This window comes from Asticcacaulis sp. P2_C5, from assembly GCF_056404555.1.
The window spans coordinates 1-115343 of the sequence record NZ_JBFUDU010000016.1 but is presented as its reverse complement, the minus strand read 5'-3'; the positions used below and the strand labels follow the sequence as shown (position 1 = coordinate 115343).

Sequence of the window (115343 nt, the reverse complement as noted above, 5' to 3'; positions counted from 1 at the left end):
TGGGAAAAAGGGCAAAGCATCCCTGTCTGGGTGTATGCGAATCTCGATGAGGTCGAGTTGTTCGTCAATGGCGTAAGCGCCGGCCGGAAGACGGTGATCAAGGACAGGCACCTGGAGTGGGCCGTCTCCTATGCGCCGGGCAAGATCACGGCCTACGGATACAAGAACGGCAAGGTGGTCATGAAGCAGACCCGCGAAACCGCCGGCCCTGCCTATCGCCTTGGCCTGACCGCTGACCGTTTGACCTTGAACGCCGATGGCGAAGACGTCGCCATGCTGAGGGCCGAAGTCTTCGACAAGGCAGGTATTGCTGTCCCAAATGCCGCCAATCTGATTCATTTCGACGTCGAAGGACCGGGAGAGATCATCGGCGTCGGCAATGGTAACCCGACCAGCCTCGAAGCCGACAGGGCGACTTTCCGTCATGCGTTCAACGGCCTGGCCCAGGCCATCGTGCAGACACGGCGGCGGGAAAAGGGTGAGATCGTTATAACGGCCCACTCAGACGCGCTACTTCCCGCCCGGCTGTCTCTGAGGGCCGGTGCCATCACACTGCGTCCGCAAATTTAGCCGCTTTGGCGCGGTTATCGAGCGGAAGATTCGGTCACCGAGGCTGGTCCCGCAGGGAAACAATGTGGCGTTCCCGCTACACATCCTGCCTTTTTATGTCGGGATCACCGACGGTTCGCCATTTTTGATTTCGCACCAACTCGTTGCTTTTTATAATATTATTATGATTATTTGTGGCTGCCTGGCCGGAATATGGAATTTCCGTGCCTCAAAATTGCAATAAAAATATCAAATTTGAAATTAGCGGAATTGACATTCTATAATATCAATCCTACCCTTCAGCGTCGGCAAGGTTTCGCGATGATTGCGGGTCATTTGGATCACGTCATTTCCCGCTTTTTCACGGACCGCCGGACACAAAAAAACAGGCGGCTTACGCTTTCAGCATCAGCCGCTTAAAAACAGGGCCACACAATGAATTCCAACCTCTTTGCTTGGGCCGCTTCCGTATCGGACATTTAAAGCTTCGGGTCCTGGCCTGAAATCTTGAAGTCCACCCAGTAGAGTTCAATTTAGTCCATCCAAACCCTTCTTTTTCATGGCACGTCGGACACGGGTTCGGCGGTATTCCAAGGCTAAAATTGGTCGGCCAATTGTGAAAATATGGTTGTAATGGTCTTGCAAAATAGGAAAACCCACGCCGGACGCTGCCGGCCTACCTACTGAAGGCAGCTTTGAGCGCGGGATAATTTGGACAGTAACAGGAGAAAACCCCATGGTTGAGACAAAGAAAAAAAATAATACCTTCAGAGTTAGCTTGCTCGGCGCCAGTATGCTGGTCGGTTGTGCATTCAGCCCTGCCTATGCCCAGGACGCAGCCCCGGCCGCAGCCCCCGCGGACGACAGCACAGTCGTCGTCGTGACCGGCTTCAAAAAGAGCTATGCCGACGCCGTGCGGGCCAAGCGCAACAATATCGAAATCACCGATGGCATTTCCTCGGATGGCCTGGGCCGCTTTCCCGATCTGAACGTCGGTGAAGCGCTGCAGCGCATTCCTGGCGTCCAGATCAATCGCGAAGCCGAAGGCCGTAACGCCACCATCGGGTTGCGCGGCATGCCGGGCTATTATGCCCGCACGACCCTGAACGGCCAGGCCTTCGCTGAGCCCCCCGTCGTCAACACCACAGGCGGGGCCGACAGCACGCCGCTGGGCGCGTTCAACTCGGATATCTTCACCGCCTTCGTCATCGAAAAGTCGCCGATGGCCAATGCCCAGTCTGGCGGCCTGTCGGGCAATATCGACATGCAGATCGCCCCTGCCCTGTCGCGCAAGGATGGCGGCTTCGCGAAGGCGTCATATGAATACAATACGCTCGGCGAACTCGGCGCCCCGGCCTTCACCCTGGGCTATAACAAGCATATTTCGCCCAATTTCGCGGTCTTTGGCACGGTGGCCTACAAGAAGGAAAACTTCCGCCGCGACACCCTGCGCTACAACAGCTACAGCCGCCTGACCCTGGAAAATTCCGGCCTGAGCAAGGCGGACTTCGCCTCGAAATACGGCACCTATTATTCGGACGGCACGTCCTGCGACACGGTCGCCAATCCGTTCTGTAAAACCCTCTATTCCGTCCTCGGTAACGACGCGAGTTACACCACCTCGGCGACCGGCTCTCAGGGCAAGGATGGCGTCTACTATCTCGACTTCCTGCGCCAATATACCCGCATGAATGTCGGCGACCTGTGGACGGCATCGGGCGGTCTGGAATGGAAGCCCAACGACAACTCCAAGTTCGGCCTCGTCGGCTACTATACCAAGCGCGACCTGCCCGACACGATACAGTACTTCCTGCTGAACGGCGCTTTCGTCGGCACCGGCGGTGTCCTGTCGACCATCACCCCTTCCGGTACACCGGAAATGATGTCCGATGGCCGCGCCCTGTTTCAGAAAGTCAGCTACGGCAATTACGACGGCAAGTCGTCCGCTCGCCTCTATTCGCAACACCAGGCGTCCAAGGGCCTGATCGCCAATGGCGACTGGCACAATGAAGACTGGCGCCTCAACAGTGTGCTGACCTATTCGGAATCGTCGAACTCATCCGTCGAGTCCGAATTCGACCTGCGCACCGTCCCGCTGGCCGGCGGCAATGGCCTGAACGCGACGATCGATACCGGTTTCGGCAGCCTGTCGAGCTTCTCGAACACGTCGTCGCCGACACCGCAGCAGCACATTTTCAACTATGCCTTCCACGACTCCTCGCCGGCGACCTGTCCCGGGGCCACCACCATGATGGCAAACGTGTGGAACTGGTCGAAGTGCGATCCTGAAAATCTCTACAGCGCAGATGGCAAGTACATCCTGAATCTGTCGGGCAGCGAAAGCTTCGCCAAGAATACCGTCACGGCGGCCCAAGTCGACGTCGAACGCTATCTCGACTGGGGTCCGTTTACCAGCATCCAGGCCGGCGTCCGCTTCGAGGGCAATCACTACAATCGCCGCGGCTACCGCAACATGGCGTATGGGGCTCAGACCCAGAACATCACGCAATCCATGCTGATTGCGCCACCGTCCAATAACGACTTCATGGAGGGCGACGCCGCTATTACCCAGAACTGGCAGGTGATCGACCCGATCGCCTTCCTGTCGGCCGTGACGCCGGTTACGGCCTACAACGGCGGCGAACTGACGGGCGTCGGCCTCAACACCTACTTTGGTGACGGTGCTTACGCAACGGGCAATTACGACGTCTATAACGACCTGTCCGAGGCCTATATCCAGGCCAAGTATGAAGTGTCGCTTCTGGGCCACCGCGTGCGCGGTAATGTTGGGCTGCGTTCGGAAACCACGCAATACAAGGTCACAACCCTCGACAAGACGGCCAACTTCCCCGGTAGTATCGGCAATGTCGGTTCGGCGTCGTACTTTGCCTGGCACACCTACGAGGACAAGTACAGTCACCTCCTGCCCTCAGCCATTTTCGTTGCCGACATTACCCACGACATGGTTCTGCGCGGCGCCTTCTACAAGACATATGTCCGCCCGCTGCCTCAGGCCAGCAACCCGGTCCAGACCATCTCGACCTCGGTCGACGCCCAGTCGACCACTGCCAACCCCATCACGGACGTCAATGTCCAGTACTCGAGTAGCCGTCTGAATCCCTACACGGCGGACTCCTACGACCTGTCCTGGGAATGGTATAACCGCCCGAACGGCGTGATCTCGCTGGCCTGGTTCAAGAAAAAGCTGCAGAACCGCGTCGAAGGCATCACCGATCCAGCTATCCTGTGTCCGACCGACGGCGGCGGCCTGGGTTATGGCACGTTTGCCTGGGATGGAACCAACTGCAACGCCTCCAAGACGGACACGTCGGGCGGCGTGGTGACGACCTACCGCATCAAGGCGTCCGGCCTGTATAATGTCGACAAGCCGACCTATGTCGAAGGCATCGAGTTCAATATCCAGCAGAACCTCGACTTCCTGCCGGGCTTCTGGAAGAATTTCGGCGGCAGCTTCAACTACGCCTTCACCCAGGCCAAGCAGACCGGCTCCGGCGCTCAAGCTGCGCCCTTCCCCGGCATCTCGAAGAACACCTTGAACACGATCGTGTATTACGAGACGCCGAAATACGGTATCCGCGCCGTCTACAACTACCGCTCGGCCTATCCGTTGACCGCGGCCGGCACCTATACCGGCGCTGCCCGCATCGCGGCGGCCCGTGGCCAGCTCGACCTGTCGGCGTCGTACAATCTCAACGACCGGGTGACCCTGTCGCTCGATGCGTACAACCTGACCAACTCCTATCGTAACGAATACGAAACCGATCCGCGTATGGTCCGCTGGATCGACTACGACGGCCGTACCTTCACCTTCACGGCGAAGGCCTCGTTCTAACCTCCTACCCCCATGGGCGGAGCCTCCTTGAAAAGAGGCTCCGCCGCTTTTTTAGTTGCCCAACTTCTCCCAAATCCCTCATGCCCAGAATTACCGCTGCCCGTGTCATCGTCTCCTCGCCCGGGCGCAACTTTGTCACGCTGAAGATCGAAACCGCCGACGGTACGTATGGAATCGGCGACGCCACCCTGAACGGGCGTGAATTGGCGGTGGCCAGTTATCTCACCGACCATGTCATCCCTTGCCTGATCGGACGCGATGCCCACTGTATCGAGGACATCTGGCAATTCCTGTATCGCGGTGCCTACTGGCGCGGTGGCCCGGTCGGCATGACCGCCATCGCTGCCGTTGACATGGCCTTGTGGGATATCAAGGGCAAGGTCGCCGGCCTTCCCGTGTACCAGCTTCTCGGCGGCGCCTGCCGCTCCGCTGTCACCGTCTACGGTCATGCCAACGGCGAGACCATCGACGACACCATCGCCGAAGCCCTGAAATACAAAGCCATGGGTTACAAGGCCATCCGGCTGCAGACCGGCATACCGGGCCTGCCCTCGACCTACGGAGTTTCAAACGACAAGCTGTTCTATGAACCGGCCGACAATGACATGCCGAGCGAGAACCTGTGGTCGACCACCCGCTATCTCAGTCACATACCCAAGCTGTTTATCGCCGCGCGCGAGGCCCTGGGCTGGGACGTACACCTGCTGCATGACGTCCATCACCGCCTGACTCCGATCGAGGCGGGCCGGCTGGGCAAGGATCTCGAGCCCTACCGCCTGTTCTGGATGGAGGATGCGACCCCGGCCGAAAACCAGGAAGCCTTTCGCCTGATCCGCCAGCATACGACCACGCCGCTTGCCGTGGGTGAAATTTTCTCGAACATCTGGAACTGCAAGGACCTGATCCAGAACCAGCTGATCGACTATATCCGGGCGACCGTCCTGCACGCCGGCGGCATCAGCCATATGCGCAAGATCGCTGCCTTCGCCGATATTTATGGCGTGCGGACCGGTTGCCATGGCGCCACCGACCTGTCGCCAGTGACCATGGCCGCCGCCCTGCACCTCGACATGTCGATTCCCAATTTCGGCCTGCAGGAATATATGCGCCATACCGCCGAAACCGACGCCGTTTTTCCCCACGCCTACAGCTTTGCCGACGGCCGCCTGCATCCGGGCGATGCGCCCGGCCTGGGTGTCGATATCGACGAGTCGCTCGCGGCCCGATATCCCTACAAACGTGCCTACCTGCCGGTCAACCGTCTGGAGGACGGCACGATGTTCAACTGGTAATTCCGCAATTTCCCCGGCAGACGACCGCGTATCTCCCTGGTCGTCGCCAAACTTAAAAGCCCGGCATCACCTGATGCCGGGCTCTTTTTTTGCGTTATTCCAAGCTGCATTGAGTCAACGTCATTGCAACTTGGCAAGGGCGACCGCCCGCCGCCGCTAATGCGGCGAGCCATGCGGCGTTTGAGCTGAAATAAATGCGAATACCAAGCTGCACCTTATATGTCAGTATCTGTGCAGGTTGGTATTCGGCGCCGTGATCATCCATTCGTGACGAGGATCGTTACGGAATATCCATCGCCGCTCAGGCCCGGCCATGACATTGAGATAATAGAGCGCATAACCATGCGGCGCACCGACCGGGTGGTAACCTTTCGGCACCATGACGACATCGCCATCCTCGACCAGAACGGTTTCATCCAGGCTGCGGTCGTCGGTATAGACCCTCTGGAAGGCAAAACCCTGAGGCGGATTGAGACGATGATAATAGGTCTCCTCCAGGGCGGTTTCCTGGCTCTCGCAGGCAGTATCGTGCTTGTGCGGCGGATAGCTCGACCAGTGGCCACCCGGGGTAACGACCTCGACAACCAGCAGGCTGTGAGCCGGACGATCCTGAGGAAGGATATTTCGGACGTAACGCGTATTCGTCCCGGCGCCACGTACCTCCTGAGGCATGTCCTCCGCCGCGATCAACCGCGGTGCAAAGCCCGCGGCGCCTGGGGCTGAACAGACCGCCAGCTCGATCTCGGTCAGGGCTATAACTTCGAAATCCGTCGCCATCGGCACATAGACGGCACCCGGGGGGGCGTCCGCAAAGGGACTGTCGCGGCCCCCGACCTTGTCGAAGACGCTGTCTCCCACGGTAACTCTGGCGGTTCCGCTGATGATCACCAGACAGGTCTCGCGTGTCTCGTCGCGGCTGGAAAAGATCTCGCCCGGCGCCCGGCGGACCACGCTGAATCCGACATAGGTCCAGCCGGCACTTTGCGGTGTGACATCCAGGACCTTGCCCGTCGCATCTGGGTTGCCGGGCCGGACACGCAGGCGGCTCATACGACTGCGGCTTCCAGCAGTCCCGAGGTCGACACAGCCTGGCGCAGGGTATCCAGTCCCATCTGCGCGTAACGCCGCGGGTCGGCCTTGGCGGGGTCCTGTTCGGCCTCGATAATGATCCAGCCGCTATAATCGATTCCGGCCAATGCCTTCATAAAACGGATGTAGTCGATGCTGCCGTCGCCGGGCACGGTAAACATGCCGGCGAGAACACCGTCAAGGAAGCTGGTATCCTTGCCCGCGGTCTCGTCGAAAATGGCCTGGCGGATGTCCTTGCAATGGACATGCACGATACGCGCGGGATGATCGCGCACGACGGCAAAGGGATCGATCCCGCCCAAGACGGCGTGACCGGTATCAAGCGTTAATCCGACGCTGGGACCGGTATGGGCGAGAAACGCCGCCAGATCGTCGGCGTCCTCGACGACCGTGCCCAGGTGATGGTGGTAGGCCAGGGCCAGGCCCTGACTTTTCAAATAATCGCCGACCTGCGTCATGCGTTCGCCGAACAGAACCCAGTCGTCACCGCTCAGATGGGGGCGGGTTCGCAAGGGCGTTCCACGCTGGCCGTGAATGGCGTTGCTGGTTTCGGCAATGACAAATACGTCGCAACCCATGGCCTTCAACAGGCCAAGGTGTCCCTGCAGAGCGGCAATTTCGTCCTGAGCACTGCGGGTCAGCAATTCGCAACTGTACCAGCCGCCCACCAGGGCAAGATGATAACGATTCAACAGCGCCTTGAGTTCCGACGGATCCTTCGGAAATTTCCCGCCCAGTTCGATGCCGGAAAAGCCTATGTTCTGGGCGTCCTGCAAGACGGTCGACAGGGGTGTATCGCCACCCAATTCAGGCATGTCGTCATTGATCCAGGCTATGGGGCTGACGCCGAAAGTGATGCTCATGACGATTTTCCTCTGAGTTCGGATAGTTTTTGTTCATAGGCTTTTCGCGCGGCCTGAGCGCCCGGCGAGTTTGCGATTTCCGGCAGGGCTACGTCCCACCAGGCGCCGCCAATAGCGGTTCCGTCGGTGGCGTCGGTTTCGATGACAACGACATTGACACCGCCTGACTGGCGAGCGCGCGTCACCGCAGCCTCAAATTCGGCGATGTTGCCGGCCTTCTCGGCCCTTGCCCCCATCGCAGCGGCATGGGCGACAAAGTCGATTTCGGGCAGGGTTCGATGCCAGGAATCCTGCATGCGGTTATTGAAGGGCTCACCGCCGCCGGCCTTTTGCAGGCGATGAATACAGCCAAAGCCGCGATTGTCGATCAGGATAATCGTCAGTCTGATCCCCATCATCACGGCGGTGGCGATCTCCGAGTTCATCATCAGGTAACTGCCGTCGCCGACCAGGACATAGACCTCGCGTTCAGGCTCAGCCAGGGCAACGCCCAGCCCGCCGGCAATCTCATAACCCATGCAGGAATAACCGTATTCCATATGGTAACCGCCGGTCGACCCCACCCGCCAGAGCTTGTGCAGGTCGCCGGGAAGCCCGCCCGCCGCGGCAACCACGACGGCGCGCGTATCGATAGTTCGCATCAGGGCGCCCAGGACCTGCGGCTCGGTCGGCCTGTTTGCGGGCGCAACAACCTGATCGACACGTGCCTCCCATTCCGCTCGGGCAGATTGCAGCGACGATACCCAGGCGTCAGGCGCCCGATAATCGGTCTCAAGCCTCTGCAAGACCGACCTTGCATCGCCGATGACCGCCAGCGCGTTGAACTTGCCGGCGTCAAAGGCGCTGACATTTACCTGGATGAGCGTGGCGAGCGGGTTGAACAATGCGGCCGAACCGGTCGTGAAATCCTGCAGGCGCGTGCCGATGGCGATAATGACATCGGCTTCGCGCGCGGCACGATTGGCGGCGTCGGCGCCCGTTACCCCGATCGCCCCCAGGTTCAGCGGATGATCGAACACGACCGCCCCCTTCCCCGCCTGGGTCTCACACAACGGAATGCGGTGTTTCGTGGCGAAATCGCTCAGGGCCTGGCCTGCGCCGCTATACTTGACCCCGCCACCCGCTATGATCAGGGGGGCGCGCGCCTTGCCGATCGCCTCTGCCATGACAGCGATATCGTCCGCGTCAGCCTGCGGTCTGCGGATACGCCAGACACGCGGCGCGAAGAAGGTTTCCGGATAGTCGAAAGCTTCGGCCTGTACATCCTGACAGAAGGCCAGGGTCACCGGTCCGCATTGTGCCGGGTCGGTCAGGACAGCCATGGCGCGTGGCAACGCCTTCAGAATTTGCTCCGGTCGCACGATACGGTCGAAATAACGCGACACGGGCCTGAAGCAGTCATTGGCGGAGACGGTGCCGTCCTCGAAATCCTCGATCTGCTGTAAGACAGGGTCCGGCCGGCGGCCGGCATAGACGTCGCCAGGCAGAAACAGGACCGGCAGACGGTTGACGTGCGCGAGAGCTGCCGCCGTCACCATGTTTGTCGCGCCCGGACCGATGGAGGTCGTGCAGACGAAGGCCTGTTGCCTGTTTTTTTGCTTGGCATAGGCGATGGCAGCATGCGCCATGGCCTGTTCATTGTGGGCGCGATACGTTGGCAGGCTCTCTCGGACCCCGTAGAGCGCTTCGCCCAGGCCCGCCACATTGCCATGGCCGAAAATAGCCCAGACGCCGGCGAAGAAGGGGATCGCTTCCCCGTCAATCTCAATAAACTGTTGCGTCACATAGCGTATCAGCGCCTGCGCCGTGGTCAGCCTCAAGGTTTTGCGTTCCGAGGTGCTCACGCCGCCCTTTCCCTTGCGCCACGGGCTGCCCGCCACGCCGTTACCAACGAGCAGAGCTTTCCCGCCATGGCCGCCACCGCTTCTTTGTCGTCGATATCGCCCCTCAGCCACAGCACCGCCACGGTGTGGAATATGGTGCGGCCGACGGCGAAACCCTTAACACAGGAGAAGCGCGCCGCCACTTCAAAAGCCTGTAACAGTTCGGCTTCCGGTGCCGACAGCCCGAGAAGTACAACGCCCCGGCACAGAGGGTCGTTAGACGCGATCACCGCATCGATGGTTTCCCACACCCGCACGTCGGCCACCGGTTCGAGCTTCCACCAGTCGGGTTTGATGCCCAGTTCGTAGAAGCGCGCCATGGCGCGGCTGCGTGTCGTGGCATCGGAGGGCATGTCGGATGGCAATATCAGTTCCAGCAGCAGTTCGTGTCCCGACTTGCGGCAGGCATCAAACAGAATGCAGAGTTGCCTTTCCTGTTCGGCGCGCAGGTCGGCAACATCGTCAGGGTGATAGATCACCAGGCACTTGACGACATGGTTCGACGGCCAGGTGTTCATCTCGAGACCAACATCAGGACCGGTCTCGAACACCAGGGGCCGCGACTTCGGAACCTCGACCGGACGGCCGATCCAGTATTTCATATGCGCCGCCTCGGCCAGGGCCTCCAGACCGTAGCGACCGTCCAGAAGCACGCCGAAGGCTTCGTCGCCCTGCGCCAGATTATGCACCGCCTGGAGGGCCAGCCGCTTGAAATCGGATATGCGCACGGCATCGACGCCGAGATCGCCGGCCAGTTCCTCGAACTGGAAGCGGTGATCGATTGCCAGAACCATCAGTGAGTCATAGTCACGGTGCCGCGTCTGGGCCCAATGCATGTGATCCAGCGCAGCAGCGGCCTCGATCGACAAGGGATGATGCTGGGCGAGAAAGGCCTGCAATTCATCGAACGTCGGCATTGCCGGCGCACAGCCGTGACGCGTAACGACGATGGCACCGCAGGCATTGCCCCAGCGCCCGCAAACCGCGAGATCTTCCCCTCTCAACCAGCCGCGCAGGAAGCCGGCGCTAAAAGCGTCGCCGGCGCCCAGGACATTCATGATCTCAATGGGGAAGCCAGGCACGACCAGGCCATCATCCAGGCCTTGCGGTATCTCACCGGCAAAAATGGCGCATCCCTGCGCGCCCAGCTTGCAGACGAGAACCGCATTGCTCTGGTCGCGCACGGCTTTCAGGGCCGTGCCCAGGTCGTCCGAGCCGCCAAGGATGCGCATTTCCTCCTCGGTGCCTATGATCAGGTCACACAATGCCGCAACCTGCGAAAGGCGCCGGGTCACTTCGGAATCGGCGACATAGCGCTGCTCGCCCATATCCCGGGAGGTCAGTCCCCACAGAACCGGACGGTAATCGACGTCGAAGATAATCTTGCCGCCAGCCGCCTTGACTCTTTGTACCGCCTCAAGGCTGGCCGCAAAGACATCCGCCTGTGAAAGATGCGTTCCGTCGATCACCAGGGCCTGTGCCGAGGCCAGCCAGTCGGGATCGATATCGGCCATCCGAATGGCCATATCGGCGCAGTTTTCCCGGTAAAAGATCAGCGGGAAGGTCTCCTTGTCGACTATGCCGAGGATCACCAATGCCGTCAGGCGTTCCGGGTCGATGACCACGCCGCGCGTATCGACACTCTCACGTTTGAGTTCTTCGAGGATGAACCGTCCCATATGGTCGGCACCTACCCGCGTGATGAGCCCGGAAGACAGGCCCAGCCGCGCCGCGCCGATCGCCGTATTGGTGGGTGAGCCCCCGACATATTTGGCAAACGAACTCATGTCCTCGAGACGCCCGCCGATTTGCTGGCCGTACAGATCCACGCTGGATCGGCCAAGCGTTATCACATCGAGACCATGCTTTAGCGGCGTGTTCACAGAGTCACTCCTCCCAACCTGGTGAGGCGTCCAAACGCGCGCCTCTATATGGAATATTTATTCCGATAATTTTTATAATGCAATTATCATTTCACAATATTCCACTGTCGCCTTCATTCTCTAGCCCCCCTTCTGCGAGGCAAAGGCGTAGGCGATGACCAGACTCTGCGCCAGACACAGCGTCGCCGTCAGGGAGCGGAACGATCGCACTTCCGCTTCACGAACCAGCAGCGTCTGCACGGCCAGCTTCGCCAGGGGCGAAACCTTTGAATCGGTGATGCCAAGAATCGGCGCGCCCTGCTCGGCGGCAATATGGGCGCATTTGACCGTTTCTTCGGCATAGGGTTGATAGCTGACCGCAATCAGCAGGTCCCTGGGGCCGATCGTTCGTATCTGGTGCGCCCAGAATCCCCCGGTACCCTCTATAAAGATGGCTTTCTTGCCGCTGCGCTGCAAGGAATAGGCAAGATAGGATGAAACAGGAAAGGCGCGCCTGAAGCCGGCTATATAGACCGTATCGGCCCCGATCAGGCGCCCGACCGCCGTGTCTATATCTTCGGCGGTGATGCTCTGTCCGAGATGCCCCAGAGACAGGCTGTCCGCGGCGACATATTCTGCCAGGATGCCTTCAACGGCCCGGCCCTCGGAATCGGTCAGCGATTCATTAAATTGCCGGACACGTTCGCCATAGGCCAGGGTAATATTACTGGCCAGCAGTTCATCGCGAATGATTTTCTGCATCTGCGATGCGCCGGAAAAGCCCAGCGCCTTGGCAAAACGCACGATCGCCGAAGGCTGAACGCCGGAGCGCTGTGCGACCACGGCCAGGGTTTCAAAGGCCAGGTCCTCGGGATGATCGAGAATAATGCTCGCCACCTGCTTCATGCGGCGGCTCAGATCCTCGTGGTTGCTGACGATGACCGACCGCAGTTCGTCCATGGTCCGCGGCACAGTGGCCGTCAGGGTTTGTGTATCGAGGTCAACGGACATGCAGGACTTCCCTTTAGTTTCTGTACCGGACCCTGGTGGTGACGAACGAATTCCGCGTTGACAGAATTTGGAATATTTGTTCTAGCATTAAAACAGGACTGGTCTTCACGACCATACTAACTCATAATTCCAAATGTGGAATGAAAATTCCATTGCAGGCTGTCGGATGTCCTCCGGCCACACGATAAACTCCGGGAAACGTACCATGTTCCAGATCGCTGTCCTCGGCGCCGGCCGAATTGGCCGCATTCACGCAAAAAATGTCGCCGCTCATCCCGGCCTGAATCTGAAGGCTATCGTCGATCCGGACGGTGCCGGCGCCGACCGGCTGGCCCAGGAAACCGGTGCCGAAGTTTCCAGTCTTGAAGCCGTCCTCGCTGATCCCTCGATCCACGGGATCGTGGTGGCATCTCCCACCGACCAGCACCTGCCCCAGACCCTGAAAGCCATTGCCGCCGGCAAGGCGGTGATGTGCGAAAAGCCGATCGACCAGGACCTCGCCACCGCGCGCGCCGCGGCCACAGCGCTCGGCGGTGACAAGCCTCTGCTGCTGGGCTTCAATCGCCGCTTCGACCGCCATTTCGGCGCCCTGAAAAAACAACTCGACGCCGGTCGTATCGGCGCGCTGGAAAGCCTGCTGATCATCAGCCATGATCCCGCCCCGCCGCCGATTTCCTATGTCAAGGTATCCGGCGGCCTGTTCAAGGACATGGCGATCCACGATTTCGACATGGCGCGCTTCCTGCTGGGCGAAGAGCCGACTGAGGTTTATGCCAGTTCGGCCTGTCTGGTCGACCCGGCGATCGGCGAAGCCGGGGATATCGATACCGCCAAGACCGTGCTGAAAACCGCGTCCGGCAGGATCTGCGTGATCAGCAATTCACGCCGCTCCGGCTACGGCTATGATCAGCGTATCGAGGCCTATGGCTCCAGGGGCCTGCTGAAAGCCGACAATGTGCTGGAATCAACCGTTTCGCACTGGGGCGAGACGGGCCCGGAACAGGACGCTTTCCAGAACTTCTTTCTCGACCGTTACGCCGAAGCCTATCGCCACGAGGTCGCGCATTTCGCCGACATCCTGGCCGGGACGGCGACGCCCTGCGTCGGCTATGACGACGCGGTCCGCGCCCTGGCTCTGGCCGAGGCCGCCGCGCTCTCGGTCAAGACCGGACAGGTGGTCAAGCTCTGATATCAAGTTGCAATAGTTGCAACTTGGCAAGGGTGCCAGAAAACGCTCTTTGACAGCGCGCAGTGCCGGCCCCGTTATTGCGGAGCCGGCTCGCCCTGCCCCCACTTGCCTGGCTTGCGGCCCATGACCAGTTCCAGCCGCCCGCCGTTGACGATGTCCGACTGGTGCAGGAAGGCGCTCTTCAGCGGCACGCCGTTCAACGTCGCCACCTGGATATAGATGGCGTCGGGGCCGGCATTGCGGGCGACGATCTCGAACGACTTGCCGTTTTCAAGGTGCAGGACGGTGCGCGGCTGGCGCGGGCCGTGCAGATAGTAGAGGTCGCTTCCGAGCTTTGGGAACAGTCCGATACGGTTGAAGACGTAATGCGAGCTCATGGCGCCGTTGTCTTCGTCACCAGGATAGGCGTCCGGTGTGAACTTCCTGAAAATTTCGTTCGCCCAGTAGGCCGACAGGTCCGGCCGGCCAATATTGTGAAACAGCCATGGCGTCGAGAACGACGGCTCGTTGGTCATGTCGATCAGGCCTGCCGACAGGGCGTGCTCCAGCCGCTCACGAAAGCGGTCGCGACCGCCCATGGCGTCAATCATGCCGGGGATGTCGTGCAGCATGTCGTAGGAATAGACCCAGGCTGTACCTTCATAAAAACCGACATTGTTGTAGATCTTGCCGTCCCAGCCCAGTTTCGGATCGATGTCCTGGAAGCTGCCGTCGGCATATCTCGGCATGATAAAGCCCGTGAAGCCGTCGCTTTGCGCATTCGAGTTCCAGACATTCTTCCAGCTTTGCGACCGCTTAAGCAGCGCCGACGCCTCGTCCGCCTTGCCGGCCTTTTCCGCGACCCGAGCTGCGTAATAGTCATTGAGCGCGAAACCTATGGTCGATGAGCCTGATTTGGCGCGCTGGTTATTCGGCTCGGGGCTGAGGTCGCCGACTGCGAAATAGCTGTCGATCAGATAGCGCGGACGGCGGCGTTCATAGGCGTTGAAATGGGTGACGCGCCAGGCGTTCTTCCAGTCGATGCCGTCGACGCCGCGAATCAGCCCTTCGCCGATGATATTGTCGACCTCGTCCCCACCCTGGCCGACATGGTAGTTGTGACCGGCAATGATCGCGGTATCGGCGGCGCCGAACTTATCGAAGGTATGGATGAACGAGCCGACATTGGCGGCATATTCCTGCGGCTTGATCAGCGACATCAGCGGAAACTCGGTACGATACGTGTCCCACAGCGTGTAATAGTCATCCCAGTTGGGCGCATGCAGCTCCGAATCCGGCTGATCCAGCGTGCGGTCGCGCGGCTGGACGGCGGTGTGATAGAGCGCCGTATAAAAACGGGTCAGCGCCTTATCGTCGACGCCGGATATGACAATACGGTTCAGCTCCTTGTTCCACGCGTCCTGCGCCGCCCGCCGCGTTCCGTCGAAATCCCACCCGGGGATGTCATGGTCGAGCAGGGCCTCGGCCTTTTGCGCACTGGTGAACGACACGGCGATCTTGACCAGCACGGGCTGCGCGGCGTGGCCATCGAACGACCACCAGGCGCCCAGGCGCTGGTCCGGACCGCTGCTCGCATGGGTCTCGCCGGCCAGGACGCTTGCGTCCTTCACCACGCCCCAGGCTTTCGGCCGGGTGTTCAGCCTGGCGCAAAACCAGATGTCGACCAGGGCCGGGTTCCAGTACCCCCTGGCCTTGACACGCCCGATGATCTTGCCCTCTTCCGGATAAAGCCAAACCTCGGCATTGTCGCTGGCGGTCACACCCTGGATCTTGCGGGTGATGTCGAAGACGAGATCGGCCTGGTCGGTGTCAGGATAGGTCAGGCGGTAAATCGCGGCGTAATGCGCCGGCGTGACCTCGACCCGCGTGGCGTAGCGCGTCAGGGTCACGGCATACATGTCCGCCGCCGCCCGCTCATCGACCTTGGGCGACAGATGCGCCGGCTCGTCGAACTGCGGCGGGCCGACCTGCGGCGACAGCAGGAAGGTCCCGTAGGTTGTCACCCCGCCTGAGCCCTGCGTATGCAGTTGCGCGAAACCGCTGACGGGCGCGGCCGGATCATAACCGGCATTGCTGCCGGTGAGGGTTTCCGGGCTGGGATGGATCGACCCCGCCGGCAACGCCGGCCCGGGGACCGTGTCGCCCTGGTTGTCATTACCGACACCGATCATCGGATTGACATAACGATAGAGCGGCTGGCTATCCTGCGCCCAGGCCGCCGGAACCATCAGCATCAGGCCTGCGGCCAGTCCCAGTCCCAGTCCGTGCGTGAATCTCATGGTCGGCTTCCTTTTTCACCGTTTCTGGTCTCACCATTGCCGGGCGCGACGAAATGCGTGGCCCAGTTACCGGGGGCCTTTTTCATATCCAGCTCCAGAACGCCTCCGCCCATCAGTTCGGCATGGGTCAGCCAGGCGCGGTCGATCGGCTTGCCGTTGAGGCGCGCCCCTGTCACATAGCGATTGGCGTCGGACACGTCTTTTGCCGCGATGGTGAAGGTCTTGCCGCCCTCGAGCCGGATCACTGAGCGTGCGAAAATCGGCGAACCAATATAGTAGAAGGGCTGGCCGGCATTGGGATGGAGACCGATGGCGCTCCACACATACCACGACGACATGGCGCCGGCATCGTCATTGCCCGGCAAGCCGGTACGGCTGGCGTGGTAACTGACCGACAGTATATGGCGCACGCGCTCGGCCGTCCGGTCGGGACGCCCGGCGTGGATATAGAGCCACGGCGCCAGGAAATCCGGTTCGTTGCCATGGGCGTAATAGCCATCGTCGAAGAGACGGTCGAGCCAGGCCGTGAACCGCCCGGGGCCGCCCACCTTCTGCATCAGGCCGGCGACATCGTGCGGCACATAGGTCGAATATTGCAGCGAATTGCCCTCATAGAAGGGCGCCTCCCACCACGGAGTCGACTTGTCGGGATAGTCATAGGTGCAGGTGAAGTTTTCCAGGCCCTCGCCGTTAGCATATCTCGGCCGGATACAGCCCAGTTCGTCGTCCCACAGCATTTTCCACCCCGCGGAACGGGCCAGATAGCGCGCAGCGTCGGCCTTGTGGCCCAGTTTCAAGGCGACTTGCGATATGGCGAAATCGTCATAGGCATATTCGAGCGTGCGCGAGGCCGAGCGGGTTTGGGTCAGGGGCACATAGCCGAGTTGCAGATAGTCCCTGAGTACCCGCCCCTGCAGGAAGGGCTGGTCGGAATCGATTTCGCCGTCCTTCCTGAGGGCATCGTAGGCGAGTGCAGTATCGAAACCGCCGAGAGTCTTGACCACGGCATCCGCCATCAGGACATCGCCGTTCGATCCGCCCTGGGTCATGCCGTTGGCGCCGGCGATGCGGGCGTCAGGCAGCCAGCCGGTATGTTTATAGGTGTCGAGCAGCGAACGGATCATGTCGCGCTGGCGTTGCGGCTGGATCACGGTCAGCAGCGGATGCAGGGTGCGGAAGGTGTCCCACAGCGTGTAGAAATCCTCGTAATGCGGTTCTGTCGAACGCCACCACACATTCTCGCCGCTGAGGTCGTGCGGCATGGTGTGGCTGCGATAAAGGGCCGTATAGAAGATGCGTGTCTGTTCATCCGTGCCGCCTTCGACCGAAATCTGCGACAGGGCATCGTTCCACAGCGCCTGTGCCCTGGCCCGCTCGGCATTGAAATCCCAGCCCGGCATTTCCGCATCAAGATTGGCCCGGGCCTTGTCGGTACTGATGAAGGACACGGCCAGCTTCATCTGCACCACGGGCGCGGAAGCCGTGTCGAAACTCATCCACGCGCCCAGTTTGTGGGAAAATTCCTGCTCGGTATCGTATTCGATCATCAGGCCCTGGCGGTTGGCAACGCTTTTGGTCTGATTGCCGCCGTCGAGGGCGCCGACACCCGGTTGTTGCGACATCTCGCCCTGCTGCGCTTTCCAGGCGCCGAAGTTTGTGGCCTTGCGGTCGAACACGGCATAGAAATAGAGCTTGTAGGGCGCCGGGTTCCAGCCACCTTCGAAACTGGCCCAGCCGGAAATCGTATGATCGTCGATGATATCGACATGCGCCGCCGTGGCGCGCTGGCCGCTGCCCCTCAGGCCGATGACGGAGGTGGCGTCCAGGATGACATTCCCCTGAGACGCTGCCGGCCCCTGAGACGCTGCTGGAAAGGTCAGGCGCTGGAACCCGACCAGCCGCGAAGCCGTCAGTTCGACCACTATCGCCTGCGCCGGATCATTGCCGAGCCTGACCGAATAGTAGCCGGGCGAGGCAGTCTCGTCGCGCCTGGCAAAGACCATCTGATTGACACGAACCGCACCAAGCGTCGGGGTAACGCGGAAATTGCCGTACTTGCTGGTGCCGCCCGTACCGCTGACATGGGTAAAGCTGAAACCCAGTATGGCGCTTTGGGAATCATAGCCATTGGTGTCGCCATTGGCCGTATCGGGGCTGAAGGAGACAAAACCAAAGGGCACGCCGGCGCCCGGAACCGTATTGCCGCCGACCACGGAACCGCCGTCGACTCCGACAAACGGATCGGCCAAGATCGTGCGGTCCGGGACGTATGATGACGGAGCCGGCGCCGCAAAAGCGGGCGCTGCAAAGGCCAGCGCACCCAGGACCAGTAAGGTTCGCAGTGATGGGACCATGGTCTAGACCTTGCCGCGATGGGATTTGGCATAGGCGTCGAAGGCCACCGCCATGACGATGATGATTCCGATCACCACCTGCTGGAAATAGGACGAGACGTGCATGACGACGAGCCCGTTCGACAGCACACCGATCAGCAGAGCGCCGACCAGGGTGCCGCGGATGCTGCCCGAACCGCCGGACAACGAGGCGCCGCCGATGACGACCGAGGCGATGACCCGCAGTTCATAGCTGATACCCGCTACGGCCTCCGACGACCCGAGCCGCGCCGACAGCAGAAAGCCGGACAGGCCGGACAGCAGGCCGACTATGACATAGACGCTGATCAGCACCGCCTTGACATCGACACCGCTGAGCCGCGCCGCCTCGGCATTACCGCCGACGGCATAGACCTGGCGACCGTAGCGCGTATAGCGCAGCACGACATGGCCGATCAGCGCCACCAGGGCGAAAATGAGCACCGGGACTGGCAAGCCGGCGACCGCACCGGTGCCCCACCAGCGATAGCCGTCGTCGAAACCGGCAATCGGTCCGCCGTCATTCAGCATCAGGGTCGCGCCGCGCCACACGGTCATGCCGCCCAGCGTGGCGATAAAGGCGGGAACGTTGAAAAATGTAACGCATTTGCCGTGAATATAGCCCGCCGCCGTGCCGATCAGCGTGGCGACCACGATGGCCAGAAGCCATTGCGGCCCGAAGCCGGCATGCTGCACCACCCAGGCCGCGGCGATCGAGGCGAAGGCCAGCAGCGAGCCCACGGCGAGGTCGACCCCGCTGGTCAGGATGACGAAGGTCATGCCGACAGCAATGACACCGTAAATCGATACTTCGGTCAGGATGTTGCTGGCATTGCGCAACGACAGGAAACGCGGGTTCTGTGCCGTGAAAAAGGCAATCAGCAGCAGCAGGAAAATGCTCGTGCCGTATTTACGCAGGAAGCCGATGGTATCGAAGGCTGGCTTGGCAGGCTGGCTGGTCATGTCAGGTGGCACTTTCTTTTTTTATCTGGCTTTTTTATCAGGCGGCACAGCCGGCAATGTCGGTAGCCATCAGCCCCATCAGGGTTTCCTCGCTGACGCCGTCATTGTCGAGCACGCCGGTGATGCAGCCTTCGCGGAAAACGACGATGCGATCGCTGACCGCCATGACTTCCGGCAATTCCGAGGAGATGACGATAACGGCCACGCCGGTGGCCGCAAGATCGAACAGGACCTGGTGAACCTCGGCCTTGGCGCCGACATCGATGCCGCGCGTCGGCTCGTCGACAATCAGGACCTTGGGCGCCAAAGCCATGCAGCGGGCCAGCAGGACCTTCTGCTGGTTGCCCCCGGACAGGGTGCCGATGGCCACCTTGTCCGAAGCCATGCGGATACCGAGCCGGGTGCGATAGGTCTCAACCAGTGCAGCCTCGGCCGCCTCATCGACAAAGCCACCGAACCGGCTGAGGCGCGCCAGGCTGGGCAGGGTCATGTTGTGGCGTATGGAATGGCCGAGAAAACACCCCTGCTGCTTGCGGTCCTCCGGCACCAGCGCCACGCCGGCTTCAAGCGCCTGACGCGGGGATGCGAACGGCCGTAATTGGCGGCCGTCCAGCCACAGCGTACCGGAATCCATGGCGTCGGCGCCGAAAATCAGGCGGGCCAGGTCGGTACGCCCCGCCCCCACCAACCCGGCCAGGCCGACAATCTCGCCGCGCCTGACCTCGAATGAAATGTCCCTGAGGCTGGTGCCGCGGGCCTCGTTGGCGCCGCGCTTGCGGCTGACGCCCTCGACCTTTAAAGCCACTTCGGCGGCTGGCGCCCGTCGCGTCCTTTGCAGGAATTCAACGTCGCGCCCGACCATCAGGCGCACCATGTCCGGCACCTCGACGTCTCCGACATCACCGGACGCCACGAAACGGCCGTCACGCAGGACGGTATAGCGATCGCAGACGGCCTTCACTTCCTTCAGGCGGTGCGTCACATAGACCACGCTGATGCCGCGCGCCTTCAGCCCGCGGACGATATCGTGCAGCTTGACGACCTCGCGTTCACTCAAGGCGGCGGTCGGCTCGTCCATGATGATCAGCCGCGCCTGCAATGTCATGGCGCGGGCAATCTCGACCATCTGCTGCTCGGCCACGGTCAACCGGCGCACCTCGATCTTCGGATCGAGATCGAGACCCAATTCAGCCAGGATCGCGCCGGCATCGGCCCGCATCCTGGACCAGTCGATCAGGCCCAGCCACAACGGTTCACGGCCGAGATACATGTTTTCGGCCACCGACATGGCCGGCAAGAGATTGAATTCCTGGTAGATGGTGACAATACCCAAGCCCTGGCGGACAATGGGCGTGTCGCGCTCATCCAGCTTGCGGCCGTCGAAGCGGATATCGCCGGAATCGGCCGCCTGCGCCCCCGACAGAATCTTCAGCAGGGTCGACTTGCCGGCGCCGTTTTCGCCCAGCAGGGCGTGGACCTCGCCCGGCCCAAGGTTCAGACTCACGCCGTCGAGCGCCAGCACGCCGGGAAAGCGCTTGGTCAGTTCTGTCACCTCCAGCAGCGCCATCGCCATATCTCCCCTGCCAGTGCCTATCCGGCTTCGGAAATACGCGATGCGGCGTCGAGGTTGTCCCTGGTAATCAGGACGGGTGTCAGGCTCTGCGAGACGATCGGTGTGTTTTTTTGCAGTTTGGCGACCACTTCACGCAGGGCGCTGCGTACCTGCAGGCCGGGATTCTGTTCGACGGTAGCGGCCATTTCACCACTGCGAATGCGCTTCAACGCTTCGGGAATGGCGTCGAAACCGAGGACGCGGATTTGCTGCGGGGTGAAGCCCGCACTGCGCACGGCTTCCAAAGCACCCATGGCCATGTCGTCATTGAGGCACAGAATGACATCCGGATGCGCCCCGCCCATCGAGGTGAGGACGTTCTGCGTCACGGTCAGGGCCTGGTCGCGCTTGGAATTGCCGGTCTGTTCGGCGACGACCTTGAAGGCCGGGCCACCCGCGTTCAGGCCGTCATGCACGCCCTTGACGCGCTCGATCGAGCTGGAACTGCCCGGATCATTGGTGATAACGACGACCTTGGCGCCCTTGGGGTAGGTCTTGACCACCCAGTCGGCCATGGCCCGTCCGCCGGCGACATTGTCGGCACCGAAATGCGGTACGTCGTGTTTGGCACCTTCGATATGGCGATCGACGGACACGACCACCACGCCCTGGTCGGCCAGGGCATCGGTCGCCGAGGCCAGAGCCCGTGAATCGGTCGGCGCAAGGATCACCGCCCCGATGCCCTGAATGCCGGCGGCCTCAAGATCGGAAACCTGTTTCGAGGAGTTGTTCTGCCCGTCCAGCACCTGGACCTTGACACCCAGCTTTTGCGCCTCGTCCTCAAGATCGCGGCGCATGGCGACGAAAAAGGGTTGCGAAAGGTCGCTGAAACTGACGACAATATCCTTGGATGCGGCGGGCTTGCCGGCTGTACAGGCCGTGACGGCCAGAAGGCTTAACCCGGCAGCGCCCGTGAGAAAGCGGCGGCGATTGTGGGACATGGTTCCCTCCTCAGGGCTGCCGTCCGCGCATGACGAACGGTCTGTTGATTTCATATAAATGAAATTTTTATTCCAGGTCAACGTTAGCATAAAATATTTGTGCCGTTCAACGCCTCCCGTCCAGACACAGAGACCGCATTTTTTGCGCCTGGCAACGTCAATGTGCCAGGTCTTTGACAGTTTTCCACACCCGATCAAGCCATGGTGGGGATAACAAAGCTCTGATCGGCAAGGGTACGGCCGTCGCCTGCGGTACCCTGTGGCCAGCGCTGTGTCACCGTCTTGGTGCGGGTATAGAAGCGCACACCATCCATGCCGTACTGGTTGAGGTCGCCAAAGCCCGATCGCTTCCAGCCGCCAAAGCTGTGATAGGCGACAGGCACCGGGATCGGAACATTGATACCGACCATGCCAACCTCGACATTGGCGGCAAACGTCCGTGCCGCATCACCGTCGCGCGTGAAGATGGCGACGCCGTTGCCATAGGGATGACGACTCGGCAGGGACAGGGCTTCGTCGAAAGTGGCAGCCCGCACCATTTGCAGGACCGGGCCGAAGATCTCGTCCTGGTAAGACTTCATCGTGGACGTGACACGGTCGAACAGGGTAGGCGCCAGGAAGAAGCCGTCCTCATGGCCTTGCAGCCGGAAACCGCGGCCATCGAGCACCAGTTCCGCGCCTTCGTCGACGCCCATCTGGATATAGGATTCGATACGTGCCTTGTGGGCCGCGCTGACGACGGGTCCGTAGTGCGCGTCCTTGTCCGTCGAGATCCCGACGCGTAAAGACTCCGCGGCCACGATCAGCCTTTCACGCAAGGCATCGGCCGTCCTGTCACCCACCGGCACGACCACGGGCAGGGCCATGCAGCGCTCACCCGCCGACCCGTAGGCGGCGCCCATAATATCGGCCACCGCCTGATCGAGATCGGCATCGGGCAGAACGATGCCATGGTTCTTGGCCCCGCCCATGCATTGCATGCGCTTGCCCTGGGCCGCGCCGCGCCCGTAAACATATTGCGCGATGTCGGAGGAACCGACGAAGCTCACCGCCTTAATATCCGGATGGTCGAGAATGGCGTCGACCACGGTCTTGTCGCCCTGGACAACGTTCAGAATGCCGGCGGGCAGGCCGGCCTCCATCAGCAGTTCCGCCAGGCGCACCGGCACCGATGGGTCACGTTCCGAGGGCTTGAGGATAAAGGCATTGCCGCAGGCCAGGGCCGGCGCAAACATCCACATCGGGATCATGGCGGGAAAATTGAACGGTGTGATACCCGCCACGACGCCCAGAGCCTGGCGCATGGAATAGACATCTATGCCCGGGCCGGCGCCCAATGTATGTTCACCCTTCAACAGATGCGGAATGCCGCAGGCGAACTCAACCACCTCCAGTCCGCGCTGAATGTCGCCCTTTGCGTCCGAAATGACCTTGCCGTGTTCCGACGACAGCAAATAGGCCAGTTCGTCCATATGGACTTCGAGCAAACGCTTGAATTCGAACATGACGCGTGCCCGACGCTGAGGGTTCATGGGCGCCCACGAACCCTGCGCCGCCTTGGCGCCGGCGACAGCCGTGCTGAGGATATCCGCTGTCCCGAGTTCGACCTGCGCCTGGACCAGGCCGGTATTGGGGTCGTAGACGTCACCCACGGCCTTCGCGCCGCCGCCGACGCTTTGGCCGTTGATGAAATGACAAATTGTGCGCATGCTGTGACTCTTTTCCTTCAGGGCGATCCGTCCCTTTAATGTGGAATAAATATTCTGCATATTCCAATTGTGCAATATTTGTTTTATTGCCATAGTGCCGACCGGTCAGGCCCAGCAAGAAGGCCGTCCAGCAGGTTGATGAGGATGTAGCCTTGAAAAAAGTCCTATCCGGAATTGCGGCTGCGTGTTTCGCGGCGGGCCTGCTGGCCACATCGGCCGATGCCGCGGACCTGACCCTGTACGACGGCGACAAGCTGCCGGCGGTCATCTACGACACGGCGCACTCCGGTAAGACCATGGCGTTGGCGGCGACCATGCTGGAACACGACCTCGAGACGCTGAGCGGCCGCAAAGGCCTGGTCTCCGCGCACCTGACGGACTGTACGGCGGTCTGTATCGTCATTGGCCGCTACGACGCGCCCCTGGTGACGCGTATCGCCAGGGAGGGCGGCATCGATCTGGCCGTGCTCAAAGGCCAGTGGGAACGCTACGAACGCGTTGTCATCATGGCAAAGACGCGCACCTACATCCTGATCGCGGGCTCGGACCGCCGCGGCACGGTCTACGGCGTCGTCGACCTGTCGCGGCAACTGGGCGTGTCGCCGTGGGAATGGTGGGCCGATGTGACGCCACGCCGGGTCGACAAACTGATCCTCAGCCGCGACACTGTTCTCTCCCATACGCCGTCGGTACAGTATCGCGGCATCTTCCTTAATGACGAGGATTGGGGTCTGGAGCCGTGGGCCGCCAGGACACTGGACCCCAAAACCGGCAATATCGGCCCCAGGACCTATGCCCGCGTCTATGAACTGATGTGGCGGCTGAAGGCCAACACCTTGTGGCCGGCCATGCATTCGGTATCGACGCCATTTTACGGCAATAAGGACAATCCTCCGCTTGCCGACGACTACGCCATCGTGGTCGGCACCTCGCATGCCGAACCGATGATGCGCAACAACCTGCGCGAATGGGACGAAGCCAGGCGCGGCCCCTTCAACTTCACCACCAACCGCAAGGGCATTGCCGACTACTGGCAGGAGCGCGCCGAGGAGAGCCGGACCTACGAGAACATCTATACGGTAGGTCTGCGCGGCATCCATGACGGACCGATGCAGGGCGCCAGCACCATGACCGAGCGCAAGACCATATTGCAGGACGTCGTCGGATTACAGCGCGACCAGCTGAGCCGGGCCTATCACCGGCCGGCCGATAAGGTGCCACAGGTCTATGTTGCCTATCACGAACTCCAGGAAGCCTACGACGCTGGCCTGAAACTGCCCGACGATATCACCCTGATGTGGGCCGACGACAATTATGGCTATGTCCGCCGCTTCAGCACGCCGGACGAACAAAAGCGACGGGGCGGATCGGGTGTCTATTACCATCTGTCCTACTGGGGCCGGCCGCACGACTATCTGTGGCTGGGAACCACCCATCCGGACCTGATCCACGAAGAGATGGAACGTGCCTATGACATGCAGGCGCGCAAGATCTGGATCGTCAATGTCGGTGACATCAAGCCGATCGAATACCTGACCCAGTATTTCCTCGATCTCGCCTTCGACGCGAAGACTTTCGAGGAAAAGCCGCGCGATCACCTGCGTGCCTTCATGAGCGAGCAATTCGGACCCGATCAGGCCGGAGACATCGCCGACATCATGATGCGCTATTACGACCTTGCCTTCGAGCGCCGACCGGAATTCATGGGTTTCGGACAGACCGAGTGGGTAACGCAGAACCGGCGCAGCGACTATGTCCAGTCGGACGGCGAAGAGGCGCAGAAGCGCATTGCTGCCTACGCCGATCTCGTTACGCGCGCCGAGACCGTCGCCGCACGGATCCCCGAGGACCGCCGCGACGCTTATTTCGAACTGGTCCTCTATCCGGTGCGCGCCAGTGCCAATCTCAACCAGCGCATCCTGAAGCTCGACCTCGCCAACCTCTATGCCGAGCAGGGCCGTGCCAGCGCCAATTTCTATGCTGACCAGGCCAGGACGGCACATGCCGCCATCGTCAGCGACACGGCCCACTATAATGACCTGCGCAACGGCAAGTGGCGCTACATCATGGATATGGCGCCGCGGCGCCTGCCGGTCTTCGACGAACCGTTATGGCCGCACTGGTCGGAGTCGCAAAAGTCCGGCTGTGACATCGCCCTGAACGGCCAATGGTTCAATGACCACAATACCCTGCCCTTTGTCCGCGGCGTGCCGCAGACCAAAACCCTGACCCTTTTCAGCTATCAGGCCAGGCCCGTATCGTGGACCCAGTCGCGAACGGCCGGGGCCTTCTCCCTGTCGGCCGGTTCGGGTACGCTCGATGGCGCAAACGCCTTTGAGCAGAGACTGACGCTGCATTATGACGGCACGGGCGACCCCGGCGACCTTGCCATTACCTGTGGCGGCGCGACCCTGCCCATCTATACCATCCTCCTTGCCGCCGCGCCCGCCGGTATCGCCACCGAGGCTGACCGCCTCGTCACCCTCCCCGCCGTGGCCGGCAGTGCGAGCCCGGACTGGCAAGCCATTGACGGTCTGGGCAGCGAGAAGGCCAGCCTGCGCGCCCGGCTCGACCTGCCGGGCCGCACCCTAAGTGACATTGCCGGCACGACGCCGGTCACCTATCGCTTTTCCACGGTCACCGCGGTTGGCGGCCAGCTCAGGGTCTTTGCCCTGCCGACCCATGCCCTTAACCCGGCATTGGGCGTCAAGGCCGCGATCCAGCTTGACGGCGGCGCCGTTCAGGTGATCGATTTCGCAACTGTCGGCCGCAGCGATGCATGGCGGCAGAATGTGCTGACCAATACGGCGGTCCAGACCATCCCGCTGCTCTTTCTGCCCGCCGGTATGCACGAACTGAAACTCTATGCGCTCGATCCTGGTGTGATCATCGACCGCATCGAAATCGATCTCGACGGCGCCAAAAAACACTATGGTGCGCCTGACCCGCTGAAAGGCCCGTAGCTTTCATGAAAACCGTTTCAGCCGGCCTAATCCCTTGCCTGTTCTTGGGCCTGATCCTGGACCTGGCCGCGACCTCGGCTCAGGCCGGCACAGATCAGCGCAATCCGCAGCTCGAAAAGGGTGAGGTTGCCCTGAGTGCCGCCCTGCAACGCACGCCCAATGTCGGGAAAGCCAAAAACATCATCCTGTTCATCGGCGATGGGATGGGCATCAATTCGGTGACGGCGGGCCGGATCTTCGCCGGCCAAAAGCGCGGACTGGACGGCGCCAGCTATCAGTTATCGTTCGAGACCTTCCCCTATACCGGCTTCTCCAAGACCTATTCGGCCGACAAGCTCGTCACCGATTCCGCCAATGGCATTTCAGCCATCATGACCGGTGTGAAAACCATCAATGCCGCGATCGGCGTCGATGACAGCGTGACGACGAAAGACTGTCCCAGCGCCCTGAAAGGCCGCGTGCAATCGGTGGCCGAACTGGCCAAGCTGAACGGCCTGTCCGCCGGCCTTGTCACGACCGCAGGGGTGACCGACGCAACCCCAGCCGGTGCCTATGGCCATGTCCCGTTTCGCGGCTGGCGGGCCGATGTCGACCTGCCGCCGGAAGCCGTCAAGGCCGGCTGCGTCGATCTGGCGCGGCAACTGATCGAAGCCCCGGCAGCGGTCCGCATGGATGTCGTGCTGGGCGGCGATCTTGAGGACTTCGTGCCCGGTGGCGATACGCGAAAGGGGCGCCGCAGCGACGGTCGCGACCTGACGCAGGCATGGCTGGCCCAGGGCGGTCAATCCGTGTTCCTGACCGATGAGGCCGGCCTGAAATCGCTGGATGCGGCCAGGACCGACCGCCTGCTCGGTCTGTTCGCGACCGACGACCTGCCTTCGCCCGTCGATACCGCCGAGCATATCAATGTGCCGACGCTCGATGAGATGACCGGGACGGCGATCGATGTCCTGTCGAAAAATCCGAAGGGCTATTTCCTGCTGGTCGAGTCGGCCTCGATCGACAAATGGCATCACAAGAACAACGCCTACCGCGCCCTTACCGACGTCGATGAGTTGTCCAGGGCGGTCCAGAAGGCCATGGACATGACCAACCCCGAAGACACACTGATCATTGTCACGGCGGATCACAGCCACAGCCTGGTTATCTCCGCCGGGTCGTCGCGTGAGGAGCCGATCCTTGGGCTGGTACGCAATCACGGCCAGATCATGCCCGACGGCAATGGCCGGCCGCGCACCACCCTGTCCTACGCCAGCGGCCCGGGCGGCCCGAAGGACGGCGCGCCGGCATCGGCAACCCTGACCGAAGATCAGGTCCTAGGTCCCGACTACCATCAGGGCGCCCTGGTCTATATGAACAGCGCCCAGCATGCCGGTGAGGACGTACCGGTCTATGCCCGTGGCCCTCGCGCCTGGCTGTTGAGCAGCACATTCGAGTCCAGCTACATCTATCAGGTCATGGTCTACGCGCTCGGCCTGTCTCCCTCTACGGTATCTGCACAATGAGTCCACCCATGAAACTTCACCCGGTCCTGCCCCTTGTCTTTGTTGCCCAACTGCTGACCTTGCCCGTCCAGGCCGCAGAACCGATTTCGACACGCTTCAATGCCGACCCCTCGCCCCACGTCTACCGCGGTCAGGTCTATCTCTACACCACCAACGACCAGGACAATTCGGGCAAATACTGGGACTCGACCGACTGGCGCTTGTTCACCTCGAAGGATATGAAACACTGGCAGGACAAGGGCTCCTTCCTGTCCGTTACAGTGTTTAAATGGGCGCGGCCCGATGCCAAGGCGTGGGCGCCCGAAAGCGCCCACCGGAATGGCAAATACTATTTCTACGCGCCGGTCGGTGGCGACAAGATCGGCGTGGCTGTCAGCCGAAAACCGGAAGGCCCCTATGTCGATGCGCGCAGCGACGCCCTGATCGACAAGGCGCGCGACGCCAATGCCGGCGCCGAGCCGATCGATCCGGCTGTCCTGATCGATAATGATGGCCAGGCCTATCTCGCCTTCGGCACCCGTGTGCCGAAGATCGTCAAGTTGAAATCCAGCATGACCGAAACCGACGGGCCGATCCGCGACATTGTGATCGACGGCTTTCCCGCCGATAACGTCAAGATCAAATACGGCGAAGCGCCGTTTCTCAGCAAGCACAACGGTCTGTATTATTTCAGCTTTTCCACAGGTTGGCCAGGCCGGATCGTCTATGCCACCGCGACAAGCCCGCTTGGACCCTATACCTATCGCGGCACGATCCTGGATTATCTCGACATCAGCACCAACCATCAGGCCATCATCGATTACCACGGCAAGTCCTGGCTGTTCTATCACGACAAACTGCTTGATGGCGGCGGCGACTACAAGCGCTCGATCACCTTCGCGCCCCTCGTCTACACGGACGATGGCGGAATCGCCGAGGTCCAACTATCGACGAAGTGAAATTATAAGCCGCCATGCCTGAGGATTGCAGTCTTTGTTGCACTGCACCACTTGTGCCGAAGGCTGTTTTTCTTCATGCTATATTCGGATTGACCGCTCAAAAACGCAATGCGATATGAGCACCCACGATTCCGGAGGCTTCACCCTAACGCATGAACGTCCTGATCATTGATCCCGACGACGCGCGCGCGGCGCTGGTGGCGGACGGCATTCGCGCCGACCACGCCAGCGAAGCTACGATCCGCATATGGCCCAGTTTTGAGCTGCGTATGTTGCGCGATTTTGATCCCGACATGATCATCATTGCCTGCGAAAGTCCTGACCGCGACATGCTGGAAGCCCTGCAGGTGGTCAACGACCAGGTGCCCCGTCCCGTCGTCATGTTTGTCGATCGCTCCGACGACAATGCCACGGCCAGGGCGCTGGAGGCCGGAGTCGCCGCCTATATCGTTGACGGCTTCAATCCGAAACGGATGTCGTCGGTCCTGACCGTCGCCGCCCAGCGTTTCGCCGTCACGCAATCCCTGCGCAAGGACCTCGACAAGGCCAAGGCGGACCTGGCCGCCCGCAAGGTCATTGACCGTGCAAAAGGGGTATTGATGAAGTCACGTAACCTCAGTGAAGAAGAAGCTTACAAGGCACTGCGCAAACATGCCATGGACACCGGCCGGCCTATCCAGGCGGTAGCAGCCGATATATTGGCCGTCAGCGGCCTGTTGAAACCCGGTGACGATCAATGACCGACCTGACTATCGCCTACAGCCCGCTTAACGACGCCGCCCTGGTACTGGTCGCCGAAGCCTTGGGCTTTTACGACTCCGAAGGCCTGAACGTGACGCTCAGCCGCGAAGCCAACTGGTCCAATATCCGTGACAAGCTGGCCTATGGCCTGGTCGATGCGGCCCATATCCTGGCCCCCGCTCCCTTTGCCGCAGCGCTGGGCTTAGGTCCCTCCATGGGCCGCATCATCGCGCCCATGGCGCTGGGCGCCAACGGCAATGCCTTCGTCGTCTCGAAAGCGCTCAAGGAGAGACTGGCCGATACCCAGCCGGCCCAGACCAAGCTGTCCCTGATCGAAACCGGCCGCATGCTGGCGCGCGAAGTCGAACGCCGGCGCAAGACGGGCGAAGGCCGGCTCGTCTTCGCCGTGCCCTTTACCTGGTCGCCGCACCATTTCGTCCTGCGTCACTGGGCCTCGTCGGCCGGCCTGGATCCCGAACGCCAATTGCAGTGGGTCGTCCTGCCGCCTTCGCGCATGGCCGACATGCTGAAGGACGGCGTCATCGACGGATTCTGCTCCGGCTCGCCCTGGCCGCAGACGGCGCAACTGATGGGCCGCGGAGAGATCCTGTTCACCGATCCCGACTACTGGAGCCTGAAGCCGGAAAAGGTGCTGGGCGTGCGCTCCAAATGGGCCGAGCAAAACCCGCAGGCCACCGTGGCCCTGATTCGCGCCCTGCTCCGTGCCGGCCTGTGGGCTGCCAATCCCCGCAACCACGACGATCTGATGCGCATCCTGGCACGCCGCATCTATGTCAATGCACCGCATGAGGCCATCGCCATGGCCCTCAAGGACGGCGGCTCGGGCTATCTACTGGATCCCCAGACCGCTACCTTCCCCTGGATCAGTCATGCGAAGTGGTTCCTGGGTCAGATGGTGACATGGGGCTGGCTGACGCCGGATCACGATTTCGATCAGCTGGCGCGTCACATCTATCGCCCCGACCTGTGGTGTGAAGCCGCAGCCCCCCTCGGTTTCGATTGTCCGATGAACGACGAGAAGGATGAAGGCGGCCGGCCCGGGCCCTGGACCCTGCCCGCGACGCCCAATGCGATCACCATGCCGCCTAACCGGCTGTTCGATGGCGGGGTCTTCCGCTGCTTTTGACGATCACAGATATGTGATTACAATTGCAACCATTTGCCGCCTTTTCGCACAAGCGTCATAGTTCTCCCAATGTGACCCTTTTGCCGCGCCAATCGTGGCATTTCCGCCGCATATTTATTTTGCAACGCAACATGGTTTGAATCCACGTTGACGTAATTGCGATCCAGGCTGATCGTCCGTGTGCGGCCAAAGACGGCGGCAACCGAATTCCACGCCCACTGCGCCAATGGCGGCGCGGCAGGCCACATAGACAATGACGTCTCAAGTCCGACCGACCCTCTTCGAGGGGAAGTCCGCTTGGGACGTTTTTTTTTACTTTTTCCAAGGGGACCACGGTGACTCGACTGAAACCACTGACACCACGCGTAATCAAGACAACCCTTCTGGCGACCGCCGCCATGGCTGGCCTGGCCATGACAACGGGCGCCCGGGCCGAGGACACGATCGCCGACGCTCTCACCGCGGCCAAGCCGATCTTCGAATCGAGCCTGCGCTCGGAACATGTCGATCAGCAGGGCTTTGCCAATCAGGCTGACGCCGTGACGTGGCGCAACCGCTTCGGCTTTACCAGCGGCGAATTCAAGAACTTCAAGGCACTGATCGAGGTCGACTCGGTCCAGGCCCTGCAGTCGGACTACAATTCGACCCTGAACGGCAAGACGACGTATCCGACCGTGCTGGACCCGCAGGTGACCGAGATCAATCGCGCCCAGATCACCTGGACACCAAGCGAAACCACGACCGTCACGGTCGGCCGCCAGCGCATGATCCTCGACGACGCGCGCTTCATCGGCAATGTCGGCTGGCGCCAGGACGAACAGACCTTCGACGCCGTCCGCGTCGACACGACGCTGTGGCGCGTCAAGCTGACCGGCGCCTATATCGGCCGCGTCAACCGTGTCGCCGGCGACGCCAAGGACTGGACCTCCAACTCCTATCTGTTGAACGCGAGCTACAGTGTCTCCGAAGCCCTGAAGTTCACGGCGTTCGAATATGCCTTCGACTTCAAGACCGCCGCCACGACCATCCTGCCCGCCGACATCACCAATGCCAAGGTATCCTCGGTGACCACCTCGGGCCTGCGCGCCTTCGGCAGCCAGTGGGCCGGTCCGCTGAAGCTCAACTACGTCGTCCAATATGCCGGCCAGACGCCGTCGGGCGACAATCCGGCACCGCATTTCAACCTGCATGAAACCATGCTGGAGGGTGCGGCCACCTGGGACATCTATACCTTCAAGCTGAATTATGAGGCGCTGGAAGGCAATGGCACCCAGGGCTTCATCACGCCGCTGGGCACCGTACACGCCTTCGAAGGCTTCGCGGATGTCTTCGCCTCGACCGGCGGCAACAAGACCTTCGCCAATGGCATAGACGACCTGAACGCCACCTTTGTCATCGCCGGCCACACCAAGCCGTGGGCGCCGTGGATCATGAACCCGACCTTGACAGTCGTCTATCACGACCTGAAGTCGGATCGCCTGGGCATGGATATCGGCAAGGAATGGGACGCCGTCCTGACCGCCGGCATCACCAAGAATCTCAGCCTGATGCTGAAATACGCCGATTTCGAACGCGCCGACCCCACCATGCCGGCCTCGCGCACCAAGACCTGGATCATGCTCCAATACAAGCTGTGACCGCGCTCAATCGGCAAAGCGCCAGCGCAAACTATCATTCAAGGATTACCCGTTATGACCGATAAGCTTAACAAGACAACAGGCGCCAACCGCCGCCAGGCGCTGATCGGCGCCGCAGCAACCGTGGCCGCCGCGCGCGCCCTGTTCCCGTCCGGCGCCTTCGCCGCCGGCAAGGGACCCGAAGTCGCCGCCGCCAAGCTGGGCTTCATCGCCCTGACCGACTCCTCACCCCTGATCATCGCCAAGGAACGCGGTCTGTTCGCCAAGTACGGCATGCCCGACGTCGAGGTGCTGAAACAGGCGTCATGGGCGGCCACGCGCGACAACCTCGTCCTCGGCAGCCAGGGCGGCGGCATTGACGGCGCCCACATCCTGTCGCCTATGCCCTATCTGATCACGACCGGCCAGGCCGCCAAGGCCACGCCGATGTACATCCTGGCCCGCCTCAATGTAAACGGCCAGGCGATCAGCGTCGGGAACGACCTGAAAAGCGTCCAGGTCGGCCTGAACAGTTCAGGCCTCAAGGCCAAGTTCGCCCAGCTCAAGGCCGCCGGCAACATCGCCAAGGTCGCCATGACCTTCCGTGGCGGCACCCACGACCTGTGGGTCCGTTACTGGCTGGCGGCCGGCGGTATCAATCCGGATACCGACTGCTCGACCATCGTCATCCCGCCGCCCCAGATGGTCGCCAATATGAAGGCCGGCACCCAGGATGCCTTCTGCGTCGGCGAACCGTGGAACGGCCAGCTGGTGTCGCAAAAGGTCGGCTATACCGCCACAACGACCTCGGAAATCTGGATGAACCATCCGGAAAAAGCGCTCGGCATGCGCGCCGACTGGGTCGACAAGCACCCGAACGCCGCCAAGGCCCTGATCGCCGCCACCATGGAAGCCGCCCAGTGGTGCGAAAAGAACCGCGCCGCCATGTGCGCCATCACGGCCGGCCGGCAATATATCAACGTGCCCACCGGCGATATCGTCCCGCGTCTGCAGGGTACGATCGATTACGGCGATGGCCGCAAGGTGTCCGGCAGCCCGCACGTCATGAAGTTCTGGAATGACTTCGCCGCCTTCCCGTTCAAGTCGCACGACGCCTGGTTCATCACCGAAAACAAGCGCTGGGGTAATTTCGACGCCAGCCTCAACACCAACGCCCTGGTCAACAAGGTCAACCGCGCCGACCTGTGGCGTGAAGTCGCCAAACAGTACGGCATCGCTACCCCTGCCACGGATTCGCGCGGCGTCGAAAAGTTCTTCGACGGCAAGGTCTTCGACCCGGCCAACCCCGACGCCTATCTCAACAGCCTGTCCATCAAGAAGCTGAGCTGATCATGGCTTTCGACCGCGTCAGAAAATCTCCCGAGGTTCCAGTCATGTCCGCGCCGCCCACGATCGACCGCTCCGCCTTGCTCAAGGCGGCGCAACAAAAACAGATCGAGGCCGCTCGCTTCCGTAAGGGCGCTGATCGTGTCTCGACCTTCCTCATGCCGTTGCTGGTCATAGCCGTGCTCGGCACCGCCTGGGAGGGTGTAGCGCGCGCCTTCCCAGGCGGACTTCCTGGTCCGGTCCAGGTGTGGACCGACTCGAAGGAACTGATCACCGATCCGTTCTTCGATCGCGGCGGCGTGGACAAGGGCTTGTTCTGGCACGTCCTGACCTCCCTGTCGCGTGTCGGTATCGGGTTTTCGCTGGCAGCTGTGGTGGGCGTCCTGACGGGCGCCTTCATCGGCACGGTCGCCTGGGCGCGCAAGGGTTTCGATCCGATCTTCCAGGTCCTGCGCACGGTCCCGCCCCTGGCGTGGCTGCCCTTGTCCCTGGCCATGCTGCGCGAAGCTCAGCCCTCGGCCCTGTTCGTCATCTTCATCACCTCGATCTGGCCGATCCTGATCAATACCGCCGTCGGCGTGCGCAATATCCCGGTCGATTATCTCAATGTCGCGCGCGTACTTCGCCTGCATCCCGTCGAGGTGTTTTTCAAGATCATGCTGCCCGCCGCGACGCCGCACATCTTCACCGGCCTGCGCATCGGGGTCGGCATGAGCTGGCTGGCCATCGTCGCTTCTGAAATGCTGCTGGGCGGGGTGGGCATCGGCTTCTTCATCTGGGACCAGTACAATTCGTCGCGGATGTCGGACATCATCGTCGCCCTGGCCTATGTCGGCCTGGTCGGCTACTGCCTCGACCGCATGGTTGCGGGCCTCGGCAATATCGTCTCACGCGGCACGACAGCGGATTAATAAACCCAATGACCAAGCCCTTCCTTTCCCTTGAAAATCTGTATGTCGACTTCGAACGCGACGGCGTGATCAGCAGCGTCCTCGAAGACGTTACCCTTCACGTCAATGCCGGCGAATACATCTCGATCATCGGCCATTCCGGCTGCGGCAAGTCGACCCTGCTCAATGTCGTCGCTGGCCTGGTGCCGCTGACCCTTGGCGCCGCCCTGCTCGGCAACAAGGAGATCTCAGGCCCGGGCCCCGACCGCGCCGTGGTCTTCCAGAACCACTCGCTGCTGCCGTGGATGACGGTCTATGAGAATGTCCGCCTGGCGGTCGACAAGCTTTATGGCGCCAACGAGACCATGAGCATGCTGCATGCCCGCGTCATGAAGGTCCTCGACCTGGTCAAGATGAGCGACGCCGCCAAAAAACGTCCCGGCGAAATCTCAGGCGGCATGAAGCAACGCGTCGGCATCGCCCGCGCCCTGGCCATGGAACCCAAGGTCCTGTTGCTCGACGAGCCGTTCGGTGCGCTGGATGCCCTGACCCGCGGCCATCTGCAGGATACCGTCATGGCCCTGCATTCGCGCATCAATGCCACGGTGCTGATGATCACGCACGACGTCGACGAAGCCGTCCTGCTGGCCGACCGTGTCGTGATGATGACCAACGGCCCGAAGGCGACGATCGGCAAGATCGTCGACGTCAAATGTCCGCGCCCGCGTTCACGCCTGCGCGCCATGGAAGATCCTGAGTTCGTCCGTTGCCGCCAGGAGATCGTCGCCTTCCTGGAAGCCCACGACAAAGTCGAAAAACCCCTCCTCACACCGGCGTGATTTCAAATGTAACTAACTAGCTCTTTTTTCGGCAAACCGCACAGACACGGCAAAATGACAGTTTGCCGGGGATTTTGTGACATTTTTGCAGCGCAACATGACCCAGCCGCATCCGGGAGAGATGCTGGCTGCGTCTTTGCATTGACGAAACGGTCATCGCGGATCATCCTGGTCCCATGGCGGTCAAGGACGATCGCCTATCCTCCAACCTTGTGGCGCCAATGGCGGTGACGCGGGTTACATTGACGATGACGTCTCAGGTCGACTTCCCGATTTTCGGGGGTTAGCTTGGGGCGTTTTTTTTTGCGTGAAAAGAGACAAGATGATCAGCAAGGACTTCTTCAAGGCGGGCCACACGCCCACCCTGTTCTCGGCCTTCCTTTATTTCGACATGAGTTTCATGGTCTGGGTCCTGCTTGGCGCGCTGGGTGTCCAGATTGCCAAGACGCTCGGCCTCACCCCGGCTGAAAAAGGCTTCATGGTCGCCGTGCCGATCCTGGCCGGCGCAGCCCTGCGTCTGGTCAACGGCTTCCTGGTCGACCGGATCGGCCCGAAAAAGACCGGCACTGTGGCGCAGTCAATCGTTATCGTTGGCTTGCTCGCGGCCTTCCTGCTCCATGTCAATTCCTACGGCGGCATTCTGGCGCTCGGCATTGTGCTCGGTATGGCCGGCGCCTCTTTTGCCGTCGCCCTGCCTCTGGCCTCGCGCTGGTACCCGCCGAAATATCAGGGCATCGCGCTGGGCATCGCCGGCGCCGGCAATTCCGGTACGGTCTTCGCCTCGCTGTTCGCGCCGACCCTGGCCAAGATGTTCGGCTGGACGGCCGTTTTCGGCATCGTCGCCATCCCGCTGATCATAACCTTCGTCATCTATCAGTTCCTGGCCAAGGATGCACCCGACCAGCCGCCGGCCAAGACGCTGGCGCAGTATCTCGCCATCTTCAAACAGTCCGACGCCTGGTGGTTCATGTTCTTCTACGGCGTTACCTTCGGCGGATTCGTCGGCCTGTCGTCGTCGCTCAACATCTATTTCAACGTCGAATATGGCCTGGAGCCGGTTGTCGCGGGCTTTTTCACCGCCGCCTGCGTCTTTGCCGGCTCTCTGTTCCGTCCGGTCGGCGGCGGCCTGGCCGATCGTATCGGCGGCATCCGAACGCTCTCGATAATGTACAGCATCGCCGCTGTCGCCCTAGTCGTCCTCAGCTTCAAAATGCCCAGCGTGTGGCAGACCCTGTTCATCCTGGTCATCGGCATGGGCGCGCTCGGCATGGGCAATGGCGCGGTCTTCCAACTGGTGCCGCAGCGTTTCCGCAACGAGATGGGCGTCATGACCGGCCTGGTCGGCATGTGTGGCGGGGTTGGCGGGTTTTACCTGGCGGCCAGCCTGGGCCTGGCCAAGCAACTGACCGGCAGCTACCAGATCGGCCTGATCGGATTTGCCTGCCTGGCGGTGATCGCCCTGGGCGGCCTGACCCTGGTCAAGGCGCGCTGGCGCGGCACCTGGCAGGCCTTCGGGGCTGCCGACGCCAAGCTTTAGAAAGTAAGGCTTTATCCACAGATTACACAGATTTCGCAGATTACCCTTCACCACGGCCGGCGACCATTTCGACAGGACAAGGCTAAGGTCAATAATCTGCGTCATCTGTGTAATCTGTGGATTTCAACTATGGTCGGCGCCACAGGCACGAAGTGAGGCCCTACGCGCGAAAATACAGCCACCATCTCGCACTGCACAATTACAAATACCCGTTGACAAACCCTGGTTTTGTAATACCTTCAATAGTCTGATCACTGAAGATCAACCCCATTCGCGTCCCTGAACCAACGAAGGTTTTGGCGGCGCATCATAAGGACAACGGAGTCCCGAACCGGCTTGCTCAAGCATTTGAGCAGGCTGCGGTTCGGGGCTCTTTTTTTTGCTCGAAAGGGTCCGTTATGGGCGCACAAAAAGCCCGCATAGTTGTAATTGGGGCCGGCATGGCCGGTGGCCGCATCGTCGAAGAAATCCTCAAGCGCGACGAAACGCGTTTCGAGATTTCGATCATCGGCGCCGAAGCCTGCGCCACCTACGACCGCATCCAGCTGTCACCGGTCCTCGCCGGGGAAAAGACCTTCGACGATATCGTCACCCACAGCCAGGACTGGTACGACGCCAACGGCGTGAAGACCCATTTCGGCTATTGGGTCCAGTCGATCGACACGGTGACAAAGCATGTCATCCTGCACGACGGGCAGACGATCGCCTATGACAAGCTGATCCTGGCCATGGGCTCCGACCCGATCCGCCTTCCCCTGCCTGGCGCCGACCTGCACGGCGTTGTCGCCTTCCGCGACCTGCACGATGTCGACGCCATGCAAAAGGCGGCGGAAAACGCCAAGCATACGGGGAACAACGAGGCTGTCGTCATCGGCGGTGGCCTGCTCGGCCTCGAAGCCGCCTACGGCCTTGCCAAGCGCGGCATGAAGGCGACCGTCATCCATCTGGTCGACGTCCTGATGGAACGCCAGCTCGACGAAGCCGCCGGCCGCCTGCTCGAAAAGGCCCTGCTCGATCGCGGCGTCATCTCGGTGCTCAACGCCAGTTCCGAAGCCATCCTCGGTGAAACCCATGTCGAAGGCCTGAAGCTGAAGGACGGCCGCGTTATCCCGGCCTCGCTGCTGGTCATGGCCGTCGGCATCCGCCCCCATGTCGAACCCGCCAAGTCGTCCGGCCTGGTGGTCGAACGCGGCATTGTGGTCGACGACCAGATGAGAACGTCCGATCCCGATATCTTCGCCGTCGGCGAATGCGCCCAGCATCGCGGCCAGTGCTACGGTCTGGTCGCGCCCATATGGGAGATGTGCCGCACCCTGGCCGACGTCCTGACCGAAAAGAACGTCGATGCCGCCTATGCCGGCTCCAACCTCGCCACGCGCCTCAAGGTGTCAGGCGTCGACCTCTACTCCGCCGGTCAGTTCGCCGGCGGCGAGGGCTGTGAGGACATCGTCTTCCGCGACCCGTCACGCGGCGTCTACAAGCGCATCGTCATCAAGGACGACAAACTGGTCGGGACGGTTCTGTTCGGTGAGGCGGCCGATGGCGGCTGGTATTTCGACCTGATCAAGAAGGCCGAGAGCGTCGCTGATATTCGCGATACGCTCATCTTCGGCCAGGCCGTCACCAATGCCCTGGCCGGCCAGGACCCTTCTAACGCCGTTGCGGCGTGGCCTGACGACACGGAAGTGTGCGGCTGCAACGGCGTATCCAAGGGTCAAGTCGTCGCCTCGATCAGCGCCGGCGCCGATACGCTCGACAAGGTGCGCGGGACCTGCAAGGCCTCGGCCAGTTGCGGTTCGTGCACCGGGATTGTCGAAAGCCTGCTGAAATGCACGCTGGGTGATGCCTTCAAGGCCCAGACCGGGCCCAAGCCGATGTGCAAATGCACGGAACACGGCCACGCCCTGGTTCGCAAGGCGATCGTCGAGCAGAAGCTGATGAACATCCCCGATGTCATGCAGGCCCTGAAATGGTCGACGCCCGACGGCTGTTCGTCGTGCCGTCCGGCGCTCAACTACTACCTGCTGTGCGCCTGGCCGAAGCAATATGCCGACGATCCGCGCTCGCGTTTTGTCAACGAACGCAACCACGCCAATATCCAGAAAGACGGTACCTATTCGGTCGTACCGCGCATGTGGGGCGGCCTGACCTCGGCCAAGGAACTGCGCGCGATCGCCGATGTCGTCGACAAGTTCAACGTCCCGATGGTCAAGGTGACCGGCGGCCAGCGTCTCGACCTGTTCGGCATCAAGAAGCAAGACCTGCCCGCCGTCTGGGCCGATCTCAATGCCGCCGGCATGGTGTCGGGTCACGCCTATGCCAAGGCCCTGCGCACGGTGAAGACCTGCGTCGGTTCGGAATGGTGCCGCTTCGGTACCCAGGACTCGACCGGTCTCGGCGTCAAGCTGGAACAGGCGACCTGGGGCAGTTACATGCCGCACAAGTTCAAGATGGCGGTGTCGGGTTGCCCGCGCAACTGCGCCGAGGCGACGATCAAGGACTTCGGTGTCGTCTGCGTTGACAGCGGCTACGAGCTGCATGTCGGCGGCAATGCCGGCATCCATGTGCGAGTCACCGACCTGCTGACCAAGGTGGCGACCGAACAGGAGGCGCTGGAATGGTCCATGGCCTTTGTCCAGCTTTACCGCGAAGACGCCTGGTACCTCGAACGCACAGCCCCCTGGGTGGAGCGTGTCGGTCTCGACTTCGTCAAGGACGGCCTTGCCGAGCCTGCGGTCCGCGCCGCCCTGATCGCCCGCTTCCTGGAAAGCCAGGAAATCTACCAGGTCGACCCCTGGGCTGAACACGCCCCAAAATCCGAACCTGCCAAGGTTTTCTCGCCGCTCGCCGATCTGCGCGAAGGCTTCACGCAACCGGAACCCGCCGAATGAACGCGAATGTAAGCATAAACTGGGTCGATGTCGGCGGCGCCATTGAAGTGGCCCGCCAAAGCGCCCGCCGAGTCGAGACCCTGATGGGGCCGATCGCCGTGTTCCGCACGGTAGCCGATGAATATTTCGCCGTCTTCGACAAGTGCCCGCACAAGGGCGGTCCCCTGTCGGAGGGTATCGTCCACGGCCGCGCCATTGCCTGCCCGCTGCACAACTGGTCGATCTCGCTTGAGACCGGTGAGGCCATGGGCGTCGACGCCGGCAAGGGCTGCACGCCCACGGTCCCACTCGAAATCCGCGATGGGCGGATATTGCTGGGACTTCCACACTGACCCCATTTTCCCTTCTCTCCTTGTGAGGAGAGAAGGGACTTACACCGGAACCATTCATGTTCGAACCCGCCCCCACCACCACGACCCTGACGACCTGCCCCTATTGCGGGGTCGGCTGTGGCGTGAAGGCGGACCTGGCCGGCGGGCGGGCTCTGAAGGTCAAGGGCGATGACAGCCATCCGGCCAATCTGGGCCGCCTGTGCTCGAAAGGCACGGCGCTCGGTAACACATTTGGCCTCGAAGGTCGCCTCCTCCACCCGAGAATGCGCCGGGAAAACGGCCAGCTTGAACAGGCCAGCTGGGACGAAGCCCTCGATACGGTCGCCCAGAAATTCAACGCCATCATCAACGAACATGGTCCGGACGCGGTCGCCTTCTATGTCTCGGGTCAGTTGCTGACCGAGGACTATTACGCCGTCAACAAGCTGGCCAAGGGCTATATCGGTACGGCCAATATCGACACCAATTCGCGCCTGTGCATGTCATCGGCCGTGGCAGCGCACAAGCAGGCCTTTGGTGCCGACCTGGTTCCCGGCATCTATGACGACCTGACGGAAGCCGATCTGCTGATCTTTTCCGGCCACAACGCCGCCTGGACCCATCCGGTGCTGTATCGCCGTATTGAAAGCCGCCAGGGTCAGATGCGCATCTGCATCGACCCGAAGCGTACCGACACGGCCAAGGCGAGCGACCTGCACCTGATGATCCGCCCGCAGACCGATGTGCGCCTGTGGAACGGCTTATGCGCCCATCTCATCGCCCGCGACGCCATCGATCACGACTTTATCGACCTGCATACGCAGGGCTTCACCCGCCTGCTCGCCGCCCTGTGCGAGGATGACCAGAGCCTGGATGCCGTGGCGCAGGACTGCGGCCTGTCGCCGGCCGATCTCAAGACCTTTTACGACGCCTTCCTGCATACCCCCAAGGTCGTCAGCCTGTTCAGCCAGGGGTCCAACCAGTCCGCTCAGGGGGTCAATAAGGGACTGAGCCTGATCAATGCCCACCTGCTGTCGGGCAAGATCGGCAAGCGAGGCGCCGCCCCCTTCTCGATCACCGGCCAGCCCAACGCCATGGGCGGCCGCGAAGTCGGCGGCCTGGCCAATATGCTGGCCGCCCACATGGATTTCGATCCGACGTCGAGGGCCCTGGTCCAGCGTTACTGGCAGTCGCCAACCGTCGCGCCCAAGCCCGGCCTCAAGGCGGTCGACATGTTCGACGCCGTTCATGCCGGCAAGATCAAGGCGATCTGGATCATGGCCACCAATCCGATGGTCTCCATGCCGGACACCAACAAGATCCATGAAGCGCTGTCCAGGTGCGAACTGGTCGTCGTGTCGGACGTTATTGCGCGCACCGACACCATGGACATGGCCCATATCCAGCTTCCAGCCGCGGCCTGGGGCGAAAAGGACGGTACGGTCACCAATTCGGAACGCGTTATCTCGCGTCAGCGCCGCATGACCTCTCTGCCGGGCGAGGTCAGGCCCGACTGGGCTATCGTCGCCGAGGTTGCCCGCCGAATGAACAGCTCGTGGGACGCTGCCTTTTCGTGGCGCAACCCGTCAGAGGTCTTCCGCGAATATGCCGGCCTGACCGCTTTTGAAAACACCGGGCAACGTTTCCTCAACCTGAGCGGCCTCGCCGACCTCGCACCCGCTGACTACGACAGGCTGGCGCCGACGCGTTGGCCGGTTACAAAGGCTGGTTCGGGCCAGCGCCTGTTCGCCGATGGCCGCTTCGCCACGCCCGATGGCCGGGCGCGACTGATTGCACCGAAAGCCGCCGGCCCGGCGAATGCGACCTCTCCCGACCTGCCGTTCAGCCTGAACAGCGCGCGCGTTCGCGATCACTGGCATACCCTGACGCGCACCGCCCTGGCGCCTGAACTGAACCGTCACATCACCGAGCCCCTGCTCGACATCCACCCAAAGGATGCCCGGCGACTGGGCATTCGGGAAGGACGCCTGGCCGTCGTGACGACCGCCTATGGCGAAGCCGTACTGAAGGCCAATGTTACGGACGATGTCCGCGAGGGCAGTCTCAGCGTACCCATGCACTGGACGAAGCAATTTGCGCCGTTGGGCCGTTCGAACCAGCTGATCAACCCGGCGGTCGACCCGATGTCGGGCCAGCCGGAGTTCAAGCACACGCCGGCCCGTGTCCACGCCTATAACGAAACCTGGCACGGCTTCGTCATGACACCGCGCAATTTCGACGGTGACCTGCCGAAATGGGGCGAAGATACGGTTTGGCGGCGGACCGCGCATGCCTTTGCCGATTGTTTCGAGATCGCCGGCATCGCAGCGCTGGACGCGGCGATGATCGAGACCAATCTGACGCTCGACGACACAACGGCCGGCGTGACCCGGCGTGTGCGTATCGAGAATGGCCGCCTGACGCGCGTTATTTTCCTGACACCGATCGACAAACGCCTTCCGTCGCGCGACTGGCTGCTCGAGCGTTTCGGCGATCTGGTGCTTGATGCCAGGGATCGCGCCGCCCTGCTGATCGGCCGTCTTCCCGGCGTCCAGGACAAGGGGCGGATCATCTGCGCCTGTCGCGGCGTCGGCGAGAAGACGATCAATGCTGCCATTACCGAAGGCGCCCTGACCGTCGAGGAGATTGGCGACGTCACGACAGCAGGCACAGCCTGCGGCTCGTGCAAGGGCGAACTGAAACAGTGCCTGCTGAGCTTTGCGAAAAAGGAAGTCACCCATGCCGCATGATACCAAGTCTCCGGGATTCGTCTCGCTCGTCGGCGCCGGCCCAGGTGATGCCGATCTGCTGACCCTGGGCGCGCTCAAGGCGATTCAGTCAGCCCAGGCCCTGCTTTACGACGCCCTGGTGTCCGAAGACATTCTGGCCCTGGCCCCCGCCCGCTGCGTCAAGATCTGCGTCGGGAAACGCGGCGACCGCCTGTCGGTTCCACAGGAGAAGACCAATGCCCTGATGGTCCGCCTGGCCCGCCGCGGCCTGCATGTCGTCCGGCTGAAGGGCGGTGATCCGTCGATGTTCGGCCGTGTCGAGGAAGAACGCCTGCATCTCGATCGCCACGGTATCGCGCACAAGACCCTGGCCGGTGTCACCGCCGCCAGCGCCGCCGCCGCCCAGTTCTCATTCCCCTTGACCCATCGCGGCGAGGCGCGCGCCGTCACCTTCCTGACCGGCCGCGGCCTTGATGGCTCGATTGCCTTTGAAGACGGCACCCTGGGCGACCCGAAGGCCAGCCTTGTCTTCTACATGTCGTCGCACAATGCCGCGCATATCGAGGCGGCCCTGCTGAAGGCCGGCCGCGAGCCAAACACCGCCATGGTGTTTGTCGAAAATGCCGGCCGGGCCAATGCGCGAATCCAGACCGGGCGCCTGTCGGACCTGGCCAGAGATGTCGCTGCGGCCAACTATCAGGGGCCCGTGCTGATCGGCGTCGGCGACGCCTTTGCCTATGCGCGCGCCCATCAGGCCCTGCCGGTCCTGCAGCGCCAGGCATAACGGCGAATACGTATTCTTTCGCTGCATCAATTGTGACGTCCGGTGATCTGTGCACACTGGCCGGATGGGAAGTGTCACAACCAAAGTCCGCCTGGAAGATCTGGCAAGGATCGCAGGCCTGTCTATCGCGACCGTGTCGCGCGCCCTCAACGATTCCCCCGTCGTCAATCGCATCACCAAGCGCCGGGTACGCAATGTCGCGTTGGAACAGGGGTATGCCGTAACCCGGTTCTCCCTGCGCGCCGAGGCGCCGGCCTGTACCCTGGGTATTTTCATCTCGTCCAGCCATCACGCCGGCGACCTGCTGTTCAATCCATTTTATCAGCAGATGATCGCCAGTATTGGCCAGGCCGCCCGCAGCCAGGGCTGCGACCTGCACCTGTCCAACCTGCCCCTGCACGACAGGCTCGACCTCGTCGAGGTGATGGAAACGGCGCGGGTCGACGGGGCCATCTTTATCGGACAATGCCTGCTGCACGACCGCTTCAATCAACTGGCCGAGACCCACGACAATTTTATCGTGTGGGGCCAGGGCGCCCCGGGTCAGAAATACCGCACTGTCGGCTCCGACAACCTGGCCGGCGGCCTGCGCGCAACGGAACATCTGGCGAAGCTGGGCCGGCGCCGGATTGTCTATCTCGGCGACACGGACGGGATGGAATTCCGGCAACGCTTTCAGGGCTACCTCAACGCACTGGGTGCGCATGGCCTGGCGTTCAGTCCCCAGCTGGTCGTGCCCGTCGCTTCGGATACGACGGCGGCGGACCTGGCTATGACCTCCCTATGGAACAGCGGGCTGCGGTTCGACGGTGTTTTCGCTGCCAGCGACGCCATAGCCTTCGGTGCGATGATGGCGCTGCAACGCTTGGGGCTACACATTCCTGACGATGTGAGCGTGGTCGGCTACGACAATACGCACCTCGCAGACCTGTCGCGGCCACGCCTGACGGCTGTGTCACAGGACCTGGTGGCCTCAGGTCAGCTCATGGTCTCAAAGCTGGTCGGTACGGCGGCCAATGACAAGGTCGTGTCGGAATATGTCTCTACGCAACTGGTCATTCGCGAGTCATGCGGAGGCGCCTTCGTTCGAGAATGATGAGTCTACCGGGCACCTGCAGTCGGCCACACTTTTTTGGAAACCTCTGAATTTACAGCAATTTTCAACGCGGAAAGCGCCGAAAAGTCGGAAAGACGCAGAAACGAAGTTCGGCGAAGCCAAATCCGAGTATTTGGTTCTACCGCGCGAAGCGCCTCTATTTGCATATGCCGCAGTCTGCGCAGAATGAATGCCCTTCGGGCGAAAGCTTTCTGCCTCTTTCTTTTTCCGCGTCTTTCCGACTTTTCGGCGCTTTCCGCGTTGAAAATTGCTGTATATTCAGAGCATTGCGCGACAATCGATGCAGCCCACAAACCAACGCTTCACCGTCCTTTTTTTGCCCTATCCGGCTTGCCGGCAACGAAACGGATAGCCTGGCCGCCACCGGGCGCCAGTTTCACGGTCAGGGTGTCGGCTGCCGTTACCTGCCGCGTCTCGATGACGATGTCGAAGCGGGCGTCGCCCTCCATTCCGGCATGGTCGCCATCGCGATAGATTTGCGCCGTATAGGTGCGGCCCGGCGTCAGGAAGCTTAACGGCACCGTCTCGCTGCGTGCGGTTTCGTCCGTCACAGCGCCCAGATACCAGTCGTCGGAATGGCGATCCTTGCGCACGATGGTGGCGAAGTCACCGGGTTCGCCACCGAGCGCGATCGATTGGTCCCAGTCGGTCGGCACGTCCTTGATGAACTGGAAGGGCTTGGGATATTTGGCGTAGTTTTCCGGCAGGTCGGCCGCCATCTGGATCGGTGAATACAGCACGACGTACAACGCCAGTTGCTTGGCCTGGGTCGAGGCAATCGGCTTGCCCTGGCCCTGCAGCGACAGGATACCCGGCGTGAAGTCCATCGGGCCGGACAGCATGCGGGTGAAGACCAGGTTGGCCTCGTGCTCCGGCGGGTTCTGCGGATCGCCCCAGGCATTGTATTCCATCCCGCGCTGGCCCTCGCGTGACACCCAATTCGGATAGGTGCGGCGCAGGCCGGTGTCCTTGATCGGCTCATGCGTGTCGATGGCGATATGGTATTTCGCCGCCGTTGCTACATTGGCCAGATAATGGCGCACCATCTCCTGGCTGTCGTTCCACGCGAAGCGCACACTGCCGTCCGGCGCCGTGACACGCGCGCCGCCGGCGTCGGCGACATAGCCCGTCTTCACCGAATCGACGCCGTATTTCTCATACAGCGCAAAGCCCGCCGCCATCTGCGGCTCATAGTTGGCGATATTGCCGGCGGTTTCGTGGTGGCCGATCAGGTGGACACCCAGCTTGGCGCCATAGGCCGACAAGGCGGGCAGGTCGAAGTCGGGATAGGCTTCGGTATAGGAGAAGTTGAAGCCCTTGGCGTACCAATCCTCCCAGCCCTTGTTCCAGCCTTCGACCAGGACACCGCGGAAACCGCTTTTCGCAGCGAAATCCATATACAGCTCGGTATTCTGCGTCGTGGCGCCATGACGCGGTCCCGCTTCCCAGGTCCAGTTGTTGAGGTGCATGCCCCACCAGATGCCGATATATTTGTACGGCTTGACCCACGACACATCGCCCAGCCGATTGGGTTCGTTCAGGTTCAGGATCAGGTCGGAACCGTTGTACAGGCCAGCCGCCGAATCCGTGATCTGAATCGTGCGCCACGGCGTCGGGAACGGGGCGTTACGCACCACGGGCGTACCCATGGCCGACGGTGCCAGGCGCGTCTGCAGACGCTGACCGTCAACCCGGCGCAGCCAATAGGCGGCATAGTCGACCAGGGCCGCTTCGTGGAAGGACATATAGACGCCCTGATTCGTTTTGAGCGTCATGGGCGTCTGCGCCTCGCTAACCTCGGCCAGGGGCGTATGGCTATAGAGATATTCTTCGCGGTTCGATTCCCCGGCCACATCCCACCACGCGGTCGCCGGATCGGCGACGGTGAATTCGGTCAGTTCATCCATGATTTCGAGCCGGTGCAACTGCGGCTGGTCGGGAAATTCGTAGCGGAAGCCGACGCCGTCGTCATAGAGCCGGAAAACGACCGTCATCCGGCGGTCGTCCCATGTCTTCTGCATCAGGTCGACGCGCAGTTCGTTATAGTGGTTGCGCACATAGCGGCGCTCACCCCACGGCTGCTCCCAGGTGTCGTCGTGGGACGAGGACTGCGCCTTATCGAGCGAGAACGCGTGGTCGAACTTCGGCGCATTGGCCAGGATCAGGCCGAGGCGCGATGGCGCGATAACGACCTTCCCGTTGCGCGAAATCCGATAGAACAGGCTGCCGTCACCGCTCAGCATGATATCGGCATGCAGGGTCTTTTCCGGTGAGTCCACACTGGCAATCGCTTGGTACTGTGCCGTCGCCATGGCCGTCTGCGACGCGTCAGCAACAACGGGACCGGCAACTGGAGCGGTGTCCTGGGCCAGGGCGGGCATCGCACATATCAGCGTGCCGATCAGTGTAACCGCCATGACGGCGACCGGATGACGTCGAGCTTGCATAGCGTTTCCTCTGCGGCCTTCTAACGGAGCCATAGTCTACAACTTAATGCAAAATTAATTGGCACTCAATGAAAATATGTATGTAAATGAACAACTTAATTCTGAAAAATTTTTCATAAAATGTCATGTTTTGCAGAGCGCTGAAGGTTTCCACACCACAGCTTTCTGCGTCCAAACCCTGAAAAATCTTTTTTGTTCAGGGTCCGACATCGCTTCCTTACGCCCGTACTCCCAAGTTATGGGCTGTATTGGAAGTGCGAACGATGAAATTGACGTCCCCAACAAGTTTTGCTGCTTATCTCCATCGGTTGTTCATCAAGGCCGGCATTGTCAGGCCGGGGCACGGCCGTGCACCGCGTCTGGATGTCGAGACCGAACCCCATTATCCCACCCCCAGCGAACGTCTGGCCGACCTGATTGTTCACATTGTCGGGTTGTCGTTTGCTGTGATTGGCGGCGGCATGGCCCTCTCCGTCAGTCATGGCGTCATGGGGCTAAGCCTCGCCATCGCCGTCTATGCGCTTGGCTTTATCGCCATGCTCGCCTTTTCTGTTGCCTATAATTTTGCCCATCCGCGCTGGCAGCCGTTCCTCTATCGCGTCGACCACGCCGGCATTTTTCTGATGATTGCCGCCAGCTACACGCCCTTTACCACCCAGTTGCTGCACGGCACCTGGAGCTGGGGCATGACGATCGCGGTGTGGAGCCTCGCCGCCACCGGAGTCCTGATCAGGCTGTTCCTGCCGCGTTTGAGCGAGATGGTGTCTACCGTTTTCTATCTGGCCATCGGATGGGTCATCGTTATCGCCATAAAGCCGCTGGCCGAGGGGACGTCGCTGATACCGCTTGTCTTGTTGGCCGCCGGCGGCATCGTCTATACCATAGGCGCGGTCTTGTTTATTGTGACGCGTTTCAGGTTTCGCCGCGCCGTCTGGCATGGCCATGTTCTGACCGGCGCCGTGACACACTATGCGGCCATAATGGTCGGCGTGGTCATGGTGGTGGCAAAGTAACAGGCCGCCGGTTATTCGCTCGCCGCGCGTTCGAGCACGACGTGCGTCGCGAGTTCGGTGGGCGTAGAGCTCGTCACGCGATAGCCCAGGGCAGGCAGATCCAGGCCCGCAAACATCGCTTCACCGCGTCCGAGCACGACAGGCGAAATCGCGAAATGCAGTTCGTCGATCAGGCGGGCCTGCAGATATTGGCGAACGGTCGAGACGCCACCGCCGATCTTGACGTCAAGGTCTCCGGCGGCATCGCGGGCGCGCTCGAGCGCGGCATGGATCCCGTCCGTGACGAAGTGGAAGGTGGTGCCGCCTTCCATGACGATCGGGTCGCGGGCGTGGTGCGTCAGGACGAAGGTGGGCGTGTGATAGGGCGGATTGTCTCCCCACCAGCCCTTCCAACTGTCGTCCGGCCACTCCCCACGCACGGGACCGAACATGTTCCGGCCAAGGATAAAGGCGCCGAAACCGTCCATCGAGCGATGGGCAAAGGTCTCGTCCACGCCTTCCGAGCCACCGCCCGCGCCGAACATGGCCTGGAAGGTCTTGGTGCCGAAAAACCAGCTATGGAGCGTCTTGCCGCCTTTTCCCAAAGGGTCCTGAAGACTCTGTTCCGGGCCCGCTCCGAACCCATCCAGGGACAAGGAAAACGCCGCGACTCTGACTCGTCCCACCATAGGTCTCTCCACTGCTTGCACCATGCTAGCTTGCTGGATCCATGTCCGCAATCCGGAAACACAAGCCCGTCCTTGATTGCCGCCAAAGTCAAGACAGGGGGCAATTTATGGCATTGAAACAATATGTTGTCGTAGCATTATCGAAAATAGTTATGGGAAATTCAAACGTTTCGTGTTATGCTACATGTCTGGATTCATTGGGTTTTCTCATGGCCAACCATAGCCTCAGACGCATCGATCCGGCGCGCAATATGCGTCGGTTTTACGAGCTTTCGTTCCAGCCGACCCTGTTCGGCGACATGGCCGTGATCCGCCATTGGGGTCGGATCGGCGCCGCCGGCCAGTCGAAGGAAACCTGGTTTGCCGATGCCGACCACGCGGCCGTTATCGCAGAGCGGATCGTGCAGCAGAAACGCCGACGCGGCTACGCTGAGCCAGGCACAGCGATCTGACGCAGCAGAGCCGGAGGTTGCCCCCGGCCCTGCCTTTTCCTGCAATGCGGCTCAGTATTTCATCGTCAATTGAATGAATCCACTGCGGCCGATGGCGTCATACCAGCTCGAATTATAATAGGGATAGCTGGTCCAGGTATCGTCGCGCGCCGGTTTGGCATCGAGCAGGTTGTCGATGGCGATCGAGACCGAAACCTTGTCATTGATGTCGTACTGCGCCGAGGCGTTGTAGGTGACATACGACTTGACCCACGCGTCTTCGTCATAGTTCGGCAGGCGGCTGAGATAGTTGCCGTCGACGTTGAAGCGCCATGCACCGGACTTCAGGTTGACGCTCAAACTGGCCTTGTCGCGCGGGATATAATAGTCGCTGTCGACCGCCAGCTTGTCGAGTTCGCTGTCACCCGTATAGCGGATATAGGTGTGGTCGTAGACGTGGGTGTAGCTGCCGCCAAGGCCCAGTGTGCCGATCGGCGTCGGAAAGCTGGCATGAGCCGTGACGTCGAGGCCCGAGGTCGATTCCTTCGACACATTGATCGGATTGATGACCACGGTGCGGATATTGCCGTTGCTAAGGCGGATAACGCGGGCAATGGCGTCCTGGCAGGTCGGCGAACTGATATCCTGGTCGCCCAGCCGGCACTCCGCCTCGTCGCGCAGAATAGGATCGACCTCCAGATCCTCGACCTCGCCCGCCATATCGATCTTGAAATAGTCGGCCGAGATATCGAAGTGGGTCGACGGCGACCAGACGAAGCCGACATTGAACGACTTACTGGTTTCCGGCTCGAGCTGCAGGCTGCCGCTGGTCTGGACCTGGAAGCGCTCGTCATCGCAGTCGCTGGGATCGGTGTCGGGATCGTCGCTGAAGCACTGGTAATAGTCGGGCGCACCGCCTTCGACATAGCCCACGCCTTTGAAGACATAGTTGAGGTCGGGGGCGCGGAAGCCGGTGCCGTAGGCCGCCCGAAGCAGAAGGGTGCGCAGCGGCCGGTATTCGAGACCAAGATTATAGGTGCCCTGGCCGACATCGTGGCCGGCATAGTTGAAGTGGTCGTAGCGCGCCGCCACGCTGGCCTGCACGCTTGACAGCAAGGGCACGCTGAACTCGATCCCTGTGGCGTAATGGGTGCGGTGACCCTTGCCCGGGGAATCGATCCAGCTGAAATAGTAGGGGTTGACGGCCTTAGGATCAGTGCCAAGGTCGTAGTCCTGGCGGCCCAGTTCGATCAGGGCGGCAAAGCCCACCGGACCCGCCGGCATTTCGAACAGGTCGGTCGTTTCGATCTGGGCACTCAGGTTACCGACTGAGCTCTTCGGCTTGTAGATGCTATCCTCGGCGATCGAACCATACTCCGCCGGAGTCAGCGGCGTGTAGAACCGCGTCGGATTGGCATTGAACACGGGATAGCCATAGCCGTCATCGGGTCCGAGATAGGCGTCATCCGTATCGACCCCGACCTGCGGCCCAAGGAACAGGGCATTGGCCTTACGGAAGTTGATCAGCGGGAAGCGTACCTTGGAATCGTACAGGCTGAGGTTCAGCGCGACCTCATAGCTCCATACCTTATCGGTGCCGATCGTGCCGCGCACCCCCGGCGTCAGGGTCAGGGTCGTCGAATCGACATGGCGCTTGGCGCGATCCAGCCCACCCATTTCTTCCGGGGTGAAGATGCGATACCAGTTGTCGTAGATGCCGTCATAGCTGTTGTAGAAGCTGCCCGTGTCATCGCCAGTCTCGTCTTCATAGCTCCATGACGTCGGACGCTTGAGCAGTTCCAGTTTGCTGACGCCGAACTGCACGTCGGTGAAAAAGTGCATGTCATCGCTGACGTCGTAGGTGAAGGACCCGACCAGGTTCAGTGCATTGCGCTGCGATTGGATGGTACGGTAGCCGATGGCGTTTTCACTGCCGCAATAGGCGCCCAGGATCGTATCACCGTCACCGTAATAGTCGTCGATGGCATAATGGGTCGTGCCGCCATTGGTGCTGTTCGACAAGGCGCACTGCGCCTCCGTCGCGTCATTGGCGTAGTAAAGGTCGGCGTCGAGGCGTTGCCAGTTGGTTACCGGCGTCTGATAGGCCGAATCCGGCGCGTCCAGCGTCGAGTCCTGACGCTCGCGCTGATAGCCGTAGATCGGGTCGGTCCTCATATATTCGCCGCCGAACACGCCGTGGAAACGGCCGGAGTCGAAGCCGCTTGATACCGACAGGCGATGCGAGGCGCCGCCGCCGGCTTCTGTCCAGCCGTAGCGGTAATCGACCGTCGTGCCGTCGGCCTTTTGCTTGAGCTTGAAATTGACCACGCCGGCCAGGGCATCGGAGCCGTAGATGGCCGAGGCCGAACCCGACAGGATTTCAACGCGCTCGATCATGCCCAGCGGCAGGTTGGAAATGTCGGTGAAGTTGCTCGAACCGTTGAACGGCATGGGATAGTCGGCGACGCGGCGGCCATTGACCATGACCAGGGTGTGGTTGGGACCCAGGCCGCGCAGGTCGACCTGCTGGCCGCCCGGCGAGAAGTCGGCCGCATTGCCCGACTGCTGCGATTGGGTCTCGCCGCTGTTCTGGGTCACGGTCTTCAGGACGTCCGGCACCGAAGCGTAGCCGCCGGCGCGGATCTGTGCGTCCGTGATCACAGTGACCGGCGCCGGCCCTTCCTTGCGCGCTCGCGGGATGCGCGAACCCAGCACCGTCACGACGGTTGTTTCCTCGGTCGGCGCCGGTGCATCCTGAGCGAAGGCGACCGAAGCGCTGAGCCCGATCAGGCTGCATCCGGCCAAAAGGCCCGGCTTCAACAGTTGACGGAACAAGGTTTTTTTCATCTAGGCAGCTCCTGCAAGCAAATGACGCGCCAACATTCTCGATTTTTGGCCCCGGCCGCTGGCGCCGCAGACGGGTGAATCAACCCGTAAAAAAAGGAAAGTGGCATTTTCTCCATTAAGACGAAAACCAAATTGTTGCGAGATGTCAAAATTGCGATCACAGTGACGCAAATTTGCCACCTGCCGGAGCTCTGCATGACTCGCTTTCTTGCCGCCATCTGCCTTGTCCTTGCGCTTGGATGCGTCGCTCAGCCCGCCGCCGCCAAGGGAAAGTGGACAGGTGGACCGGGTTACAAGACCTTCGTTATCGGGGACGAATCAAAGCCGACGCCCGACCCGGTCCAGGGCGGTTTGCTGATGAGCGGCGGTGGCGACTGGGCCTATGACGCCTTCCGCTGGTTCACCGCCCACGCCGGCCATGGCCATCTGGTCGTGCTGCGCGCCTCGGGCACGACCGAGTCCCAGGACGAGTTCTATAACCAGGTCGGCGGCCTGGCCTCTGTGCGTACCTTCCTGTTCACCAACCGCAAGGCTTCATCTGATCCGAAGTTGCTGGCGGCGGTCAAATCGGCCGACGCCATCTTCCTGGCCGGCGGCGACCAGGCGAACTATGTCCGCATGTGGCGCGGCACCCCGTTGAACGAAGCCATAAATGCCCACGTTGAGGCCGGCAAGCCACTGGGTGGCACGTCGGCCGGGCTGGCGGTCCAGGGTTCGTGGCTGTACGGCGCCATGGACGGCGGCAGCATCACCTCGCCCGAAGCCCTGGCCGATCCGTTGGGACCGGCGGTAACTATCGAGAGCAACTTCTTCCATTTTGAACCCCTGGCCCGCATCGTCACCGACAGCCATTTCGAAGTCCGCGACCGCCTGGGCCGCCTGGTCGCCTTTGTCGTCAAGGCCAATGCCATGCGCGCCTCACCCACAGCGAAATATGCCTGGCCGCTGGTCGGTCTCGGCATCGACGAACAGGCGGCCATGACGGTTGAGTCCGACGGCACGGCGCGCGTCTACAGCAACAATGACGGTCACGCCTGGCTGGTCCAAGGCGGCGAGGTCAATGACCTGGCACCCGGTAAGCCGCTCAACGACATGAACGTTCAGGTGACCGGCATCGGCAAGACCAGCACCTTCAACGTCACGACCCTGGCGGTCGGTAACCCGGCCTTTCAACGCACCTATGATGTGGTGGATGGCAAGATCAGCCAGCGGCCGCACTGGTCGCTGGCCCTGCATGGCGGCGCCGGCGTGCTCGATCGCGGCGACCTGACGCCGGACAGGGATGCGGCCTATCGCGCCGCCCTGACCCAGGCTTTGCAGGCCGGCCAGGACGTGCTCGCCAAGAACGGCACGGCGCTCGACGCCGTGACGGCGACCCTGAAGGTGCTGGAGGACAATCCCCTGTTCAATGCCGGCAAGGGTGCGGCCATCGCCGCCGACGACAAGATTTATCTCGACGCCGCCATCATGGACGGCGCGACGCAGAAGGCCGGCGCGGTTGCCGGTATCACCCGGACGAAGAACCCGATCCTGCTGGCCCGCGCCGTCATGGACAAGACGCGCCACGTCTTCCTAGCCGGCGAAGGGGCCGATCAGTTCTCAATCGACCAGGGCCTGGAACAGGTCGATCCGGAGTATTTCCGCACGCCGGAACGCGAACAGATGCTGCAGGACTGGAAAAAAGACCATTCTGCTATATCCGACCCGACGCATATGTACGGCACGGTCGGCGCGGTGGCTCTGGACAGCGACGGTCATCTGGCGGCCGGGACCTCGACCGGCGGCCTGACCGGCAAACAATGGGGCCGCATCGGCGATTCTCCGATCATCGGCGCCGGCACCTATGCCCGTGACGGAGATTGCGCCGTGTCGGCGACCGGAACGGGCGAATTTTTCATCCGCGACTCGGCGGCGCGTCAGGTCTGCGACCGCGTGCTGTGGAACCATGAGGATATCGAAAAGGCGGCCTATGACACCATCATGTCGGTCGGCGCAATTGGCGGCGATGGCGGGCTGATCGCTATGGACGCCTCCGGCCACGCCACCTTCGCGATCAATGATCTCGGCATGTATCGCGCTGAAGTTTCGTCGGACGATCCGGTTGTTCGGACGGCCATCTATAGTGATGAAAAGCTGAAATAGATTCGACAGGTTTTGTTGAAAGTCGGGATCGAAATGAATAGCGATTTTGCCCACAGATTTTCGCAGATTAACACAGATTTTAAGCATCGGACTGCTCGGTCGCGCGGCGATCAGCATTTGCCGGGAGCTGAACCGCTCCCCATTAAGCTATTGAAAATCTGTGTTAATCTGCGAAAATCTGTGGGCAGGTTCTTTCTTACCCGACACTGAAGCGATGCACCGTCGTCTGGCGATAGACCTGGCCGGGCCGCAACACGGCATCCGGAAAGCCCGTCTGGTTCGGCGAATCCGGAAAGACCTGGGCCTCGAGAGCCATGCCGTCACCCTGGCGGATCAAGACTCCGCCCTTGCCCAACGGGGTACCGTCGAGGAAGTTGCCGGAATAGACCTGCAAGCCCGGCTCGGTCGTCAGGATGGTCATCTGCCGTCCCGACGGTGGATCATAAAGGACCGCGGCCAGCTTGGGCTCGGCCGTGCGGCCGCCGCGCAGGACAAAATTGTGATCATAGCCTCGCCCAACGCGGATCTGTGCGTCGCGGCCGTCGCGCACCCCATCACGGATACGACGCGGGCGGGTAAAGTCAAACGCCGTGCCGCCAACCGGGCGTAGTTCACCCGTCGGGATCAGATTGTCATCGATCGGCGTGTAGGTATCGGCCGCCAAGGTAAGCACACCTTCGGTCGCCACCTCGCCCGATGACGCCCCGCGCAGATTGAACATGGCATGGTTGGTCAGGTTACACACTGTGGGCGCGTTCGATGTCGCCGTCAGTTCCATCGTCAGGGCGTCCTCGCTGAGCCGGTAGGTGACAAGAGCCCGCAGTTCACCCGGATAACCCTGGTCGCCATCGGGGCTGACCAGGCTGAGCGTGACCCAGGCGCCGGCATCGTCACCGAAGGCCTCGACCGTCCACAGCCGCTTGTCGAAGCCCTCAACCCCGCCATGCAGGCTGTTGCGGCCGTCGTTGCGCGTCAGCTCATAAGTCTTGCCATCGAGACGAAATTGTCCGTCGGCGATGCGGTTGGCGCAGCGGCCGACAATGGAGCCGACATAGGTCGGCTGGTTTATATAGGGCTCGATCGTGTCGTGACCCAGGACGATATCCGCCCCTTGCCGGTCCCGGTCCGGCACGATCATGCGTTGCCAGGTGGCACCCCACGCAATGATGGTCGCCGTCATCCCGGTGCCATTGGTGAGGGTTACAGCGGCGACTTCGCGGCCGTCGGGTAGGGTATCGAATACGGAACGGCTGGCGGAAAAGGTCATATAGGTCCCCGATTGCGCTTTATATACTCAGACAATTAGCGATTGACGCTTATCTGCCTATATAGCGAAACGGCGCGACATTTATAGTATTATTTATCCCAGGCTCATCGATCTCTGTGTATCGCGTAGCGCCAGGCGCACCAGCGATTCCATGCACCAGCGCGCATCGCCCTCGTCACCGCGTGCAATGGCTTCGAAGACCGCGCGGTGATCGGGTACGGGATCACGGTCCAGCGCAGCAGCACGTTGCTTATAGCGCGTCGACCAGGTCACCGCCGCACCGATCGACGAGCTCAGGCTGACCAGGGTTTCATTGCCCGAGGCCTGCATCAGGGCGTCGTGAAAATCGAGATCGGCCTGGCGCCCCGCTTCGGTCGCCAGTGTCTGCTGGGCCATGACAATCAGGGCATGGTCCATGACTTCGAGATGGCTTTCCTTGCGCCGTTCAGCGGCCAGAGCGGCGGCCGTCGGCTCGGTAATCAGGCGCAGTTCGAACAGGTCGAGAATGAATTTTTCACCGGGTTCCGTTTCGAACATCCAGCCCAGGACCTCAGGATCCAGCAGGTTCCAGCGCGCGCGTTCGGTCACCCGCGTGCCGGTCTTGGGGCGGCTTTCTACCATGCCCTTGGCGGCCAGGATGCGGATGGCCTCACGATAGGCCGAACGCGAAATCTCCAGCGTGGTGCTCGAATCCATTTCATTGGGCAGGGTCTGGCCCTGGCGGTAGACGCCGCGCAGGATATCGACCCCCAAGCGGTGAGCCAGGGCGCCATGCAGCCGCCCCTGGCCCATGTGGTGACGCAAGGGCATATCCTTGGCCTCGCGGTGCAATGCGTCTCCCCGGGCACTTCTGTCGTGTGCATTCATGAAATCAGCATGCCATTTCCTCAGACATTTGACAAGGCGAAGCGGCTTGGCTACAGCATTATTTTGTCCGACTATTCAAAACCACCAAATACACCCGGAGTGCACCCATGGCCCTGCGCCTCATCCAGATCGTCAGCTCCACCGGTGAGCGCCAACTTGTTGCCGCGACCTCGGCCGGCGCACAGCTCGTCAATGATGTATCGTCGACCTACGAATTGGCGCGGACGGCGATTGCCGGCGGCGTGTCGCTCGCCGACCAGGTCGCGAAACAGGGGTTGGGCGATGCTGTTGATGTAGAGCTGGCCCTGGCCGAAGGCCGGGTCCTGTGCCCGATCGACCATCCCGACACGGCCCATCTGCACGTGACCGGCACCGGCTTGACGCACCTGGGCTCTGCCGAGGGCCGCGACAAGATGCACAAGGCGGCAGCCGCCGCCGACACGCCGACCGATTCCATGCGCATGTTCCTGATGGGCGTGAAGGATGGCAAACCGGCGCAGGGCGAGGTCGGCGCCCAGCCGGAATGGTTCTACAAGGGCAATGGCAACACCCTGGTCGGCCCTGGCGCCCCCCTCACCTCGCCCAGCTTTGCCGAGGATGGCGGAGAAGAGCCCGAAATGGCCGGTATCTACGTCATCGGTGACGACGGCCTGCCCTATCGGGTCGGTTTCGCCCTGGCCAACGAATTTTCCGACCACGTTGTTGAAAAGCAGAATTATCTCTGGCTGGCCCATTCCAAGCTGCGGCCTGCGTCGCTGGGCGTCGAGATCCTGACCGGTGAACTGCCGAAGAACGTCCAGGGCACGTCGCGCATCTGGCGCGGCAACGAAGTCATCTGGGAAAAGCCCTTCATCTCGGGCGAGGACAACATGTCCCACTCGTTCGACAATCTCGAGCACCATCACTTCAAGTACGAACTGTTCCGCACACCGGGCGATGTGCATGTCCATTGCTTCGGCACGGCCACCGCATCGTTCGCCGACGGCGTGAAAACCATCGATGGCGATGTCTTCGAAATCACCGCCGATGCGTTTGCCTACGGCCTGCGTAATCCGCTGGTCACGGCCGAGGATGCGCGAGTTGAGATCAGGGCGTTGTAGGTAGAGTTTTTGACCACGCGGTAAAGTAAGCAAGTCGCAGGGGCCTCGGGCCCCTGCACCCCGATACGGGTACGGAGTTACTTATATCAATGAAAAAGCCGGACCTCTTGGCCCGGCTTTTTCATTGATCCAATTAAGCGCTGTCCTGTTATGGGGTGCAGGGGGCGCGCTCAAGTAGCGCAGCGTTAGCGCATTAACGGTGGGGCCCCTGCGACTTGCTTCCCCTACTGCGCCACCATCCGCCCCGCCGTCGTTCCCGAAAAGAACGACCAGTCCTTCGGCAGGATATCCGTCGACGGCGCCAGTTCGGCCTTGATCCCCGGTGCGGCCAGGCCATTGACAAAGCGCACGGTCAGCACACCCGCGCCACCGACGACGATTGTGTCGTCCTGCCCCCCGATCACCCGGCCCTCGCTATTCGCCGACAAGCCGCGTCCGCCCGAAGCCGTGAGGTTATAGGCCGAATAGCCGGCAACCATCGATACCGTGGTCGGCTTGCCGGCCGCTGTCAGTTGCTTGGCCAGCTTGTCGCCGTACGAGAACGAACCCGAAGCCGCAGCAATCGCCGGATAGACCTTCTGATTGTCCGTGGCCGTGCAGTCCCAGGCAATGACCGGCGTGCCGGCACGCGACTGGAAGGCCAGCAGGTCGGCGCACAGGCCGGCGCGATTACGCAAGGTGCCTTCCGCGGCGAACATCCAGTCCTGCTCCGTCCCATTGGTGCAGGCGGTCACAACCAAAGGCTCACCCTTGTTCGCCGAGGCCAGGCACTTGTCGACCTGGACGATCTGACCGCTGGCGCCCTGGCGGAAATGGAAGGTTTGGGCCGGCTTCATATTGCAGGTCTCGACCGTCAGGGTCGAACGGCTCGACGCCTCGAAACACTTGCCCTGAGTAAAGTAGCTGGCAATGACCGGCTGGCCGGTGATGACCGGCGCCACTGGAGCATCAGCCTTGGGCGCCACAGCCGCCACGACCTTGACATTGGTGGCGAAGAATTTCTGGTTATCCGTCGCGTTGCAGTCCCACGCGATCACCGCCGTGCCGGCCGCCTTCTGGAAGTTCAGGATATCGGCGCACAGACCGGAATCGCTGCGCAGCGTCTCATCCGCCATGAAAGTCCACTTCTGCTCGTCACCGTCACCGCACGTTACCATGGCCAAGGGCTGGCCCCGCCCGACAGCGGCCAGGCACTGATCGCCCTGATGGAACTGGCCGGTCTCGTCGTCATACGACAGCAGTTGCACCGGCTGGGCGTTGCAGCGATCGATGATGATGGTCGCATCCGCCCGCGTCTCAAGACACTGGCCTTCGGCAAAGCGACTGCCGATCGAGATTGGTAGCGGCGCGGCCGGAGCTGGTGCCTGGGCCTCCGCGGCCGTTCCAATGACAAGGCCGAGGGCGAGGCCAACAGGGGCCAGGCAGGATCCGGCAAAAAGGCGTTTCATTGTATGGTCCTGTTTTTACGCGTTAATGTTTGACAGATGGTCAGATGGCAACCGGCCAGCCATCAGCTGTCCAAGAGAGTTCGCTGATACGCAAGGTCGGTATACCGCCCTTGGTGGCGTCGTAGGCGTGATAGACGATCAGGTCGCGTCCACCGTCCGACAGGATGTCGCAGTGGCCCGGACCCTTCCAGCGGCCGCTCGGATCGAGGTCGGCGTGCAGCACAACTCGACCGCCGCCCTTTTTCAGGCTGATCCCCTTGTCGTCGACATAGCCACCGGTCAAGGTGCGCGACCGGCCGACAATCGTGTAATAGCTGGAATTCACACCCCGGCAGCAGAAGTCGCAGGAGGCGAACAGGTAGTAGTAGCCGTCACGTTTGAAAATGACCGGCGCTTCTATCGCGTCGGGCGAGGAGCGTTCGGCCAGGCCTTGCGGAAAGGCGGGCGGTTTCAGTCGCTTGCCGGTTTGCGGGTCCAGTTCGGCAATCTTGATGCCAGACCAGAAACTGCCCCAGGTCAACCAATGCCTGCCATCATCGTCGACATAGGCCTGGCCATCGATGGCGTTGTAATCGTCCTCGTTGACCGATTTCACGACAATGCCCTCGTCCTTCCAGCCGAAGGCCGGATCGCTGGTGTCGAGCGTCGGCGTGGTCACCAGAGCGATGATCGATGTATTGCGCCCGAAAACCGAGAGCGAATAATAAAGACGATACTGTCCGTGGGTAAAGACGATGGACGGCGCCCAGGCGCCGCGCGTTTCGGGCAGGCTCTGGCTTACCCAGGCCGGCAGAGCCGGCAGCACCGCACCCTTCAGCTCCCAGTGCACCAGATCCTTCGACGTCCGCCAATGAATAAGGCCGGAACCCTGGCCGAGCTGCGAAGTGCAAAACACATGGTAAAGGCCGTTGCCCTTGATGATGCAGGGATCATGAACCGGCGCTATATTTCCGGTCAACTCAACCGTGGCAGCTTCGCCGCTGAGCGGCAAAGGCGCACAAAGCCCCGCCCCAATCAGACCCTGTAAAAGATGCCGGCGAGTGGAAGCCACGGCGCTTACCTATTGAAAAGATTGCCCTTCATCACGTGAAGCGGCCGCCGTAGCTGTAAGGCTGCGGCGGCCATTCCGATACGATCACATCCGCCAGCGCACGCCGACCGAGACCGAGCTGTTGATCAGGTAGGTGTTGAAGTTAGTCAGGTCGGCATTGCCGGCACTGCCGAACTTGTAATAGCCCTGTGCCTTTTGCTTGAAGATGTTGGTGGCGTCGAGCGACACCGACATCTTGTCGTTGATATTGTAGTTCACCCCGAAGTCGGTGAAGCCTTCGGCCTTGGCCCAGATGCCAATCGGATTGGCGAACAGACGCGCTTCGTTGGCGCGCAGCCAGTCGTCCCGCCAGACGTGCGACAGACGTGCACTCAGCGGACCGCGGTCGTAGAGCAGGGTGACATTGTACGACGTCTTCGACACACCGAAGAAATCATTCGTCGCCTGCGCTACAACTTCGCCGGCATCGTTCGCAATTGGAATATTCTGCGAAGAATCGAGCAAGGTCAGGCTGCCCTGGAAACCGATACCCTGCAGGAAGCTGGGCAGGCTTTTCGGGAAATAGGTTACACCCAGTTCCGCACCTTGCATAACCCCGTCCGAAGCATTGACCGGCGTGGTGACGACGAATTGGGTCGCCGTATAGCCGGGACGCGTCGCATTGATACGGTGCAGCAAAGGCACGACCAGTCCATTGATCTCTCGGCGGAACAGGGTTGTGTAGAAGATGCTGTCCGGCGCGAAGTACCATTCAAATCCGACGTCGACATTCTTCGATTCGGTTGGTTTCAGGTCCTTGTTGCCGCCGAAGCCAGTCCCCCAGGGAACGGGAGCAGGCTGGCCCGGGACCGCCGTCAAGGTGTCGAACAGTGTCAGGATTGGATTGACGTCGGCAAAGTTCGGCCGGCGCAGGGTTTCACCATAGTTGAAGCGGAAGCGCATATTGTCACCGACATCGTAACGCACGGTCACGCTCGGCAAGGCCTTGCTGGCCCGGGCATGATCCGTCGTTACATTGTGAGCCACCGTTTCATCCGTAAAGACCATGTCGGTGTCGACGCGGATGCTGCGAACGCCGATCTGGGTGCGAAGCAGGTTGCCGAACACCGTATTTTCCAGATCCGCCATCACATAGGCCGAGGTCGTCTTCTCGTGGATGGCGAAGTTGCGGTTGAAATGCAGGTTTTCGCTGGTCTGGACGTTACGCCACGGTTCGCGCAGTTGCACACCCTTGCGAATGTCGTCGGCATGGGCGACCAGGTAATCGCCATTCACAACGACCCAGGACCGCGGCAGGTCAGCTTCGCCGTCGAAGAAGCCGCCGTTGTATTTCACGAAGTCGGGGCTGTAGGTCGACAAGGCCGGGCCGCACAGACACCCGTCCTGGAACCAGCGCGACTCGGTGGCGCTGTGGACGTCCTGATGGAAGCCGAAACTGATCTTCTTCACCATGCCCCAGTCGGAGTCGTAGGTACCGTCGATGGTCAGCGCTGTCGAATGACCTGTGTTGCGGTTGGCGTTGTCATAGAAGTAGTCGGAGTTCCACAGCGCCGGATTGGCCGCGTCGGCATTGTTGCCGTAGGCCAGCGACGGAACGCCGCCATTGTGGTTGAAATCGACCGTCACCTTGTCATAGACGTGCGTGGCGCGCAGCGCGATGAACTGGGTGTTGAAGATACTGTCGACATGCGACAGGTCGGCCTTGATGTTCAGCTTTTCGCTCAGATGCCACTTGGCGTTCAGCGCGACGATGTTGGTGTCGGTGCTCTGGGTCGTGTTTTCACCGCTGGTGAAGCTGAACGGATAGTTGACCGTGCGCGACTTGACGATATTGGTGCCGGGATAGAGATGGACGGTCGAGGCCGGATCGACACCGCCGTCGGCCAGGCTGCCCCACCAGTCGACGAAGGTGAACAGCATGCGCTGTGTAATCTTGTTGCGATAGCCTTCGTAGGCATACTCAAAATTATATTCCGAATCTTCATTCGGGCGCCATTGCAGGGCCAGGTTCAGTGCCGGGCGCTCGCGATCGCCCAGCAGGTCGGTAGCGATGACCGCGTCGCGCGTCAGGATGTAGGGCGTGTCGACGCCATTGATCTTCAGGGTCGAACCTTCGGAATAGGGAAGACCGCTTTCTGTGCCGACCTGCCAACCGAGCCCGGCCGGAATCTTTTCGTACGGCGCGAAACCCGCTGCCGGATGGTTGGTCATGTACGGGAATTCGGCGCCGGCCGTAATATTCTCGTCACGATACTGGGTGCGGGCATAGCTGACGTTCAGCAGTGCACCGACCTGGCCGATGCCGGTCTCCCAGCGATCGCTAAGCAGCAGGCCGATATTCGGATTGGTCTTACCCGTCGGGTCGAGATAGATGGCGCGCGCCGCGACAGATACCTCAAGGCCCTTGAAGTCGAACGGACGGTGCGTCTGGACGTCGACCTGGCCACCCAGGCCGGCTTCGAACTGATCGGCCGAACGCGTTTTGTAGACGTCGATGCGGCTGACCAGGTTCGAAGGAATGTCCTGAAGTTCCAGTTGACGGCCCGAGGCCGTGAAAATGTTACGGCCGTTCCACGTCGAGGTAATGTCCGGCATGCCGCGGATGAAGATGCCTGAGCCTTCGGCGTTTCCACGATTGCCGACCTGGACACCGGTCACGCGTTGCAGTGCTTCGACCACATTGTTGTCGGGCAGCTTGCCGATGTCTTCGGCGACGATGGAATCGACGACCTGAACCGAGCGGCGCTTGATGGCCAGGCTCTTCTGGACACTGGCGCGAACGCCCTTGACGACGACTTCCGTCGTACCGTCGTCATTGGTCGGTGCGGCGTCCTGGGCGAAGGCGGCCGGGGTCGCCAGACCCAAGGCGATAGCCGACACAGCGGTAAGACAGATTTTTTTGAAAAGACGGCCGCGATGGCCCTCTGACGTGGCGTCAGACATTTATACGCTCCCTGGCAGGTTTGGTTCGTTAGGGTTTGAACTCTGTGTCGCCATATTGTCCGACAATAAACGACTGTCAATAGCGCCCGTCGCGACCACAGAGCCTTTTGTCTGATTTATAATTTCATTGTCGCAATTAGGCAACAACACATTGAAAATCATAGATTAAAATATCGCCGATACGGTTTCATACATAAAACTACTGCGCAAATATTAGCGATAGCGGTTACAATAATCGTATAAAATCAGTAGCTTTCAGTTCCTTCCAGTAGGACAATTAGGGAGATTATTGACGAAGCTTCCGTCCACTTTCCTCTGACAATAGGTCGCGGTAGCCGACTACGCAGGATTTGGATTATGCAAGTCGTGGATCCATGGGTCCAAAAAAAGAGGTGCCGGCTTTTGAGCCAGCACCCTGTTCGAGTTTAGGAGACGAAATTTACATTTTGAAGCGGGCGCCGAGCAAGATCGTGCGATCGTAACGACGGGTATCGCGTGGGAAGTAACCGGTCAGTTCCGGATGGAGCGGATCGACGAAATAGTCCTTGAAATGCGTGTCGAGCAGGTTGACGCCCTCGAGGGTGATCGTCACGTTCGAATTGACCTTGTAGGACACTTGGCCGTCCATCTGCGCCGTCGTGTTCACCCACAGATCGTAGGTCGGCGTGAATTCGCGCGTGTCCTGGAACTTGTCGCGCCAGTTATAGGCGAGACGGCCGGACCATTGACCCTTTTCATACAGCAGGGCGAGATTATAGGTCGTCTTGGACAGGCCGGCAATCGGGCGCACGATGAACTGGTTCTGTACCGAACTGAAGGCCGTGGTTTCGCCATCCATCAGGGTCAGGTTGGCCTGCAGACCGAAGCCGCTCAGGATACCTGGCAGGAAGTCGTAGAATTGCTGGTAGCCGAATTCAATGCCGTTGATATGACCATCGCCGGTATTACCAGGGCGGTTGACGCGGTAAGACAGGCCGCCAAAAGTTTCACTGCCGAAGAAGGGCTGGATATAACCCTTGAAGGTGCGGTTGAAGGCGGTGGCCGTCAACGCACCGTCGGACGCGAAATACCATTCCAGCGATGCATCATAATTGTTCGACTTGTAGGGCTCTAGGTTCGGATTGCCGCCGCCACCGGTCAGGCCAGTCGTGTTGGAAACAACGGTCGACAGTGAAACGCCAGGGTTGAGGTCGCCGAAGTTCGGTCGCGTCAAGGTGCGTCCGGCCGTCAGACGGGCAATCAGGTCCGGCCGCAGAGTAAATTTCAGATTCAGGCTGGGCAACAGATCGGTGACATCCGATTCACGATCGATCGGCGTGTATTCGAGTCCGGGATGGTTCGGATCCGTGTCCTGCGACAGGTTGCCCTTCAGGATTTCCTTGGTATTGACTAGGCGCATGCCGACCACAGCCGACCACGGCACGGAACCCATATCGCCACCCAGCTTGGCCTGCCAGTAAATCGCCGCGGTCTTTTCCACATCCGAGAAGAAGGAGCCCGGATCAAGCGGTTTGGCGGCCGTCGTGCCGGTGAAGGCCTTGCGGATCACATCCGTATGGTCAAGCAGGAAGTCGGCGCTGGGCGTATACCACTGCGTCATGATGTAGTCGGGTCCACCCGACGCCATAGGGTCGGAAAGGCCGCCAAAGCCAGGGATATCATTGGCATTGACCGGCGAAATGGGCCCGCCGAAACCGCCGATGAAGTTATTGATATGTTCAGCCTTGCGCTCGGCCACACGAACACCGGCCGAGAATTCACGCAGGGCTGTATCGTCCGGCGTATAGACCAGGTCAGCGCGCCAATCGACAGCCTTGCCCTTGTCGTGGCCGTAATTATCGAACCAGTTGGCCAGGAAGAAACCATCGCCCTTCTTGATATCGAAATTCGGACCGCCATAGTTTAACTGGGCCGTACCGTCGACATCGGTGCTAACCTGAACCAGGGGCACAATGACGCCGGCGTCGACGATCGGGTTTTCGTAGTCGAAGGTTGAGTCTGTCGCCGACAGATCAGTCGAAAACTTGAAATTACCCACCCGATGCGATCCGCCGACGGCGATCTGGGTTGTGAACGACTTCTGACGGTTTGCCTGGGTCGAGGTGATGGTGAAGACGTTATGGTCGGTCAGGGTGTGCAGGATATTGGTACCCGGGAAGACAGTCGCCGAGATATTGCCGTCCCCAAGCAGCGGCAAGCCAACGAAGAAGTCGAGCTCAAAATCGTTCTTGTAGTCGGTAGCGAAGCCTTCGAGATACATTTCAGTGTCTTCATCCGGGCGCCATTGCAGGGCGACGTTGGCCGCCGTACGGCGACGATCGCTCTTGATTGGAATATAGCCCATGACGAACGGCGCCTTGATGCTGGTCACGCCGGACGGCAGGGTGCCCGTCGGGAAGAAACCGGTCTGATCGACCGACTCGACGTTGAAGGCGCGTTCTTCGTGGGCATGACTGCGGACATAGGACAGGCCCAGCAGAGCGCCGAATTCACCATTGCCAGTATTCCAGCGATTGGAAATGGTAGCGCCCAGGTTCGGATCATAACGGCCCGACTTGTCGTTATAGCTGGCGCGGGCATTGGCGTTGAACTGGAAACCCTTGGCGTCAAACGGACGACGGGTGCGAATGTCGATCGTACCGGCAATACCGCCCTCGATCTGGTCAGGGCTGTTTGACTTATAGACATCGACACGTTGCAGCATGTTGGCAGGAATGTCCGCCAGGGCGACGAAGCGGCCCGTCGTCGTGAAGACTTCGCGCCCGTTGAGCAGCGTGACCACGTTCGGCAGGCCGCGGATCAGGACGGAATTGGCTTCGCCCGAATCGCGCCGGACCTGAACGCCAGTGACACGCGCCAGGGCATCGGCGACGTTATTGTCCGGCAGCTTGCCGACGTCTTCGGCGACGATCGAATCGACGACGAGGTCATTCTTTTTCTTGATGTCCTGCGCACTCTGCGCCGCCTTTCGCACGCCGGTAACGATGACGACCGTGCTGTCCTCGGCAACGGCACCGTCCTGGGCAAAGGCAGCCGGGGCAGCCAGGCCGATGGCCAGCATGGATGCTGCGGTAAGGCAGATTTTCTTGAACGTACGGCCGCGACTGGCCGATGACGTGATGTCCGACATTGTAGAGGCTCCCTGGAAAATTGGTTCGTTAATTCTGAACTCTATCCAGCCATATTGTCCGACAATAAATGACTGTCAATAGCGATATCTGACAACAAGCCATGTTTTGTCTGATTATTACTAGAAATGTCTCAAATCGGCAACAAAGTCTTGAAACCCATGCCTAAACGGTGTGTCTAAGCAGTCCTGTGAGGGAATATCAGCCGATAATGACTGCGCCAACACCATAATAATCATACAAAATCAAGCAGTTCACGGCGTTCCGATTAGACAATTAGCAGAATTGTCCATTAGCAAGCTGTTACGCGCAACTTCACGACATAACCGTTCAAAGCCGGTTCTATCCGGCCTGCAAGGCGAACACATTCCACGACTGCGGCTTGAGCGTGGCCGTAAATCGGCTGCCGGTGATTCGCGCTGTCGTATTGGTCAGGGGCGCGATCGCGTCGGGTGCGGTCTTGCTATTGACCTTCTTCAGGTCGGCATCGTGCAATTCCGTCGCGGCCGCGATCGTCAGGCCCTCGCCTACCCCGCGCAGATCGATATCGAACGCCATATCTTCCGTCGTCGAGCGGTTGAGTGCAAAAAGGCTGATCGTCCCCGCATCCCGATCGTGCAGCGCCGTGACCAGCAGATGCGGAATTGCACCCTGCGCCTTCGTCTCGAAGGTCGTCGTATCGACCTTCAGGCGCAGAACCTCACCGCGGCCCAGTCGCGTACAGTCGGCGAAGGGATGGAAGATGGTCTGGCGCCACGCCGGCCCGCCGGTTTCGGTCATGATCGGCCCGATGACATTGACCAGCTGCGCCAGGCAGCCGGCCTTCAACCGATCGGCGTTGTTCATCATGACGATCAGCGAGCCGCCGACCACCAGGGCGTCCTCGAAATTGTAGATTTCCTCAAGCAAAGGCGGAGCTTCGGGCCAGCCCGGCTTCTTCAGGTCACCGGGCGTATGCGCCTTGTACCAGACGTTCCATTCGTCGAGCGACAGCATGATGCGCTTCTTCGACCGGCGCTTGGCGGCGACCGCATCGGCGACGCTCGCCACTTCCTTGATGAAATAGTCGAGCGCTTCGATTTCAGCGAAAAACTCGCTTATATCGTTGCCGTCATTGCGCATATAATGGTGCAGCGAAATATAGTCGACCTGGTCGAAACAGGCGTCCAGGACCTCATATTCCCAGGCGGCATAGGTCGGCATCAGGCGTTGCGACGACCCGCACGCCGTCAGTTCGATCGTCGGATCGACCCACTTCATCACCTTGGCGGTTTCCTGGGCAACACGGCCATATTCGGCCGCCGTCTTGGCGCAGGTTTGCCACGGCCCGTCCATCTCGTTGCCGAGGCACCAGAACTTGATGTCGTGCGGTTGTTCGAAACCGTGTGACCGGCGCAGGTCGGAATAGTAGGTGCCACCCGGGTGGTTGCAGTATTCGAGGAAATGGCGCGCCTCGTCGGGACCGCGCGTCCCCAGATTGACGGCGAACATCGGCTCGACGCCTGCGTCCTTGCACCAGGTCATAAATTCGTTGGTGCCGAACTGGTTGGTCTCGGTCGAATGCCACGCCAGATCCAGCCTGACCGGCCGGCTGTCCTTCGGGCCGACACCATCTTCCCAGTCATAGCCCGACAGGAAATTGCCGCCGGGATAGCGCACCAGGGTCGGCGCCAGTTCACGCGTCAGGGCCAGGACGTCGCCGCGAAAGCCATTGCTGTCGGCTGTCGGGTGGCCGGGCTCATAGATGCCGCCATAGACGCAGCGCCCCATATGCTCGACAAAGGTGCCGAACAGACGGCGGTCCAGCGGGGCTATGACAAAGTCGGCATCGGCGATGACGGTAGCTTGCAGGGTCATGTCAGGCTCTCAGAGAACGTGGAAAAGCAGATCGTTGACGCGGTGTTCGGCATCCGCCAGCGCCTGGTCGATGGTCTTGTGGCCGGTAATGGCCGAGGCCATTTCGTCGCCAACAATGTCCTGGATGGCGAACTGGCGCTCGACCCCAGCCGGCAAGGTCTGGCCCGCTGTCGCCAGGGGGATGATATCCCCGCGGTGCGGCAGTGCCAGGTACTTGGCGCTCGTCGCCACATCGGCCTGGGTCGGCAGGTGGCCGGTGCGCGACCAGTCGTAGTCATGGGCCTGCAGGAATTTCATCAGTTTCAATACGGCGGCAGCCTGTTCGGGCGTTCGCTGACGCTTCGGCATCACCCAGGCGTGGCCGTCGACATAAGCGACCTGATCCGTACCCCAGAGCATCGGGTACGGCTTGACGCTATAGCCATGATACAACGGCCGGCCCTGTGTTTCGGACTCGGCCTGGAAGGTGCCGATCATCCAAGTGCCGACCAGGCAGATACCGCCCTGGCCGTTGAGGAACGACGCCATGGCCGCCGGATAGTCCTGGCCTGGCGCCATCAGCCCTTCGGCATAGATGGTGCGGAAAAGGCCGACGATGCGACGTGCCTCAGGCGTATTCAGGTGGATATGATGCGGGTCGCTGAAGAAGGCGGCCTCTTGGTCGATCAGATAGGTGTAGAGATTACGCGTAAAGGCGGCGCGTTCGTTGTCGGTCGGTTGCAGCAGATAGGGCAGACCGGTTGCCTTTTTGAATTGCCGCGCCTGGGCCAGCAGTTCGTCGGGGCTGTGCGGCAGGATCGGCTGGCCATCCCTGACCAGGCCCGCCTTGGCGAACAGGTTCATATTGATGTGCCACAACTGCGTCCAGTTATCGAACGGCATGCCGTAGACGTTGGTCTGGCCGTGCTCCCTCAGGGTCACCCCTTTGCGCGCCGCCAGCGTGAAATTGTCGACGTCGATGCCGACGGTTTTGAAGCCGTCATCCAGCGGCTCGATCAGCCCGCGCGAGGCAAAATCCGGCATGGCCGACATATGCATGGTGACGATATCGGGCGGATCGCCGGCGGCATATTGCGCCGATAACTGGTCATAGCCCGGCCACGGCGCGATATTGACGTCGAGCTTGATCCCTGGGTTTTCCTTCTCGAACTGATCGAGCAGACCCGTCACTACCTCGCACTCACCGTCAGGATTGCGCAGCGGCGCCTGCCCCTTGGGCACATTGGCCCGGCACTCGCCGAAGATGCGCTGGACGGTGATATGGGTGTAGGTGTCCCGCGGTTTGCAGGCGCTGAGCGACAGTATCGCCAGTGCGGCCATGACAAGCTGTCTCATCGTATCGCCGCTCCCGCCACCGCGCGGACGATGTACTTCTGGAAGATGATGTAGACGATCAGGATCGGCACAGCGGCGAATACCGCCTGGGTCATCAGATAGCCCAGCCCCGAGGTTTGGGCGAAGTTGATTTGCGACGCTGACAGCCCCACCGTCAGGGTAAACATGTCGCTGCGCGTCGCCGAGATCAGCGGCCACCAGTAGTCGTTCCATGACGACAGGAAGGTGAAGATGCCGAGCGTCGCCTGCGCCGGAATGGTCAGGGGCAGCAACACCGTCCAGAAGATCTTCAGCCGCGACGCATTGTCGAGAATGGCGGCCTCGTCCAATTCCTTGGGGATGGCGCGGAAATACTGCGTCATCAGGAATACGCCGAAGGGCGCCGCCAGACCCGGCAGGATCAGGCCGGGATAGGAGTTATGCAGATGCAGGGCTGTGAACAGCTGGTGGCGGGTGATAATCACCGCCTGTTCCGGAATGGCCAGGCCGAACAGGACCAGAAGGAAGATCTGGTCGCGATACGGAAACTCCAGCCGGGCAAAGCCATATCCGGCCAGGGAAGACAGAACCAGCACGCCCACCGTCGTCAGGCCCGAGACGATCACCGAATTGAGCAGCCAGCGAAAGACGCCGGAATTACGGACGATGGCGGCATAGTTCTCGACCGTATAGGGCGCATGAAAGGCGTTGGCCGTGGAATGCAACAGGTCGCCATTGGATTTCAGCGACAACAGCAGGGTCCAGATCAGCGGGATCACCATGATGAAACCCAGCCCGATCAACGTCACCAGTATCGCGCCATCGCGGACGGTCTTTGACTGCGCCGGGCTCATGACACACCCTTCTTTCGGGTCACCATGTACTGCACCACGGTGGCGATCAGGATGATGGCGAACAGGATCTGCGATGCCGCCGCGGCATAGCCGACGTCCCAGCGCCGGAAGCCGATCTCGAAGATGAACAGCACGATCGGACGGGACGCGCCATTGGGCCCGCCCTGGGTGATCAGTTGCGGCTGGCCAAACAGCTGGAACTGCAGCACGCATTCGAAGATGGCGACCAGGATAACGGTGCGCATGACACTGGGCAGGGTGATCGACCACAGGGTCCGCCACCACGACGCATTATCAAGAGCCGCCGCCTCGTAAATATCCTTCGGCACCTGTTGCAGGGCCGACAGATACAGCATCATCGGCAGGCCGAGACACCACCACACGGTGATGATGGCCATGGAGATCATGACCAGACTCGGATCGCTCAAAAACGGCACGGCGCCGGCGCCGAAGAGGCTGCGGATGTCGGCGACCAGACCGCCGTCGCCCATCAGGATCATGCGCCAGATCAGGGTGACGATCGTCACCGACAGGACCGATGACGAGAAGAAAACGCCGCGGAAAAACGCCGCCGTGCCGGTCGAGCGGTTCAGCAGCAACGCCAGGAACAGCGGAATGACGGTCAGTGGCGGCACGGTCAGCGCGACGAAATAGAAGGTGTTGACGACGCTGTGCAGGAAAACATCGTCGCGCATCAGCCGGCTAAAGTTCTCCAGCCCGACAAACTCTCCACCGCCGAACAGGTCGGCCTTGAACAGGGAGAGCCCCATACCGGCAACCAGCGGATAGATCAGCAGGCCGAAATAGACCAGCAGATACGGCGCCACGAACAGCGCGTTCGACCAGTTGCCTTTTTTCAATACGGCGGCGGTCATCTTGCAAACCCCAGTGCTGCACGTACGGTGCAGCTGGAGGCTCCCTCCTCCCTGTGCCGAAGGCATGGGGAGGGGGACCGCTGAAGGCGGTGGAGGGGTAATAACCCGCCGGAAGAATGACCCCTCCGTCTCGCTTCGCGAGCCACCTCCCCATGCCTTCGGCACAGGGAGGAGGGTGCATATCCCGCGCCGCTCATTGGCTGGCCTCCGCGTGATACCCGACTCCGTCGGCGTCAAACAGATGCGCCGTCGCGCCGGCGATCTCAAGACCGACCGCATCGCCCGTGCCGACCCGGCTATTGCCTTCGGCGCCGGCGGTCACCGGTGTGCCATCGCCCAGTCGCGCATAGACCAGGGTTCGCTCGCCCAACCGCTCGACAAATTCTACCGTCGCGCTCAGCCCCTGCCCGGCCGCCATGACCGATAGGTTCTCAGGCCGCAGACCGATCCGCCAATGGTCCGATTTCGGCAAGGCACTCGACATGATCCCTGTCTGCACAACGCCGCCGCCCAGCCTTGCCGCCGCCAGCTGTCCACCCGTTTCCAGGTCGACCTTCAGGATATTCATCGGCGGCGAACCGACAAAGCCGGCGACAAAGATATTGGCTGGGCGTTCGTAAATTTCCATGGGCGCGCCAACCTGTTGCACCTTGCGGTCCTTCATGACGACGATGCGGTCGGCCAGGGTCATGGCCTCGACCTGGTCGTGCGTCACTAAAATCATGGTTGCCTTCAGCCGCCGGCGCAGTTGCGCCAATTCCAGACGGGTGCGCATCCGCAGGGCCGCATCCAGATTGGACAGGGGTTCATCAAACAGGAACAGGTCAGGCTTTTTCACAATGGCGCGGCCGATGGCGACGCGCTGCTTCTGGCCGCCCGAAAGCTCACCGGGCCTGCGGTGCAGATAGTCGCCGATCTCAAGAATCCGCGCTGCCTCGGCAATGCGGCTGTCAATTTCCGCCTTGCCCAGGCCGATATTCTTCAAACCGAACGCCATATTGTCGGCAATCGTCATGTGGGGATACAGGGCATAGCTCTGGAACACCATGGCGACGCCGCGCGCCCCTGGCGCCAGTTGATCGACCCGACGTTCACCGATATGGATTTCGCCGCCGTCCAACGCTTCCAGACCGGCAATCATGCGCAAAAGCGTTGTCTTGCCGCAGCCCGACGGCCCCAGAAAAGCAACAAATTCGTTTGTCTTGATGCTGAGGCTAACGTCGTCCAGCACCGGCGTAGCGCCGTAGGCCTTGGAGACATTGATGATTTCGATGCCGCTCACGCGCGCCCACCCTGTAACTAGCGTTTCCCTGGCCTCATGTTAAAAAGTGGCTGCCACTTTTGGGATAACTTGAGGCGCCCACTTTAAAATGCCCGACGCGTTTTTCACGCTTTCTACTCAGACAAAAAGCGCTGTAGCATCGAAGCCTGAACCCGACAAGGTGGAAATGTAGGACAAATCATATTTATCCATTTTGCCGCAATGTGGCTATTTTCAAGCGTGCAGCGCACAATTGCGATCCACACGGTAAAGATACTTTTGTCTGAGTATACTAGTGCCCCTTGACGCCACAGCCTCACAGGTCTTTATTGTCCGACAAAACCGGAGGATTTCATGCCCGCTACCCGTCGTCACGCCCTTCTGTCTAGTGCAGCCCTGGCCAGTGCAGCATTGGCCAGCACCGCAGCCTTGGCTGCCTTGCCAGGCGTTTCACGCGCGACGTCGAAGTCTACCCCAAACTCCGCATCCGTCACCCCCTTTCCGCTCGAAGCTGTCACCCTGACGCCATCGATCTGGCGCACGGCCGTCGATATCAATGCCGTCTATCTCAAATCGCTCGAACCCGATCGCTTCCTGCACAATTTCCGCGTCTCCGCCGGCCTGCCCCCGCGCGGTGACGTCTATGGCGGCTGGGAGGCCATGGGTATAGCCGGCCACAGCCTTGGCCATTACCTGACCGCCTGCGGCCTGATCTACGCCCAGACGAAAGATCCCGAATTCAAGACGCGCCTCGACTATATGGTCGGCGAACTGGCGACGATCCAGGCGAAGCACGGCGACGGCTATATCGGCGGCACCACGGTCGAACGCAACGGCAAGATCGTCGATGGCAAGATCGTCTTCGAAGAGGTCCGCGCCCATAACATCACCACCCACGGCTTCGACATCAACGGCGGCTGGGTGCCGCTCTATACCTGGCATAAGGTCCATGCCGGTCTGCTCGACGCCCACCGCTATGCTGACAATGCCCAGGCGCTGACGGTGGCCACCCGAATGTCCGACTATCTGATCGGCATTCTTGGCGGACTCAGCGACGACGAACTGCAACAGATCCTGGCGGCCGAGCATGGCGGGCTGAACGAAAGCTTCGCCGAGACCTATGCCCGCACCGGCGACAAACGCTATCTCGACATGAGCCGCCGCCTTTACCACAAGGCCATACTGATGCCTTTGTCGCAGCGTCGTGACGAACTGGAAGGCAAGCACGCCAATACCCAGATCCCGAAACTGATCGGCCTGGCCCGGTTATACGAGATTACCGGCGACACCAGCTACCGCGACACGGCCAGCTTCTTCTGGGACCGCGTCGTTCACCACCACTCCTACGTCATCGGCGGCAATTCCGATTCCGAGCATTTCGGCGCACCCGACCACCTGTCCGACCGTATCGACGACAAGACCTGCGAAGCCTGCAACAGCTACAACATGCTGAAACTGACTCGGCATCTGTACCAGTGGCAGCCCGACGCCACGTGGTTCGACTATTACGAACGCGTCCATCTCAACCACATCATGGCGCACCAGGACCCGAAGACCGGTCAATTCGTCTATTTCATGCCCCTCAGTTCGGGTTCGCAACGTCTTTACTCGACACCCACGGACAGCTTCTGGTGCTGCGTCGGTTCCGGCATGGAAAGTCACGCCAAGCACGGCGACAGCATCTACTGGCGCCAGGATGATACGCTGTTCGTCAACCTGTTTATCCCGTCCGAACTGACCTGGACCGACAAGGCGACAAAAGTTGCCCTGACCGGCGACATTACCACAGGCACACCGATCAGCCTGACCGTAACGCCGAAAAACAAGGTCGACTTTACGCTCGCTGTCCGCATCCCGGCGTGGGCCGACAAACCGACTCTGACGGTCAATGGTGTGGCGCAACCGATCCTGACCAAAGGCGGTTACGCCCGGATCAGCCGCCACTGGCACCCCGGCGACACGGTGACCCTGACCCTGCCACAAACCGTGAAGGTTGAAACCGTAGCGGACAATCCGCGCCTTGCCGCCTTCGTGAAAGGCCCGATGGTTCTGGCCGCTGATATGGGCGAAGCGGCCGGCGACGTCCCGCCTGCGCCCGTCGTGGTCTCGGCCCAGGCCCTGGACGCGCTCGATCCGGCTAGCCTGATGCTGGTCGCACAGCCGCAATCCGTGGCGCTAAAGCCCTTCTTCAGCCAGTATCGCCGCCGTACGGCCGTCTATTTTCCACTGTTCACCGATGCCGAATGGCAGGTTCAAAAAGCGGCCTATGAGGCCGACCAGGCGGCGCGTGCCCAACTCACTGCCCGCACCGTCGACTTGATGCGCCTGGGCGAGATGCAGCCCGAACGCGACCACGCCTTCGCCACCGACATTGCCGAGGTGTCGTCGCGCCTTGGCCACGCTGGTCGTTCGCTGATGTGGGGTAGCGGCAAGTATTTCGAGTTTGACCTGGCCGTCGATCCAAACGGGGCGGTCATCCAGATCACCTATTGGGGTCAGGATATCAAAAAAGCCTTCGACATCACGATCGATGGACAGCTGCTGAAAAGCGAGACCCTGGACTTCGCCCCGGACGCCAAATTCCGCACCGTCGACTATCCCCTGCCCGCCGGGTTTATCGCCGGCAAGTCGAAGGTTCGCGTGCGCTTTACGACACGCGGCACCAATCTCGACGTCTTCGAGGTGCGCTCGCTCAGGACAGCCTGAGGTCGGGCGCCCCCCTAAAGCTGGGTTCAACAAAACCCCAATTGTACACGGCGACATGGTATTGCATGGCCACAGGCAGATCGCCATCAATAGTTGATTCTGAGCGACGCCGAACCTTAGCGGTGCCTGTAGTAGAGGCAAAGGAAGATTTTTAACTACAGATTTTTCAGATTAACACATATTTTTCAACGACTTAAATGACATTATAGAGATGATGTCCCTGCATCTGAAAAAGGCGCTGCGCGCTGTTATCAGGGGAGAAAGCGCAAAGGCAAACCCAAATAACCCATTGGAAAATCTGTGTTAATCTGTGAAATCTGTGACTAAAGCTTTTCTTGATCTTGTCTCGCAGCGCATCATGGACGCGCGATGGAATAATGCGCCGCGCTAAGGGAGAATTCACCCCTGTCGTATACAACGAACCTGGCCGCAGGACGCGGACGACCCAATCAGAAGACAAGGGGCGGGTGACCGTCAATCGGATTTGCGTATTTTAACCTCATGGCACCGGCGCTGGAATATCAGTCCCAAGGCCCGTATGCTGTTCGGCATCGTGGCGGCCGCGGGCGTCGGCACGCTGGTCGCCATCATTGTTCTTTTGAATTCGTCCTTGTCGGCGATTGCTGAAAAAAGTAACCAGATGGATCTGGCGCGCGGCAACGACATGGTCGAGGCCTCGGTCCAGTCGAGCTTGAACAGCCTGTCGGCCCTGACGACCGACAACGCCCAGTGGGACGATGCGGCCCGCAATATGTACCGGACATCGCCCAGCGCGACCTGGGCTTACGAAAACTGGGGCGTAGCCTCGAAAGATAGCGAGCCTTATGACGGCAGCTTCATTCTGGATGAAAACTTCCATATCCTTTGGGGTTATTTCCGCGCCAAACCCTATGCCGGCTTAAATTCGGACATGTTCGGCTCTGGTTTCAAGGGTCTTGTCAATCTGCACCGCAAGGCCATTGATGCCGGGGACGTGGCGAAATCAGGCCTTACGCTGACAGATTATGGGCCGGCCATGGTCAGTATCGCCCTCGTGCATCCGTATGTCGAACGCCTGACCGGGCATGAGAAGGACGGCATGGGAAAGAGCCGGCGTTATCTTGTCATGACACGCCATCTGACACCCGCTCAGGTTACCGCCATGGGCCGCACCTTTCGCATCGATAAACTGCGCCTGACATCGGCGGCCGACACCAGCCACCCGTATCTGGAACTTGTCGGCGCCGACGGCCGTGTGACCGGTCACCTGACCTGGCTGCCGACCCTGTCCGGCGCCGCAACGGCCAAGGCGGCCGAACCAAGGCTGCGCCAGATCACCTGGTTGACAGGCTTTCTGGTGCTGATCTTCGTGATGATCAGCGCCTACAGCCTGCAGAAGCTGGCGCGAAGCGAAAAGGACGCCCAGAGCTTTGCCCTGACCGATGGGCTGAGCCGGCTGCCCAATCGCCGCGCCTTGTTCGAACGGCTGCAAGCCTGCGGCAAGAAGCATGGCCGGGTGGAAAAGACCGTCGTCTTTATCGACCTTGACGGTTTCAAGGACGTCAATGACATTTACGGACACAATATCGGCGACAAGCTGATCATGATCACGGCCGCCGCGCTCAAGGAATATCTGCCCGAAGGCGGTATGCTAGCCCGGATGGGTGGCGATGAATTCGCCCTGTTGCTCGGCGGCAAGAATGGGCCCGACCTGGCCCGTGTCTTCGCCGAGTCCGCCCTGGCCTTCCTCACGGCACCCATCCGCATCGGCGAGCGCACCGTACAGATCGGCGCCAGCATCGGTATTGCCACGGGTGACCTGAAATCCTGCACCAGCCTGGAACTGTTCCGCCGCGCCGATATGGCGATGTACTATTCCAAGGCCAACGGCAAGGCCCGCATCACCTTCTATACGGCGGACCTGGAAGCAACGCGCCTGCGTAAGCAAGCTATCGAAAAAGGCATCCGCGAAGGCCTGGCGCGCGGTGAATTCGACGTCGTCTACCAGCCGATCGTCGACGCCCGCACCCTGCGCATTACCGCCGTCGAGGCCCTGTGCCGGTGGCCGCGACGCCCGGAAGGCCCTTTGCCGCCCGATCAGTTCATTGACATTGCCGAAGCCAGCGGCCTGATCCACCAGTTGGGTCAGTTCGTGCTGAATCGTGCGTGCAGCGATCTCGGTGGGGTACCGGATCTGCGCCTCAGCGCCAATATTTCACCCGCCCAGTTTCGCGATCCGGAATTCGAACGCAAGGTGGCCCAGGTGCTTGAGACGACCGGCTTCCCGGTCGAACGCCTGGAACTGGAAGTCACCGAAGGCTATCTGATCGAAAATCCCGATCGCGCCATCTCCGCTGTTTCCAACCTGAAGGCGCTGGGCGTTTCCATGGCGCTCGACGACTTTGGCATCGGCTATTCCAGCATCGGCTATCTGCGCCGTTTCGACTTTGATCGCATCAAGATCGACAAGTCCCTGGCCGGGCGCGTCGATCTTGACCCGCAGGCCGCCGCCCTTGTCGCCGGCACGGTCAGCATCGCCAACGCCCTGTCGATCGCCGTTACGGCCGAAGGTGTTGAAACCGCCGATCATGTCCGTCTGCTGAAGCTGGCAGGTTGCCACAGCCTGCAGGGTTTCTATTTCAGCCGGCCCAAACCCCTGGCCGAAGTGCTGGAGATGGTCCACGCCGAGGCTGAGGTTCAGGCCACGGGTTAAATCTGGCTGGCGAAGCGGTCGATCAGCCACTGCGTCGCCGGCCCTGGCGGCATTTGTGCCCGCCATACCGCCTGCAGCGGATACATGGCGTCGCGCCAATCCGGCATGTCGAGCTCGACCAGTCGCCCGGCGTCGAGATCGCCCTGCACCATGAATTCCGGCATCGAGCCCCAGCCGACCCCGGCCAGCAGCAAGGCATGCTTGACACCCAGATCGGCCAGTCGCCACGTCTTCGCGGCAATCACGCCGAAATCCTGCCCGGCGGTCAGGGGTGAGCGATCGGTCAGGACCAGCTGGATATGCTCGCGCGCATCGCCCGGCGCATGCCGGCCGCCGCGCGCCAGAGGATGAAAGGGCGCCGCCACCGGAATCAGCCGCACGTGGCCCATCATATGCTTTTCGATATCGTCCTCACCGACGCATAGAGGCCCGCTGATGCCGAGCCGCGCCGTCCCGTCCATGATCAGCTGCGTCACTGCGCCCAGCGCCTCGACATGCAACCTCAGCAAGACGGTCGGGAACGCCGCCTGAAAGGCCTGCAAGGCGTCGACCAGGCGGGCGGTCGGCAGCATGACATCGACGACCAGCGACACTTCCGCCTCCTGGCCTTCACGCAGCGACGTTGCGCGCGCGCGCATCTTGTCGACATTGTGCAGGATCGAGCGCGCGAAAGCCAGTAGCGATCGTCCGGCCTCGGTGAGCTCCGGCTTTTTCGTGCCGACGCGATCGAACAGTGTCACGCCCAACTGGTCTTCCAGATTGTCGATACCGTAGGTGATGGCCGAGGTGGCGCGATTGAGGCGACGCGCGGCGGCGGCAAAGCTGCCGCTATCCACCACGGTAGCCAGGATGTGGAGCTGATCGAAAGTCGGGGTGCCGGTCTGCATATCTGAATCACTTACCTAATTTTCAGAACAGTTTTTTCAATATTATACGGATTTTCAGAAAATACCAGCGAGACTATACCGTCGTCATTGTTTCGAAAGAGGCCCCCAATGACAACGCTTACAGCCACCAGAGACCGCGCCGTCGCCGACACCCATACCGCTTTCCGCACCCTGGAAGGCGACGGGTTCGAAGTTCGCCGCGCCATTCCAGCGCGCGCCTATGAGGCGATCGGCCCGTTCATCTTTCTCGACCAGTTTGGTCCGATCGATGTGCAACCCGGCGAAGCCAAGGGCGCCTCGGCCCATCCGCATGCCGGGATAGAGACCCTGACCCTGCTGCTGGAAGGCCGCATGGAACACAAGGACAGCCTGGGCAATGTCAGCGCCATGGGCCCCGGTGAAGTGCAATGGATGCGCGCCGGCCGTGGTATCATCCACGACGAAGCCCCCGATGCCATCCTGCGCCGCGATGGCGGCCACCAGCATGGTGTCCAGCTGTGGATCAACATGCCGAAAGGCGAAAAACACGCCGAGCCTGCCTATCGCCATGTGACACGTGACGAGATCCCGCTTCTGCCCCACGCCAACGGCACGGTTCGCCTGATCGCCGGCCAGGTCGGCAGCGTGACAGGTCCGGTTCAGACCTCGGGCCATCCGTTCGTCATTCATGCCAGCCTGGGTGACGGCGGCGCGCTCGATATCGATGCGTCAAGCCCGGCCGAACTGGCGATCTATGTCCTGACAGGTCAAGTCAGCCTGGGTGGCCACGATATCGAACCCGGCCAGCTGGCCCGCCTGACGCCGGGCGACACTGTCAAGCTGACGGCCCTGCCAGGCACTGAACTGCTGCTGGTCGGCGGCGATCCGCTCGACGCCCCCATCGTCCGCCACGGCCCGTTCGTCATGAACACCATTGCCGAACTCGAACAGGCCGTCCGCGACTACTACGCCGGCAAGATGGGCCGGATCTGATCCTGTCGCCCTGACTTCCCTCACGCCAATCCCCCTCCCCGTTTCATCAAGGATACCCATCATGACCAAGGTTCTCGTTCTTTATCACTCCGCCTACGGCCACATCGAAACCATGGCCAACGCCGTTGCCGAAGGCGTGCGCGAGGCTGGCGCCGAAGCTGTCATCAAACGCGTTCCGGAGACCGTGCCGGAAGAGGTCGCCAAGGCATCCTACTTCAAGCTCGACCAGGCGGCACCGATCGCCACCATCAATGAGCTGGCCGATTACGACGCCATCATCGTCGGCGCCGGCACGCGCTTCGGCCGGATGAATTCGCAGATGGCGGCCTTCCTCGACCAGGCCGGTGGCCTGTGGATGCGCGGCGCACTGAACGGCAAGGTCGGCGGCGCCTTTACCTCAACGGCGACGCAGCACGGCGGCCAGGAAACCACACTGTTCTCGATCATCACCAACCTGCTTCACTTCGGCATGGTGATCGTCGGCCTCGACTACGGCCACGCAGGCCAGATGAAGATCGACGAAGTCACCGGCGGCTCGCCCTACGGCGCCACGACAATCGCCGGCGGCGACGGCTCGCGCCAACCGACCGAGAACGAACTGACCGGCGCCCGCTACCAGGGCCGCAAGGTCGCCGAAACCGCCATCAAACTCCACGGCTAAGGCAAGGCCCGCCCCACTCATCGCTCTTTTTTGCCCGCCCCATTTATGGGGAGGGGGGACCGCCGAACGGGGCCGCCCGAGCGGGCGGTGGGCGGGGCTCTTTCTTCCATCCGTTCAATGTCTAAATCATCAGCAATTCACATTTTCTTCTGAGGAGAAGCCACCATGACCAAGTTCCAAGCCTACCTGCCCGCTTTGGGTCGTCTACTGATCGCCGTCATTTTCGTAATGTCCGGCATTTCCAAACTGACCAATCCCGCCGGAACTATCGGCTATATCCAATCGGCCGGCCTGCCCCTGCCGGAAGTTGCCTATGTCGTCGCCACCGCAGTCGAGCTGATCGGCGGCCTGGCCCTGATTGTTGGCTTCAAGACGCGCTGGGTGGCCGCGGCCCTGGCGGTCTTCACAGTCGCCGCGGCCCTGGGTTTCCACAACAACTTCGCCGACCAGAACCAGATGATCCACTTCATGAAGAACATCGCCATCACCGGCGGCCTGCTGCAAGTGGTGGCCTTCGGCGCCGGCGCCTTCGCCCTCGACAGCCGCAAGACGCGCGGCACGGTTGCCGCGTAAGCAAACACACAGTTGAATCTAAGCGGCCACAGCAGAGATGCTGTGGCCTTTTTCGCGACTACACTACACCCGTTGTGAAAACGCCGTCGCAAACAACCGCGACAGGCGCTCGGCAAATTCGCGCGGATTGGCCGGCTTGTCACCGTCCAGGATACGGGCCTGGTCCAGCAACAACCAGGCGGCGTCCTCCCTGTCCGCGCCGACAGTCCTGAGCGCTATGTTATTCACCAGATCGTTGTGGGCATTGATCTCCAGGACCGGTTTTGACGCCTTTTGCAGGCGCCCGGCGCCCTGAAGGATTTTTTCGAGCTGCAGGTCGGGCCCATGTTCCGACGCGACCAGGCAGACCGCACTTTCCGTCAACCGAGTCGAAACCCGCACATCGGAAACCTCACCCTTCAAGGTTTCGCGCGCGAAATCGATAAAGGCGGCGACGTCCTGCGGCGTTTCCGGCTTCGGCTCAGCCTCCGAGTCATCCCCGGTGACGCTATCGAGATCGGCCGACCCTTGCGTAACCGAGGTAAACGCCTTGCCGTCGAAAACCTGATCCGCCGGAGCCCAGAAGCTGTCGACAACATCGGTGAGCAGCAGGACCTCGATGCCCTTGGCGCGAAACCCCTCGAGTTGCGGCGATGCCTTGAGCTGATCCAGGTTCGTACCGGTGATGTAGTAGATCGCCGTCTGTCCGTTCTTCATGTCCTTGACATAGTCGGCCAGGCTGCGATGCCCCTCGCCCGAGGCCGTTGTGCGGAACCGCGCCAGCTTGAGCAACTGTTCGCGCCGTTCCGAATCGTCATAAATGCCTTCCTTGAGAACCGCGCCGAACAGGTCCCATACCTTGTCGAAGGCTTCGGTCTCCGTATCCGCCAGGTTTTCCAGAGCTGTCAGAACACGGCCGGTTACACCCTTGCGAATCGCCGCGAGAATGGCGCTCTCCTGGATCATTTCGCGCGAAATATTCAGTGGCAGGTCGGACGTGTCGACGATGCCACGAACAAAGCGCAAATAACGCGGCAAGAGCTCGGCCTCGTCGGTGATGAAGACGCGTTTGACATACAGTTTCATCCGGCCCGTGCGGTCGGCATCGAACAGGTCGAACGGCCGAGCGCCGGGAACAAAGGCCAGGGCCGTATATTCATGGCGGCCTTCAGCACGGAAATGCACATTTAGCAGCGGATCGTCATACTGACCCGACACACCGCGATAGAAGTCGGCATAGTCTTCCTTGGAAATTTCGTTCTTCGGCTTGGTCCAAAGTGCTGCGCCATCGCTGACCACAGCGGCCTCCGCCCCCTCTTTTTCGATCAGGTGGATCGGAACCGGCACATGTCCGGACTGGTCGCGGATAATCTTTTCGACGGTCCATTTGCTGGTGAAGGACTTGGCATCTTCCATCAGGTGTAAGGTCACGCGCGTACCACGAACCGGCGCCGCCTCTCCTTCGACCTCGGCAATCGTATAGCTGCCCTTGCCATCGGAGGACCATAGCCAGGCATCCGGATGACCGGCCCGGCGCGATAGGACATCCACCCGGTCGGCTACCATAAAGGACGAATAGAAACCGACCCCGAACTGACCGATCAGTTCCGCCTTTTCACCCGACTTAGCAGCCTCCAGCCGCTCCATGAACAGGCGTGTCCCCGAACGTGCGATCGTACCCAGCGCGTCGATCATCTCGTCCCGGCTCATGCCGATGCCATTATCCTCGACGACGAGGGTGCGCGCCTCTTCGTTCAACGAAACAACGATACCCGGCTGGGCGTCGTCGGAAATGAGCGCGGCATTGGAAACGGCTTCGTAGCGCAACTTCTCGCAGGCGTCCGCTGCGTTAGAGATAAGTTCGCGCAGGAATACCTTTTTATCGGAATAGACCGAATGCACCATCATGTGCAGAAGGCGGCTAACATCGGCTTCGAACGCGTGCTGTTCAGGCTTCGTGGCGTCCAGGGTCGTCGTCATGGCTTACCTCATCGTGCAGGGGTTGCGCGTCAGATATTTTCTGCGCGAAATAATTTCAAGACATCAGACTATAGTTTTTAGGATGGACAGACCTCGGTCACGTCCGCTCCGCCATAAACCCAGGCAAGGCCGCCGCCTGCGTCACCCAATCCGTCAATTGCGCCTCATCAAGTTCGTCAGCTTCGTGGATATCGATGTAACGCGTACCCTCGGTCTTGCTTGCGCCGGGCGGCAGGGGATGCAGCGACGTTCCGCGAAAGAAGGCCACCTTCACATAGCGCGTAAAAACATGAAATGACAGGAACCAGCCGTGACTTGCGACGCCGTAGAATGGCGAGTTCCATTTCACCGCCTTGCGCACGTCGGGCACGGCCTGTGTAATGATGGCATCCAGGCGCTGACCGAGGTCACGTTTCCAACCCGGCATGGCGGCGATATAGGCCTGGACCGGCGCATCCCCCTCACCCTTGGCGATACGCGGGTTGCCACCCGACAGGACCGCCGGGATTTCTTCGCCTTTTGCGCTCATCTTCATGCCACTGACTCCTGTTATATCTGCCGGCTTTCCATATATGTGAAATACCGCCACGGTATCAATGCGGCCTTTCCGCCTTACCTTTCAACCTCGTTCTCACGGAGATCACGGCATGGCACGCGCTACCGCCCATATCGCCACTGATCGTTACGCCACCCATATCCACGTCGCCGGACGCGACCTGATCGCCGACGAACCGCCGGCCAATGGCGGCCAGGATGCCGGCCTGGCGCCCTACGACCTGCTGCTGGCGTCACTGTCGGCCTGCACCGCCATTACGCTGCGTATGTATGCCGATCACAAGGGCTGGCCGCTCGAAGCCGCCGATATCGCCCTGCATTTTTACCGCGACGAAGCCGGCGCGGAGTTTATCGATCGCACCGTCACCGTGAGCGGCCCGCTCGATGAGATCCAACTGAAGCGCCTGCTCGAGGTCTGCGAACGCACCCCGGTCACCAAAACCATGAAACAAGGCCTGTCCATCACGACCACGCTTAAATCATCAATATGACAAATCCTGTAAGTCGCGCTTAACGCAAACCTAACAATCATTGTAACTGGTGCATTTCCCGCACTTCGGAAATATTGCCCACATGATTTCGGGGCGGTTCCAATCGTGGACAGCCGCCCGTACTTACGGGGAGTTCCACAATGAAAGCTTTCAAAACCGCCCTTATGGTTGCCGTTGCCGGCAGCCTCGCTTTTGCTTCGCCGCTGATCGCCAAGGATTATCCCGATGGCGGCGTGACCGGCGCCGAAGTCGCTGCCGACCTCAAGGGCATCGACCAGACCGCCAGCGTCGGCAAGGACTCGGCCGGCGATCCGTTGGTCGACGCCGCCTTCAAGGTCGGCGAAACCAGCATCGACTACAAGATCTTCTTCTACGGCTGCAAGGACGGCCGCTGCACGTCGATCCAGTATCATGTCGCATTTTCCGGTGACACTTCTAAAATTCCGGAATGGAACAAGAGCCACCGCTTCGCCCGCGCCTATGCGACCGACAAGACCATCCACCTCGAATATGATGTCGACGTCGAAAAGGGCGCCAATTCGACCGCCATCCAGAACTCGGCCCAGCGCTTCATCGCTGTGATGGTCCAAGGCGTCCAGTTCCTCGGTTAAGTCTTTTTCAGCTCAAGCGCCGCATGGCTCGCGCAAACGTGCGCGGCGGGCGGTCGCCCTTGCCAAGCGACAATGAGCTACGATCATTGTCGCTTGGAATAACAGCTGATCATGGCATCCGCATCGCATTTCAGTGCCCTCGAACCCTCCGGCGTTCCAACCGCCGGAGGGTTTTATTTTGCCTTTGCTATTGAAAATAATGCGGTTATTTTGATCCGCATAAAACAGGGAGCGGTTCATGGGCAGGATGGTGATGGCGGCGGCCCTGGGCCTGCTGGTTATGGCCGCGTCACCAGCGCTCAGCCGGCCCCAGGCCGCCGCTTCGACACCCAAAGCCGCTGCTCCACTCGGCGATCGCATCCAGAATGCCGTCGACCGCTATCAGTCTGCCGGCGCGCGCCCCAGCCTCGAAGAGCTCAAGGCCCTGACCGACGAAGCCGCCATGGCAAAACAGCTCGATCCCGGCCTCGCCGCCGATCTGGCCACCATCTATGCCTATAGCCTGGCGCGTGCGCAGCGCGGCCAGGAAGCCATCACGGTCATCATGGCCGCCCAGGACGCCTATGCGCGCGCCGGTTTCGCGGTCAGCAGCAAGATGGGCGACCTGTTGCTGGCCCAGGCGGCGTTTCAGGACCTTCTGGGCGACACCCCCGGCGCCTACGCCACCAAGACCGAGGCCCTGGCCCTCTATGAACAGGTCGAAGGCCCGGGCGGCGACATGGTCGCGACCGTCAAGGTTCAGCTGGCCTTTTCGTTGTTCGCGCAAGGTCGATTGGACACCGCCATCACCGCCTATCGCGACGCCCTGCCCCGCCTGGCCGGCAAGGACAATCTGGTCCGCGTCTACGCCATGCAACTCACCAACTATGCCGGCGCCCTACGTCTGGCCGGCGATCTCGACGGCGCGCTCGACACCAGCCGCTCGGCGGTCGCCATTGCGCGCGACAAGCTGCCGGCCGGCCATCCGGCCCTGATGTTCGGCCTCAACACCCTGGGCGCCACCCTGATGGACATGGGCCGCTACGCCGAGGCCGAGACCGTCCTGCGCGAAGGCCTGGACCTGGCACGGCAATATCGTGGCAAGCAGAGTCTCGACACCGCCGGCTTCACCTACCGCCTGGCCCAGGTCCTGCACCGCGAAGGCCACGCCCCCGAAGCCGCAGCCCTGCTCGACGCCGCGCTCGACGATCTGGCCGGGGTCAATATGGGCGCCAATCCCGACCTGCCTGGGCTAATCCGGCTGGAGCTGGGTCAGATCGCGCTTGACGACGGCAAGCTGAGCGAAGCGCAATCCCAGCTGACGGCAGGCCTGACCGCCATCGCGGCGACCGGCGATACGGGCGCCACAACCCGCGCCCGGCTCAATACGCGCCTGGCCGAAGCGCTTTTGCTGGATCACCACTATGACGACGCCCTGGCCAATGTCAGCCAGGCCATGGCCTATTACGAACGCGAAATGCCCGACTACGCGCCGGACCGGGTGCGCGCTGCCATGCTGCAGGCCCTAGTCCTGTCACGGCTCGGGCGCCATGATGAGGCCTTTACGGCCGGTCAGGCCGTGGAGGCCGCCATGCGCGTCCACCTTGACAGCTATACGATCGTCCGCGCCGAGCAGACCGACCTCATCGCCGCCTATCAGCTCAGCTTCGTCCGCTTCGCCGACCTGGCGCTCGAGGCCGGCCATCCCGATTCCGCCTTTGCCGCCGCCCAGATGGCAGCCGTCAGCGAAGTGTCCACGACATCACTGGCCATGGCGGCCCGCTCGGCCATTTCTGATCCCAGGGCCGCCGAACTGGCGCGCCGGCTTCAGGATACCCAGGTCACGCGTCTGCGCCTTGATCGCGAACGCACCTATGCGCGCGGCAAGTCGGATGCCGAGGTCAAGCGGCTGGAGAGCGAAATCCAGACCCTCGACGTCGCCCTGGCCAGCCTGGCCGGCGAACTCAATGCCGTCTATCCCGACTTCGGCCGCCTCAGCCATCCGCGGCCATTGTCGGTCGATGCCGCCCGGGCCACCCTGGGCCGATCCCAGGCCGTCGTCATGCCGTTGCTCAGCGATGACCGCCTGATCACCCTGACCCTGACCCCGTACGGTCTGAACTGGGCGTCAAGTCCACTTGGCCGGGCCCAGGCCCTTACAGCGGTCACGACCCTGCGCGGCTCAGTCGACACGGCCCTGCGCACCGCCGGCAACGACCACGCCGCCTTTGCCCGCGCCCCCGCCTGGCTGCTGGGACAGGCTATATTCACGCCGCATATCCGCCGCACCCTGGGTCCGTCGAAAGAGCTGGAAATCCTGGGTTCCGGCCCGATCATGACACTCCCGTTTGCGCTGCTGCTGACCGAAGCACCGCAAGGCTCCGATATGGACTCCCAGGCCTTGCGTAACAGCGCCTGGCTGATCCGCAGCTACGCCCTGTCCGTCAAACCGGCCTTTATCGCTCGTACGACCAGACTCGCTGAGAGTTCGGGTTTCCTGGGCGTTGGCGCGCCGATGCTGGGTCCACCCGATAACGGCTTCATGGGCTTCGATCCGGACGCTGTCTATCGCGGTGGCGATGCCGAGGCCCTGCGCCAGATGCCCAGCCTGCCCCATGCCGAGGGCGAACTTCAGCGTATGGATAGCGCCCTGGCCTTGCCCGGCAGTCAGGTCATCACCGGCGCGGATGCGACCGAAGCCCGCATCAAGACGACCGACCTGTCGCGCTACAGCGTCATTGCCTTCGCCACCCACGGCCTGATCAGCGGCAATCTGCAAACCTTGCGCGAGCCGGCCCTGGTCCTGACGCCGCCGGCGCAGGCCAGTGCCGACGATGATGGCCTGCTGACCGCCTCGGATGTCGCCGGCCTGCGCCTGAAGGCGCGCTGGGTCATACTATCGGCGTGCAATACGGGTTCAGGCCGTGAAGCCGGAGCCGCCGGCTATTCCGGCCTGGCCCACGCCTTCATGCAGGCGGGCGCCGACAGCCTGCTGGTGTCGCTGTGGCCGGTGCGCGACGACGTCGCAGACCGGCTAGCTGTCGACACGGTCCGGCGCAATGCCAAAGGCGCCTCCCAGGCCCAGTCCCTGCGCCGAGCAATGCTCGACCTGCTCGACGATTCGTCCGTCCAGGGCAGCGCCAACCCGGCTATCTGGGCGCCTTTCTCGCTCGTCGTAAGGTAAGTATCTTCCCACAGATTAGAAAGATTTTCACAGATTTTTCAATGCGTTAAAAATAACATTCGGCTGATGCCAACCTGTTAGGGCGCGAAGCGCCATTTTAAAAACCGGCTCATGACTGAGCCGATAACACACTGAAAAATCTGTGAAAATCTGTGCTAATCTGTGGGAACCCCCTTTCTACTTTTTGACGTATCCAAATACCTGGATCCTACGTCGCTTTCCCAATCCTCACAGCCTTTGTAAATTGTGCTGGACTCGGACATTCTGTTACGAGTGAGACAACGTACACGGGACAACCATGACCGACACATCCATCCTGCTGATCGAGGACGAAGCCAGCAACGCCGACATCATTATGTCCGTGCTGCAAAAGGAGGGCTTTGTCGTGACCTGGGTGGCCGACGGCCAGAAGGGTCTGGCCCAGGCCGGCCAGACGCCCTACGACCTGATCGTGCTGGATCGCATGCTGCCGGACCTCGACGGCATGACCATACTGGCTCGCCTGCGCGGCGCCGGCATCGAGACCCCGGTCCTTATGCTGTCGGCTCTGTCGCGGTCGGAAAATCGTTCGGAGGGGTTGGAAGGCGGCGCCGACGACTATCTCGGTAAGCCATTCGAGGACCACGAACTGACCGCCCGCGTCCGCGCCCTGCTGCGCCGCTCACGCAATCAGGTCCACAGCGCCGTCATGCTGTACGGCGATATCGAACTGCATGTGAAGTCGCGCACCGCGCACCGCCAGGGCCAGCATCTGGCGCTGTCGCCCAAGGAATTCGAGATCCTCAAGCTGCTGATGGAACACGCCGGCGACGTCGTCACGCGTGAGATGCTGCTGAAAGACGTGTGGAACCTCAGCTTCGACCCCCAGACCAACGTCATCGACGTCAATATGAGCCGCCTGCGCCACCGCCTGGAAGACGGCTTCGACCACCCCTGCCTGGAAACCGTCCGCGGCGCGGGCTTCCGGCTGATCTGCCCACCCACAGTAAAAGAGTTCCCCCTTGTCTAGCGTACCCCCCACCAGCCCCTCAGGCTCAAGATCCGTCGTGATGCCAAATTCTGTCGCGATGAACGTTGCCGTGCGCGTGGCCCTGGCCACGGTACTGGTCTGCGCGGCGGTCTTTGCCCTGGTCTATGGCGGTCTGGTGCATCAATCCCGCGCCGCCCTCCAGGCGACGATCGATACCGACATAGCCGGCCTGGCCGACGCCTATCACGCCGAAGGCCTGGATGGCCTGCGCGGCCGGTTGCAGGAACGTCTCGACGTCGCCCCCTCGACCCTCGAGCGCCCCGTCTATCTGCTGCTCGATCCCCAGGGCAAGGCTCTGATCGGTGAAGCACCGTGGCCGAAACTCGACTCGCGCGTATCGCAGGCCGGCATCGTCGACAGCGCCGGTCACGACCGGGTCCTCGCCCGGGTAACCCAGTTGAAGGGCGGAGTCCGCCTGATGGTCGGCCGCTCGCTCGGCCTGTCTGAAAAGACACTCGGCGAAACCCGCCTGCTGTTCATTGCGGCCGTGCTGCTGATCGCGGTCCTCGCCTTCTTCATCGGCGCCTTCGCCGCCCGCCACCTCAAGGGCCGCATCACCGCCATCAACGGTGTTTTCGACAGCCTGCACGAGGGTGATTTCCGCGCCCGCACACCGATCACCCGACACCGCGATGAAATCGACGCCCTGAGCGGCCACGTCAATATGACGCTTGATCGCGTCGAGCGTCTGCTGGCCGCCCAGCGCGACGTCAGCGACAATATCGCCCACGAAGTCCGCACCCCCCTCACCGCGCTGAACCAGCGCCTCGAAGACGCCCTGGCGCGCATTGACGACCCGGCCGCCATTGCCAGCCTCGAACAAGCCCAGGACCAGGTCCGCCACACCCTGCGACTGCTCGACGACCTGCTCGACATCGCCTCGGCCCAGGCTCAACGCGGCGATATGCGCGGCATCACCGAGGTCGACCTGTCGGAACTGGCGCGCGGCATGTGCGACCTTTATTCGGCCAGCGCCGAAGACGCCGGCATGACGCTGGAAAGCCATATCGACGACGGCATCGTCGTCCGCGCCAACGCCATGCAGTTGTCGCGCATGCTGGTCAACCTGTTCGACAATGCCTTGAAATACGGCGTTTCGGGCAAGACACTGCGTTTTTCGCTCAGGCCGGGGCCGGTCATGACGCTTGAGGACGAGGGTCCCGGCGTCGCCGATGCCGACAAGACGCGCATCTTCGAACGTTATCAGCGCGCCGCCGGATCGACGGCCAAGGGTCACGGTCTGGGCCTGGCCCTGGTCGCCGCCATCGCGGCTCGGCACAATCTGGCGGTCAGGGTTGAAGACACCCACCCGGATACTGTAAGCATAGGCAAGGGGGCGAAGTTCATCGTTGCGCCGGAGACCCAGTCTTGATGAAGCGAGGCTTGACCTATTCGACCGGACTTCGGGAAGTTCGGGGGGCCTTTATCGGGGCCGTTCTGGCTGGCGTGGCGATCACGACCGCCTGCGCACCCGTATCTTCGACGGCGCCACTCGCCTCTGACCGTGGCGAACGGATGGCCGGGCGCGAACGTGACACCCTGGCCCAGGGCGATGCCAGAACCGTCGCCGACATTCTGCAACAGGGCCTCGCCGCCGAAGCGCGTGGTGATGGTAACGACCTTCTGGCCCAGGCCCGGGCACTGAGCCTGATGGGCGCCCGGCCCGAAGACGGCGCACCCGACCTGGCGCGTGAATGGGCCGGCAAGGCGAAGGCACTGGGTGCCAAGAGCGACGGCGCGGTGGCGTTTCGCGGCCGCACACTGGGGCCCGGCTATCGTTCCGGCCGCGTTTCGGCCAACAGTCAGTTCCGCACCCGCCAGAACTTCAATGCCGGCCAGCGCGCCGAAATCGTCCTGGTTCCTGTTGACGACGCGCCCCTTAGCCTCGCCGTGCGCGACGACGACGGTGCATCCGTGTGCTCGGTTGCGCCTTCGACGCGCAATCTCGGCTGCCGCTGGGTGCCGACCTTCACCGGGGCCAATGAGATCGAGGTGCGCAATGACACAGCGCAGACGGTCAACTTCTACATGGTACTGAACTAACACAATCTGCGAACCGCGATCGTGGCCATGGCTGTGCAAAACGCGGCTACCCGCGTCGACGCCATTTTATCAGCGAAAACTCACAAAAAAAATTCGCAAATATGAAATCTCTAGTTGCGCCGTAACATCCCCCCGCAGATTTAATTTTTTAAATGTAACAATCTTTTTATATTTGGAATTTTATTCCTATTATTTATCATACTTAAAATATTCCTTATATTTTCAATAACTTCTGTGGCATTTCTGCTATTGTCTGGGCAATTGTGGGGGTCGGGATCAGTTCACAATAGCCATGATCATACAATATGATAGCGTTGTCAGAGAACGCGAACCCAGGGTTGTGTCACGCTTATGCAAGCCGCACTTCCAGCGAGTATCGCGTCGGCCGCGCGAGAAAAGGCGACGGGGTTTTGCGACCTTTGTTCGTTTTTACATTTGAATAATATTTCATATGTAGGGATTTCGATCTCCTCCCGCCTGGCCAAAAACATCGTGTGCGACATCGCGCAAAGCTGCGCAGATTTCAGGGAGAAGAAACGAGTATGAAAACCTTACCGACCAGACTTAAGGTCCTGATGGGCGGTACGTCCGTCCTGGTGCTGGGCATGATGGCCTTCGCGGCCACAGCTCAGGCACAGGACGCGCCGGCCCCGGCCGACGATGCCACCACGGTCGTCGTCACCGGCCAGCGCGCTCAGATCAAGAGCGCGCAAAAAATCAAACGTGACGCCGAGGTCATCGTTGACTCGGTGACCGCGGTCGATATCGGCGCCCTGCCCGACCGGTCAGTCTCTGAAGCCCTGCAACGCATCTCGGGCCTCACCATTCAGCGCACCAATGAAAACCGTGACCCGGGCCGTATCGCTGCCGAAGGCGGCGCCGTCCAGATCCGCGGCCTCAGCTGGGTTCGTTCCGAAACCAACGGGCGCGACATCTTCTCCGCCAAGAACGGCCGCGGCTTGAGCTGGGAAGACGTTTCAGCCGACCTGCTGGCCGGCGTCGACGTCTACAAGAACCCGTCCGCCGACCTGACCGAAGGCGGCATAGGCGGTACCATCAACCTGCGCACGCGCCTGCCGTTCGACCAGAAGAAGTCGATCACCGCCTTCTCCGTCGATAGCAATTATGGCGACCTACAAAAGAAGTCGCATAACTCCTACAGCGCCATCCTGTCGCGGCAGTTCAATACGCCTGCCGGCCGCTTCGGCGTCCTGCTCAACTACTCGGTGTCCGACGTGGGCAACCGCACGGACGCCCTCAATGCCGACCGCTTCGTCGCGACGACCGTTGGTAGCAACACCAGATATATCCCGGCCGGACTCAGCGCCAAGGAAATTCAGTGGGACCAGAGCCGTACGGCCATCTACGGCGCTTTCCAATACCAGCCTAACGACAGCTGGCTGTTCACCCTGACCGGCATGGAAGCCAAGGTTGACGCGAAGAACACCGAATACGGTATCTTCAGCTGGGACTGGGCTGTGCATGCCAACGACGTTGGCAACGACTTCAAGTACGATAGCCAGGGCATCTTCACCGGCGGCACGATTCCGACGGCCCTGTATGACACCGACACCCGTTATGGCGAGGACCACAAGTCGACAGCCGACATCTCCTTCAATGCCAAGTGGTGGGCCACGGACAAGCTGTCGTTCAGCTTCGACATCCAGAACGTCCGTTCGACCGCCGATATCCTGTCGATGACGGCCTATACGCACCACAAGAACGACCTGCCGTTCAAGATCGACCTGAGCACCGACGTTCCGACCATCCAGACGACCGGCGATACGTCCAAGATCTCGGACTATTACTGGGCCGCGGCGATGGACCATATCGAGGACAACAAGGGCGGCGAAACCGCCGTTCGGCTTGACGGCCGCTACGACTTCGACGATGGCAAGTGGTTAAAGACCTTCAAGTTCGGCGTCCGCCAAACCGAAAAGGACTATTTGACCCGTCAGTCGGGTTGGAACTGGGGCTTGTTGTCGTACCAGTATTGGCAAGGTGCCGGTAGCGAATCGAGCCGCGCCTTCCTCGATGACTCGGCACATGGCCCTGGCGCCGCAGGCGCCGTTTATCACGACTACAATAATTTCTTCAACGGCGACGCCAATATCCCAGGCGCGGCCTGGATGGCAGCGCCATGGGTCGTCAACCAAGGCACGGACAAGGCCTACGCGGTACTGCATGGTACCGAAACTCAGGGCTGGGGCTGGTCGCCGCTGTCACGTAACTGGGACAGCTTCAACCCCGGCGGCGACAACGTCTCGGCCGGCGTCAACCACCAGGTTGAAAAGACAACGGCGGGCTATTTCATCGCCACATTCGGCAGCGAACTGCCCAATGACCGTGCTCTGGACGGTAATATCGGCCTGCGCGTCGTGCAAACCGAGGCTACCGGTTACGGCAAGGTCGTCTCGTCGGTCGTTGCTAATACACCTCCCTGTACGGTCAACGCCGTCAACACCGCAGCCAAGTGTCAGTTAGCCGCCGACGCTGCCGCATTCGGTTCTACTGCGCTTGCCCAAAACTACGGTGGCCAGGCCTCCTATACAGACGTCCTGCCCAGCCTGAACCTGCGGTACAAGTATAACGACCAGCTTCAGTTCCGCTTTGCGGCCTCCAAGGCGATCGTTCGTCCCGAGCTGTACCAGAACAACGCCTACACCACACTGTCGATTGGTCTCGATAACCAGGCCAGCGGCTATGTCGTCAATCTGTCGGGCGTCGCCGGCAATCCTGGCCTGAAGCCGATCAAGGCGGCACAGTTTGACCTTACGGCCGAATGGTACTTCGCGCCTACGGGAAGCCTGACTTTCGATCTCTTCCACAAGAAGATCGAGGATTACATCTACGGCGGCAGCGAGATCGTCAACTTTACCAATAACGGCAAGACTCTGCCCTTCAACGTTACGCGCTACATCAACGGGTCTGAAGGCAAGGTCGACGGCTTCGAAATCGCCTACCAACAGTTCTACGACTTCCTGCCCGGCCCGCTCTCCGGCTTCGGCATCCAGGCCAACTACACGAAGATCGATTCCTCGGGCGGCCACAACCCGCTGGTTAACGTGTTTGACGGCAATCAGGTGGTCAATGCCGACCTCAGCGGCCTGCCGCTGGAAGGCATGTCGCCGAACAGCTACAACCTCGCCATCATGTATGAAAAGTACGGTATCTCGGCACGCCTGGCCTACAACTGGCGCGATGAGTTCCTCCTGACCACCTCGGGCGCCAATATCAACAGCCCGGTCTGGTCGGAACAGTACGGTCAGTGGGACGCCTCAGCGTTCTACACCATCAATTCGCAGTACAAGATCGGTCTGCAGGCCACAAATCTCGGCCACGCCAAGACCTATCTGCGGGTCAGCACGCTCACCAACATGAACGTTCGTCCGCGTTACTCCTGGGTCGCGACAGACCGCCGCATTGCCGTGGTCCTGCGCGCAACCTACTAAATCAGCGTAAGCGGCCGCAGGTTCGAGCACCTGCGGCCGCACCTCCCAATCGTGAACTTCTCGATCTCCCCCCTTCCGGCCTTGTCCCGGAAGGGTATTTTTCATTCGCAGTGGAAATATGGCGTTGAAGAGAAATGGGCTATAAGTTCGCTCTCCCCAAGGAAGGCAGCATGTTCGAGCCACTTCGCAAAATCATTATCGTCGGCGGTGGCACGGCGGGATGGATGACGGCCGCAGCCTTGAGCGTCGCCGTGCCAAAAAGCTGTGAAATCCTCCTCATAGAGTCGGAAGAGATCGGCATTATCGGAGTCGGCGAAGCCACCGTCCCGGCCATCCGCTTCTTCAACGACCATATCGGGCTGGACGAAGCCGAATTCGTTCGTGCGACCGAAGCCACGTTTAAACTTGGCATCGAATTCCGCGGCTGGGGACATGAAGGCAATCGCTATTTCCACGGTTTCGGCGATTTCGGCGCCGACCATGAGGCCATCAATGCCTATCACCTGTGGCGGCGCGCCCGTGAAATGGGTGACGACGCACCTCTGTCAGCGTACAGCCTGCCGACTCAGCTGGCCGCCGCCAACAAGTTCTTTCCGCCCAACCCCGACCCGCGTTCGCCGATGCATAATTACAATTATGCCTTTCACTTTGACGCGTCGCTTTATGCGCGATTCCTGCGAAGCCATGCCGAGGCGCGCGGCGTTAAGCGACTTAACGCCAGGATCGCCAGCGCGGAGCTGCGCCCGGAGGACGGCTTCATCGACGCCGTCTTACTCGAAGACGGCCGACGCGAGTCAGCTGATTTCTTCATCGATTGTTCCGGCTTTCGCGGCCTGCTGATAGAGGGTGCGCTCAAGACCGGCTATACAGATTGGTCCCACTGGCTGCCGGTGGATCGGGCCTGGGCTGTGCCATGTGAACGCGCCGAGCCACTTGCGCCCTACACCGTTTCGACAGCCCGTGAGGCCGGATGGCAATGGCGTATTCCCCTGCAGCATCGTACGGGTAATGGCCACGTCTATTCCAGTGGGTTCAGCGACGACCAGACGGCCCAGGACACGCTGATGCGCAATCTCGACGGTCCGGCCCTGAAGGACCCGATGCTGGTCCGTTTTGTAACCGGCCATCGTAACAAGTTCTGGAACAAGAATTGTATCTGCGTCGGGCTCGCTTCCGGTTTTATCGAACCTTTGGAATCGACCTCGATCAATTTTATCCAAAATCTGGTCGTGCGATTCCTTGAATTCTATCCCAGCCGAAACCATTCGCCGGCCATAGAGAGTGAATTCAACCGCCTTGTCCTTATGGAGTATGAGCGCGTCCGCGACTTTATCATCATGCACTATTGCCTGAACAGTCGCGACGGCGAGCTTTGGCGCTATTGCGCGCAAATGCCTTTACCGGCCAGCCTCGAAACACGTATTGCGCTGTTCCGCCATTGCGGCCGGGTCATTACCTACGAACGTGATTCTTTCCAGACACCGAGCTGGATTGCCATCTTCAATGGCCATGGCGTCGTTTCCGAAACCTACGATCATCTCGCTGACCGGTTAAGTGCTGATGACCTGCGTGCCGTCCTGAAGCGCAGACGCGATGAAATTGGCAGCGTTGTCGCGCAACTTCCACGTCATTCGGACTTCATCGGCCAGCATTGTGCTTCACCCGGTTCCGTGAAAAGACAGGCATGACTCACCTGCGCGACATCGTAATCGTCGGCGGCGGCACGGCAGGCTGGATGACTGCTGCGGGCCTGGCGCGCTTCCTCAGTCGTTTTCCGTCAACCCGTTCGACGCGCGTTACCGTGGTCGAGTCCGACGAAATCGGCACAATCGGCGTCGGCGAAGCCAGCATCCCAACACTTTCCCTGTTTAATCAGTTGCTGGACCTTGACGAGCGCGAATTCATGCGCGCGACCAAAGGCACGTACAAACTGGGGATAGAGTTTGTCGACTGGACACGGATCGGTCATCGTTATTTCCATCCTTTTGGTAGTTACGGCCGAAGTCTCGACGCCTGCGACTTCCATCATTATTGGTTGAAAGCGCTGGCTAACGGATATGCGGCGCCACTCAATGACTTCTGCCAAACCGCTGTGCTGGCACGTACAAATCGTTTTGCTCCACAGGCTCGCGATCCATCAACGCCTCTTTCGACCGTCGCCTATGCCTACCACTTCGACGCGGGCCTCTACGCCCGCTACTTGCGCGCCTATGCCGAGGCGCGCGGCGTAACCCGGATCGAAGGCAAGATAACGAACGTTTCGCAACACCCCGAATCCGGATTCGTCACGAGCGTCACCCTGCAATCCGGCCAAACAGTCTCCGGAGATTTCTTCGTGGACTGCTCCGGCTTTCGCGGGCTGCTGATCGAGGAGACGCTGAAAACCGGCTATGTCGACTGGACCTCGCTCCTGCCCTGCGACCGGGCCGTGGCCGTCCCCTCGGAAAATGCAGATATTGCACCGTTCACACGCTCGACGGCCCGCGACGCTGGCTGGCAATGGCGCATACCACTCCAGCATCGCACAGGTAACGGCTATGTCTATTCCAGCGGCCACATCAGTGACGAGGAAGCCGTCACCACCCTTATGGCCAATCTGGACGGCCCTGCCCTGGCTGAACCTCGCGTTATCCGTTTCAAGACCGGTCGGCGCGCTCAAGCCTGGAACCGCAATGTCGTCGCGATAGGTTTGTCCGCTGGCTTCCTCGAGCCCCTTGAATCGACTAGCATCCACCTGATCCAAAAGGGCGTAACCAAGCTGCTGAAATGCCTGCCCGACCTGACCTTTTCCGCCGACCTCGCGACCGAGTACAATGCCCAGGTCCGCTTTGACTATGAAGATGTCCGGGATTTTCTCGTCTTGCACTACAAGGCAACCGAGCGCGAAGAAACACCCTTCTGGGCCTATAATCGCCACAATGACATCTCGGACAGTCTGAAGCACCGCATGACTCTGTTCGCAGAGACAGGTCGCGTCTTTATCAATGAGCACGAACTGTTCAAGCTGCCGAGCTGGCTGGCCGTGATGACGGGCCAGGGGCTTATGCCCAGGGCGTATGATCCACTGGCCGAAGCTGTCCCCACCGGCGAGCTCCTGCGTCAACTCGACTTCATCCGCGATACCTTCGCTAGAACGGCGGCACAGCAGATGGAGCACTCGGTCTTCCTCAAGACGCATAAAATTATGGCCTGAGCCTGTATGCTGGCGCGGCCATCGCCATGTTTTCGACACAATAATTAACAAATTCCTATTACAAATCTTGTAACCCCCTGTTCAGGGGGTTGCCGTATTGCACGCCGGGTGTATCCTCCAGACAACAAAGACGAAAGGGGGATGGTCCCGGAGACGCGCGGAAAAACAGGTACTTACGTGCCGCACGAGCGTGCATGTCATGTCACCTGGCACTACCGTGATGTCGAATTGACCGTCGCAATCTCAGGACGATCGAGGGCGTCCGTTTTCGGATTTGTGTCCGAAACATGGCAAAAATGTAGCCATGACATCACTCAGCACGGCCAGAAAACTGTACGCACGTGCTCCAGACAAGGGTCTCAGGTCATGTTCAAAACGACTTTCCTCGCCATCGCCGCCGTCGCCGGCCTCTCCGCCATAATAGCCGCCCCCGCTTCAGCCAGGGATCGCAGCGATGCGGAAAACCGCCGCTGCCTGGCGGTCGGCATGACCATGACGTCCCTGGCCAAGACAGAGAAAGAGGTCGTGGATATGCTGAAGGAGGCCCAGACTTCCGACGCGACCCAGGAAGACAAGGATACGGTGGCACAACTGGAGGAACTCGCGACCTCGACCGCTTCGGTCGGTGAAGCGCTGGAGACCATCTACCACGCCGCCCCCAAGCCTGATCAGGCAGAACTCGACGAACTGAACAACATGGCGGTCGACAAGCTGATCGACGAAGCCGACAAATGCGTCGACTAAGCCAGGCCTCTATCCACTGCCTTACGCGTCGCCTCGGCGCGTGAGGACACATTGAGCTTCTGGTAGATAACCTTGACGTAACCCGCCACGGTCTGCGGCTTCAGGTCCAGTCGTTGGGCCGCCTCGGCGATCGTCAGGCCGCGCGCCAGCAAGGTCAGGGTTTCGGTCTCGCGTCCGGTCAGGGCGATCTCCGCCGCCCGCCCAGGCACATCCGGCCCGTGGAAATACTGCAACAGCCGACGGGCGATCGATGGAGTCAGGGCTGGCTCTCCGGTTTCGATGCGTTTGAGATAGTGAGTCATGTCGCCCATGTCGCCATGCTTCAGCAAATAGCCTTGCGCCCCCGCCGCCAGGGCTTCGAACAGGTGGCTGTCATCGTCATAGATGGTGGCGACGACCAGCATGGCCTCGGGCACGGCGGTCTTCAATTCGCGGATCAACATAATCCCCGAGCCGTCGGGCAAGCCCAGGTCGATCAGGGCCAGCCACAGCTGCTGTGCGCGCGGATCTTCGGCCAGCCACGCCCTCGCCCCGCGCAGATTGGCCACGGCGATGACCTCGACCGCGGTGAAGGCTTCGCCCACCACGGCAACCAGCCGCTCACGGTTGGTCGGCTGGTCCTCGACGATCAGGCATAGCCGCCCCTCCATCACAGTCCTCCCTTAAGTGGCAGTACAATGACCAGGCAGGTCCCTGCCGCGACTGGCTCGAAACGCAGCCGCCCGCCCATCTCGCCGGCCCGCCGTGCCAGTCCGGTGAGCCCCAACCCACTCATGCCTTCCCCAGACGCCTCGCCGTCCAGCACCGCCTGCGGCACACCCACCCCGTCGTCGCTCACCCGGCACATCAGGTCCTCGCCGATGATTGCAAGGTCGATGATCGCCGTCGTCGCACCGGCGTGACGGATGATGTTGGACACAGCCTCGCGCAGGGACGAGGCCAGGGTCTTCTGCAGACGATAATCTGCCAGCACCAACCCCGCGTCCTCAGGCCAAGGTGTCCACACGGCCACCAGTCCCGCCGCCTCCAGCCGCCGCACACACTCGTAGCGTATGTCGGCGACGATCTGATCGAGCGGCGCCGCCTGCCCCAGCATGGCTTTTGAAATCGCGCGAATATCGCCCAGGACACCCTCGAAAACCGGCCCGACACGTTCATCGGCCAGGGCCAGACCCGACAAGAGGCGCGCGCCGACGTCGTCATGCAGGTCCTGCGCCATCTGCCGCCGCGCCGTCGATGCGCCGCGTTCATAGGCGTCGCGACTGTCGCCCGCCGTTCTTACCAACACCACCAGTTGCCGGGCCAGGGCCAGCTGCGACGGCGAGAACAACCCCCTGCCCTGTCGTGCAAGACCCAGGGTCAGGGCCGGAGCGTCCGCCACCGCTGGCAGGCTTAGCCGAAGCCCGTCCTCCTCGAGCACGGCGTCCGGTACATCGCGCCCGGCCGTGTCCATCTGCAGCGGATCAAACAAGCGTTGCAACAGGGCTCTCCATGTCATCGCCCGGGCTGACGGCGTCGGGGCGAAGGCGATTTCCAGCACCGCGTCGAACAGGGCCGCCGGCGCCATGGTGCGGCCGTCGCGAATGCGCCGCCAGACATAGTCGCGTGCCGGGAGGTAGACAAAGACGACAAGCAGCAAAGTCACCCCCAGCGCGGTCCCCTGCCCTGCCCCGGCCATGGTGACCAAAGCGGCATCGATAGCCAGGAACAACACGGCGGCGATGACGAAAAACAGGATTCGGAAGGTCCAGTCCTGCAACTCGACCAGGCAGAACCGCGCCACGCCCATGGCGAGGCCGGCATAGAAGGGAAAGAACAGGACCAGGAGGATCACGCCACCGTCGCTGCGTTCGCCGCGTACCAGGCTGACCAGCAACAGGCAGGCCCACAGGCTGGCGCCGGCCGCGACCGACAAGGCCAGCCAGGTCAGGGCCGCGCGTTCACGGGGCCGACGGCGGGTCGCCAACCATTGCCAGCCGGTCAAGGCGACAATTACCAGCAACTGCAACAGCGACCAGCCCATGGCGGCAGCCGGCACGTCGAACAGCCCCATCGCCCGCGCGGCAAGATAAGGCACCAGCAACCCGAAGAGGCCCCACGCCCAACCGGCCGGCGCCAGGCGCACCGGATAGGCGAGGAACAGGGCCATCAGGCTGAGATAGAAGACCTGGTTGGCGGTTTCATTGACGTGCGCCAATACGCCTAGCGTGGCAGTGTCACCGCCCGACTCGATCGCGCCGTACATCGCGATGGCCATCAGGGACGTCATGAAGGCCACGCCGCCTATGGCAAAAAGCTGCGTGGCCATTTCGCGCGGTCGCGCCGCCCACACCACCCCGGTCATCATCAGGCTGCTCACGGCAAGGAACCAAACCGTCCAGAAATCCTTGGAAAGCCTGCCAGCCGGTTGGTAATTGAGTGCCAGGATTACACCGGCGGCGCCCGAAACAACCGTCACGGCCAGGACGAGGATAAAGGCCGCGTTCGGCCGCAACCGCCGCCATTCACCCGCGCGCAAGTCCTGCCAACTGATCACGCCTGATACAATCCAACCTGAATAATGCCGTTATAACTCAATGGAGTATTACGACTTGGCCGGTCTGACAACAGGTCTTTCGGTTACGTTTTTTTCACCCCGCGCAAGAAGGTCACCGTGCACCGCACAATCCCCTTGACTTGCCCGCGCGGCGGGTTCTAACGTGCGTAATACGAGTTTGTGTCGACCCGCGCAAACCGAAGAAGCGCAAGCCGTTAGAGCAAATTGACTTTAGGAAGAATCGTCATTTTGCTCTAACTCTTTGCTTGGTCGCGCAATTTAACCGAAAAGTGGTATCCACTTTATCGGATTGCGCTCTAAAATACGGAATCGGAATATGGAACTGAAGATCACCAAGATCGGCAATTCACTGGGCGTCATCATGCCCAAGGAGGTGCTGACGCGCCTCAAGCTCGACAAGGGTGACAGCCTCTACATCACCGCAGCGCCCGATGGCTATCGCATCGTACCCTACGATCCGGTCTTCGCCGAACAGATGAACACGGCGCGCGAGCTGATGAAAAAGCGCCGCAACGTCGTCCACGAACTGAACAAGTAGGAAGCGCAATGGCCTTTACCCTGATCCGCGAAGGTCTGATCCAGGCCGTCCAGGCGGAAATCTGCGCCCTGCATGGCGGCCGCCCGGGCTTGCGCGAAATCAGCATGATGAAGATGCTGTCCGCCCGCGCCACGGCACTCAACCAGAGCTCGGCGACCGACCTGGCCAGCCTGGCCGCCTGTTATGGTTACGGCCTGGCTCACGACCAATTGTTCCATTCGGCCAACCTGCCGACCGCCCTGGTCATGATCGAGCTGTTCCTGAACATCAACGGCTACGGCCTCGATGCCGACGACACGGCGTGTTTCCTGGGCCTGATGGTGGTCGCTGATGGCGAGCTGGGCGCCGAATCGTTCGCCTCGTGGATACGCAGCCATATCAAGGCGCTACCGGCAGCCGCCTAGCCCCCTGCCCTACTCGCCTTGAAATCTGTCGATCATTTCCAGAGACTCTGCAAGGATCGCGCGCATGGCTTTTTCGGCAACGTCCGGCTGGCCGTTCTCGATGGCGATCAGCACGGCCTCATGGGCGGAAATACTGGCCGTATGACCGGCGATCCGATTGGTCAGCCCTATAGAAATGGTCAGCGCCGTGTGGATCAGCTCACGCAACTGGATGATGTAGGAATTGCCTGACGCCTTCAGTATGGCGACGTGGAAGTCTATGTCGGCCAGCAGCGCCAGATCGTGGTGGCTGGCCTCGTCGCGCATGCCATTCAACCCGGCCCGTATCGCCTTGATGTCAGCCTTGCTCGCCCGCTTGGCCGCCAAAGACGCCGCCATCGGCTCAATGGCCATCCGCACTTCCGTCAGCTCGCGATAGATCTTGCTCGAATAGGGTCGCTCGGTCATCCAGCGCGTGACGTCGGGATCGAGCAGATTCCAGTTGGCCGTGTCTTCGACGCGCGTCCCCTGGCGCGGCCGTGAGCTGAGCAGCCCCTTGGCCGAGAGCATCTTGACGGCTTCCCGCGCGACGGTGCGGCTGGCCCCGAACTTGGTGCACAGCTCGGCCTCGGTCGGAAAGCCGTGCTGTTCGAACTCGCCGATGACGATTGACTGCCCCAGTGTTTCCAACAGGCCGTAGGTCAGGCTGACGCCCTGCATATGCCGCATAGTTTTCCCCGTCCCACGATTTTTATATGTGGTGTCGATTGCCAGTCCGTATTTGGCCATGAAAGCTGGCCAAGCCCGCCGCAGCGCACGCTGTTTTGGGCTATATAATTCATTTAATTGAAATTTTTCTGTTTGTCACATCAAAAAACTTGCAGAAATCAGGGATAAGAGCCAAGTGCTTGATTTTGTTATGATAGCGCTAACACGCATTTATCCGTGAAAGCCAGGTGACGCCCCTGTCCGCCCATTTTCATGATTTATTTACCAAACCCGGCGACTCATGGTGTCAGAGTGTCCACACGTCCGATTGTCGTGACTGTGGGCGCGGGGACGATCGGAGACGTGGCCACATCGAAGCGTGGTCATCCTGAACTGTCGCCGCTGTCCACATGCCCGATCGTCCGAACTGGCGCCACGACCACCTGCCGACATGCGGAGACCTTGTCTTGTCCACCCCCCTGCCCGACGACCTGCCCTCACCGGGACAACCCGACCTGTTCGAACGTCCACTGATCGACGCGTCCGAAGGTAAGGTTGCGGAGGTGTCCACACCTGTGCAGGCCAACGGGTGGAAAAGTCCACCTGCCCTCCCGCCCACCTACCGTCCGGGCCACACGGCGGGTTATCCGCACCCCTACGCCGCCACACGTCCACACACCGGCGCGTCGACATCGCCACATGCCCGCGCGTCACGGCCGTCCACCTATCCAAAGGCCTACACATGAAAACCTTAGCCATAGTTTCGCAGAAGGGCGGGGTGGGCAAGACCACCATCGCGGTCCACATCGCCGTTGCTGCCGCCAAGGCCGGCTACAGCGTCGCCATCATCGATCTCGACCCCCAGGCCACTGCGGCCCAATGGGCGGACTGGCGGAACGGGGAGGGGGGTAAGGACTCTGATCCCAATCCGGTCGTCGTCGCTGCCCCGCACGCCCGATTGGGGCCCACCATCAAGGAGGCCGAGAAGATGGGGGTCGACCTGGTCATTCTCGACTCGCCGCCGGCCGCCGACTCGGCCGCGGTCGCCGCCGCCAAGGCTGCCGACCTGGTCCTGATTCCGACGCGCGCCTCGGCCTTCGATCTGCACGCCATCAAGACCACGGCCGAACTGGTCCGCGTGGCACAAAAACCGGCCAGCGTCCTGTTGAATGCGGTGCCGGCGCGCGCCAACAGCCTGATCGAGGAGGTGGCGACCGTCATCCATTCGCTGGGGCTAAACATTGCGCCGGTCTGCCTGGTCGATCGCGCTGCCCTGCGCCACGCCGTAATCAACGGCCTGACGGCCAGCGAATATGAACCGCTGGGCAAGGCCGCCGATGAAGTCAAGGCACTCTACACGTGGGTGTGTGGACGCCTCGACATGCCCGCACGTAAGCCTGTTGAAAAGAAAATTAAACCAGAACCTCTTAAGGGTGCCGCATGAGCAAGTCCGCTACACGTCCCAGTCTCGCCGAACGTCTGGCCGCCGTCGCCGGTCCTCAGGTCTCGGTAACCGCGGCCATAGAGAAAGAGGCGGCCCGCGACGCGCCGGCGGCGCCCGCCATGAAGGTCCAGGCCCCACGCGTGCCCAAACCGGTTGCCAGGGTAGAGCAGGCGCCGATGCCGATTCCCGAAGTCGCGCGCGGCACGACGCCGGCGCGTATCGGCAAGACCATGATCGCCGGCTATTTCAGTCCGCAGATGGCCAAGGCGGTGAAGCTGCTGGCGGTCGAGCGCGACACGACAGTCCAGGCTTTGATCGGCGAGGGGCTGGACACCATTTTACATAAGTACGGAAAGCACCCGATGGGTGAGCGTTAAAGGGCAGGGCAGGGGGCCCTGCGCTATCGAGTTACGGGGTGCAGGGGACGCGCTCAGGGAGCGCAGTGTTAGCGCACTAAGAGTGGGGTCCCTGCATCTTTCTTCCTTTAAGGAATCATGGGAGTCTTCCGGGCATGACCCGTCGCCGCGACCCGAACCCCACGTTGGACTTCTTTATTCCGTTGCTCAATGACGTGCCGCTGAAGGATCAGCGCGAGGTCATGGAGCGGCCGTTCTTCAGTTTGCAGAAACGCAAGCGCCTCAAGGCGATCGAATACACCTCGCCGGACGGCGACACCTGGGTCAAGGTCGAGGCCATGCCGGCCTATGGCATGGCGACGATCTGGGACGCCGACATTCTCATCTGGGCGGCGACTGCGCTCAACCGCATGAAGTCGCAGGGTGTGAACGACCTGCCGCGCACACTCAAGACCACCACCTATGACCTGCTGCGCGCCATCAAGCGCGACACCGGCGGCAAGGCCTATATGGAGTTGCAGGCGGCGCTCCAGCGCCTTGAGACCACCTCTATCCGCACCAGCTTGCGCGCGCCGACCCGGCGGACCGAAGCCCAGTTCGGTTGGCTCGATGGCTGGACGCTGGAAGTCGACCAGGCGACCGGCCAGCCGCGCGGCATGACCCTGACCCTGTCCAACTGGGTCTATGAAGGCATCGTCAACGAGCGCTCACTGCTCACCATGCATCAGGACTATTTCCTGCTGACCGGTGGGCTGGAACGTGCCCTCTACCGTATCGCCCGCAAACACGCCGGTGTGCAGCCCGAAGGCTGGCTGTGCCGTCTGGAGATCCTGCACGAAAAGACCGGCTCGGACAGCCCGCCGAAAGAGTTCAATCGCATGCTGCGCAAGATCGTCGAGCGCAATCAGTTGCCGGAATACGATTTGCAACTGACCCACACCCAGGACGGTTCGCCAGCCCTGTTCGTCGTCTCGCGCCTGGCTCGTCTGGAGGGTCAGGTGGTCAGTGAACTGGCTGCCCTCAACGCCCGCCCGCCGCTCAAGCGCCGCGCCGCCGCCCGAGTGTGAACTCTGGGCATTCCGTATATCGGGGCGACCTATCGGGGGAACGCACACCCAAAAGGCGCCCGCAAGGCCTTGTTCTCTTATGGTTCCGGGGCGGGGGCAGGGGGACAGCACAGCGGAATCATCGGGGGATCACACACCCGATTCGCCTTTTTTGCAGCCCACCTCGCCAAAATGCGACTCATCCATGCCCCTTCGGGGGATCACACACCGGCAGAAGTGCCTCAATCACCCTCCAAAGCGACCAAAAGCTTGTTCCAGGAAAGGTTTTTGCCGACTCACGGGGGAACACACACCGGTGCCCTGTGGATATATCTGTGGAAAATCACGGTATGCCGACGGACCGTCCAAGAGACTGCACGGGGTATCACCCACCTTAAGCACGGGGGATGACACACACCAGGCGCGGGGGAACACCCACCCGGACACGGGGGAATGCCCACCGCCGCTGTCCACATGTCTCTGAATACAAAGGCTAAATAGAGACAATCCAAGCCTTAACTTACTTAAGGAGTCTTATAACAGACTCTCTAACGCTTAAGAGCGTGTGCTGATCGGTGTGAGGAAGCGGCTCTCAGGCCAGAAGACGGGCCGGAGCCGCTTCCAGCCGCGGGTGTGCGATAATACCAACCTGCAGAGACTACTGACCCGGAAGGTGCAGGTTGGTATTATCATTTTTTCAGCTCAAGCGCCGCATGGCTCCTCGCATAAGCTCGGGCGGGCGTTTGCCCTTGCCAAGCGCGATAAGTCATCGCCGCTTGGAATAGGCTGTAAAATGAAGGGCCAATCCGCCTTGCCGCTTGACCTACACGGTATTTGCCCCCTAATCTCAACCGCAACTGAGTGGGGGAGTAGATTAGGTGGCCGAAACAGCGGCATCGAGCAGCGCCGGTCAGGTGTCTGTTGTTGCACCGGATGTCGGCGCCCATGCCGCGCCAGCGGTCAGTCATGGCCAAAAGCTGATCGATCTGGTCAATAAGTCCCACGACCTGCAAAGCCAGTTCGCGCCTGCAGAAAAAGTCGATTACAAGGCCCTGGAAGGCTGGCGGAAATTCTTCGAAGGTGTCGGCAAGTTTTTCGAAGCCTTGGGCAACCTGTTCAAGCCTCTCGGGCCTTTTTTGCCCTACATACTGATCCTCATCGGTATCGCGGTCCTTCTCCTGATACTGTCACCGGTCGTTCGTCTGTTTATCACCACCCGGTTCGAGCGCCTGTTTGTCCGCGATCATCTGCGCGCCGACGCGCCGTGGCGACCGACGCGGGCTGCTGTCGTCGCCCTGTTGCACGACATCGATGCGCTCGCCGCGGCGGGTCGTTTCGATGAGGCGGTTCACCTTCTCCTGGTTCGCTCGGTGGCCGACATCAACGCCTTTCGTCCGGACCTTGTAAAGTTGCACTATTCGGCGCGCGACATCTGTTCGCACCCGCTTTTGCCCGAAGGGGCGCGGCCGGCCTTCCGCAAGATCGTCGAGTGGGTGGAAAAAAGCTATTTCGCCGGCGTCGCAGTCGGTGAACCGGGCTTCAAAGCCTGCCGTCAGGCCTATGTCGACTTTATTGCTGCCGAAGGGATCGCCTGATGGCCGGCGCAAAGTCACCCCCAAAGGGCCCGAAGGTGAAGCTCCTCGAACGCTTCAAGCCCGGCAAGATGTCAGGCTGGCTGCCGGCTATTGCACTGTTCCTGTGCCTGGCGATGTTTGCCATTGCGGCCCTGGTTCTGGTCCAGGTTGGCGCCGATCCGGAAAGTCCGCCGTCGCCGGTCGTCACCTCCGTCTCGGCACAGGGTTTCCAGGGCCTGCGCCGCCTACTCGACGCCGATGGTCATTTCACCGTGATCAACCGCTACGAAGACGACGGTCCGGCCGAACACGGCGATCTCGAAATCATCACGCTCGACGATGCCTACTCCGTCTTCACCATGAACGAGTCACCGTCCTATGACGATGACGAAGACAGCGCCTCTGCCGCTGAAAGTTCGGCAGGTGAGGGGGCCAGCAGCAGCGTCGATGAGGTCGTGGCCGCTGCGCTTAAAGCGCAGGCCGATTACGGCAACGTGCCGGATCAGCGTCGCGTCAACCACCTGCTGTACAGGCCGCTGGGCAAGGCTGTCCTCATTGTCGTGCCCAAGTGGGACTCCCACTGGTGGCCGAAAAATCCGCGCTGGGCGCAAGCGCCTACCCTGACCGACGTCAAGGAGCTCGACCGTCTGCTGACGATCCTGTCGCCGGTCAGCGAGAAGCCGACCACCTATGGCGCCGACGGCCGGCCGATTCCCATAGAGAGCGTGGCCGGCAAGAAGGTCGATATCGGCGCGGAAAAAACCATCACCTTCGACGACGTCGACTATGGCATTACCCGCGCGGCTCGCCCGGCCAAGCCGAAGGCCCAGGTAGCCAATCCGAACCATGACCCCATGATAGAGTTCCAGAACCGGCCCGACCCGGACGAGCCGATTGCTGCCGATATCGTCCTTACGCCGGCGCCGGGCCAGTCGCTGTTCCATGCGCCCATCCGGGCGGGCCGGATCGCCGGTCTGCAATCGATCACCGCGCCCAACCTGGTGCCGGTCCTGGTCACGGCCGACGGCCGGCCGGTGCTGTCACGGTTGATCGTGACCGAGGGCCGCCCCCAGACCAAGGTACCGGTCTATGTTCTCAGCGACCCCGATCTGCTCAACAACCAGATATTGGCGCAGCCGCAAAAGGTCGTGAACGCCCTGGCGCTGGTTGACGGTCTGACACCGCAGACAAAAGGCAAGTCCAGGGTCATCTTCAACATGACCTTCAACGGTCTCAGCTTCGACCACGACCTGTTGCATGCGCTGAGCCGTCCGCCGTTCGTCGCCATTCCGCTGGCCATGCTGATCCTGGGGCTGGCCCTGATGTGGGCGGCCTTCGCCCGCTTCGGTCCCGCCCAGGAGGCGCCCGCCGGCCCGCCGCTCGGTCGCGGTGTGCGAACCTTGGCCGACAATGCCGCCCGGCTGATGGCCATTACCCTGAAGGAAGCCCGTCTGGGACCGGCCTATGCAACCCTTGTCCGCGACATGGTGATCCGGGGCAGGGGGCATATGCAGGTCGACCCGTCGCAGAGCCTCGACGACCTGGCCGAACGTATCGGCAAGACACACGGCGCGACGGACAGCTATCTGAACCTCAAGGACAAGGCGGGGCGTGTCGCCACCGTCCATCAACTCATCGACGTGACGCTCAAATTGCACGCCTGGAAGACGGAGATCGAACGTGCTCATATCTGACATCCAAGTTCTGGCGCAAAAACTGCGCACGGAAATCGCCAAGGTCATTGTCGGCCAGGCCGATACGGTCGACCTACTGTTGACGGCCTTGTTCTCGGGGGGCCATGTCCTGCTCGAAGGTCCGCCGGGTACGGCCAAGACCCTGCTGGCCCGCACCTTCTGCCAGTCGCTCAGCCTGCGCTTCGGCCGTATCCAGTTCACGCCGGACATGTTGCCGGGCGATGTGCTGGGCTCGAACCTGTTCAACTTCCAGACCAGCTCCTTTACGCTCAGCAAGGGGCCGATCTTCTGCGACCTGTTGCTGGCCGACGAAATCAACCGCACGCCCCCCAAGACCCAGGCCGCCCTGCTCGAAGCCATGCAGGAACGCACCGTTACCCTCGACGGCGTTCGCCACGACCTGGGAAGCCACTTCACGGTGATCGCCACCCAGAACCCGATCGAGCAGCAGGGCACCTATCCGCTGCCCGAGGCCCAACTCGACCGCTTCCTGTTCAAGCACATTCTGGGCTATCCGACGCTCGACGAAGAAAAGCGTATCGTCGACACGTCGGGCAATGCCGCGGCTTCGACCGATCCGGCGGCGGCCGGTGTCAGCGCGGTCCTGTCGGGCCGCGATCTCGACGAAGCCATCCGGACGGTGGCGGCGGTCAAGCTGAACACCGCCAATCTCGACTATATCGTCGCCCTGGTCCGTGCCACGCGCGACTCGGCCCTGCTCAGCGTCGGCGCCAGTCCGCGCGCCGGTGCCCTGCTGGCCCGCGCTGCCCGAGCACGCGCCACGCTCGATGGCCGCGACTATGTCCTGCCGGACGATATCAAGGCGCTCTACCGGCCCTGTATGCGTCACCGCGTCCTGCTGTCGCCGTCGGCCGAGATCGAAGGCCAGCAGGTCGATACGGTCCTGCAGGGTCTGCTCGAAAAAATCGAAATTCCCCGGTAAAACCAGATAGAAGATGTCGATTTATCCCACTCCAAGATTGCTGGCCTTGCTGGCCCTGGGCGTTCCGATCGCCATAGGGGTGGGTCTCTATGCGCCCGGCGTCTGGGCGTGGGTGCCCTTGGTCATGGCGCTTTTGTTTGTGCTGGCCCTGCTCGACGGGTTTTTCGCGCCGGTCGGCCAGGCACTCAGCTTCGATCTGAAACTGCCGAAGTCGCTCGGGGTAGGGCGCGAACAGGCTGTGGCCTTTACCGCGCACTTTAACCGCTGGCGCAACCCGGGCAGTCTCGAACTAAGGCTGGGCCTCAACCGGCTGCTGGCAGCGTCGGTCTATGATCGCTACATCAGGCGAAGCGACGACGGTGCCTTCCACGGCACGTTGAAGCTGATGGCGGCCGGACGTGGCGCGGGACAGATCGACGCCGCCTATATGCGCTGGACGGGCTTCATGGGGCTGGTCCATGTCCAGAAACGCATACCGCTCGATGCCCGCGTCACCATAACGCCGGACTTGAAAGGCGTCGAACAGGACGCCTCGGACCTTTTCTCGCTCGACAACATCTATGGCGTGCGGGTGCAGAACCAGCTGTTCAACGGCTCTGAGTATCACGCCCTGCGCGAATACGACGCGTCCCAGGACCATCGCCGCATCGACTGGCGTTCGTCGGCCCGCCACATGAAGCTGCTGTCGCGCGAATTCCAGGCCGAGCGCAATCACCATATTGTCCTGGCCTACGATACCGGCCGCCTGATGGGTGAGCCCCTGGCGGGCTTAAAACGCCTCGACCGCGCCATCTATGCCGGATTGTTGTTGGGTTATTGCGCGCTGAAGATCGGCGACAATGTCCGCACCTTCGCGTTTGCCTCCAAACCCTATCACGCCGCGCCGCAGATATCGGGCACCCAGGCCTTTGAAGTCCTGAAGCACCAGCTGTCCGGGCTGGAGGATTCCGAGGAAGAGTCGAACCATACCCTGGCCCTGGCCGATCTCAACGCCAAGGTTGCACGCCGCTCGCTGATCGTCCTGTTCACCGACTTCATCGATGAGGTCAGCGCCGACCTGATGCTCGAAAGCCTGAACCGGCTGTCGAAGAAGCACCTGGTCCTGTTTGTCGCCTTCAAGGACGAGGTGGTCGACGGCCTGATCGACAAGGTGCCGAACCAGCCCGAAGACGTCACCCGCGCTGTCTTTGCCCGACGTCTGGCCGTACAGCGCGAAAAAGTCTTCACCATCCTGCGCCGCCAGGGGATCGAGGTGCTGGAAGCGCCGACCGAAAGCCTGGCGACCGCGATTGTCACCAAATATCTGGCGCTGAAACGCGCCGACCGGTTGTGAGGTCACATGCCAGATCCTTTCGCACCTGATCCCGATACATCGCGCAGCAATGGCCCAAAGCCCGCCCTGCAGCTGAAGAGCCAGAAGTTCCGCGAGATGCGCCAGGGCGACTGGCGCACGCTCAATGCCCAGCTTGAGAAGGTCGAAAAAAAGGGCCTGGCCAGTTTTTCGGTCGAGGAACTGCTGAACCTGCCGGTTCTCTACCGTTCGGCCATGTCGTCGCTCAGCATGGCGCAGTCGATTTCGCTCGACCGAAACCTGATCACCTATCTGCAGGCCCTGTGCGCTCGCGCCTATGTCAATATCTACGGCCCCCAGACGCGCCTCAAGGAGGTGCTGTCGAGCTTCTTCCTCAAGGCGTGGCCGCGTTCGGTCCGCGCGCTGGGCTGGGAAATCCTGCTGGCCTTCGTCTGCCTGGCCGGCGGCGGAATACTGGGCTGGATGCTGTGCGCGCACGACACGAACTGGTATGCCGTCTTCATGCCGGGGGAGGACCGCAATACCGGCAGCACGCTCAAACAGTTGCAGGAAACCCTGGGCGGAAACCCGGAGAAGGCCGCCTTGTCGCCGTTCGCCGTCATGTTGATGACCCATAATACCCAGGTCGCCATCTCGGCCTTCGCTTTCGGCGCCATATTCGGCCTGCCGACCCTGGCCCTTCTGATCTATACGGGCATCCAGCTGGGCGCCATGCTTTGGCTGTTCGCGTCCAAGGGGCTGGGTCTCGAATTTGCCGCCTGGCTGACCATTCATGGCACGACCGAGTTGTTCGCTATTATTATTGCCGGGGCGGCGGGGTACCATATCGCGCGCAAAATCATGTTCCCCGGCGACGCGACGCGGCGCGCGTCATTATCCGAGGCGGGACGGTTGACCGGAACGGTGATGATCGGCGTGGCTGCCATGCTGACGGTCGCCGGCTGTCTGGAGGGCATCGGCCGCCAGACCATCACCGACCCATGGGTGCGTATTGCCATTGGCGTCACCATGCTGACCCTGTGGAGCCTCTACTACCTGTTTGTCGGGCGTGGCAAGGATACGACCCATGGCTAAGGCGGCTAAGCGCGACCTGATGAGCGATGCGCCCTATGGCGAATATGGCCGCACCGCGACGGAGGTCCTGACGCCGGAAGGCGTGGTCCTGCCGTTTATCAATGCCAGCTTCGGGGAACGGATGGGGGCGATCCTTATCGATTTGCTGATCATCGTTGTGACACCCGTCCTCATCATTATCTTCTTTTATCTGCTGCCGATCGACCACGATTTCTTCAAGACGCATAAGACTGCCGGCGCCATCCTGGAGATTATTTTCTACGCCACCATGTTCTTTATCCGCTCGGGCTATTTCATGTTCTTCGAGATGGGGCCCAAGGCAGCGACCCCCGGCAAGCGGGCGTTGAAGTTGCGGGTTATCGCCCATGACGGCGGCCGTCTGACGCCGGCGGCGATCTTCACCCGCAACGCCTTGCGCGAGGTCGAGCTCTATATTCCGATTACCATGATCTTCAGTGGGGCGGCCGGCAACCACAGTCTGCTCAGCCTGATGGCCTTCCTGTGGGCATTGGCCCTGCTTTTGCTGCCGCTGTTCAACAAGCAGCATGCACGCCTGGGCGATTTCCTGGCCGGCAGCCGCGTCGTCCACATGCCCAAGGCGTCGCTCAGCTACGACCTGGCCGATCTCGACGGCGACAGGGCCGTGGGCCTGACCTTTACGCCCGAGCAACTGGCCTACGGTGAAATGGAGCTCCAGGTGCTGGAGCAGGTGCTGCGGGAACGCAAACCGGCGGTGATGCGGGCGGTTGCCGACAAGATCAAGGCGCGGATCAACTGGCAGGCGCCGAAGAACTGGGCGGATGTGCCGTCGGACGAAGCCTTTCTGCGCGCCTATTACGGGGCTTTGCGGGCCTGGCTGGAAGGCAAGATGCTGATGGGTAAACGCCGCAAGGACAAGCACGAAGCGGCGCTGACATAGCAAGGCGGGTCAAGACCTACTCGAAGAGCTCCGCTACTTCACCCGGAGGCCTGGCCAGTTCACGGCAGCAGGCGTAGAGACTGAGCATACAGGCCGTGATAAACAGATGTACAATGGCGTGCATGACGTTCAGGACGATGGACGCCGTCGTAAAGGACAGGATGCCGGCGAAATGACCATTGATCCAGCCGATCAGCCATTGGGCGCCGTAGCTCAGCGTTATTATCAGGGCAACATCGAGCAGCGTAATAACGAATCGCCCGCGGCACAGGGACCAGCCCGTCCTGACAGCCCTGATAAATCCTTGGCGCTCCAGCATGAAGGGGGGCAGCAGGAAGGTGCTGATAAAGGCTATCAGTATGGCCGGCGCCACCAGGGACTGGCCAAGATAGGTAAGGCCCGACAACAGGAGGTAGGGCAGCAGGCCGCGCAGCCACAGCCAAGGGCCTTCGCGCACCGCCTGAAGAAAGGTCGTCCCGACGCCACGCAGGCGGTCGTGAATCAATCGCCCGGCTATGCAAAAAGAGAGGGCGTGCAGGACGAAGTACGAGGCCGTGAAGCTATAATAGCGGACGAGATACTCGGTACTGAAACCTTGGCTAAAATCCCGGCTGCCGTCGATCAGCGGTTTATAGACGATAAAATAGCCCGCAAGGTAAGGCAGCAGGAAAAAGAGCGTTATCGCCAACAGCAGCCGACCTATGTCCTGGCGCAAGGCCACGAGGGCACGATCCAGCACACGCAGGGGGGAGGGGGACAGGGTAAGACCGGTCCGGGTCATCACTCGAACACAGCGGCTGCGCTGTCGGGCGCTTTACGGTCCTTGCTGAGACGCAGGCAGACATAGATGACAGCCGTCAGCAAGGACAGGGGCAGGCTCAACAGGTCACTAAGTCCCAGGACAATAAGATCAAGACCCGGGAAATCTGAATAATGGCTCACTACGGACACGGCCGCTTGTCCAATGCCCATGGTCAGGATTGCGTAGACGACGCCGAAAACCAGCTGGATCAGAAAAATAGTGCCGCGGTGATGGCGTGTCAGATCCAGCGACCTTTTCATGGCTCCAAAAATGCCGAGGTGACGCTCCCCAACAAAAACCGGAATGACGACGCTCAGGCCGAGACTTAGTATTACTCCTGGAACGATCAGGGCAATGAAGCCTGCAGCTATCCATAGGCCGGTCAGGATGGAGATGATCAGGATCGGCACGGCATTTATCACGGCCGACTTCAACACGCTCAACACATTGACGGGTTTGCCGGCGCCCTTGAGGATCGCGACCTCGCTGACCATGGCGCAATTTATCATGTACAGGCCAAGATTGACCAGTCCGCCACCGCCCAACAGAGCCCAATGCAGATTGCCGGGCGACATTATCCGCGCTGTGTCGAAATCAGGCGCGGCACCAAGATACCGTTCCATGACCCAAGTAAAAGCGACGTCGGGCAGGACGTAGCCCAAGAGGGTGATGGCCAGCAGAACCGGCAGGGTCTGCCCTGCCAGATCGAAAAACCGTGAAAAAACCGTGCCGAACTCGAACCGCATGTCTGATACCCCTCGCTCAATACCAAACAGGGTAGGTTGGGCCGGAGGTTTTGCCAATAGGATTTAATGTGCGCAATAACCGGCGCACAAAGCGTAGAAATCACCATTTTTCACTTGCTTTGGTGGCGTTTTTTGCCTTGGGTGGCGCCCATTGTTCCGGCAGGCCTAAGGATGCTTTATGAAGATCACGATGATTGGTTCGGGTTATGTGGGTTTGGTATCGGGCGTCTGCTTTGCCGAATACGGTCATGACGTGGTGTGCATGGACAAGGATCTTGGCAAGATCGAAGGTCTGAAGAACGGCAAGATTCCGATCTTCGAGCCCGGCCTTGAAGAAATGGTGCGTGACAATGTCAAGGCGGGCCGTCTGACCTTTTCGACCGACATGGCGGATTGTGTGGGTGACTGCGAAGTTGTGTTCATCGGGGTGGGTACGCCGACCAACAAGGAAACCGGCCATGCCGACCTGAAATACGTCTATGCGGTGGCGAAGGAGATTGCTGCGCATGTGAAGGGCTTTACCGTGGTGGTGACCAAGTCGACGGTTCCGGTGGGCACCGGCGACGAGGTCGAGAAGATCATTCGCGAAGCCAATCCTGCTGCCGATGTTGCGGTCGTCTCCAATCCGGAATTTCTGCGCGAAGGGGCGGCGATCAAGGACTTCATGATCCCGAACCGGATCGTGGTGGGGATCGAGGACGAACGCGCCCGTCCGGTGATGACGGAGGTTTATCGTCCGCTGTTCATCAACCAGTCGCCCCTGATGATCACCACACGCCGCACGTCCGAACTGATCAAATATGCCGCCAATGCCTTCCTGGCGATGAAGATCACCTATATCAACGAGATGGCGGATCTGTGCGAAGTGGTGGGCGCCGACGTCCAGGAAGTGGCGCGTGGCATCGGCCTCGACAACCGTATCGGGACCAAGTTCCTGCACGCCGGTCCGGGCTATGGTGGTTCGTGCTTCCCGAAGGACACCCTGGCCCTGGTCAAGACGGCGCAGGACTTCGACGCCCCGACGCGGCTGATCGAGGCGACGGTGGAGATCAACGAGAGCCGCAAGGCGAAGATGGCGCAGAAGGTTGTCAAGGCGATCGGCGGCAGCGCCGCCGGCAAGACGATCGCCGTGCTGGGCCTGACCTTCAAGCCCGAGACGGACGACATGCGCGACTCACCG

The 115343-nt window shown here is 61.1% G+C and carries 84 protein-coding genes (1 of these 84 running past the window's edge); 51 read left to right on the top strand and 33 right to left on the bottom strand.

Annotated features, from left to right (window positions below; all coding sequences use genetic code 11):
- The 3 genes from galA to manD form a co-directional block, all read left to right on the top strand.
- Positions 1–570, top strand: the 3' portion of a protein-coding gene (galA, locus tag AC1DXO_RS23185) for a beta-galactosidase GalA (RefSeq protein WP_476980577.1). It extends 1932 nt beyond the left edge of the window; 570 of the gene's 2502 nt are visible here — the last part of the coding sequence; the start codon falls outside the window, past its left edge; it ends in the stop codon at positions 568–570.
- A 772-nt stretch (positions 571–1342) separates the two neighbouring features.
- A complete protein-coding gene (locus AC1DXO_RS23180) occupies positions 1343–4402 on the top strand; it encodes a TonB-dependent receptor (RefSeq protein WP_476980576.1) in 3060 nt (1019 codons plus the stop codon).
- Between the two features lie 80 nt (positions 4403–4482).
- On the top strand, positions 4483–5694 hold the full coding sequence (gene manD, locus AC1DXO_RS23175) for a D-mannonate dehydratase ManD (RefSeq protein ID WP_476980575.1): 1212 nt from the start codon (positions 4483–4485) through the stop codon (positions 5692–5694).
- A gap of 222 nt (positions 5695–5916) precedes the next feature.
- Here manD and iolB read toward each other — a convergent pair whose 3' ends face one another.
- The 5 genes from iolB to AC1DXO_RS23150 form a co-directional block, all read right to left on the bottom strand.
- Positions 5917–6744 (bottom strand): 5-deoxy-glucuronate isomerase, encoded by an 828-nt coding sequence (gene iolB, locus AC1DXO_RS23170; RefSeq protein WP_476980574.1) that lies wholly within the window; start codon positions 6742–6744, stop codon positions 5917–5919.
- A complete protein-coding gene (iolE, locus tag AC1DXO_RS23165) occupies positions 6741–7646 on the bottom strand; it encodes a myo-inosose-2 dehydratase (RefSeq protein WP_476980573.1) in 906 nt (301 codons plus the stop codon). The genes iolB and iolE overlap by 4 nt, the downstream gene beginning before the upstream one ends.
- Positions 7643–9490: a 3D-(3,5/4)-trihydroxycyclohexane-1,2-dione acylhydrolase (decyclizing) gene (gene iolD / locus AC1DXO_RS23160; RefSeq protein WP_476980572.1), complete on the bottom strand. Its 1848-nt coding sequence runs from the start codon at positions 9488–9490 to the stop codon at positions 7643–7645. The genes iolE and iolD overlap by 4 nt, the downstream gene beginning before the upstream one ends.
- The gene (locus AC1DXO_RS23155) at positions 9487–11412 is read right to left on the bottom strand and encodes a bifunctional 5-dehydro-2-deoxygluconokinase/5-dehydro-2-deoxyphosphogluconate aldolase (RefSeq protein WP_476980571.1); all 1926 of its coding nucleotides are present in this window, start codon (positions 11410–11412) and stop codon (positions 9487–9489) included. Before AC1DXO_RS23155 ends, iolD begins: the two co-directional genes overlap by 4 nt.
- 120 nt (positions 11413–11532) lie before the next feature.
- Complete coding sequence (locus AC1DXO_RS23150; RefSeq protein ID WP_476980570.1) at positions 11533–12402, bottom strand: MurR/RpiR family transcriptional regulator; 870 nt, start codon at positions 12400–12402, stop codon at positions 11533–11535.
- A gap of 205 nt (positions 12403–12607) precedes the next feature.
- Between AC1DXO_RS23150 and iolG the strand changes: the two genes are divergently transcribed.
- Positions 12608–13591, top strand: a complete 984-nt coding sequence (iolG, locus tag AC1DXO_RS23145; protein WP_476980569.1) for an inositol 2-dehydrogenase — start codon at positions 12608–12610, stop codon at positions 13589–13591.
- Positions 13592–13665: 74 nt separating this feature from the next.
- Here the strand turns inward: iolG and AC1DXO_RS23140 are convergent, their stop codons facing one another.
- The 6 genes from AC1DXO_RS23140 to AC1DXO_RS23115 all read right to left on the bottom strand — a co-directional run bounded on the left by AC1DXO_RS23140 (position 13666) and on the right by AC1DXO_RS23115 (position 23467).
- Positions 13666–15870, bottom strand: coding sequence for a GH92 family glycosyl hydrolase (locus tag AC1DXO_RS23140; protein WP_476980568.1), 2205 nt, complete (start codon positions 15868–15870; stop codon positions 13666–13668).
- Positions 15867–18224: a GH92 family glycosyl hydrolase gene (locus AC1DXO_RS23135; protein WP_476980567.1), complete on the bottom strand. Its 2358-nt coding sequence runs from the start codon at positions 18222–18224 to the stop codon at positions 15867–15869. The genes AC1DXO_RS23140 and AC1DXO_RS23135 overlap by 4 nt, the downstream gene beginning before the upstream one ends.
- A 3-nt stretch (positions 18225–18227) precedes the next feature.
- A complete protein-coding gene (locus AC1DXO_RS23130) occupies positions 18228–19205 on the bottom strand; it encodes an ABC transporter permease (RefSeq protein WP_476980566.1) in 978 nt (325 codons plus the stop codon).
- A gap of 37 nt (positions 19206–19242) precedes the next feature.
- Positions 19243–20772 (bottom strand): sugar ABC transporter ATP-binding protein, encoded by a 1530-nt coding sequence (locus tag AC1DXO_RS23125; protein ID WP_476980565.1) that lies wholly within the window; start codon positions 20770–20772, stop codon positions 19243–19245.
- A 23-nt stretch (positions 20773–20795) separates the two neighbouring features.
- Positions 20796–21758: a substrate-binding domain-containing protein gene (locus tag AC1DXO_RS23120; RefSeq protein WP_476980564.1), complete on the bottom strand. Its 963-nt coding sequence runs from the start codon at positions 21756–21758 to the stop codon at positions 20796–20798.
- Between the two features lie 194 nt (positions 21759–21952).
- Positions 21953–23467 carry a CoA-acylating methylmalonate-semialdehyde dehydrogenase gene (locus AC1DXO_RS23115; protein ID WP_476980563.1) on the bottom strand — a complete coding sequence of 505 codons (1515 nt, stop codon included), beginning with the start codon at positions 23465–23467 and terminating at the stop codon, positions 21953–21955.
- Between the two features lie 152 nt (positions 23468–23619).
- Between AC1DXO_RS23115 and AC1DXO_RS23110 the strand changes: the two genes are divergently transcribed.
- The 15 genes from AC1DXO_RS23110 (at position 23620) to AC1DXO_RS23040 (ending at position 44801) form a co-directional block, all read left to right on the top strand.
- Entirely contained in the window at positions 23620–26430 is a 2811-nt protein-coding gene (locus tag AC1DXO_RS23110; RefSeq protein WP_476980562.1) for a glycosyl hydrolase 115 family protein, read from the top strand.
- 5 nt (positions 26431–26435) lie between these two features.
- The gene (locus AC1DXO_RS23105) at positions 26436–27935 is read left to right on the top strand and encodes an alkaline phosphatase (RefSeq protein ID WP_476980561.1); all 1500 of its coding nucleotides are present in this window, start codon (positions 26436–26438) and stop codon (positions 27933–27935) included.
- 8 nt (positions 27936–27943) lie between these two features.
- Positions 27944–28873 (top strand): family 43 glycosylhydrolase, encoded by a 930-nt coding sequence (locus tag AC1DXO_RS23100; RefSeq protein WP_476980560.1) that lies wholly within the window; start codon positions 27944–27946, stop codon positions 28871–28873.
- A 152-nt stretch (positions 28874–29025) separates the two neighbouring features.
- Entirely contained in the window at positions 29026–29613 is a 588-nt protein-coding gene (locus AC1DXO_RS23095; RefSeq protein WP_476980559.1) for an ANTAR domain-containing response regulator, read from the top strand.
- Complete coding sequence (locus AC1DXO_RS23090) at positions 29610–30761, top strand: ABC transporter substrate-binding protein (RefSeq protein WP_476980558.1); 1152 nt, start codon at positions 29610–29612, stop codon at positions 30759–30761. The genes AC1DXO_RS23095 and AC1DXO_RS23090 overlap by 4 nt, the downstream gene beginning before the upstream one ends.
- Before the next feature lie 335 nt (positions 30762–31096).
- The gene (locus AC1DXO_RS23085) at positions 31097–32398 is read left to right on the top strand and encodes an alginate export family protein (protein WP_476980557.1); all 1302 of its coding nucleotides are present in this window, start codon (positions 31097–31099) and stop codon (positions 32396–32398) included.
- A gap of 54 nt (positions 32399–32452) precedes the next feature.
- Positions 32453–33727, top strand: a complete 1275-nt coding sequence (locus AC1DXO_RS23080) for a CmpA/NrtA family ABC transporter substrate-binding protein (protein WP_476980556.1) — start codon at positions 32453–32455, stop codon at positions 33725–33727.
- 44 nt (positions 33728–33771) lie between these two features.
- Positions 33772–34635, top strand: coding sequence for a nitrate ABC transporter permease (ntrB, locus tag AC1DXO_RS23075; protein ID WP_476980555.1), 864 nt, complete (start codon positions 33772–33774; stop codon positions 34633–34635).
- 8 nt (positions 34636–34643) lie between these two features.
- The gene (locus AC1DXO_RS23070) at positions 34644–35453 is read left to right on the top strand and encodes an ABC transporter ATP-binding protein (RefSeq protein ID WP_476980554.1); all 810 of its coding nucleotides are present in this window, start codon (positions 34644–34646) and stop codon (positions 35451–35453) included.
- Between the two features lie 322 nt (positions 35454–35775).
- Positions 35776–36990, top strand: a complete 1215-nt coding sequence (locus AC1DXO_RS23065; RefSeq protein WP_476980553.1) for a nitrate/nitrite transporter — start codon at positions 35776–35778, stop codon at positions 36988–36990.
- A 398-nt stretch (positions 36991–37388) separates the two neighbouring features.
- Complete coding sequence (nirB, locus tag AC1DXO_RS23060; RefSeq protein WP_476980552.1) at positions 37389–39881, top strand: nitrite reductase large subunit NirB; 2493 nt, start codon at positions 37389–37391, stop codon at positions 39879–39881.
- The gene (locus AC1DXO_RS23055) at positions 39878–40213 is read left to right on the top strand and encodes a nitrite reductase (NAD(P)H) small subunit (protein WP_476980551.1); all 336 of its coding nucleotides are present in this window, start codon (positions 39878–39880) and stop codon (positions 40211–40213) included. Before nirB ends, AC1DXO_RS23055 begins: the two co-directional genes overlap by 4 nt.
- Before the next feature lie 56 nt (positions 40214–40269).
- On the top strand, positions 40270–42942 hold the full coding sequence (locus AC1DXO_RS23050; protein WP_476980550.1) for a nitrate reductase: 2673 nt from the start codon (positions 40270–40272) through the stop codon (positions 42940–42942).
- Positions 42932–43705 carry a uroporphyrinogen-III C-methyltransferase gene (gene cobA, locus AC1DXO_RS23045; protein ID WP_476980549.1) on the top strand — a complete coding sequence of 258 codons (774 nt, stop codon included), beginning with the start codon at positions 42932–42934 and terminating at the stop codon, positions 43703–43705. The genes AC1DXO_RS23050 and cobA overlap by 11 nt, the downstream gene beginning before the upstream one ends.
- A gap of 64 nt (positions 43706–43769) precedes the next feature.
- Positions 43770–44801, top strand: a complete 1032-nt coding sequence (locus AC1DXO_RS23040) for a LacI family DNA-binding transcriptional regulator (protein ID WP_476980548.1) — start codon at positions 43770–43772, stop codon at positions 44799–44801.
- Positions 44802–45124: 323 nt separating this feature from the next.
- Here the strand turns inward: AC1DXO_RS23040 and AC1DXO_RS23035 are convergent, their stop codons facing one another.
- Positions 45125–47269 (bottom strand): glycoside hydrolase family 97 protein, encoded by a 2145-nt coding sequence (locus tag AC1DXO_RS23035; RefSeq protein WP_476980547.1) that lies wholly within the window; start codon positions 47267–47269, stop codon positions 45125–45127.
- A 263-nt stretch (positions 47270–47532) separates the two neighbouring features.
- Here AC1DXO_RS23035 and trhA point away from each other — a divergent pair, with 263 nt between their 5' ends.
- Positions 47533–48282, top strand: a complete 750-nt coding sequence (trhA, locus tag AC1DXO_RS23030; protein ID WP_476980546.1) for a PAQR family membrane homeostasis protein TrhA — start codon at positions 47533–47535, stop codon at positions 48280–48282.
- 11 nt (positions 48283–48293) lie between these two features.
- On the opposite strand, the gene AC1DXO_RS23025 is transcribed toward trhA, so the two are convergent.
- Positions 48294–48950 (bottom strand): dihydrofolate reductase family protein, encoded by a 657-nt coding sequence (locus AC1DXO_RS23025; RefSeq protein ID WP_476980545.1) that lies wholly within the window; start codon positions 48948–48950, stop codon positions 48294–48296.
- 209 nt (positions 48951–49159) lie between these two features.
- Between AC1DXO_RS23025 and AC1DXO_RS23020 the strand changes: the two genes are divergently transcribed.
- The gene (locus tag AC1DXO_RS23020) at positions 49160–49402 is read left to right on the top strand and encodes a WGR domain-containing protein (RefSeq protein WP_476980544.1); all 243 of its coding nucleotides are present in this window, start codon (positions 49160–49162) and stop codon (positions 49400–49402) included.
- 51 nt (positions 49403–49453) lie between these two features.
- Here AC1DXO_RS23020 and AC1DXO_RS23015 read toward each other — a convergent pair whose 3' ends face one another.
- A complete protein-coding gene (locus AC1DXO_RS23015; protein ID WP_476980543.1) occupies positions 49454–52228 on the bottom strand; it encodes a TonB-dependent receptor plug domain-containing protein in 2775 nt (924 codons plus the stop codon).
- A 195-nt stretch (positions 52229–52423) separates the two neighbouring features.
- On the opposite strand from AC1DXO_RS23015, the gene AC1DXO_RS23010 reads away from it, so the two are divergent.
- Complete coding sequence (locus AC1DXO_RS23010) at positions 52424–54370, top strand: isoaspartyl peptidase/L-asparaginase (RefSeq protein WP_476980542.1); 1947 nt, start codon at positions 52424–52426, stop codon at positions 54368–54370.
- 196 nt (positions 54371–54566) lie between these two features.
- On the opposite strand, the gene AC1DXO_RS23005 is transcribed toward AC1DXO_RS23010, so the two are convergent.
- Together AC1DXO_RS23005 and AC1DXO_RS23000 are read right to left on the bottom strand one after the other, a co-directional pair.
- Positions 54567–55637: an aldose epimerase family protein gene (locus AC1DXO_RS23005; RefSeq protein ID WP_476980541.1), complete on the bottom strand. Its 1071-nt coding sequence runs from the start codon at positions 55635–55637 to the stop codon at positions 54567–54569.
- Between the two features lie 93 nt (positions 55638–55730).
- Positions 55731–56447 carry a FadR/GntR family transcriptional regulator gene (locus AC1DXO_RS23000; RefSeq protein WP_476980540.1) on the bottom strand — a complete coding sequence of 239 codons (717 nt, stop codon included), beginning with the start codon at positions 56445–56447 and terminating at the stop codon, positions 55731–55733.
- 164 nt (positions 56448–56611) lie between these two features.
- On the opposite strand from AC1DXO_RS23000, the gene araD1 reads away from it, so the two are divergent.
- Positions 56612–57604: an AraD1 family protein gene (gene araD1, locus AC1DXO_RS22995; protein WP_476980539.1), complete on the top strand. Its 993-nt coding sequence runs from the start codon at positions 56612–56614 to the stop codon at positions 57602–57604.
- Between the two features lie 224 nt (positions 57605–57828).
- On the opposite strand, the gene AC1DXO_RS22990 is transcribed toward araD1, so the two are convergent.
- From AC1DXO_RS22990 to AC1DXO_RS22950, 9 genes are all read right to left on the bottom strand, one after another.
- On the bottom strand, positions 57829–59052 hold the full coding sequence (locus AC1DXO_RS22990) for a ricin-type beta-trefoil lectin domain protein (RefSeq protein ID WP_476980538.1): 1224 nt from the start codon (positions 59050–59052) through the stop codon (positions 57829–57831).
- Positions 59053–59092: 40 nt separating this feature from the next.
- Positions 59093–60103 (bottom strand): arabinan endo-1,5-alpha-L-arabinosidase, encoded by a 1011-nt coding sequence (locus AC1DXO_RS22985; RefSeq protein WP_476980537.1) that lies wholly within the window; start codon positions 60101–60103, stop codon positions 59093–59095.
- 84 nt (positions 60104–60187) lie between these two features.
- Positions 60188–63046 carry a TonB-dependent receptor gene (locus AC1DXO_RS22980; RefSeq protein WP_476980536.1) on the bottom strand — a complete coding sequence of 953 codons (2859 nt, stop codon included), beginning with the start codon at positions 63044–63046 and terminating at the stop codon, positions 60188–60190.
- A gap of 439 nt (positions 63047–63485) precedes the next feature.
- Positions 63486–66176: a TonB-dependent receptor gene (locus AC1DXO_RS22975; protein ID WP_476980535.1), complete on the bottom strand. Its 2691-nt coding sequence runs from the start codon at positions 66174–66176 to the stop codon at positions 63486–63488.
- A 340-nt stretch (positions 66177–66516) separates the two neighbouring features.
- A complete protein-coding gene (gene arfA, locus AC1DXO_RS22970) occupies positions 66517–68031 on the bottom strand; it encodes an arabinosylfuranosidase ArfA (RefSeq protein ID WP_476980534.1) in 1515 nt (504 codons plus the stop codon).
- 9 nt (positions 68032–68040) lie between these two features.
- Positions 68041–69366: an ABC transporter substrate-binding protein gene (locus AC1DXO_RS22965; protein ID WP_476980533.1), complete on the bottom strand. Its 1326-nt coding sequence runs from the start codon at positions 69364–69366 to the stop codon at positions 68041–68043.
- On the bottom strand, positions 69363–70199 hold the full coding sequence (locus AC1DXO_RS22960; RefSeq protein WP_476980532.1) for a carbohydrate ABC transporter permease: 837 nt from the start codon (positions 70197–70199) through the stop codon (positions 69363–69365). Before AC1DXO_RS22960 ends, AC1DXO_RS22965 begins: the two co-directional genes overlap by 4 nt.
- Positions 70196–71074: a carbohydrate ABC transporter permease gene (locus tag AC1DXO_RS22955; protein ID WP_476980531.1), complete on the bottom strand. Its 879-nt coding sequence runs from the start codon at positions 71072–71074 to the stop codon at positions 70196–70198. The genes AC1DXO_RS22960 and AC1DXO_RS22955 overlap by 4 nt, the downstream gene beginning before the upstream one ends.
- Before the next feature lie 193 nt (positions 71075–71267).
- Complete coding sequence (locus AC1DXO_RS22950; protein ID WP_476980530.1) at positions 71268–72356, bottom strand: ABC transporter ATP-binding protein; 1089 nt, start codon at positions 72354–72356, stop codon at positions 71268–71270.
- Between the two features lie 333 nt (positions 72357–72689).
- Between AC1DXO_RS22950 and AC1DXO_RS22945 the strand changes: the two genes are divergently transcribed.
- Together AC1DXO_RS22945 and AC1DXO_RS22940 are read left to right on the top strand one after the other, a co-directional pair.
- Positions 72690–75041: a beta-L-arabinofuranosidase domain-containing protein gene (locus tag AC1DXO_RS22945; RefSeq protein WP_476980529.1), complete on the top strand. Its 2352-nt coding sequence runs from the start codon at positions 72690–72692 to the stop codon at positions 75039–75041.
- A gap of 538 nt (positions 75042–75579) precedes the next feature.
- Entirely contained in the window at positions 75580–77733 is a 2154-nt protein-coding gene (locus tag AC1DXO_RS22940) for a bifunctional diguanylate cyclase/phosphodiesterase (RefSeq protein ID WP_476980528.1), read from the top strand.
- Here AC1DXO_RS22940 and AC1DXO_RS22935 read toward each other — a convergent pair.
- Positions 77730–78620 (bottom strand): LysR family transcriptional regulator, encoded by an 891-nt coding sequence (locus AC1DXO_RS22935; protein ID WP_476980527.1) that lies wholly within the window; start codon positions 78618–78620, stop codon positions 77730–77732. The genes AC1DXO_RS22940 and AC1DXO_RS22935 overlap by 4 nt on opposite strands.
- 108 nt (positions 78621–78728) lie before the next feature.
- Between AC1DXO_RS22935 and AC1DXO_RS22930 the strand changes: the two genes are divergently transcribed.
- From AC1DXO_RS22930 to AC1DXO_RS22920, 3 genes are all read left to right on the top strand, one after another.
- Complete coding sequence (locus AC1DXO_RS22930) at positions 78729–79592, top strand: pirin family protein (protein WP_476980526.1); 864 nt, start codon at positions 78729–78731, stop codon at positions 79590–79592.
- A gap of 61 nt (positions 79593–79653) precedes the next feature.
- The gene (gene wrbA, locus AC1DXO_RS22925; RefSeq protein ID WP_476980525.1) at positions 79654–80253 is read left to right on the top strand and encodes an NAD(P)H:quinone oxidoreductase; all 600 of its coding nucleotides are present in this window, start codon (positions 79654–79656) and stop codon (positions 80251–80253) included.
- A 165-nt stretch (positions 80254–80418) separates the two neighbouring features.
- Entirely contained in the window at positions 80419–80826 is a 408-nt protein-coding gene (locus AC1DXO_RS22920) for a DoxX family protein (protein ID WP_476980524.1), read from the top strand.
- 63 nt (positions 80827–80889) lie between these two features.
- Here AC1DXO_RS22920 and htpG read toward each other — a convergent pair whose 3' ends face one another.
- Entirely contained in the window at positions 80890–82785 is a 1896-nt protein-coding gene (gene htpG / locus AC1DXO_RS22915) for a molecular chaperone HtpG (RefSeq protein ID WP_476980523.1), read from the bottom strand.
- Between the two features lie 97 nt (positions 82786–82882).
- Positions 82883–83320 (bottom strand): DUF1801 domain-containing protein, encoded by a 438-nt coding sequence (locus AC1DXO_RS22910; protein WP_476980522.1) that lies wholly within the window; start codon positions 83318–83320, stop codon positions 82883–82885.
- Between the two features lie 112 nt (positions 83321–83432).
- On the opposite strand from AC1DXO_RS22910, the gene AC1DXO_RS22905 reads away from it, so the two are divergent.
- The 10 genes from AC1DXO_RS22905 (at position 83433) to AC1DXO_RS22860 (ending at position 98067) form a co-directional block, all read left to right on the top strand.
- Positions 83433–83831: an OsmC family protein gene (locus AC1DXO_RS22905; protein ID WP_476980521.1), complete on the top strand. Its 399-nt coding sequence runs from the start codon at positions 83433–83435 to the stop codon at positions 83829–83831.
- Positions 83832–83971: 140 nt separating this feature from the next.
- Positions 83972–84442: a YbjN domain-containing protein gene (locus AC1DXO_RS22900; protein ID WP_476980520.1), complete on the top strand. Its 471-nt coding sequence runs from the start codon at positions 83972–83974 to the stop codon at positions 84440–84442.
- A gap of 238 nt (positions 84443–84680) precedes the next feature.
- Complete coding sequence (locus AC1DXO_RS22895; protein WP_476980519.1) at positions 84681–87605, top strand: CHAT domain-containing protein; 2925 nt, start codon at positions 84681–84683, stop codon at positions 87603–87605.
- A gap of 298 nt (positions 87606–87903) precedes the next feature.
- Positions 87904–88614, top strand: a complete 711-nt coding sequence (locus tag AC1DXO_RS22890; RefSeq protein WP_476980518.1) for a response regulator transcription factor — start codon at positions 87904–87906, stop codon at positions 88612–88614.
- Between the two features lie 40 nt (positions 88615–88654).
- On the top strand, positions 88655–90007 hold the full coding sequence (locus AC1DXO_RS22885; RefSeq protein WP_476980517.1) for a sensor histidine kinase: 1353 nt from the start codon (positions 88655–88657) through the stop codon (positions 90005–90007).
- Positions 90007–90678 carry a hypothetical protein gene (locus AC1DXO_RS22880; protein WP_476980516.1) on the top strand — a complete coding sequence of 224 codons (672 nt, stop codon included), beginning with the start codon at positions 90007–90009 and terminating at the stop codon, positions 90676–90678. The genes AC1DXO_RS22885 and AC1DXO_RS22880 overlap by 1 nt, the downstream gene beginning before the upstream one ends.
- Positions 90679–91220: 542 nt before the next feature.
- Complete coding sequence (locus AC1DXO_RS22875; protein WP_476980515.1) at positions 91221–94130, top strand: TonB-dependent receptor; 2910 nt, start codon at positions 91221–91223, stop codon at positions 94128–94130.
- Positions 94131–94300: 170 nt separating this feature from the next.
- Entirely contained in the window at positions 94301–95818 is a 1518-nt protein-coding gene (locus AC1DXO_RS22870; RefSeq protein ID WP_476980514.1) for a tryptophan halogenase family protein, read from the top strand.
- A complete protein-coding gene (locus AC1DXO_RS22865) occupies positions 95815–97323 on the top strand; it encodes a tryptophan halogenase family protein (RefSeq protein ID WP_476980513.1) in 1509 nt (502 codons plus the stop codon). Before AC1DXO_RS22870 ends, AC1DXO_RS22865 begins: the two co-directional genes overlap by 4 nt.
- A 366-nt stretch (positions 97324–97689) precedes the next feature.
- Complete coding sequence (locus AC1DXO_RS22860) at positions 97690–98067, top strand: hypothetical protein (RefSeq protein WP_476980512.1); 378 nt, start codon at positions 97690–97692, stop codon at positions 98065–98067.
- Here AC1DXO_RS22860 and AC1DXO_RS22855 read toward each other — a convergent pair.
- Positions 98064–98717 carry a response regulator gene (locus tag AC1DXO_RS22855; RefSeq protein ID WP_476980511.1) on the bottom strand — a complete coding sequence of 218 codons (654 nt, stop codon included), beginning with the start codon at positions 98715–98717 and terminating at the stop codon, positions 98064–98066. The two genes, AC1DXO_RS22860 and AC1DXO_RS22855, sit on opposite strands and share 4 nt — an antisense overlap.
- Positions 98717–100603, bottom strand: a complete 1887-nt coding sequence (locus AC1DXO_RS22850; RefSeq protein WP_476980510.1) for a sensor histidine kinase — start codon at positions 100601–100603, stop codon at positions 98717–98719. The genes AC1DXO_RS22855 and AC1DXO_RS22850 overlap by 1 nt, the downstream gene beginning before the upstream one ends.
- A 337-nt stretch (positions 100604–100940) precedes the next feature.
- On the opposite strand from AC1DXO_RS22850, the gene AC1DXO_RS22845 reads away from it, so the two are divergent.
- Together AC1DXO_RS22845 and AC1DXO_RS22840 are read left to right on the top strand one after the other, a co-directional pair.
- Entirely contained in the window at positions 100941–101162 is a 222-nt protein-coding gene (locus tag AC1DXO_RS22845; protein ID WP_476980509.1) for an AbrB/MazE/SpoVT family DNA-binding domain-containing protein, read from the top strand.
- An 8-nt stretch (positions 101163–101170) separates the two neighbouring features.
- Positions 101171–101566 carry a death-on-curing protein gene (locus AC1DXO_RS22840; protein WP_476980508.1) on the top strand — a complete coding sequence of 132 codons (396 nt, stop codon included), beginning with the start codon at positions 101171–101173 and terminating at the stop codon, positions 101564–101566.
- A gap of 9 nt (positions 101567–101575) precedes the next feature.
- On the opposite strand, the gene AC1DXO_RS22835 is transcribed toward AC1DXO_RS22840, so the two are convergent.
- Positions 101576–102274 carry a FadR/GntR family transcriptional regulator gene (locus tag AC1DXO_RS22835; RefSeq protein WP_476980507.1) on the bottom strand — a complete coding sequence of 233 codons (699 nt, stop codon included), beginning with the start codon at positions 102272–102274 and terminating at the stop codon, positions 101576–101578.
- Positions 102275–102720: 446 nt separating this feature from the next.
- Here AC1DXO_RS22835 and AC1DXO_RS22830 point away from each other — a divergent pair, with 446 nt between their 5' ends.
- The 10 genes from AC1DXO_RS22830 to AC1DXO_RS22785 all read left to right on the top strand — a co-directional run bounded on the left by AC1DXO_RS22830 (position 102721) and on the right by AC1DXO_RS22785 (position 112615).
- Positions 102721–102999 (top strand): hypothetical protein, encoded by a 279-nt coding sequence (locus AC1DXO_RS22830; protein WP_476980506.1) that lies wholly within the window; start codon positions 102721–102723, stop codon positions 102997–102999.
- Complete coding sequence (locus AC1DXO_RS22825) at positions 102996–103697, top strand: AAA family ATPase (RefSeq protein WP_476980505.1); 702 nt, start codon at positions 102996–102998, stop codon at positions 103695–103697. The genes AC1DXO_RS22830 and AC1DXO_RS22825 overlap by 4 nt, the downstream gene beginning before the upstream one ends.
- A complete protein-coding gene (locus AC1DXO_RS22820; protein WP_476980504.1) occupies positions 103694–104074 on the top strand; it encodes a ribbon-helix-helix domain-containing protein in 381 nt (126 codons plus the stop codon). Before AC1DXO_RS22825 ends, AC1DXO_RS22820 begins: the two co-directional genes overlap by 4 nt.
- Before the next feature lie 134 nt (positions 104075–104208).
- Entirely contained in the window at positions 104209–105120 is a 912-nt protein-coding gene (locus tag AC1DXO_RS22815) for a replication initiator protein A (RefSeq protein WP_476980503.1), read from the top strand.
- A gap of 857 nt (positions 105121–105977) precedes the next feature.
- Positions 105978–106694, top strand: coding sequence for a hypothetical protein (locus AC1DXO_RS22810; RefSeq protein ID WP_476980502.1), 717 nt, complete (start codon positions 105978–105980; stop codon positions 106692–106694).
- Positions 106695–106729: 35 nt separating this feature from the next.
- The gene (locus tag AC1DXO_RS22805) at positions 106730–108367 is read left to right on the top strand and encodes a hypothetical protein (protein WP_476980501.1); all 1638 of its coding nucleotides are present in this window, start codon (positions 106730–106732) and stop codon (positions 108365–108367) included.
- Positions 108354–109310, top strand: a complete 957-nt coding sequence (locus tag AC1DXO_RS22800) for an AAA family ATPase (protein WP_476980500.1) — start codon at positions 108354–108356, stop codon at positions 109308–109310. The genes AC1DXO_RS22805 and AC1DXO_RS22800 overlap by 14 nt, the downstream gene beginning before the upstream one ends.
- A gap of 13 nt (positions 109311–109323) precedes the next feature.
- A complete protein-coding gene (locus tag AC1DXO_RS22795) occupies positions 109324–110643 on the top strand; it encodes a DUF58 domain-containing protein (RefSeq protein ID WP_476980499.1) in 1320 nt (439 codons plus the stop codon).
- 6 nt (positions 110644–110649) lie between these two features.
- Positions 110650–111696, top strand: coding sequence for a stage II sporulation protein M (locus AC1DXO_RS22790; protein ID WP_476980498.1), 1047 nt, complete (start codon positions 110650–110652; stop codon positions 111694–111696).
- Positions 111689–112615 (top strand): RDD family protein, encoded by a 927-nt coding sequence (locus AC1DXO_RS22785; RefSeq protein WP_476980497.1) that lies wholly within the window; start codon positions 111689–111691, stop codon positions 112613–112615. The genes AC1DXO_RS22790 and AC1DXO_RS22785 overlap by 8 nt, the downstream gene beginning before the upstream one ends.
- Before the next feature lie 16 nt (positions 112616–112631).
- On the opposite strand, the gene AC1DXO_RS22780 is transcribed toward AC1DXO_RS22785, so the two are convergent.
- Together AC1DXO_RS22780 and AC1DXO_RS22775 are read right to left on the bottom strand one after the other, a co-directional pair.
- A complete protein-coding gene (locus tag AC1DXO_RS22780; protein WP_476980496.1) occupies positions 112632–113396 on the bottom strand; it encodes a hypothetical protein in 765 nt (254 codons plus the stop codon).
- Positions 113396–114163 carry a hypothetical protein gene (locus AC1DXO_RS22775; RefSeq protein WP_476980495.1) on the bottom strand — a complete coding sequence of 256 codons (768 nt, stop codon included), beginning with the start codon at positions 114161–114163 and terminating at the stop codon, positions 113396–113398. The genes AC1DXO_RS22780 and AC1DXO_RS22775 overlap by 1 nt, the downstream gene beginning before the upstream one ends.
- Positions 114164–114341: 178 nt before the next feature.
- On the opposite strand from AC1DXO_RS22775, the gene AC1DXO_RS22770 reads away from it, so the two are divergent.
- Positions 114342–115343: UDP-glucose dehydrogenase family protein (locus AC1DXO_RS22770; protein ID WP_476980494.1), on the top strand; the 1002-nt coding region annotated here is incomplete at its 3' end.

Coding starts and splice junctions, on each gene's coding strand:
- AC1DXO_RS23180 (WP_476980576.1), top strand. CDS start 1,343: ATGCTGGTCGGTTGTGCATTCAGCCCTGCCTATGCCCAGGACGCAGCC.
- manD (WP_476980575.1), top strand. CDS start 4,483: ATGCCCAGAATTACCGCTGCCCGTGTCATCGTCTCCTCGCCCGGGCGC.
- iolB (WP_476980574.1), bottom strand. CDS start 6,744: ATGAGCCGCCTGCGTGTCCGGCCCGGCAACCCAGATGCGACGGGCAAG.
- iolE (WP_476980573.1), bottom strand. CDS start 7,646: ATGAGCATCACTTTCGGCGTCAGCCCCATAGCCTGGATCAATGACGAC.
- AC1DXO_RS23150 (WP_476980570.1), bottom strand. CDS start 12,402: ATGTCCGTTGACCTCGATACACAAACCCTGACGGCCACTGTGCCGCGG.
- iolG (WP_476980569.1), top strand. CDS start 12,608: ATGTTCCAGATCGCTGTCCTCGGCGCCGGCCGAATTGGCCGCATTCAC.
- AC1DXO_RS23140 (WP_476980568.1), bottom strand. CDS start 15,870: ATGAGATTCACGCACGGACTGGGACTGGGACTGGCCGCAGGCCTGATG.
- AC1DXO_RS23135 (WP_476980567.1), bottom strand. CDS start 18,224: ATGGTCCCATCACTGCGAACCTTACTGGTCCTGGGTGCGCTGGCCTTT.
- AC1DXO_RS23130 (WP_476980566.1), bottom strand. CDS start 19,205: ATGACCAGCCAGCCTGCCAAGCCAGCCTTCGATACCATCGGCTTCCTG.
- AC1DXO_RS23125 (WP_476980565.1), bottom strand. CDS start 20,772: ATGGCGCTGCTGGAGGTGACAGAACTGACCAAGCGCTTTCCCGGCGTG.
- AC1DXO_RS23120 (WP_476980564.1), bottom strand. CDS start 21,758: ATGTCCCACAATCGCCGCCGCTTTCTCACGGGCGCTGCCGGGTTAAGC.
- AC1DXO_RS23115 (WP_476980563.1), bottom strand. CDS start 23,467: ATGCGCACAATTTGTCATTTCATCAACGGCCAAAGCGTCGGCGGCGGC.
- AC1DXO_RS23105 (WP_476980561.1), top strand. CDS start 26,436: ATGAAAACCGTTTCAGCCGGCCTAATCCCTTGCCTGTTCTTGGGCCTG.
- AC1DXO_RS23100 (WP_476980560.1), top strand. CDS start 27,944: ATGAAACTTCACCCGGTCCTGCCCCTTGTCTTTGTTGCCCAACTGCTG.
- AC1DXO_RS23095 (WP_476980559.1), top strand. CDS start 29,026: ATGAACGTCCTGATCATTGATCCCGACGACGCGCGCGCGGCGCTGGTG.
- AC1DXO_RS23090 (WP_476980558.1), top strand. CDS start 29,610: ATGACCGACCTGACTATCGCCTACAGCCCGCTTAACGACGCCGCCCTG.
- AC1DXO_RS23080 (WP_476980556.1), top strand. CDS start 32,453: ATGACCGATAAGCTTAACAAGACAACAGGCGCCAACCGCCGCCAGGCG.
- ntrB (WP_476980555.1), top strand. CDS start 33,772: ATGTCCGCGCCGCCCACGATCGACCGCTCCGCCTTGCTCAAGGCGGCG.
- AC1DXO_RS23070 (WP_476980554.1), top strand. CDS start 34,644: ATGACCAAGCCCTTCCTTTCCCTTGAAAATCTGTATGTCGACTTCGAA.
- AC1DXO_RS23065 (WP_476980553.1), top strand. CDS start 35,776: ATGATCAGCAAGGACTTCTTCAAGGCGGGCCACACGCCCACCCTGTTC.
- nirB (WP_476980552.1), top strand. CDS start 37,389: ATGGGCGCACAAAAAGCCCGCATAGTTGTAATTGGGGCCGGCATGGCC.
- AC1DXO_RS23055 (WP_476980551.1), top strand. CDS start 39,878: ATGAACGCGAATGTAAGCATAAACTGGGTCGATGTCGGCGGCGCCATT.
- AC1DXO_RS23050 (WP_476980550.1), top strand. CDS start 40,270: ATGTTCGAACCCGCCCCCACCACCACGACCCTGACGACCTGCCCCTAT.
- cobA (WP_476980549.1), top strand. CDS start 42,932: ATGCCGCATGATACCAAGTCTCCGGGATTCGTCTCGCTCGTCGGCGCC.
- AC1DXO_RS23040 (WP_476980548.1), top strand. CDS start 43,770: ATGGGAAGTGTCACAACCAAAGTCCGCCTGGAAGATCTGGCAAGGATC.
- AC1DXO_RS23035 (WP_476980547.1), bottom strand. CDS start 47,269: ATGCAAGCTCGACGTCATCCGGTCGCCGTCATGGCGGTTACACTGATC.
- trhA (WP_476980546.1), top strand. CDS start 47,533: ATGAAATTGACGTCCCCAACAAGTTTTGCTGCTTATCTCCATCGGTTG.
- AC1DXO_RS23025 (WP_476980545.1), bottom strand. CDS start 48,950: ATGGTGGGACGAGTCAGAGTCGCGGCGTTTTCCTTGTCCCTGGATGGG.
- AC1DXO_RS23020 (WP_476980544.1), top strand. CDS start 49,160: ATGGCCAACCATAGCCTCAGACGCATCGATCCGGCGCGCAATATGCGT.
- AC1DXO_RS23015 (WP_476980543.1), bottom strand. CDS start 52,228: ATGAAAAAAACCTTGTTCCGTCAACTGTTGAAGCCGGGCCTTTTGGCC.
- AC1DXO_RS23010 (WP_476980542.1), top strand. CDS start 52,424: ATGACTCGCTTTCTTGCCGCCATCTGCCTTGTCCTTGCGCTTGGATGC.
- AC1DXO_RS23005 (WP_476980541.1), bottom strand. CDS start 55,637: ATGACCTTTTCCGCCAGCCGTTCCGTATTCGATACCCTACCCGACGGC.
- AC1DXO_RS23000 (WP_476980540.1), bottom strand. CDS start 56,447: ATGCCCTTGCGTCACCACATGGGCCAGGGGCGGCTGCATGGCGCCCTG.
- araD1 (WP_476980539.1), top strand. CDS start 56,612: ATGGCCCTGCGCCTCATCCAGATCGTCAGCTCCACCGGTGAGCGCCAA.
- AC1DXO_RS22990 (WP_476980538.1), bottom strand. CDS start 59,052: ATGAAACGCCTTTTTGCCGGATCCTGCCTGGCCCCTGTTGGCCTCGCC.
- AC1DXO_RS22980 (WP_476980536.1), bottom strand. CDS start 63,046: ATGTCTGACGCCACGTCAGAGGGCCATCGCGGCCGTCTTTTCAAAAAA.
- AC1DXO_RS22975 (WP_476980535.1), bottom strand. CDS start 66,176: ATGTCGGACATCACGTCATCGGCCAGTCGCGGCCGTACGTTCAAGAAA.
- arfA (WP_476980534.1), bottom strand. CDS start 68,031: ATGACCCTGCAAGCTACCGTCATCGCCGATGCCGACTTTGTCATAGCC.
- AC1DXO_RS22965 (WP_476980533.1), bottom strand. CDS start 69,366: ATGAGACAGCTTGTCATGGCCGCACTGGCGATACTGTCGCTCAGCGCC.
- AC1DXO_RS22960 (WP_476980532.1), bottom strand. CDS start 70,199: ATGAGCCCGGCGCAGTCAAAGACCGTCCGCGATGGCGCGATACTGGTG.
- AC1DXO_RS22955 (WP_476980531.1), bottom strand. CDS start 71,074: ATGACCGCCGCCGTATTGAAAAAAGGCAACTGGTCGAACGCGCTGTTC.
- AC1DXO_RS22945 (WP_476980529.1), top strand. CDS start 72,690: ATGCCCGCTACCCGTCGTCACGCCCTTCTGTCTAGTGCAGCCCTGGCC.
- AC1DXO_RS22940 (WP_476980528.1), top strand. CDS start 75,580: ATGCTGTTCGGCATCGTGGCGGCCGCGGGCGTCGGCACGCTGGTCGCC.
- AC1DXO_RS22935 (WP_476980527.1), bottom strand. CDS start 78,620: ATGCAGACCGGCACCCCGACTTTCGATCAGCTCCACATCCTGGCTACC.
- AC1DXO_RS22930 (WP_476980526.1), top strand. CDS start 78,729: ATGACAACGCTTACAGCCACCAGAGACCGCGCCGTCGCCGACACCCAT.
- wrbA (WP_476980525.1), top strand. CDS start 79,654: ATGACCAAGGTTCTCGTTCTTTATCACTCCGCCTACGGCCACATCGAA.
- AC1DXO_RS22920 (WP_476980524.1), top strand. CDS start 80,419: ATGACCAAGTTCCAAGCCTACCTGCCCGCTTTGGGTCGTCTACTGATC.
- htpG (WP_476980523.1), bottom strand. CDS start 82,785: ATGACGACGACCCTGGACGCCACGAAGCCTGAACAGCACGCGTTCGAA.
- AC1DXO_RS22910 (WP_476980522.1), bottom strand. CDS start 83,320: ATGAAGATGAGCGCAAAAGGCGAAGAAATCCCGGCGGTCCTGTCGGGT.
- AC1DXO_RS22905 (WP_476980521.1), top strand. CDS start 83,433: ATGGCACGCGCTACCGCCCATATCGCCACTGATCGTTACGCCACCCAT.
- AC1DXO_RS22900 (WP_476980520.1), top strand. CDS start 83,972: ATGAAAGCTTTCAAAACCGCCCTTATGGTTGCCGTTGCCGGCAGCCTC.
- AC1DXO_RS22895 (WP_476980519.1), top strand. CDS start 84,681: ATGGGCAGGATGGTGATGGCGGCGGCCCTGGGCCTGCTGGTTATGGCC.
- AC1DXO_RS22890 (WP_476980518.1), top strand. CDS start 87,904: ATGACCGACACATCCATCCTGCTGATCGAGGACGAAGCCAGCAACGCC.
- AC1DXO_RS22885 (WP_476980517.1), top strand. CDS start 88,655: ATGCCAAATTCTGTCGCGATGAACGTTGCCGTGCGCGTGGCCCTGGCC.
- AC1DXO_RS22880 (WP_476980516.1), top strand. CDS start 90,007: ATGAAGCGAGGCTTGACCTATTCGACCGGACTTCGGGAAGTTCGGGGG.
- AC1DXO_RS22875 (WP_476980515.1), top strand. CDS start 91,221: ATGAAAACCTTACCGACCAGACTTAAGGTCCTGATGGGCGGTACGTCC.
- AC1DXO_RS22870 (WP_476980514.1), top strand. CDS start 94,301: ATGTTCGAGCCACTTCGCAAAATCATTATCGTCGGCGGTGGCACGGCG.
- AC1DXO_RS22865 (WP_476980513.1), top strand. CDS start 95,815: ATGACTCACCTGCGCGACATCGTAATCGTCGGCGGCGGCACGGCAGGC.
- AC1DXO_RS22860 (WP_476980512.1), top strand. CDS start 97,690: ATGTTCAAAACGACTTTCCTCGCCATCGCCGCCGTCGCCGGCCTCTCC.
- AC1DXO_RS22855 (WP_476980511.1), bottom strand. CDS start 98,717: ATGGAGGGGCGGCTATGCCTGATCGTCGAGGACCAGCCGACCAACCGT.
- AC1DXO_RS22845 (WP_476980509.1), top strand. CDS start 100,941: ATGGAACTGAAGATCACCAAGATCGGCAATTCACTGGGCGTCATCATG.
- AC1DXO_RS22840 (WP_476980508.1), top strand. CDS start 101,171: ATGGCCTTTACCCTGATCCGCGAAGGTCTGATCCAGGCCGTCCAGGCG.
- AC1DXO_RS22835 (WP_476980507.1), bottom strand. CDS start 102,274: ATGCGGCATATGCAGGGCGTCAGCCTGACCTACGGCCTGTTGGAAACA.
- AC1DXO_RS22825 (WP_476980505.1), top strand. CDS start 102,996: ATGAAAACCTTAGCCATAGTTTCGCAGAAGGGCGGGGTGGGCAAGACC.
- AC1DXO_RS22820 (WP_476980504.1), top strand. CDS start 103,694: ATGAGCAAGTCCGCTACACGTCCCAGTCTCGCCGAACGTCTGGCCGCC.
- AC1DXO_RS22815 (WP_476980503.1), top strand. CDS start 104,209: ATGACCCGTCGCCGCGACCCGAACCCCACGTTGGACTTCTTTATTCCG.
- AC1DXO_RS22795 (WP_476980499.1), top strand. CDS start 109,324: ATGTCGATTTATCCCACTCCAAGATTGCTGGCCTTGCTGGCCCTGGGC.
- AC1DXO_RS22790 (WP_476980498.1), top strand. CDS start 110,650: ATGCCAGATCCTTTCGCACCTGATCCCGATACATCGCGCAGCAATGGC.
- AC1DXO_RS22785 (WP_476980497.1), top strand. CDS start 111,689: ATGGCTAAGGCGGCTAAGCGCGACCTGATGAGCGATGCGCCCTATGGC.
- AC1DXO_RS22780 (WP_476980496.1), bottom strand. CDS start 113,396: ATGACCCGGACCGGTCTTACCCTGTCCCCCTCCCCCCTGCGTGTGCTG.
- AC1DXO_RS22775 (WP_476980495.1), bottom strand. CDS start 114,163: ATGCGGTTCGAGTTCGGCACGGTTTTTTCACGGTTTTTCGATCTGGCA.